This is a genomic window from Candidatus Zixiibacteriota bacterium, from assembly GCA_036397555.1.
In the GTDB taxonomy this organism is placed as follows: domain Bacteria; phylum Zixibacteria; class MSB-5A5; order WJJR01; family WJJR01; genus DATKYL01.
The window spans coordinates 1-115,343 of sequence record DASWIS010000008.1; the positions used below are offsets into that span (position 1 = coordinate 1).

Consider the following 115,343-nt stretch of genomic DNA (forward strand, 5'->3'; position numbering starts at 1 on the left):
GTTTGACTCCGACCCGGCGACGTTCACGGTGACCGCGGTCAACGATGCGCCGGTGGTATCGGACATCCCCGGCGAGACGATTGTCGAGGGTGGCAGCTTCGCGACGATCAATCTCGACGACTACGTCAGCGATATTGACAATCTGGACAGTGAGATCAACTGGACCTACTTGGGCAACACCGAGTTGCTCGTTGACATCACCGCCCGTGTGGCGACGATCACGACCCCGACACCGGACTGGAACGGCTCGGAGACGATCACGTTTACGGCCACCGATCCCGGCCTGCTGTTTGACTCCGATCCGGCGACGTTTACGGTCACGGCAGTGAACGATGCGCCGGTCGTATCCGACATTCCGAATCAAACCGTACCTGAGGGCTCGACTTTCACCACGATCACGCTCGATGACTATGTGAGTGACGTGGATAATCTCGATTCAGAGATCAGTTGGACCTACGCGGGCAACACCGAACTGACAGTCAGTATCGTCAACCGTGTGGCGACGATCACGATTCCGGACATCGAGTGGAGCGGTTCGGAGACGATCACGTTCACGGCGACCGATCCCGGTCTGCTGAGCGACTCGGACCCGGCCACGTTTACTGTAACCGCGGTCAACGATGTGCCGGTCGTGTCCGACATTCCGGATCAAACCATTGCCGAGGGTTCTTCATTCACGACGATCACACTCGACGATTATGTCAGCGACATTGACAACCTGGACAGTGAGATCAACTGGACCTACGCGGGCAATACCGAGTTGACGGTCGATATCACCGCCCGTGTGGCGACGATCACGATCCCGAGTGCGGACTGGAACGGCTCGGAGACGATCACGTTCACGGCGACCGATCCCGGTCTGCTGAGCGACTCGGACCCGGCCACGTTTACGGTAACCGCGGTCAACGATGCGCCGGTGGTTGCGGACATTCCGAATCAATCCGTAGCTGAGGGATCGACCTTCACGACGATCACACTCGACGACTACGTCAGCGATATTGACAATCTCGATTCAGAGATCAGTTGGACCTACGCGGGCAATACCGAACTGACGGTCGATATCACCGCCCGTGTGGCGACGATCACGACCCCCAATCCGGACTGGTACGGCTCTGAGACGATCACGTTCACGGCGACCGATCCGGGCCTGCTGAACGATTCCGATCCGGCGACGTTCACGGTGACCGCGGTCAACGATGCGCCGGTGGTCAGCGACATTCCCGACCAAACGATCGGCGAGGGGGCATCGTTTGCAACAATTGCGCTGGACAATTATGTCAACGACGTGGATAACCTCGATGCAGAGATCAGTTGGACCTACGCCGGCAACACCGAACTGACAGTCAGTATCGTCAACCGCGTGGCGACAGTCACGATCCCCAATCCGGACTGGAACGGCTCGGAGACGATCACGTTCACGGCGACCGATCCGGGCCTGCTGTTTGACTCCGATCCGGCGACGTTCACGGTGACCGGAGTCAACGATGCACCTATCGTATCCGACATTCCGAATCAAACCGTGGCTGAGGGATCGACCTTCACGACGATCACACTCGACGACTATGTCAGCGACGTTGACAATCTGGACAGTGAGATCAGTTGGACCTACGCGGGCAACACCGAACTGACGGTCGATATCACCGCCCGTGTGGCGACGATCACGATTCCGGACATCGAGTGGAGCGGTTCGGAGACGATCACGTTCACGGCGACCGATCCCGGCCTGCTGTTTGACTCCGACCCGGCGACGTTCACGGTGACCGCGGTCAACGATGCGCCGGTGGTGTCCGATATACCGGATCAAACCATTGCCGAGGGTTCGTCATTCACAACAATCGCACTCGACAACTACGTGACCGATATCGACAATCTTGATTCAGAGATGAATTGGAGTTACTCGGGCAACACCGAATTGAGTGTGTCGATCGACCTCAACCGGGTTGCCACGATTACTGTGCCCAATCCGGACTGGAACGGCTCGGAGACGATCACGTTTACCGCGACCGACCCGGGTCTTCAGTTTGATTCGGATGCCGCTGCGTTTACTGTGACCGGCATCAATGATGCGCCAGTGGTTGTGGACATCCCGAATCAGACCGTGGCTGAGGGATCGACCTTCACGACGATCACACTCGACGACTTTGTCAGCGACGTTGACAATCTGGACAATGACATCAGTTGGACATACGCCGGCAATACGGAATTGGCGGTCGATATCACAGCACGTGTGGCGACGATCACGATTCCGGACATCGAGTGGAGCGGCTCGGAGACGATCACGTTCACGGCGACCGATCCCGGTCTGCTGAGCGACTCGGACCCGGCCACGTTTACTGTGACCGCGGTCAACGATGCGCCGGTGGTGTCGGACATCCCCGGCCAGAGTGTGGCGGAGGGAACCTCCTTCGCGCCGATCAACCTCGACAATTACGTCACCGACATCGACAACATCGTTTCCGAGTTGACATGGAGCTACAGCGGAAACAGTCAGTTGAGCGTTTCGATCGTCAACCGCGTTGCCGTGGTCACTGCCCCGCATGCCAATTGGAATGGCTCCGAGACGATCACCTTCACGGCGACCGATCCTGGCCTGCTGTCGGATTCCGACCCGGCAACGTTCACAGTCACGGGCGTCAATGATGCGCCGGTGGTCAGCAATATCCCCAATCAGACTATTGTTGAAGGTGCATCGTTCGCCACAATCACCCTCGACAATTACGTGAGCGACATCGACAATCTCGACAGCGAGATGAGCTGGACTTACTCCGGCAACTCGGAACTCAGTGTTTCAATCGATGTCAATCGGATCGCCACGGTCACTGTTCCCTCGCCCCAATGGAACGGAAGCGAGACCATCACATTCACCGCGACCGATCCCGGTTTGCTGAATTCTTCAGACCTGGCGACGTTCACTGTCACGCCGACCGATGACGCACCCGTGGTGTCGGACATTCCGGATCAGACAGTGGCCGAGGGATCGACATTCACGACTATCACTCTCGACGACTACGTGGCTGATCCGGATAACCTGGACAATGAAATGTCCTGGACGTATTCCGGCAACACCGAGCTGTCAGTCAGCATCAGTGTCGCGCGAATCGCCACGATCAGCATTCCCGACCCCGATTGGAATGGGTCGGAATTGATCACATTCACGGCAACAGACCCGACGCTCCTGTCGAACTCCGACCCGGCCACGTTCACCGTGACGGCCGTCAATGACGCGCCCGTCGTGGGCGATATTCCCGACCAAAGCGTCTCCGAGGGTTCCGGATTCGCGACGGTGAACCTCGACAACTACATCACGGATGTCGACAATCTCGATTCTGAAATCAGTTGGACCTATTCGGGCAACACCGAACTCAGTGTCGTCATTGATGGCAGCCGGGTCGCGACGATTACCGCACCGAGCGCCGACTGGAACGGCGCGGAGGCGATCACGTTCACGGCAACCGATCCGGGCCTGTTGAACGACTCCGACCCGGCGATATTCACGGTGACCGGCGTCAATGACGCGCCGGTGGTCGGCGACATTCCCAACCAGACGATTGCCGAAGGAGCGTCGTTTGCAGCGATTGCCCTGGATAACTACGTCGTCGACATCGACAACCTCGACAGTGAGATCAGTTGGACCTATTCGGGCAATAGTGCGCTGACCGTGTCGATCAATGGCAGCCGTGTCGCCACCATCACAGTTCCGGGCCCTGACTGGAATGGCGTTGAGACGATCACGTTCACCGCCACAGACCCCGGGCTGCTGGCCGATTCGGACCCAGCCACGTTCACGGTCACCGCTGTCAATGACGCGCCGGTCGTCAGCGGCATCCCCGATCAGACGATTGACGAAGGTGCGAGCTTCACCACGATCAATCTCGACAACTATGTCGCAGATGTCGATAACCTCGACTCTGAGATGAGCTGGAGTTATTCCGGGAACATCCAGCTCAGCGTGTCGATCGTCAACCGTCTGGCCATCATCACAACACCGAGTCCCGACTGGAACGGCTCGGAGACGATCACGTTTACGGCAACCGATCCGGCCCTGTCAGCAGGATCAGATCAAGCAACATTCACCGTGACAGGCGTCAACGATGCCCCGGTGGTCGGAAACATACCTAATCAGACCATTTCCGAAGGATCGACGTTCGCGACCGTCGATCTGGACAGCTATGTCAGCGATGTCGATAACCTCGACAATGAAATCACCTGGAGTTGGGAGGGTCAGACACAGCTTTCCGTGTCGCTGAATGTTAATCGTGTCGCAACGATTACGATTCCCAACGCCGACTGGAACGGCTCCGAGACGATCACGTTCACCGCCACCGATCCGGGGCTCCTCAGCGACTCCGATCCCGCGACCTTCACGGTTACAGCGATCAATGATGCGCCGGTCGTCAGCGATATTCCCGATCAGACAGTGGCCGAGGGATCCAGCTTCACTACGATCAACCTGGACAATTACGTCGACGACGTCGACAATGCGGATAACCAGATCAGTTGGACGTATTCGGGCAACACGGAACTGACGGTCAGCATCGTCAGTCGTGTGGCGGCGATCGGCATCCCGTCGCCGGAATGGAACGGCGCCGAGACGATCACGTTTACCGCCACCGATCCGGGACTGCTCTCCGACAACGATGCCGCGACCTTCACGGTGACAGCGGTCAACAACGCCCCCGTCGTCAGCGACATCCCCAGTCAGTCGGTTCCGGAGGGTTCGTCTTTTACGACCATCGCCCTCGACGACTACGTAACCGACAGCGACAACCTCGACTCCGAGATCAGTTGGGCTTACTCCGGCAACACGCAGTTGGGGGTGAGCATCGTCAATCGTGTGGCAACCATCACAATCCCCGATCCCGACTGGAATGGGTCGGAGGTGATTACGTTTACCGCGACCGACCCGGGCCTGCTGAGCGATTCCGATCCGGCAACGTTCACGGTCACCGGAGTCAACGATGCCCCGATCGTGAGCAACATCCCGAGCCAGACAATCGCCGAAGGCGCCTCGTTTGCGACCATCACGCTCGACAACTACGTCAGCGACATCGATAACACCGATGCGCAGATGAACTGGACGTACTCGGGGAATTCCGAATTGTCGGTCGTGATCGATATCAATCGCATTGCCACGATCACTCCACCCTCGCCGACCTGGAACGGCTCCGAGACGATCACATTCACGGCCACCGATCCCGGACTCCTGAGTGACTCCGATAGCGCGACATTCACCGTGAACGCGGTCAACAACGCCCCGGTCGTCAGCGACATCCCCAATCAGACGATATCCGAGGGCGGTTCATTCACAACGATCAACCTCGACAATCATGTTTCAGACATCGACAACCTCGACAGCGAGATCAGTTGGACATACTCCGGCAATACGGCGCTGCTGGTGAACATCAGCGCCAGCCGCGTCGCCACCATTACGACTCCGAATCCGGATTGGCATGGCTCTGAGATCATCACATTTACCGCGACCGATCCGAGCCTCCTGTCGAATTCCGATCCGGCGACGTTTACCGTCACGCCGGTCAACGACGCCCCGAACGTCGGGGACATTCCCAACCAGACGATCACCGAGGGTGCGTCATTCACCAGCATCAATCTGGACAACTACGTAACCGACGTCGACGACCTCGCTTCCGAAATGAGCTGGAGCTACGCGGGGAACGTGGCGTTGACGGTGTCGATCACCAATCGCGTGGCCATCATCACGATTCCATCAACCGACTGGAACGGTGTGGAATCGATTACGTTTACCGCGACTGATCCGGGCTCCTTGAGTGACTTCGACGCGGCCTTGTTCACGGTCACTGCGGTTAACGATGCGCCCATCGTGACGAATATCCCGAGCCAAACGATTTCCGAAGGGCAGACATTCGCGACGATCAATCTCGATGCCTACGTCAGCGATGTCGACAATCTCGACGCGGAGATGGATTGGACGTGGGAGGGCAATACCGCGCTGTCGGTCTCGATCGGTGTCAATCGGATCGCGACGGTCACCATTCCGTCACCCGATTGGTTTGGCACCGAGACAATCACCTTTACGGCGACTGATCCGGGTCTGCTGAGCGACTCCGATCCCGCCACGTTCGCCGTGACCGCTGTCAATGACGCGCCGGTGGTCAGTGACATTCCGAATCAGACGATCGCCGAGGGATCATCTTTCGCCACGATCAGTCTCGACAATTATGTCACCGATGTCGATAACACGGATGATCAGATCGTCTGGACCTACGCGGGCAATGCGGAGTTGACTGTCAGCATCAACACGGGCCGGATCGCGACGATTGGCATCCCGTCGTCGGAATGGAGCGGATCGGAGACGATCACGTTCACGGCGACCGATCCGGGACTGCTCTTCGACAATGATGCTGCAACATTTACGGTCACGGCGGTCAACGACGCGCCGGTCGTCGGCAACATCCCGGATCAGACAGTACCTGAGGGATCGACATTCACCACGATCACGCTCGATACATACGTCACGGATCTCGACCACGCGCCCTCCGAGATGGCATGGACATACGCCGGCAACAGCCAGCTCTCTGTCAGTATCAGCGCGGGCCGCATTGCGACGATTACGATTCCCAATCCCGATTGGAATGGCACAGAGGTTATCACGTTCACTGCGACCGATCCGGGTCTGCTGAGCGATTCCGATCCCGCCACGTTCACCGTGACCGCTGTCAATGATGCACCGGTGGTCAGCAACATTCCCAATCAGACCATTGCCGAAGGCGCCAGTTTCACGACCATCGCGCTCGACGATTACGTCGTGGATATCGACAATTCTGACAACCAGATCACGTGGACCTATTCCGGCAATACAGAGCTGAGTGTCTCGATTGATGTCAATCGCATCGCAACGATCTCGCCGCCCTCACCAACGTGGGATGGCAGCGAAGTCATCACGTTCACGGCGACCGATCCGGGGCTGCTCAGCGATTCCGATCCGGCGACTTTCACCGTGACGGCGGTCAACGATGCCCCGGTTGTCAGCAATATCCCCGATCAAACGGTTGCGGAGGGCGGCACATTCACAACGATCAATCTCGATGACTATGTCACCGACATCGACAATTTGGACAGCGAAATCAGTTGGACATACTCAGGCAATACGGAACTATCGGTCAGCATCAGCGTGAGCCGTGTAGCGACGATCACGATTCCGAATCCCGATTGGAACGGGTCGGAACTGATTACGTTCACAGCCACTGACCCCAGTCTGCTGTCGAATTCCGATCCGGCGAACTTCACGGTTACGGCGATCAACGACGCGCCTGTGGTCGGAGACATTCCCAATCAGACGATAGCCGAGGGCGCTTCGTTCACCAGTATCAACCTGGACAATTATGTCACCGACGTCGACAACCTGGCGTCGGAGATGGCCTGGGGCTACGCGGGCAACGTGGAATTGAGCGTTGCGATTGTCAACCGTGTGGCGATAGTCACGACCCCCTCTGCGAATTGGACCGGCTTCGAGTCGATCACCTTCACGGCAACAGACCCCGGATCGCTGAGCCATTTCGATGCGGCCGTTTTCACGGTGACGCCCGTCAATGACGCTCCCGTAGTCAGCAACATCCCGAATCAGACGATTGCCGAGGGCGCCACGTTTGCAACGATCGACCTCGACAGCTATGTGAGCGACGTCGACAACCTGGATTCGGAGATCAGCTGGAGCTGGGTTGGGAATACCGCCTTGAGCGTCTCATTGGATGTCAATCGCGTGGCAACCATCACGATCCCCTCGCCAGACTGGAACGGCAGCGAAACCATAACATTCGAGGCAACCGATCCCGGTCTCCTGACCGATTCGGATCCGGCGGTGTTCACAGTCACGGCAGTCAATGACGCGCCGGTTGTGAGCGACATCCCGGATCAAACCGTGGCTGAGGGCGCGACGTTCGCGACGATCAACCTCGACAATTTCGTGACGGATGTCGACAACATTGACAATCAGATTAGCTGGACATTCTCCGGTAACACGGAACTGACGGTCGATATCACGAATCGCGTCGCGACGATTGCGATCCCGTCGCCAACATGGAACGGCAGCGAAGTCATCACGTTCAGGGCGACCGATCCGGGACTGCTCTTCGACGAGGATGCCGCGATCTTTACCGTTACAGCCGTCAACAATGCTCCCGTTGTGGCGGACATCCCGGGGCAGACGATTTCCGAGGGATCGAGCTTCACGACGATTTCGCTCGATGGATATGTCAGCGATATCGACAATCTGCCCTCGCAGATGACCTGGACTTACACAGGTAACACGCAGTTGAGCGTGAGCATTAACGCCAGCCGGATTGCGACGATCACGATCCCGAATCCCGATTGGAATGGAGTCGAGATCATCACGTTTACGGCGACCGATCCGGGTCTGCTGAGCGACTCAGATCCGGCAACGTTCACGGTGACGGCAATCAACGATGCCCCCGTCGTCAGCGACATACCCGACCAGACAATAGCGGAAGGGGCGTCGTTCGCAGCCATCAATCTGGATGACTACGTCAGCGATGTCGACAATCCGGACAGCGAGATCGAGTGGACGTATTCCGGCAACTCCGAACTAACCGTCAATATCGTGAGCCGCGTGGCCACGGTGTCCACTCCGTCTTCGACATGGAACGGCTCCGAAACAATCACGTTTACCGCGACCGATCCCGGTCTGCTCAATTCTTCCGACTTGGCAGTGTTTACCGTGTCCGCCGTAAACGACGGACCCGTTGTGAGTGACATACCGAATCAGACGATCGCTGAAGGATCCACGTTTGGCACGATCACGCTGGACAATTACGTCACGGACATCGACAACATCCCGGCGGATATGAGTTGGAGCTATTCGGGCAATACTGAGCTCACTGTCAGCATCAGCGCCGGCCGCGTCGCGACCATCACCGTCCCTGACCCGGATTGGAACGGCTCCGAGACGATCACATTCACGGCCACTGATCCGGGCCTGTTGTCCGACTCGGACCCCGCCACGTTTACCGTCACGGGGGTCAATGATCCGCCGATCGTTAGCAACATCCCGAGCCAGACGATCGCCGAGGGAGCGAGTTTTGCGACGATCAACCTCGATGATTACGTCAGCGACATTGACAATCCGGATAATACGATCAACTGGGTGTACTCGGGCAACATAGAGCTGACCGTTATCATCGATATCAACCGTGTGGCGACGATCAATGTGCCGTCGCCGACCTGGAACGGATCGGAAACCATCACCTTTACGGCGACCGATCCGGGACTGCTGAGTGATTCCGACTCGGCGACGTTCACGGTCACCGCCGTCAACAATGCCCCTGTTGTCAGCGACATTCCGAACCAAACGATCACCGAGGGCGGGACGTTTACCACAATCGCGCTCGATGACCATGTAACCGACGTCGACAATCTCGACAGCGAGATCAGTTGGACATACTCGGGCAACACGGCGCTGTTGGTGAGTATCAGTGGCAGCCGCGTGGCCACGATATCGACTCCGGACCCGGACTGGAACGGATCGGAAACCATCACCTTCACAGCGACCGATCCGAGCCTGCTTTCGAATTCCGACCCGGCGACGTTCACAGTGACGCCTGCGAATGATGCGCCGGTGGTCGGCGACATCCCGAATCAGACGATTTCTGAGGGGGCATCGTTCACGAGCATCAACCTGGACAACTACGTCACCGATGTCGACAACCTCGCCTCGCAAATGTCGTGGAGTTACGCGGGCAATGTGGCGTTGAGCGTTTCCATCGTGAACCGAATCGCCATCATCACGACGCCCTCGAGCGATTGGAATGGAGTAGAATCCATCACCTTCACCGCCACTGATCCGGGCCTGTTGAGCGATTTCGACGCGGCTGTGTTTACGGTGACGGCGGTCAACGATGCTCCGATTGTCACGAACATTCCCAGCCAGACGATCGTGGAGGGCTCGACCTTCGCGACGATTCCACTCGACACCTATGTCAGCGACGTCGACAACCTCGATGCCGAAATGGCTTGGTCGTGGGAAGGCAATACGCAACTGACAGTCTCCATCGACGTGAACCGTGTGGCAACCGTAAGCACTCCATCGCCCGATTGGAATGGATCGGAGACGATCACGTTCACGGCGACCGATCCCGGACTCCTGGGCGATGCTGATCCGGCGACGTTTACGGTGACTGCCGTCAATGATGCGCCGATTGTCGGCGACATTCCCGATCAGACCGTCACTGAGGGGTTGACATTTACGTCGATCAATCTGAACGACTATGTCACCGACGTCGACAATGCCGATAACCAGATGAGCTGGTCGTACGCCGGTAACACTGAACTGACTGTCAGCATTGACCCCAGCCGTATCGCGACGATCACGATTCCGTCTCCGACCTGGAATGGCAGCGAGACGATCACGTTCACCGCGACCGATCCGGGCCTGCTCTCCGATTCCGACGACGCAACGTTTACCGTGACCGCGATCAACAACGCGCCTGTTGTCGGCAACATCCCCAGCCAGACTGTGTCCGAGGGTAGCTCCTTCACGACGATCGCGCTCGACTCTTATGTGTCCGACGTTGACAACCTCGACTCCGAAATCAGTTGGACTTACTCCGGCAATACCGAGTTGCTCGTGAGTATCGATCTCAACCGAATGGCAACCGTGACAGTTCCGAACCCGGACTGGAACGGTTCAGAGGTGATTACCTTCACGGCGACCGACCCCGGTCTGCTGAGCGACTCCGACCCGGCTACGTTTACGGTCACGGGCGTGAACGATGCTCCGGTCGTCAGCGATATCCCGGACCAGACGATCGCTGAAGGCGGCAGTTTTGCAACCATCAGTCTCGATAACTACGTCAGCGACGTCGACAATGGCGACAACCAGATGGACTGGAGCTACGCAGGCAATACCGAACTGAGCGTCAGCATCAGCGCCGGCCGCATTGCCACGATTACGATTCCATCACCGACTTGGAATGGTTCGGAGACCATTACGTTTACGGCAGCCGATCCCGGCTTGCTCTCCGATTCCGATCCGGCCACTTTCACCGTCACATCGGTCAACAATGCGCCGGTGGTCAGCGACATCCCCAATCAGACGGTTGCGGAGGGATCGAGCTTCACCACGATCATTCTCGACAACTACGTCACTGACGCCGACAATCTCGACTCGGAGATCAGTTGGTCGTCATCCGGAAACGTCGAGCTGTTGGTGAGCATCGACGCCGGTCGGATCGCTACGATCACCATTCCTCAGCCCGATTGGAACGGGTCGGAGACGATAACCTTTGCAGCGACCGATCCCGATCTGTTATCCGACTCCGACGCGGCGACGTTTACCGTGACGGCCATCAATGATCCGCCGATCGTGAGCGATATTCCAAACCAGACCATCGCCGAGGGCGCATCGTTTGCAAGCATCAACCTCGATGACTATGTCACCGATGTGGACAATGCGGCTTCCGAGATGACATGGACTTATTCCGGAAACGTCGCGCTCAGTGTGTCGATTGTTAATCGTGTCGCAATCGTCACAACGCCGTCCCCGGATTGGAACGGGGTGGAGTCGATTTCGTTCACGGCGAGGGACCCCGGACTCCTGAGCGATTCCGACCCGGCGGTGTTCACCGTCACGGCAGTCAACGATGCCCCGATCGTGGGCGACATCCCCGATCAGACCATCGCCGAGGGAGCAACGTTCGCGACCATCAACCTCGACAGCTATGTGACCGACGTGGACAATCTCCCCTCCGAGATGACCTGGAGCTGGGTCGGGAACACACAACTGATGGTGTCCATCAACGTGAGCCGCGTGGCGACTATCACGATTCCGTCTCCTGACTGGAATGGTTCCGAGACGATCACGTTCACCGCGACCGATCCGGGCCTGTTGTTCGACAATGACCCGGCAACGTTTACCGTCACGGCGGTCAACGACGCCCCGGTCGTCGGCGACATCCCCGATCAGACGGTCGCCGAAGGTGGGTCGTTTACCTCGATCAATCTCGACGATTACGCCGCCGACGTGGACAATCCCGACAGCGAGCTCAGTTGGACGTTCGCCGGCAATACGGAATTGACCGTCGACATCACCAATCGTGTTGCGACGATATCGATTCCGTCGCCGAATTGGAATGGATCGGAAACGATCACATTCACTGCCACCGATCCCGGCCTGCTGTCGGACTCGGATCCGGCGACATTTACTGTCAGCGCGGTCAACAATGCGCCGGTTGTGAGCGACATCCCGGATCAAACGGTGAACGAGGGCTCGACGTTTACGACTATTTCGCTCGATAACTACGTCGACGATATCGACAATCCGGATCCGGAGATCACTTGGACATACGCCGGTAACACCGAGCTGACCGTCAGCATCGACGTCAGTCGGATTGCAACCATCACGATCCCCGACGTGAATTGGAACGGCTCCGAGGTGATCACATTTACGGCGACCGATCCCGGTCTGCTGAACGATTCCGACCCGGCAACCTTTACCGTGACATCGATCAATGATGAGCCGGTGCTGTCAGCCATTGGCCCACAGTCGACGCCGGAGAGTACACCACTGTCGTTCGGCGTCAGCGCCACCGATGATGATGGCGAGATACCGGCGCTGACGACGTCGGCCCTGCCCGGAACGTCCGTCTTCAACGATAACGGCAATGGGACTGGTATTTTTGATTGGACGCCCAGCTTCATCGATGCCGGTGTCTATCCCGTGACGTTCTATGCGGAAGACGCATTGGGAGCTATTGACAGTGAAGTCGTGACAATCACGGTTGTGGAGGTGGGGAACCAGCCGCCCGTTCTCGATTCGATCGGATCGCGTAACGTGCAGGAATCCTCAATCCTCAGCTTCACGGTTACCGCCAGTGACGCTGAGAGCATACCATCTTTACGAGCGGAGGGACTGCCAGGCACTGCGACATTTGGTGACAACGGAAACGGTACGGCGGACTTCGATTGGAACACGACCCTGAATGACGCCGGCGTATACATCGTGCTATTTATCGCAGAGGACGACTCGCTCGCAGCGGACTCCGAATCGGTCACGATCACAGTCGGCAACACGAATCAGGACCCGACCGCAAATGCCGGCCCGGATCAGGGCCCTTTGTCCCTCGGTACTCTGGTGGCTTTGGATGGATCCGCGTCGAGCGATCCGGACGGTGACTCGCTCGGATATCATTGGCGACAAATATCGGGTCCGGCCGTGGTCCTCTCGGACTCCAATGCCGTGAATCCCACATTCACTGCGACGACGGCAGGAACGATTGTTCTCGAGCTCAAAGTCGACGACGCTACCGTGACGTCACCGCCCGATCTGGTGACGATCACCGTATTCTCCGAGCCGTCGGCCGTCGTCGATCTGAACGCGGCCGTAGTGGGGAATACCATTCAATTGACTTGGTCGGATGTTACAACCGACACTTCGGGTGCGCCGACATCGGTCAGTCGTTACGTCGTCTACCGTGGCACGAGCGCGTACTTTGCGCCCACGCCCGCGGATTCCATCGGCAACGTCCTGCAGGGGCAGCAGGGGTTCACAGACAACAACATCGGCGGCGCCGACGTCGTCGGCGACACCGGTACGAACTACTTCTACTGCATCCTGGCCGTCGACGTTGCGGCCGGTCGCTCGGCGCTGTCCAACCGCGTCGGCGAGTACGACTACCGCATTTTCACGACCAGCACGACCGACTACACGCTCATCATGATGCCGTTTGCCAATACCGGCATCACGACCGCATCTGATCTGATTCAGTCGATCGGGGTGGGAAACGTGAACACGGTTAATCGTTACGTGGCCGCATCTCAGAGTTACGAGTCGCGATTTGCGGCGGGCTTTGGGACAAACTTCGCGGTCGTCCCGGGCGGCATCTATCAGGTCAACGCCAGCGCGCCGACGATATTCTCGGTCGCCGGGCGTGTCCCGGCCCCAGGGTCCGTCTCCTACCCGATCGTGACTACGTCGACGACCGATTTCTCGTTTATCGCCATTCCCTTTGAAGAGGAACTGAACTACGCGACGGCGCAGGACGTCATCGACGCGCTGCCGGGTGTCTTAAACACGTTGAACCGATTCCGCCCGGCGTCGCAGAGCTACGAGTCGCGATTTGCCGCCGGATTCGGGACAAACTTCCCGGTCAGGCCGGGGCAGGCGTATCAGGCCAATGCCGCCACGACCGGGACATTCCCGGTCCCCTAAGCGGGTCCGGCCAAACGTTCGACATTGATAATGAATAGGGAGATGTACATGCAGAGACCTTTCGCTCAGCGAACGATTCGATCCCTCGCGACGGTGGGAACCATCCGCCGCCGGACCGTTCCGTTTGTGAGTGCCATTGGCGTCGCCGTAGTCCTCACCCTGGCGCCGACAGTGGTCTTTGCCCAGGGGAGCATCTTCGGAACGGTGCAGAATGCCGATCTGTCCAATCCGGCGGTCGGCGAACTGCTCTGGGTCGGCTATCTGGACAACACCGACGAGGAAATCCGGATCGAATCGAATGTCGGAGCCGGTTACGATGGCGTCAATTGGTTCGACGACTTCCAAAACTACACGACCGAATCGGCGGGAAATCCCTATGATTATGTCTTCGTCAATACAACCAATGGCCAGGCATTCGTTCTGTCGAAGACCATACCGTCGAATTCGTTCCAACAGGAAAACATCCTCCTGGGGCCGTTGACCATTCCCGCGCGTCCGACCGGACTAACCGCGCAAGTGACTTCCGGAGCCAGGATCAATCTCTCGTGGAATTACCAGAGCGGTGTGACGTACCACGTCTACCGCCGCGCCACGGCCAATAACAGCACCTTCCGCCGTCTGGATTCTCCATCAGGTAATCTCGCCAATCCGGGCGTCGCCGATTCCTTCTTTGTCGATGCGACATCCGACGGGGTCTCCGACTACACGTACACCATCCTCGGTGAAAACGCGTCGGGGAACTGGTCGGCGCACTCCGTCGAAGTGTCCATTCTGGCCTCGGCGATCACTGCACCAGCGGTCGCCTCCGTCGATCCCGACTCCGGATCGTCGACCGGCATGCCATCGGTGACCGTCTACGGCGCCAACTTCGACATCGGCGGTGCGTCAGTGACATTCGGCGGAAACCTCGCGACCAACGTGGTCGTTGTCAGCCCCTTTGAGCTGACCTGCAATGTGCCAACCGGCGTGCCGGGACCCGTCGATGTCGTCGTCTCCAACACCGCCTCGGGATCGGCATCGACGCCACTGGCAGGCGGCTTCGTCTATCTCGGCAACCAACGCCCGGTCCTGGCAGCTATCGGCGCGCAAATCGTCGACGAGGGCGATAATCTCAACTTCATCGCAGCCGCCACCGATGCCGACGGTGATAGTCTGATCTTCACCGCGGCCAACGTACCGGTCAATGCGACATTCCTCGACAACTTCAACGGTACCGCAACGTTCGACTTTAGTCCGGATTTCACCCAATCGGGGCTCTACAATGTCTCGATTATCGTCTCCGATGGCGCACTGGCCGACACGGAACTCGTCGCCATCACCGTTAACGATATCAGTCTGCAACCGGTGTTGACCGCCATTGGGCCGCAAAGTGTCGATGAAGGGCAGAACCTGAATTTTGGTGTGACGGCGAACGACGCCGACGGTGACTCCGTCATCCTCTCAGCAGTTGGCGTCCCATTGAATGCGACGTTTAACGATAACTTCGATGGCACCGGCGTGTTCGACTTTAACCCGGATTATACACAATCGGGTCTCTACAACGTCACGATCATCGCCTCCGATGGCACGCTGGCCGATACCGAAATCGTCGCCATCACCGTCAACGACGTCAACAACGCGCCGGTGCTGGCCGCCATCGGTCCGCAGAGCGTGGACGAGGGTCAGAATCTCAATTTTAACGTCTCGGGCACCGACATCAACGGCGACAGTCTGACATTTGCGGCCTTGAATGTTCCGGTCAACGCGACGTTTAACGACAACTTCAATGGCACTGGGACTCTCGATTTTAACCCAGACTATACGCAGTCGGCCATCTACAACGTCTCCATCATCGTATCCGACGGCGTCTTGGCCGACACGGAAGTCGTGACCATCACGGTCGCCGATGTCAATCGTCCGCCAGTGCTGTCGGCCATCGGTTCACAGTTGGTCGACGAAGGTCAGAATCTGGCGTTCGGCGTCACGGCAACCGATCCCGACGGTGACTCACTGGTGCTGACGGCGCTCGATGTCCCGGCCAACGCGACGTTCAACGATAATTTCAACGGCACCGGCAGCTTCGACTTCAGTCCTGACTTCACACAATCTGGTGTCTACAACGTGACGATTATCGCCGCTGATGGGGTGCTGGCTGACACCGAGATCGTCGCGATCACCGTCAATGAAGGCGGAAACCAGCGCCCGGTCTTGACGGCGATTGCCGACACGACGATCGACGAGAACACGACGCTCGTGATCAACGCCGCTGCCGTCGATTCCGACGGTGATAGCCTGCTTCTCTCGGCGACGGGCGTCCCGGCCAATGCGACATTCATCGACAACTTCAACGGCACCGGACAATTCAACTTCTCGCCGAGCTTCTTCCAGGCGGGATTGTACAACGTGTCCATCATCGCCTCCGATGGCCTGTTGGCCGATACCGAAGCGGTGTCCATCACCGTCCTTAACGTGAATCAACTTCCCGTGCTGGCGCCGATCGGTTCGCTCAATGTCCAGGAAGGAATGCTCCTTTCGGTCTTAATCACGGCCAGCGATGCCGACAGCACCATCCCGGCCATCACCCTGCAGGGAGCGCCGTCCGGTGCGATCTTCGCCGACAGCACGAATGGTCGTGCGTCGTTCGTGTTCACCCCCGGCTTCAATCAAGCGGGCGTGTATCCGTTGACGTTTGTCGCTTCCGATGGCGTCGCGGCCGACTCCGAACAGGTCACGCTGACCGTGACCGACGCCGGCAACCAGCCGCCGGTACTGGCGGCCATCGGGAATCGGGTCCTTCAGGAAGGCGACAGTCTTTTCATTCGCGTGACGGCGACTGATGCGGATCTCACGATTCCGGTGCTCAGTGCGGTCGGGGTTCCGGTGAATGCATCGTTTGTCGACTCGCTGAATGGCGCCGGTGGATTCATCTTCCGGCCCAGTCTGACACAAGGCGGCGTGGGCTATCCCATCACGTTTATCGCGTCCGACGGCATCGTCGCCGACAGCGAAGCGGTGATCATCACGGTAACCGAGATCGGGAATCAAGCGCCGATCTTCGACTCCATTCCGCCGCAGACCGTGGCCGAAGGCGACACACTGACGCTCCTGATCCACGCTGTGGATCCGGAAGGCACGCAGATTCTGATGGGTACGTTGGAGCCGTTCCCCGACGGCGTCTTCGCCGATTCCGGCAACGGATATGGATCGTTCCGCTACACACCCGGCTACACCCGCGCCGGCATCGATACACTGAGCATTCTCGCCATCGACCAGGGATCACCGCCGTCGAGCAAGACGCTGAGACTCCAGATTACAACGACTGAGACAAATCTGCCGCCGACGCTCCTGCCGATCGGCGACCGCACGGTGCTGGCCGGCGACTCATTGAAGATCCGCGTTGTTGCCACCGACTCGAGCGCGCCGCCGGGCAATGAACTCTTCATGGCGACGCTGAATGCGCCCGCGAATTCGTTCTACGCCGATTCCGGAAATGGCGTGGGCGGGTTCCGCTTCTATCCCACCTTCGGCCAGATCGGCGCGCACCAGATGACTTTCCTGACCACCGACAACGGCGATCCCGCACAAGTCGCGCTGGAAACAATCACGATCACTGTGCAGACCCAAAATCAGGCGCCGGCGCTGGCGACGATTGGTCCTAAGCAAGTCCTTGAGGGCGGCGTCATAAGCTTCAATATCAGTGCCACTGATCCCGATGGGACGATTCCGTTCCTGACGGCTGATTCGATCCCGCTAAACGCTACGTTCGTCGATTCCGGAAACGGCATCGGAACTTTCCGGTTCACGCCCAGCTACCTGCAGTCCGGGCTCTATCAGGTCGTGTTCACGGCCAGTGACGGGCTGATGACAGACGACGAACAGGTCCTCATTCAAGTTGCGGAAGCCGGCAATCAACCGCCGCAATTCAACACGTTGCCGGACACGATCGCGGTCGTTGAGAAGTCGACTCTCCAGCTTCTGATCTCCGCCATGGATCCGGAGAGTCAGTCCGTGTCGTTTTTCGTCTCACCGGAGCTGCCGAATGCCATCCTGACTGATTCCGGCAACGCTGTGGCGCTGTATACGATCACGCCCGACTATTGGCAGGATGCGTTTTACGATTTGTTATTCGTTGTCGAGGACGTCACCGGGGCCGCCGACTCCGGCGTGGTCGTCCTGGAGATCATCGACATCGGCAATCAGATGCCGGACTTCGTGCCGATCGACACGCAATTCGTCCTGGAACAGGACATCCTGCAGTTCACGGTCGCTGCGCTCGACTCTGACCTGACGATCCCGACGCTCACGGCGCGACCCCTGCCCTCTTTTGTGTCCATTGTGCCGCAGATCGACGGCACCATCGACGTCTCCGCCGCGCCGCTCTATACTCATGCCGGAGTCTACGACATCTACTTCGTGGTGACCGATGCCGAGGATTCCGGCCTGCAGGACAGCATTCTGGTCCCGCTGGTGGTGCAAGACCGCAACCGTCGCCCGACGTTCATTGCGTCGTCGACCAACGGCAGCACCGTCCTGATGCCGCAGGGCGATTCAATCACCATTTGGTATCGCGCCACGGATCCCGACGGACCGACACCGGTGATGACGGCGACAAATTTGACCTCGCCGAACATGACGTGGGCCGACTCGGGCAATGGGTACGTCTATCTGAAGTTCAAGCCGGGATTCACCGAGCTGGGCAATTTCTTCGCAACGTTCGTGGCGACCGACTCCGTGTATGATACGGCCATGACGCTGTCGAGCCCGCCGCAGACATTCAGCGTCGGATTCACGAATGTGGCGCCGGTCATCGCGACGATTCCGCCGCAGAATGTGATCGAAAACGATTCGCTTGTGTTCACGGTGACCGCCACCGATGCCAATGGCCAGATACCGACGCTCACGGCGCTCAACCTGCCGACCGGGGCGACCTTCACACCCTTGGGCGGTGGCCAGGGAGAATTCCGCTGGACGCCGACCTACACGCAGGCCGGGAACTACAACGTGAGCTTCCGCGCGCAAGATGCCTCGCTCGCCGACACAGAGACAGTCAGCATCACCGTCATTGAAGCGGGCAATCAGGCCCCGAACTGGATTTCAGCGTTCCCTGTCGATACGCAGTTCCTGACGGTCTTCACCAATGTGTCGATGCATGTCCGGGCGGCTGATGTCGACAATGCGACGCTGATCCTGACAGCGCTCCCCCTGCCCGCCAACGCGGCATTCGTCGACTCGACCAACAAGGCAGGACTGTTTACGTTCTCACCGGATTCCGCGCAGATCGACAGCTCATATGTCGTCACCTTCATCGTAGCCGATACCTCTCTTGCCGATACGGCAGTGGTTCGATACAAAATATTGCCGTTTAAGCGCGGCGACATGAACGACGACAACGCCATCGACGTCTTCGATGTCGTCCTGCTGGTTGGCGTCGCGTTTCGCAACGAGCCGTTGCCGGTGCCTTTCGACAAGGGCGATATCATCGTCGACGGATCGATCGACGTTCTTGATGTCGTTCGGTTGGTCGACTACGTCTTCCGGGCCGGGCCCCCACCCCCGCCGTAAGCGTGGGACCTTGTCTGACCGTTGACAAACGACGGCTCGGATAGTACATAGCCAACAGGAGTTGCGCGGGCGCCCCTCATCTTGTGCCCGACCTCTTGAACATTACCCCACTTCCGCTCCGACTGCCGTTCGGACGAAGACGTTCTGATGCCTGGTGCGATCACGGCCCTACGGGCCAATACATCGAGGAGTGACGGATGATCTGTGAGAGACTGCAGGAGACATCTTCGTATAGGACAGCGCGGGCGTTTGGAGTTGTCGCAGTGCTCTTGGTGTCCGCCGTAGGTAGCGCGTCATGGGCCGCCGATCTGTACAGGCCGGATGTGCTGGTTGTCCAACTGCGACCCGCGAGCGCCAAAATCGTCGGCCTGACTAAGAATGTCGCCGCCACCGGAATCGCGTCCCTGGACGAGTTAAACGTATCCAATGCGGCCATCAGTCTGCATCGTACCGTGCCTCCTGCTGTCCCGGCATCAGAGGGCGGTCACGATCATCACGGTCTTCATCGCTTCTACACGATCGAATTCATGCCGGGTTCCGATATGGAGGCAATCCGCGAGCAATACGCGGTCGATCCAAACATCGAAGTCGCCGAATTCGACTACATCATGCCGCTGACCGCTGTGCCCAACGACCCCGGATACGACGATCAGTGGACGCACAATCAGATCAACGACCATGACATCGATACCGAGGAGGCCTGGGACCTGGAAGTCGGCGATTCGACGATACTGGTCGGCATCATCGATTCGGGTGTCGAGTATCTGCACGCCGACCTCAATTGGTCGATCTGGGTCAACCCTGGTGAGGACCTCGACGGTGACGGCAAGGTCTGGGACACAGACGATATCGACGGAATCGACAATGACGGCAACGGCTATATCGACGACCTGATCGGCTATGACTTTCTCCCGGTGACGGGCGCGTGTTGGGCTGGTGAGGACTGCAATGGTCCCGACAACAATCCGGAAGACTTCGCCGGCCACGGCACGCACGTCGGCGGCATCGTCGGCGCAACGACCGACAACGGCATCGGCGTCGCCGGTGTGGCCGGCGGATTCCGTGGGCAGCGCCGGCCCGGAGTCAAGCTCATGGCCCTGCGCGCCGGATATCTGGCCAACAGCGGCAATGGTTTCGTCAATATGACCGCCTGTGCCGCCGCCGCCAACTATGCGGTAGCCAAGGGAGTCTCCGTCATCAACTGCTCATGGGGGTCATCGGGAGCTCTCATCCGCACCGCAATGCTCAATGCCGTCACGAGTGGTGTCGTTGTCTGCAAATCGGCGGGCAACGATGGCGGAACACCGGACGAAGAGATACCCGACATCCTCGATACCACGTTCGGTGTCATGGCCATCGCGTCAGTCGATTGGTTCGACAAGAAATCGGGTTTCTCCAGTTTCGGAACGTGGGTCGACATCTCCGCACCCGGATCGGATATCTACAACACGTATTCTTCGCTGGGCTCTCCGACCTATGCGTCACTGAGCGGAACATCCATGTCCTCTCCCACCGTGGCGGGTGTCGCCGCCCTGATCAAATCGCACCACCCTTCGTATGATCGCACCGACATCGAGCCGATTTTGTTCTCGACAGCCGAGAATATCGATGCCGAGAACCCGACCCTTATCGGCAAGCTGGGGGCAGGGCGGATCAATGCGCTGTTTGCGCTACAGACCTTGTCCACCGCGGATTTCGAAGCCGATATCGCGTTCGGGTCTGCCCCGTTGACTGTCAACTTTACCGACATTTCACCGAATGCCCCCGATCCGCCGTACAGCTACGACTTCGGCGACGGCAACAATGCCGCCACGCAGGACGCCGAAAACACCTACGATGATCCCGGCATCTACAACGTCACCTACACGGCCAGCGGCCCGTCGGGACCGCACACCCGCATCCGACCCGAGATGATCGTCGTCGTGCAGGACACAATCGAATACGGGGACATTGAAGTTGAGATCGGCCAAAAGGGTGGTATCCCGGTGCGGCTCCGCAACACCCACCCCATGAGCGAAGTGCTCATGCCGCTGGACCTGATCGGATCCCCGACCACACGGATCGATTCGATCCAGTTGAATTCGCTGACGGTCGGATGGAATAAGACAAACGTCTACAACAACTTCCTGTTCGGGCAGGGGGCGTTTCTCATTCGCGCGCTCGGGTCCGGGACACCCATCCCAGCCGGGGATCACATCGTGGCCTACATGTGGATGCGTGTCACCGCCGGCACTCCCGGGCAGGTCGAGACCGCCGACTCCGCTACTTTCAGCGGCAATGGACTGACCCTGGCCTCGTACTGGGCCACGTTCAAGCCCGAATTTATTCCCGGCTCCGTCACGATCCCCCTGCCTCCATGCGATTGCCCCTGTCTGGGAGACCCGATTTGCGACTCCGTTGTCAACGTCTTTGACGTGGTCAGTGCTGTGGATGTCGCCTTCCGCGCCGGAGCGCCGATATTCGACCTGGCCTGTCCGAGAGAGCGAACGGATGTCGATTGCAACGGCGTGACCAACGTTTTTGACGTTATTAAGATCGTCGATGTGTCCTTCCGGGCGGTTGATCCGGCGGTGGCGTACTGCGATCCCTGCCTATAATCAGAGGAGTATTCCCAGAATTCTGACTCCGCCCTCCGGCCTGACGGGCGGGCGGACCCATTGTCGGGCAACCCATTGGGTCGCCGTAGGGGGCACGCGCGACGGTTCATCTGGCCAGAAATGCTGTTGACAAAGCGCCGGGCTGGGGTCTATTTGCCTGTGGTGCAGTGGGGTAACGACCACTGCTGGTTGTAATCAATAGAGTGGCACCGGGGGGACCCCCGCTAATCAGCGTGAACAATCACTCAGCGTGAACCCAAGGAGACGGGGAATGATGCGACGGAAAGTAGTGTGGGGGATTCTCACGATTGCGGTAGCAGCCGCATGCGCGCCGGCCCACGCGGCCAATCACGTACTCGTTGAGTCAAAATCCATGTTGACACCGGGCGCGTCCGGAATCGAGATCGGTGTCTACATCTCCAATGACATCGATCTGTCGGGTATTACCGTTCCACTGGAGTTGCGGACGCAGGAGCCGGCGAAGGGTGGGGGAGGTGCTTTCATCGAGTCGGGCTTCGACTTCGACACGAGTACCGGCCATCGCTTTCCCGGCGGAGGGTTTGCGCAGCTGTCGACTCATGATGTGCCGCTTGCTGAGGCGGATACCTTTAATTGCAGCGGCCCAGTTTCAAGTACCTTTTCAAACATTGAACCTATCGGTTACTCCAGTCCCGATGCGGTGAGCTATCTGTCCGTATTTGTAAACCCTCTTATGTTGGCAGGCACCGATGGCGTACCCGGCGGCGGCACACCTTCACTGCTCTTCGTCTTCACCGTCAACAGCGTCGAGGGGTGTTTCGAGATTGATACATGTTGCACAACGCCGGGGAACCACTTGGATTTCGCCGATAACGCTGGCGCGCCTGCCACACCGACGTTCGAAAAGGGCATCGTGTGTATCGGGGGGAATGCCGTGCATGAACTCGGGAATAATGCCCTCCCGAGGGCCTTCTCGCTGGGACAGAATTACCCCAATCCCTTCAATGCGGGGACCGTCATCCCGTTCTCGACCGAGCAATACGGTCATGTCCGTTTGGATGTCTACAACATCCTCGGACGCCGCGTGACGACACTCGTCGACGAGGACATGGAAGCGAGCCAGTACTCCGTTGACTGGGACGGCACTGACAGCGACGGACGCCCGGTTTCCACCGGTGTCTATTTCTACCGCATCGAGACCGACATCAACGTGGCGACTCGGAAGATGTTGCTCCTAAAGTAGCGAGCTCAGATTCGAATGTTCGTGAGCCCGCCGTGACTGCGGCGGGCTCTTTTTTGCTCGAACCGGCGGATTTCAGATCGACGTCCCGTATTGCTTTGTTGCACAATATGTTATGACATACACCTTGACTTGTGCTTCCCCATAGGATAGTCTGATTGCTTCCCTGATTTGTGGAATCCACTTCAATGGACGATCGATCTCGCGACCCCTTCTCCATAACTATCGGTGGCACAAGGGATTCGAGGGCGCACCTGCGCGTCGTCGATCACAAATTCTATATCGGGAAGGAAGAGTATACTCCCTACATCGCCGAGATGCACTACTTCCAGGTGGCCAAACGTCACTGGTCGGTGTGTTTCGAGCGAATTCGTAAGGCCAACTTCCGAATCATCTCCACCGCGGTGCCTTGGAATCTGCATGAGGCCCGGCAGGGGGAGTTTGATTTTGCCGGCACAAGTGACCCGGCAACCGATCTGGTTGTCTTTCTTGAGCTTTGCCGAGAGTTTGGGTTCAAAATCGTGCTGCGCCCCGGACCCTGGATCGGCCAGGAATGGGACCGTGGCGGTATTCCCGAATTCGCAGCCCGTACCCCCGAGATGGTCGCAACCGATGTAAAAGGCGAGCCGATCATCGCCGACCCCGGCGCCGGCGCTCGTACGGTTCAGTTGCCTTCCTACCTTGGGGGACGTTTCCAGATCCAGCTTAAGAACTACTTTTCCGTCCTGACCGAAGTGGTTCGCAACTATATCTATCCGCGCGGCCCGGTCTTCATGATCGAATTGGACCACGAGACTTCATTCGGGCGCCACTTCGATCCGTTGTCGGCGGATTTCAACCCCAAAGGGTCGCTGGCGGCCTTCGGAGAGTACCTCGCAGAGAGGTATCAGGAACTCGATCACCTCAACCGCGCCTGGAAAACAAAGTTTAAGGATTTTACCGAAGCCACGCCGATCGACAGCGTTTCTCTGAAGACGTCGCAGGATTTCCTGCGTGTGATGGATTGGATCGGGTTTCGCGAGTGGATCATCAACCGGTATGCCGCAAGTCTCGCCGAGATGTTGTCGCAGACTGAGGTGCTGGTCTTGTTTGCGCGCAGTCTCGCATTCCATGGCCCGTACCACTTCCCCAACACGGCGTCGTCGACGCCCGAGGACCGTACGGTCTTCACGGTCAATCTCGATTGGGACACGCCCTTTGCCGACACGATCCGCCGCGCGCGCGCGGTCTCCGGCTGGCAGGCCACCGGCATTTGCACCGGCCTGGCGGTCGGAAGCTGCCATCCCGACGCGAAGGCGGGACACGCATACCGCCCGATTACGCCCGCCGACACACGACGGATGATCGTCGCGGCACTGGCGGCAGGGATCAACGGAATCAACTTCCACATGTTTGTCGGGCGTCCGCGCTGGTATGACTCGGCGCTGGAATCCGATGGCGCTGTGGGTGCGTCCTTCGATGTCGTCGATCGCGCACTGACACGTCTGATTGCGTCGCGTCACGAGATCATGCGCGATTTCGCGGATGTTGCCTTAGTTCAATACAGGCCATATCAGCGCATCGCCACGCTCGGCGAGCAGGGAGAATACAGCTACCTGGCCGATCTGTCGGGACCGTCGTTCAATGCCGTTGCCGCCGATTTGATGGCGCTCTCCTATGATTATCGCCTGTTTAACTTGGAGTCGACCTCCCGGCTCGACAAGTACGGCACCATCATCGTGCCCTGCGGCGAGATGATGGACGCCGCCGATCAGGAACGGCTGCTGGAGCTGTACAAAGGCGGGGCGCATCTGATCTTGTACGGTTTGCTGCCCAAGACCGACACGCGCTTTGAGCCGTGTGAGATTCTGGCTAAAGGCATCGGGTTCCGGACCGTGGCCGAAGGCCAGATCGCCACTGTCGATGCGAAACGGCACGGTTTTCAGTCGTTGGTCTATGGGTCGATCCGCCGCGCGCCCGCGCGCGCGGTCAAGCTGGCCAAGGTCGGCACAAAGCTGGTCGGGGCCTCCAATCGTGTGGGCAAAGGTTCGGTCACCGTCCTGACCTTCTCGCCGGGATCGCTCCTGTACCCCGAGAAGCTGGTTTTTTTCCGGGAAGTGCTGCATTCCGGCAAGCTCCAGACGCCGGTTTTTTCCTCAGATCCGCGGACCCATGTCGTGCTCCAGGGACATGCGAAGGCCGGGCTGTTGATGGTCTATCACACCGCCGAAACTGTCGGTGTACCGGACGGCATTTCCGATTCGCCGAACGCGCGGGGTGTCATCGTTGGGGCCGATGTCAGCGTCGTCGGCCTGTCGGCTCCCCGGATCGGGCTGACCAATGTCTTCACCGATGAGACGATCAAGATGACACCGAAAGAGTTGAAATCCGGCATCGAAATCCGCATCGGACGTGGCGATTCCCGATTGTTCCTCATCGACAAGCAGCGATAGACGCCCCGACGACGCACCGGCCTCTTCCCCGCCCCAATGCACAACAAATCCTGCGGTTTGGCGCATAGGGTCAACAACAGACTTTGGCTTCGCCGCGTATAAGCGGTGGATCGGTTTAGAGATCGATTACCGTTGCTGGTTGTCCGCTACCCGTGTCTCCCATGCAAAGTTTCCATCTTCAATGCCTCGACTCTGCCGGCACGGATGGAACCTTTCGGGCTCTGACGCGTCGAAACAGTCGGCCCCCGGCCTGATTGAAGTCGAGAATCGGACCGGTTGCGCCAGAAGGGAGCGGATGTTATAATGAGAGTTTCGGAGCTTTATCAAGAGTCGATGACCCGGGGCAGCAGACGTTCATTAATGGGTAGGAGTCTCTTGGCCGTGGCCGCGGTTGCCATCGTGTGCGCCGGGGCGCTCGTGCCGGTCAGCGCACTCGCTCAGGCCCCGGCCGGCGGATGGGTCAACTCTCAGGGGCACAGCCCGTTCGTTTCTGTCGTGGCGAAAGTGAAGGATGCGGTCGTCAACATCTCCGCCGAAAAGCTGGTCGAGCGCAATCGCAATCTCCAGCCCTTCTGGGGCGACTGGTTTGGCCCGCAGGACACGCCACGGCGCCAGAAATCGCTGGGGTCGGGGTTTGTCTTTCGACCCGACGGCTATATCGTGACCAACAACCACGTCATCAACGGCGCCGATGAAATCACCGTGCGTCTCTCCGACAAAATGGAGCTGCCCGCCACGGTCGTGGGGACCGACGAAGCAACCGATCTGGCGCTGCTGAAGATCAATGCCGAGCATTCGCTTCCCTATATCCCCCTGGGGAGCTCCGATTCGATTCTGGTCGGCGATTGGGTCGTCGCCATCGGCAATCCGTTCCCGGCACAGGGACTCGATCGCACGGTGACAGTCGGTGTAGTCTCAGCCCTCGGGCGCAACAGCTTGTTCTTCGGCGATGAAACGCCTGTGTATCAGGACTATATCCAGACCGACGCCTCGATCAACCCCGGCAATTCCGGGGGACCGCTGGTCAACCTGAAAGGCGAGGTGATCGGAATCAATTCGGCGATTGCCAGCCCAACCGGCTCCAATGTCGGCATCGGGTTTGCCATTCCGGTCAATTTCGTCAAATCCATCATTCCCGACTTGTTGGCGTCCGGGACCGTTTCACGCGGATGGTTGGGCATCCAGCCGCGCAGTCTCTCGTGGGACGATGTCGAGGCCGAGGGCCTCAGCTCAGCCGACGGGGTGATTGTCGATCGTGTGATTGCCGGTACGCCCGCGGAGCAGGCGGGATTGCGCGTTGGCGACGTCATCCTCTCCGTGGACGGCGCGAAGGTCAACGACGCTCAGCATTTCATGCAGAAAATCTGGCAGGCGCGCGCCGGTGCGACCATTTCGCTGGGTCTGCTGCGTCGCGGACACGAGCGCACAGTCGACGTGACACTCGGCGACCGCAATATCCAGTTTGCCGCGTCACAGCAAAATCCCGACGGGGGCAGCTCAGCGCTCGAACCGATGTGGCTGGGAATGAATGTCAGCACCGCGACGGCCGAGTTGGCCGATCAGTACGGCAGCGAGTATCACCCCGGAGTGATCGTCACCGGCATCGATCCGGACGGCCCCGCCTACGAGAAGGGGATCCGCGTCGGGATGATCATCGCCGAGATCGATCAGGCGGCCATACGCGACCACGATGAATTTCAGGATGCCATCGCCCGGCTCGAAGGCGAAACACGGGCGGTGTCGCTTTTGGTCTTTCAGCAGAACGGGCAGACCGGGTACATCACGGTCCGTCCCGAATGGCGGGAGTAACACACTTCAGAAGGAGGATCGGGTACGAGCGTACGCACATCTCGCAAGTACCGGGATGAAGACCGGTCGTTAGATCTGTACCTCAAGGAGATCGGCGAAACACCCCTCTTGACGCCGGCCCAGGAAGTCTCGCTGGCCAAGCGCATCAAGCAGGGGGATCAGCGCGCGCTGGAACGGCTCACCAAAGCCAACCTGCGGTTCGTGGTCTCGGTTGCCAAACAATATCAGAACCAGGGCCTGTCCCTGGCCGACTTGATTAATGAGGGCAACATCGGACTGATCAAAGCCGCAAAGCGCTTCGATGAAACGCGCGGATTCAAGTTTATCTCCTATGCGGTGTGGTGGATTCGCCAGGCGATCCTGCAGGCATTGGCCGAGCAGTCGCGCATCGTGCGCCTGCCCTTGAATCGTGTCGGCACGCTGCACAAGATCGGAAAGATCGCCTCGTCGCTCGAACAGGAGTTCGGCCGCGAGCCGTCCTCCGATGAGATCGCCAAGGAGCTGGAACTGTCGGCTTCCGAGGTATCCGACACGCTGAAGATTTCCAACTCGCACCTGTCGCTGGATGCGCCGTTCTCCACGTCGGACGACAACAGTCTGATCGACGTGCTCGAGGACGAAATGCAGCCCTCGCCGGATGAATCGCTGTTGCGCGATTCGCTGCGATTGGAGATCGAAAAGGCGCTGGACACGCTCACGCCGCGTGAGGCGGAGGTGATCAATCTCTACTTCGGTCTGTCACACGAAAAGGCGCTGACCCTCGAGGAAATCGGGGTGCGCTTCAATCTCACCCGCGAGCGGGTGCGGCAGATCAAGGAGAAGGCGATTCGCCGTCTACGCCATGCCTCGCGCTGCAAGTCGCTGCGCGCGTATTTGGACTGAAGACCGGTCACAAAAAAACTTCATACGTATCCGAGAAGAAGCCCCGTCCCGCTCTTGCGGGGCGGGGCTTTTGTTTTCAGTTGATCCAGGTCGAGACAGTTTGTGGCCGGGGTCTCTGACCCCGGTTCGCAAAGCGAACAATCACGCTTCGCGTGACCGCAATCAGAGATCGCGGCCACCCGCCGTCGGGATCGAGCAATTCATCGGAGTTGCAGAAGATGCTCCACGCGGCCGACGAGGGAGTCGGAGTCGAGCAACTGCCCTACATGCATTGCTGCGCCCAATTGGTGCATCCAATAGTCGGGTGTCGATACGGAGTCTCTCCACGTCCTGCCGGGACCATAGACCAGATAGATGTCCCACGCCATTTCCAGCCCGAGAGACTCGCCCCAAGCGGTTCCCAGGAGTCGCTGAGAGTCCCAGTAGTGCGTCAGACGCTCATCGGTGGATTCCACAGAAGCCTCGACCGCCCGCTCGCGGACGTCGCCGGGCAGCATCGGCAACCAAATGATGTGCGCCCTGAGCCGGGCATCTCCGACCGTTTCCAGCACTTCTCTGACCGCGGCGTACCCGCGCCGCCTGCAGGCGGGTCAGGTTGGAGATAGGAGACTCACGAGCCGCACAAATTGTGAGTCGGCATCAAACGCGTGTGTAAAATCGCTCACAGTCTCGATGTCGGCCAGTTCCGCACCCAGCGTATCGAGCGGTGCCCTCGACGTATCAGCCAAAGGTTCGTCGACTGATCCCACTGTCCCTCGGATCAGTGCAATCTTGTCTGAATCGTCAAAGAGGAGTGCGAAGAACAATTCTCCCAGTGCGAATCTCAGCGTGACTTGCACTTCCCCGGGAATGGAATCGCGTACATCCACCGCTTGCTGGAATGCCCCGAAGAAGTTGATCCAGTCTGTTCGAGTCTGCATCAGCTCGTCGGGCGAGAAATCCGACAACACGCTGTCCGCGAACACGTCCCGCAAATGCGTCGTGTCGCCCGTGCGCATGAAATCCGCCACGACTTCAATCGCACTGACCCGTGCAGGGGAGACTTCCGCCGATGCATTTCCGCCCCAGAGTGCGGCGAGCGCCGCCAGGAGTGCGACGATGATAGTCCTTCTCATGTTTCCTCCGTCATTCCTGTTCCTCGGGTTTGCTGTCCCACCGCTTGCCGAAAGTCCCCCATTGAGGGCGGTGGGAAAGGATTTACCTCAATGCGGACGACTGAATTTGCCACATCGGGGAACATGGATCAATCGGGGCATCCCGTCATCAAACCGACGGACCTGAGAATCCCGGACCAAGGGGCGTGTTGAAAAATCCCAATTTGATGTCACCCCGAGCGGAGCGAGGGGTCTCGATGCGCGAGTGTCCGCCGACAACGCCTTGGAGATTCCTCGCTTCGCTCGGAATGACCCGAATGATTACTTCCATGAAACTCGATTATGTGGGTTCCAATGGGTTTTTCAACACGCCCCTTGGTCCGGGTTTCAACGGATTATCCAATCTGAAGACTCTCAGAATCTCTCTTGTAGCGCAATCACAAGGGCTCGAAGGCTCAGAGGATCTCGTGAAACCCGGACGAACGTCCGGGCCACCCGCCGTGGAGCCGGTACTCAATCAGACCCCAATCCACATCCGTCGTTGCTCCTGAAAATGCAGAGTGTACGGAAGCGCTAGGGTCTCAGTCCTGCCCGTGTTCATCCACTTTAGTCTGCAATGCACCGTGCATTGAATGCTGTCTGGAAACTGATTGAATGGAGCCAAATCCTCACGTGCCCATATTCGCCGCACCTTGAGCGCAGTTTCAGCTTCGAGGGAGAATAGTACAGTTCGCTCCGAGGGTTCACTTCGCTTAGGGTAAAACACAACCAAAGTCACCGAGTCTAATCCTAATACGATATTCGTGTCCTTCCTCTTGTTGTCCGCTTCGATTGTCAAGCTGAACCCAGCAGTGGAGTCGGCTGGCCCGTGTTCTACCAGCCGCTCTACGATCACTAACATCGTCCAATTCTGTAACTCTCGCTTCGCAGGACTCTCGGAAGACTCCGTGAATGCCCACCAGCGGTAATAGCCGCATCCCGCAATGACTACGAGCGCTGCAAAAACATGAAATATGGGGGTAGAGACTCTTCTTTTCATGTGCCGCAAGAACCTACGATGTGCGAGGCTTCGTCGGACAAGGGGCCGGTACCTGAGTCCAATTATCGTGTGCCCGTCACTTGCGGACTTGTTGCCCTGACCTTGGTCAGGGTTTATCGGCGCGCAACAGGTAAACCGTGACCAAGGTCACGGCCGCGCGGCCGACCGATACCGACGTACGCGAATCCAAGCTCGCGCATCACTCCCGCATCAAGCAGGTTACGTGCATCGACGATATTTGGCGAGGCCATGCGGTCGCGCAGCGCGGGCCAGTCGAGTTGAGCAAATTCGGGCCACTCGGTCATGATCACGACGGCGTCGGCGCAGGCGAGCGCATCGGCTGCGGCGGCGTGAACGGTCAACCGGTTGAGCGGGAGTTTGGCGGAGACATCGATCGCCGGATCAAAAGCATGCACATCGGCTCCGGCATCAGTGAGTTTGTTGATCAACGCGAGCGCCGGTGATGCGCGCAGATCGTCGGTTTGTGCCTTATAGGCCAGGCCCAGCACCGCGATCCGTCGCCCGATCAGTTCACCGATCAGGTTAGTGACTTTCTCGACAATGCGGTCGATCTGCGCCGCGTTGGTGTCCTGCGCGCCCTGCGCTGTTGCCAGCGTGATATTCTCGCGCCGTCCCAGCGCCAGGTACTCATCAAGGTCTTTAGGTAAACACGAGCCGCCGAAACCAGGTCCCGGCCGCAGGTGACCCGGGCCGATCCGGGGATCGAGGCCGAGCGCGTGGGTCACAGTGGCCACATCGGCGCCGACCGATTCGCAGAGAGCCGCGAGTTCGTTGGCGAATGAGAGCTTGGTCGCCAGGAACGCATTGGCGGCATACTTCACCAATTCAGCCGTTTCGTTGTCGGTGATGATCGTTGGCACTCGAGGCTCCAAACGGTCGGCGTGCAGTTCACTCGCGAATGCACACGCCGACTGGGTTCCACCGAGGACAATGCGATCGGGATAGAAGAAGTCGTAGACCGCGTTGCCCTCGCGCAGGAATTCCGGACTGCTTACGATCGCGACACCGCTCAGTTGATCGTTGATTCGCGCGAGATGTGCGCGTGCCTTCTTCGCTGTCCCGACAGGCACCGTGCTGCGGATCACGACGATCTGCTCAGTTGACAGGTGCTCGGCCAGTGTGTGGAGAACGTCGAAGACCGCGCTCGCATCGGTGCGGCTGTAGTCGACATCGGCTGTGCCGACCGCGACGAAGATCGCGCTTTGCCCTTCAACATTCGGCGCCAGCTCCGTGTCGAATGACAGCCGCCGCCGCCCGGCACACTCTCTGACAAGTGCTTCGAGGTTGCGTTCCTTGAAATCGACTACCCCACGTCGCAGCGAGGCGATCCGCGCGGCATTCTTATCGATACACAGCACCGTGTGACCGAGCCGCGCCAGCCCGGCGGCGGTGACCAGCCCCACGAACCCGGCCCCCACCACACAAGCCCGGATGCCGGTACCAGGGCCGCCTGGGAGGTCGGCGATAGTCCAATTCTTGGGGTCGGTGGCCGAGGGCATTTGTACGGCAAGATACGTGCAGGACTTCCTGGTTTCTCACAGAATGTACCTTCGGGCCACTCCGGCTTGACGTCCTGGCGATGCCACTTTTACATTCCGCGGATTCAGCTTCGGCTCCCCGTCTGTGACGAAAACATAACACGTTGTCCCGCCGTATCTTGTGGAATTCCGATTTGGCGATGGAACCAAACATTACTCTTGACGGTTTGCTGAAAGTGTAATCAGATTACCCGACCACCAGATAGGTCATTGACACTAAACGCAGTTATTCTCAACCCACGGAGGAAGATGTGATGAGAAAAGCGATGATGGTCCTCGGCGCAGTACTGATCGCCGGGTTCGCCGTCTCCGCCCAGGCCGGCCAGGCGTCTGTCGAAGAAGTCATGGCCAAAATGGCGACCTGTCAAGCTTGTGCACCGTTCATGAAGCACACCGAAATGCACCCCAGCATGGCCAATGAGACCTTCGACACCAAGACGGGCTTCATCCAGTGGTTTGGTGTCAACGATTCCAAGATGGCCCCGACCTTCGCCGCTTGCATGCAGGAATGCGGCGGTGTCATGGAGCAGGCGGGCAAATGGACGGCGGCCGAACGCACCGAGAAGCTCTGCGGGTGCTGCACCGGCATGATGGACCTGATGGCACGCAAAGATGTGACCGTCGAAATGTTCGATGGTGCGATGGGCGGATATGTCGTTGCATCGAGCACGACTGCCGAAGGCACGGCCGAGTTGCATAAGTATGCCAAGCTCTCGCGCGACATCACCGCGGCTCACGCCGCCATGCAGAAGGAAGCGGCCGGCAACATGGCCAAGACCAAAGGTTGATCCCGTCCGTCCGGCTCGTCATCGAAGACGATGCCGGTCGATCCGTTTTAGGCACCCCGGTCCGTGAGGGCCGGGGTGTTTTCTTTGTGAGGGCGGGCTTGCGTCCGGTCATGCAAAACCGGCATTATGCCGTTTGACCGACGGCTGTCACGGCATCCGCTGCTTCACCGAGTCCCACGGCCGCTGTCGTAGCCAATCACTGCGAATCGGACACTCACTCAAGCAAGGTGGCAGGAATGACTCAACGCATGCTGACAGTCGCGATCCAGGGACTCAAAGGGCAGCGCCGGACCATGATGGGAGTAGCACTGATGGCATTGACTCTGACCGCATTTACGCCGCCGGAGGCGCGCAGCGACAACACGCTCGCCGGACTGACGGCCGATCAGCAAATCGCTGATTTTCGGGTGGAGAATCTCTACGACAGCCCCAACGGGCAGGCGATGGGCGCGCGGTTTCGCCATGTGCCCAGCGGTTTTGTGATCGACTTCCTGCGCATCCAATCGCTGCCGCAGGCGTTCATCTGGGTCAATTCGCCGCCACCGTCGGATCAGGGTGAGCCGCACACCTGCGAGCATCTGCTTTTGGGTAAGGGCACCAAGGGACGCTACGTCGCGTCGCTTGAGGACATGGCATTGGGACAAAGCTCCGCCTTTACCATGCAGTTGGAGACCTGCTACCACTACAACACCTCGGCCGGGACCGATGTCTTCTTCGAGCTGCTGGAAGCCAAACTCGATGCCATGATCAGTCCCACATTCAGCGACGAGGAAATCCGCCGCGAGGTGCGCAATTTCGGCGTCACGCTCAATCCCGACGACAGCTCGCTGATGGTCGAGGAAAAGGGAACGGTCTACAACGAGATGGTCTCAACCTACGAGCGGCCGTGGTCGCCTTTGTTCCGCGAGATGGGGCTGCTGCAATACGGCAAGGGCCATCCGATGTCGCTGGAATCCGGCGGCGCACCCGAGGCGATACGTACGATGACACCCGACGATCTGCGGGCATTCCATTCCGCCACGCACCACCTCAACAACATGGGGATGATCATGGCGGTCGCCGACGACATTGGCGTGGAGGGAGCGTTGACCACCATCAGCGGTATCCTCCAGCGTGTCGAGCCGGATGCCGTGCCGGGGCAAGATCCCGCCGATGCGCACTTTCGCGTGCCGGCGGCGCGGCCGGATCTCGCCGGCGACGTGCGCATCGTCTCGTTCCCGCATCGCAACGCGCAGGAGCCCGGCAATCTGATGTTCGGCTGGGCGCCGCAATTGAACCTGAACACACACGATCTGATCCTCTTCGAGTTGTTCCTCGACAATCTCGCCGGAGGCGAGACATCGAATCTGTACCGTCGCTTTATCGATTCGCAGACACGGACCATGGACATCGGCGCCAGTGAGGTGTTCGGCTGGGTCTCCGACGATGCCGGCTATCCCTGCTACGTCGGATTCGAGAATGTCCGCTCCGAGTTGCTGACCGACGAGAAAATCCAGGGGATTCGAGGTGCAATCCTGGAGGAAATCAGCACGATCGCTGCGTGGACAAACGGTTCGCCGGATCTGGCGCGTTTTAACGAGCGCATCAAGAGCCGAATCATCGAAAGCCGCCGCAGCGACCGAAAGTTTCTGGACACGCCGCCGGGGTTCGGTTCGCGCGGCACAGGCGCCCGCTGGCTGGGGTACCTTCGTCGCGTGCAGGACGCCGATGGTTTCCGCAAGCCGTTGTTGGCCGCCGGCCACTACGATTCCATCGAAACACTCGTCAGCGGCGGTGCCAATGTCTGGCGTGACCTGATTGCACAGTGGAATCTGCTCGCATCCGTCCCGTTTGCCGTCGGCGCGCGTCCTGATCCTGAAATGGTATCGCGCAGCGAGGAGGAGCGCATCGGGCGCAATCGCGCGTTTGTGGAGTCGCTCAAGACGCGCTACACAGTCGACGACGGCCACACCGCCATCCGCCGGTACCAGGACGAGTACAATGCGCAGACCGCGATCATCGATACCGAGGCAGCGACCATCGCCATGCCCGGATTCGTCAACAACCCGCCGCTGACGCTCGATGACCAGTTGCACTGCGACGTGCAATCATTGCCCGGCGGCGGCCCGCTGGTGGCGTCACGGTTCGACAATATGACGGCCGCGACCGTCGGTCTCGCGTTTGGCTTGAACGTCATACCCGAAGACCAGCTCCTGTATGTCGTGGCGCTGCCGACATTGCTGACCGACGTCGGGGTCATTCGCGATGGTCAGCCGATCGCCTATGACGTCATGAAGGAATCGATCCGTCGCGAAATCTCCGAGTTGCGGGCGTATCACAGTGTCAATCACCGGACACGTCGCGCTGAGCTGGTTCTGCGTGCCTCCGGAAGCGAACTGAATGAGGCGCAGACCGCTCTGGGATGGCTGTCGTCGGCGCTATTCGATGCGGACTGGCGAGTTGAGAATCTTCCGCGCATTCGCGATGCGGTCGATCTGGAGTTGGCCGACGCGCGCAATACCATGCGCGGTTCCGAAGAATCCTGGGTGCATGATCCTCAAGAGGCCTACTGGCGGCAAAACGACCCGCTGTTGTTGTCGGCTGACTGTTTCCTGACACAGACCCACGCCCTGCACCGCCTGCGCTGGCGTCTGAAGACCGCCGATGACGAGGCCGATCGCAATGCGTTCTCCGCATTCATGTCGCGCCTCGCGTCGCTGTCCGGCCAGCAGGGTCGTGATGCGCTGGCGGCGACGGCCGCGAAACTCGCTGGCGACGACAACGATGCGATCCTGATGGGAACTGCGCAGACTCTGCTTGAGGATGCCGAAGCACTGTCGCATCCGACGCGCGCTCTGGTGCGCGAAGCAGCACGCGATCTGCAGAGATACGTACCCGATTTCCCCGACGGTTCGCTGGCCGCCGACTGGGCGTATCTGTGCCGCCAGATGGCGCTGGATCTGAATGTTGCGCCGTCAAAGACGCTGGATGAATTGCGCTCGGCCATGGACCGCCTGCGCGCGCGCGACAATGTCCGTTCGTTTGTCATCGCGAGCACGCAGACACAGGGCGCATTGCGCCCCTTGATCGATGGCGTGGTCAATCGCCTGGGCACTCAACCCTCGCAGCGGCAGAGCTACGGTTCGCGTCAGCATATCGTCGATCGATTGCACGATCACACGCCCGACATCGCCCGCCCCGTGTTTGTCGGTTTGGTCAACGAGAACACCCGCTCGGGCGTCCACATCAACACCGCTCCGTGCGCCAGCTTCACTGAGCACGACCAGGAATCGCTGCTGCGGTTCTTATCGGCGCGTCTGTACGGCGGCGGCGGCGCTCACAGCATGTTCATGAAGACATGGGGCGCGGGCCTGGCTTATTCCAACGGCCTGCGGTCGAATGAAGAGGCGGGACGCTTGATTTACTATGCCGAGCGTTGCCCCGATCTCACCCAGACGATGCAGTTCGTCGTCAACGAATTGAAAAACGCTCCCTACGATAAATCGTTGGCCGAGTACGCGATCGCGCAGGCGTTTGCCATGTACCGGGGAGGGGCGCGCTATGAAACGCGCGGAGAGGAAATGGCGGATGACCTTGCCGACGGCGTCACCCCCGATGCCGTTCGTAGTTTCCGCCAGGGCGTCATGGCGCTGCGCGATTCACGGAATCTCTTTGAAGAGCTCAATAATCGGATGCCTTATGTCTATGGTCAGGTCCTGCCGGGATACGGACCGACAGAGGCAGACTTGCCAGGGGCGTTCTACTTTGTGATCGGCCCTGAAAAGCAGTTGGCAACCTACGAGGAATATCTGCGCTCGGTGGAGGGGACGGATATCCGTCTGGCGCGCCTATACCCGCGCGACTACTGGCTGATTGATCCGGATGCGGTTGCCGTCAATTAGACGCTGAGACTGGCCGGTTCGTACTGAGAGAAAGCTTGACCGATCAGGTCGACCATTTTATATCTCTACGTTTCCGTCGAATCGCAGCGGCGGGTGTGCTCGCAGGATAAACGCATGGAGGGTAGAATGGCGAAACGGAGTTTGGCAGTGGTCCTTGCCGGCGGCCTGATTGTCATGGCCGGCGTCCTTGGTTGCAGCAACTCAACTGAACCCGGCGGGTCCGACGAGACCGACGCATACTCGGCCGAAGTCGCCACCGAATGGTTTGTACTCGTGAATACTCTGATCGACAACGAGTCCTTCACACCGCCGCGCGCATCAAGGCTGCTCGGCTACGGTGGTGTTGCACTCTATGAGGGCGTCGTGTCGGGCATGCCCGAGTACCAGTCGCTGGTCGGGCAACTCAATGACCTCGACTTGCTGCCGAAGGCGACCGATCCGCCATATCATTGGCCCGCGGTTGCCAACGCTGCTTTGGCAACGGTGTTTCGCGGCATGTTCGAGGGAACCACCGGTGCGACCCAGGATGCCCTCGACGATCTTGAGGCGGACAATACAGGGCAGTTCGAGGAGGATGGCGTGGATGACGATGTGCTGGCGCGCTCGATCGCCTATGGGCAGTCAATCGGGCTGGCGGTTCTCGAGTGGTCGCGCAGGGATGGTTACGCGACTTTGCACGACTGCGCCGGCTATGCACCCAGTGGCGAACTCGGCAAGTGGGAGCCGACACCGCCCGCGAACGCTCCGGCACTGGAACCCTGTTGGGGAGATTTGCGCGCGTTTGTGCTCGATAATGGCGGCGTGTGCGATCCCGGCCCACCGCCCGTGTTCAGCACCGATCCGCTCTCAGCTTTCTGGATCGAAGCGCAGGAAGTCTTTGATGTGGCGAGCAATCTGACCGCAGAGCAACTGGAAATCGCTCAATTCTGGGCCGATGGCGCCAGTACACTCACCCCTCCGGGGCATTCTATATCGATCGCCACCCAGGTGCTGGAGATGGAAGATGCCTCGCTGGCGCTGGCGGCCGAGACCTATGCCAAAGTCGGCATGGCGGTCGCCGATGCCTTCATCGGCTGCTGGTGGTCGAAGTTTGAGTACGATCTGATTCGTCCAATCTCCTGCATCAGAGATGAGATCGATCCGGCGTGGCTCTCGCCGATCGGCACACCACCGTTCCCGGAATACACATCGGGACATTCCACTCAGGGAGGTGCCGCCTCAGAGGTGTTGACCGACTTGTTTGGCGACGACTACGCGTTCACCGATCACACGCACGACGCCACAAGCCCGTCGCGGTCGTTCGACTCGTTCTACGAAGCCGCCGACGAAGCTGCGATATCGCGTCTCTATGGCGGCATTCATTTCCGTACAGCCATCGAGCTGGGTGTCGAGCAAGGACGCTGCATCGGCGGACATGTCAACGCGCTGCATTTCGCCGTCGAAGTGCCAGTCGCAAAGCGGGTCATCGCATCCAATCAATAGTGCAGCGTTAACTTGGCTTGAGTACAACGCCCGCTGGATCGGTAATCCGGCGGGCGTTTTTGATTCTCGCAATCCCTTACGCTATGTGAAACTGACGACACGGACTTCCGTCCGATCTTCGAGGCGGAACTTCTCTGAGGCATCAAGCACGATCAACCGGAGGGCATCCGTGGGCACCGCCTTGAAGCTCAAATCGCCCCGATGCCGCCACTCACGCTCGGCAGGCCACAGGTCGGGGAGTTCGCCGCGACGGTGGCACAGTGGTTTCTCTTTGGCAGGCAATTCGCGCCATTCGTTTTCCGTCACATACCGAACCGGGCGCACGCCATTGGTGATCGCCCAAGCTTTCGAGATTGCGATTCCGTACGGCTCGAAGGACCAGCGTGCCCATCGCGCCCGCCAGCGCATCAGCGGCAGAGAATCGTACGGCGATCGCTCGGTGAACGCGATTACCGGCTGACCCTTCGCGATTCTCCATGATGACGCGCGGATTGATTTCTCTGCGAGCATACGCCTGAGCGTGTTCAACGCACTGCGACAATAGCCGTCTCTCGAATCGACCAGGTCGGCATAGAACCGCGCACGCGTTTCGCCCGGCCACGGACCATGACATGCGCGGGTCCAATGGATCAGCCAGTCGCCATCCCATGCCTTGACTGAGTCACTGAGCTGTGATGCATCGACTAATGTGCGCGAATGGTTTGCCGTTGGTGCATAGCGGACCTGGAATCGTGTGTCGACTGCCCTTGTCCCCGAATGAGCCGCGATCAGTTTGCTGAGTTCACCATTTGGTCTGACACTGACCGGCAATAGCATGTCTGCTCGGTCAACCGCTTCGCGATCACGATCCGCCCACCACGACTTGGCACTTCGCCTTGACTGCGTCGATTCGATCCAGTGCCATGAAGTCTTGGCCGGCTCCAGCTCGAAATCCTCAGTCAATGCGGCAACGACTATTTCTTTCCGCTCGTTTTTAGGTTTGGGCAGGACGAGTTCAATCTGTCCACCGGCGCGGGCGACCGCCCATGTCACCAGTTCCCACGTATTCAGTCCGATACTCGAGACTACAGTCCAGCCTTGCGCCGTCGCAAACTGAGCGGCCGCCACAGTCGACTTGACCCACGGATCGTTTCCGACTGGTGTCTTACTCTGGCGCGAGTTGAGGATGGCGACACGCGTCACGTGTTAAAGGACATACAGCACCACACTCTCGAACAAGCGGCTAAATCTTTTTGTGGGGGGAATGATCAGTTGTAATGAAAGTCCGAGACAGATCGAACTAAACCAGCCCCAGCGCCCGTACCAACTGCGCTACTGCGAAGCAAACTGCAATGGCGATCGCCAGCGGGATGATCGCGGAGAGTGTCGACCACTTCACGGAAAGCGTCTCTTTGTAGATCGTGTAGATCGTCGTGCCGCAGGGATAGTGCAATAGCGAAAAGAGCATGACGCACACTGCGGTCAGCCATGTCCAGCCGTTTTGATCCACCAACAGCGTTTTGAGCTGCGACAGCGAATCGAGTTCCAGCATCGCGCCGCTGCCGAGGTAGCCCATGATCATGATGGGCATGACTATCTCGTTGGCGGGCAGTCCGAGGATGAACGCCATCAGGATGATGCCGTCTAATCCGAGTGCGTGGCCAAAGCCATCGAGTGCGCCGGAGGCGTGATACAGCAGCGCCTTATCGCCCACGAACACGTTGCCGAGAATCCATGTGATTCCGCCCGCCGGTGCCGCAACGATGATCGCGCGCCACAAGACTTTCAAGGTGCGATCGATGAATGCGCGCACGAAGATGCGTCCGAGTTGCGGACGACGATACGGCGGCAGCTCCAGCGTAAACGCCGATGGCAGCCCGCGCAGCATGGTTTTGGTCAGCGCCCATGACACACCCAGTGTCATGAACACGCCGATCAACACCAGCGCGACGAGTGCCGCTGCCGCGACCGTGGTCTGTCCCACGATGACCGCGCCGCCGATGAACAACGTCGCCATCGTGATGAGTGTCGGCCAACGTCCATTGCACGGCATAAAGTTGTTGGTCAGGATGGCCAGCATCCGTTCACGTGGCGATTCGATGATGCGCGTGGCGACAATCCCGGCGGCGTTGCAGCCAAAGCCCATCGCCATGGTCAATGCCTGCTTGCCGTGTCCGCCGGCGCGCTGAAAGAGGCGATCCAGATTGAACGCGACGCGCGGCAGATACCCCAAGTCTTCCAGAAACGTGAACAGCGGGAAGAAGATCGCCATGGGCGGGAGCATCACCGCAATCACCCACGCCAGGCCGCGATATACACCCAACACGAGAAACCCATGCAGCCATGCCGGTGAACCCAGCGACTCAAACAGCACCATCAGTTGCGCTTCGATCCAGAAGAGCCCGTCGGCCAACAGCGCCGAGGGAACATTGGCGCCGGCAATGGTCACCCACAAGATCGCGCCGAGGATGGCGATCATCGATGCCACGCCCCACACACGGCTGGTCACGATGCGGTCGGCCCAGTCGTCCCAACGCCAGGCGATGCCGCCGGGCTGGACACTTACCGTATGCGCGCTGATTTCTTCGGCGCGTCCGTAGAGGCGCTGCACGATCCGATCGACCATTCCGCGACTTTTCTGCCGCTTGGCGACCTCGCGCAATACGGTGAATCGGTCCTGGTACGGTGCGTGCGTCATGATGCCATGGCCCGTTCGGTCATCGTCGCGTCATCGCGACGATAGAACTGTTCGAGTTTGCCCAGAATGGAGTCGTCGCCTTCGAGTATGCGCAGCGCGATCCAACGGTCGGGCAGGGATGTGTGATTGATCTCCTGAATGCTGGGGACAATTCCGACGATCGCCGCCTCAACATCCTCGGAGTACACCGGCTTTTTCGGCGACGGCGACATCTGTCCGGTGACGATTTGATCGATCGCGTCCTTGAGCTCGAGGATGCCCCGTCTCGCGAGCGCTACCGTTCCGACAACCGGCAGGCCCAACTCCAAAGCCAATTCCTTCAAATCGACCCAGACATGCTTGCGACGCGCCTCATCGAGCAGATTCACACACACCACGATCCGGTCGCTCACCTCGGCGATCTGCAACACGAGATTCAGATTTCGTTCCAATGCCGTGGCATCGACGACGACGACCGTGACATCGGGATTGCCGAAACAGATGGCATCGCGCGCGACTTCCTCTTCGGGCGAGCGTGCCGACAGTGAGTATGTCCCCGGCAAGTCGACGACTTCAATGCGCTTGTCCCGGTGCGGATAGAATCCGCGCGCTTGCAGGACTGTCTTACCCGGCCAGTTGCCGGTGTGCTGCCTCAGCCCGGTCAGCGCGTTAAATACCGAAGTTTTTCCAACGTTGGGATTGCCCGCCAGGACGACGGTCGCGTCGGCGCTGCCCTCGCGTGCCAACTGGCCGCTGTCGGTCAACGGATTGAGCGCGCACGAGGAACACTGTGCGTCCATCATCGCCAGACTTTGAATCCCGATTGACTTTTTCACTGTAACATCAACCGTCGATGTGAATGCGCCCTGCATCGGCGCGTCGCAACGCAATCACCGCGCCGCGAATGCGATAGGCGACGGGATCACCCAAAGGACTGCGACGCAGCGCTTCCACGCGCGAACCGGGAATGAACCCCAAATCCATCAGGCGCCGCCGATCAGCGCCCTCCGCATCAAGTTTCAGAACCGATGAAGACTCCCCCAGACTTAAATCCAGCAATGTCATCTCCGTATCCTTCCCATTTTCATTAACTGCGCCAGCCGACTGTCTTTCCGTCGGGCAAATATGAAAACTCTCTGACTCTTGCGGATGCCTGTTGTCCGAACAATGTGAAGACCCGCCGCTGGTCCGCGCTGAGTTGATCGATGTACTCAAGGAATTCGTGCAGACGTTCCGCAGCCAGCGGCGAAAGTCCATGCTCCATCTGACAGGCGTCGCTATCGGCCTGCTCTTTGTCCAACCCCAAAATCTGCGTCAGAAACGAGACAATGTCGGAGTGCCGATGGGCAATGCTGGCGGCCGTGCGTGCGCCGCTCCGGGTCAGATGGATCAGCCCCCGGGCCTCATGGCTCACCAAACCCATCATCGCCATGCGTCGAACCGTGCGGGTGACCGTCGGCAGACGACATTGCAGGCGTTCCGCCAAATCCGTTGTGCGCACTCCGCCGTTGTCGGGTTTCTCCAGATGATAGATTGCCTCGAGGTAGTCTTCCTGTATCGCCGTCAAGTCCACGAGTTACCTCCGGGTAATTACCCTGCGCTAAGTATACTGCGCTGTGGGGGCGGAAGTTTGTGAATTTTTCGTCCCAGAGGCGCTGACATACAAAGTGATGTATGCCAATATCTTACGAATTGCTGAATGAGGATGCATTTCCAGGGTTTTCGTTCAAAACTACACAAACTAAGGGGGAGATTGCTATAGTGAGAAGTGAGGTGCACCGCACCCCGGAGGAGGCCAGCCGTGATTGCCATCAGTCGCATCGACCACATCAACATGCGTGTACACAACCTCAACGAATCGATGGAATTCTACCGGCGTAACTTCGGCTTCGAAATCAAAGAGGATCACGCGTCCGACTCTGAGCCATGGGTCATCATCGGAGTTCCCGACATCGCTTACCTGTGCCTGTATGAGCATCCGGGCAAATCAAAACCGACCGATGGGCTGACGATCAACCACTTCGGATTTGCCCTGAATGACTTTGATCGGGCACTGGAAATGCTGAAACGCAACGGCGTGGAGATTCTCTACGGCGGGGCGGTCGACTGGCCGCGGTCACGCTCGCTGTACATCAAAGATCCCAGCGGACACGAAATCGAACTGGCGGAAAAAGTCGGGGGCGGGCTGCAGTAAGCTGTCTCACTTCTTGATTCCCAGATACAGATACACCCATGGGCGCAGCATCGACCACCAGCCGGTCATCGCGCTGATCTTCGAGTAGTTTTTCATCGACGCAGGATACGTCATCGCCACCGGCGCTTCCGTAATCCGATACCCCAGGTTGATTGCGTAGTAGTGGATGTAGTACTCCATCTCATAGTGATCCAGCCATGGCTGCGAAATGTCCAGACGTGGGTCGTTGACAATCGCCATGCGATAGGCACGGTATCCGCAGGTGACATCGGTCCCCTCAAAGCCGGTCAGACGATTGATCAGCCACGTCACCGTCGGGATCGCTGCGCGCCGAAACAGCGGCAGGTGTTCGAAACGCCCGCCCCTGATGTACCGCGACCCCTGGACGTAATCGCACTCCCCGCTGCGGATCGGACGCAAGACGGCCGGCAAATCGGAGGGATGCATCTTGCCGTTGCCCGCCATCGAGACGAAGACCTCGTAGCCGTGGGCGTTGGCGTATTCGAATCCCGTCCGGAATGCGGCGCCGACCCCGCGATTGGTGTCGTGCCGAAGGTACGAGATTCCGAAATCACGAATGACCGACGCCGCGTCGTCGGTGGAGCCGTCATCGACGACCAGCACATCGTAGTCGCGGTCCTGTGGAAACCGTGCCAGCGTCTGCCGCAATTTCTCGCCCTCGTTGTAGACGAAAACACACACCAGGACGCGCCAGGAATGGGAGTCGGCATGCGACATCGGGAGTAGTATTCGCCGACCTGGGTGGCGTCGTCAGCTCTGTTTCAGTGGGTACTGAGTCGGCCGAGAGACCCGCCTACGAATCGCCGGCAGTGCGTGCGGCGCCGACCATCTGACGGGCCCGCTGATCGTTGGGATTGTACTCGAGCCACTTAGCCGATGCGCGGCCCGCCTGGTACGTGTTGCCGTGCCGCACGAGGAGATTGACGTAGTCCTGGTAGAACACACCCTCGGTCGGGTTCATCCAAAAGGCGGTCCCCAACGCCTCTTCGGCTGCGTCGTCATTGCCGGCGGCATCTTCCATCTTGCCGAGGAAGTACCAATACAAACGCGTCGACGGCATTTCGGACACGAACGCGCGAACCGTATCCAGACCATCCTGAATGACCTCTTGCGCGCGTGTGCTGTCACCGACTGCGTTCCAGTGTGCCGACATGAGTTGGTGCGTGCGGTAATACGCCGGGAATGTGGCACGCGCCCGGCTCAGCCATTGACCCCAGAGGGCCGTGTCGCCCTGTCGGCGATAGTGCTCGGCCACTCCGATCATCTTCTCCGGAAACGCGACGGCCAATCCGACCGCGTTGTCGTCCAAGCCGATCGTCGGATCGTTGTAACCGCGCATCAAAAAGACCGAATCCAGCAGCGCGGCGGTACCCTCATAGTCCTGTCCCGCCTGCTGCGTGTCGCGCACGACTTGCTGCGCCTGTCCGATCATCCGCGTACGATCCTGGAGCGGCAACCGCGACTTGCCGCCAGGCCCGGATGAGAAATAGACCGGACGCTCCCAGTTGTTATTGATCAGGACGTGCTCAACGATTTGGTGATTGATGGGAACGTAGCTTCCGTCCTTGTCGCGGTAAGCGAAGAGGTAGTGGCGGCTCTTTCCGACCGGATCATCGTACGGGTCGCGCGGCCGCTTCAGACCATCGAGTGCCGGATCGCTCACTGTCCACAGGATCTGATGATCGGTCAACGTGATGGGCAGGCCCCACTGATGCTTCATTTGATAGATGTACCAGTCCGTCTGCGCCAGCGAGAGGTTGACGACCGCGATGTCTTTGCGGACGCCATACACCTCCTGTATGCACCACACCGGAAACGTGTCGTTGTCGCCGGAGGTAAACAAAATGGCGTTCGGCCCGCAGGATTGCAGCAGGTTCCACGCGTAATCGTAGGGTGTGTGGTTGCGCGAACGGTCCGACGATCGCCAGTTCTCCGCCATCGTGCGCACCGGCAACAGCGCCGCCACGATGGCGATCGCGGCCGCGACACGACGTCCCCCCGCCGATGTCTCACCGATGCGTCCGGCCAGCGCCGCCAGCCCCAGCCCCATCATCATGCCGAAGATGATAAACCCCGGCGTGAAGAAGTAATCACGATTGCGCACCTCAAGGTAGGCATCGGGCATACGGGATGAGTAATGCGTGCCATCGGCAAAATTCATGTACAGGATCAGCCCGAGCGAGCCCAGCAGGAACAACACCGCGATCAGCGTTCCCCAGGGCATCCGCCTTCGGATCAGCCACAGGGCGCCATAGAAACCGATCAGCATCACAGGGATCATCATCCACCCGTCGAATCCGTATTGCTGCCGGAAGTAGTGGTAAAACCCCATGTGGGGATGTTCGCCGATCTGGTTGATCCACTGGCCGCGCCGTGTCAGCATCCGTTCAAACATACTGGTCTGGCCGTATTGTTTGCGCTCCAGGAAACCCTTGAACGACTCCAGCGTTTCCGGATCGTTTTCGTCGATCCAGGGGTCGTGCGCAGAGCGAATCGGCAAGTACAGGTGGGTTGAATAGCCGATCCAACCGCTGACCATGATCGCGGCAATCAGTCCCCATCGCGCCACATTGCGGCGATTCATTGACATCGCCACGCTGATGACCAGCCACAATCCGGCGACGATGACGAACAGCGTGATACTGCCGGCGACGAGGAACAGGGCGAAACCGGTCAACCAGAACCGCCAATCCCGGCGGAGGTCGGGCTCCACGGAGACCAGAAACAGAAAGATGGCCGGCATCGCCAGAAACGCGGTCATGTGGAATCCGATCGAGAGCATGCCCACGTATGCGATGGCGACCAGATAGCGGCCGCTGCGCGGCATCTGGCGACGGTCACTCCACCGCATCGCCAGCCACATGAGGATGAGGACACAAAGCATCGCCGGGCCGTAGGCCTCGGCCTCCACGGCGTTGTTCCAGTGGGTGTTCGAGAACGCCATGAACAGCGCGCCGGAGAATCCGCCGCACAAAGCGACAACGGCGCGCCAGGGTTCCAGCGGACCATCGTTTAGCTGCAGACCCGCACGGATCATGCGGACCAGGACCAGAAAGCCCAGTCCGGCCGCCAGCGCACAAGAAACAACCGAGACGTAGTTGACGCGAAGTGCGATATCCGCGGCAAAGGGGAGGATCGAGGAGACCCGCCCGATCAGGACAAGGAGCGGCGTCCCCGGCGGGTGCGGGATGCCGAGGATATAGCTGCACGCGACGAACTCGCCGCAGTCCCAGTACGAAAAAGTGGCCGCGACCGTCATCGCGTAGACGACGAACGTCCACACCGTGACAACGACCGCCAGTACCCGCCGCAGAAGGTTATATGTCCGCTCCGTCATCAACCCGGTTCCTGTTTCCGGCCTGTATCCCGCCCGTTAAGTCCCATGTGAGGACGCCGATAAGTCAAAGGTAGGGAAGGTAATTCGGCCGACCGGAGGCGGCAAAGCATTTCGCCGCCTGCGGGAAGTCCGAACCGACTCAAATCCCGGGGGAGGGTGCAATGCTGGCTTGGTGCGGTATCCTGTTTTCACTCGGTGTGCTGGCCTTCATGGACAGCCTGTTTAACTATGGCGAGATCTTTCGTCAGGTCAATTCCGTGCTCTTCATGCTGGTCTCGCTCGGACTTCTGGTGCGGACCACCATCAAGACACGGCTCCGGACGATGGAACGTCAGGCAGCGCAGATTGCCGCACAGGAAGAGGAATTGGCGGCGTTGCGTGAGGGGCGTCCGCATGGTTCGCGTCGTCAGACCGTCGCGTCGGTCGGCGTCGGCGAGTAGTCGCTCGTCGTCAGCCCGTCCGGGAATCACGCGGTTCAGAAGCATTCTTTAGGGAACGCCCATTGTCTGGAGGCGGCGTCGCGCCTCCTCGACGACGGGTGAGTCTTTGTATTCCGACAGGATCAGTTGATAGGCCGCCCGTGCCTCGCTGGCGTTTCCCAGCGAGTCGGCGTACAGGTTGCCGATCCGAACCCACGCGCGTGGCCGCAACGGACTGTCCGGGAACAATTCAATCAGCCGTTCACACGCACCGACCGCCTCCAGGAACCGCGACGTGGCGCCGAACACAGACGCCTGCTCCAACAAGGCATCGTCTGCCAACTGATTCGCGGAATCGGCAGCCAACGTTTCAAAGAGCGCGATCGCGGAGTCCGGCCGCATACGACGGACCTCCAGCCGCGCCGCGGCGTATTGCTTCAGCGACCAGCCCATTGCGTCGTTGCCCTCGCGCAGGATCATCGAGAGCCCCAGCGCATCGTTGACATACAGCCCGCGCGGGAACGATTTGACCAACTCCGTCAGTTTCGTCGTGCTCTCGTCGATATTTCCGGAGAGGAAGAGCAACTCGGCTCTCTTATAGGCGATCTCCTCGGCGATGTTCGTCGGCGGTGACTGCGCCGCCTGTGAATAGGCGCTGTCAGCGTCGGTGAGTTCACCGCGCATCACCGCCAAATCGCCCAGTCTCATCCATGCCAGGCACTGATCGCCGGCGCGGCCAGGCGTCGCCTCCAGCATGCGGAAGTAGTAGGTCTCAGAGGAGTCGAGCGCGCCCATGTGCAACCGGAAGATTTCACCGATCTCGTAGTAAACGCGTCCGCGCTCGCGCGGAAGCTGAATCTGCCCCGCCAGTGTTCGCAACAGGTCGATGGCGATGTTCGGACGTCCGATTTTCAACTCCGAGTTTGCCAGCGTCATGCTCACGCGCGTGCGCTCGCGGTGTTCGGGATAGTCGGCGAGAAACAGCGTCGCTTCGCGGCGCGCGGCGACGTAGTTTTTGACTTCCAGTGCCCGTTCGATGCCGAAGATGCGGTGCATGCCCGGTTCAGCCGAGAGGAGATCGGCCCGTCGGTATTCGGCGAACGCCGAATCGACGCGTCCCGACTCAAACAGCAAATCGCCGTACAGACGGCGCGCGTACTCATTGTCGGGCGCACCGCGCACGATGCGCTCCAACGATGCGGTGATCTCACCGGCGGCCTCCGGCATTTTGATCAAATTCGTCAGTTGTTTTTGAACAATGCGGCTGGCGCCCGGCTGTGCCTCGAGCCAGCGGAAGTATTCGTCGACGGCCGCCGCATACTCACGGCGCGCTTCCAGAAGGCGCGAGAGATCCTCGGCGAAGATGAGCGAGTCGCCCAGATCGATCCGGCTCTGACGGTAGACCGCCATCGCCTGGATGTAGTCACCGCTGCGCGCGTAACAGCGCGCGGCTGCCGCGCGTCGCTCCGGATCCTCGCGATCGGCCGCGATCATCCGATCGATGACATGACGCGCTGAATCTTCCGTTCCGCCCGCGAAGAAGGCATCGGCCATCTCCGAAAGCAGGATCACATCACCGGGACTGTCATCGAGTTGGCGCCGCAGGACGGACTGAAGTCCGGCATAGTTCTTCAGGCCGCGATAGGCACGCTTGAGCGATCCGGCGACCGCCTCATCGGTAGGGTCGGCCAGCCATAACGGTTCCAACACGTCGACCGCCTGCTCGAACTGCCCGCTCTGGATGAGCATCTCCCCCTGGACATGCCCCGGAGAAGAGCTTTCACCGCGTCTGCTTTCCCGTTCCAGGAGGCGCCGGATATTGATCCCGTTTTCGCCGGGGGTAATACGGATCGTGTCGACAATGACCGGCCGTTCCTCCTGTGCGGGCGATACCTCAGCGGACACCACGCAGATGGCCGCCGTCAACAACAAGGCGGCTCTGCAGATGATGGGGTTCGATGTTCCGGGCATGGGCAATGGCAGTCTGTCAGGGGGTTATATACGAAAAACGGGCCCCTCGTTCCGATAGTTTCCGTGGTCCTACGGCTGGTTTGGAGCCGTGCATTGCATATGGATTGTATCGGACGGCCGAGCGATCTTTTGGTGTCTCAACGGGTACCAAGGTCAATATCGATTAGACGGACCCACCAGACCCACGGAGGAGACCAGATGATATCAACGACGCGATTCCTCACACTCCTGGCCGCTGCGGCGCTGATTGCGGTGGCCCTGCCTTCCTTGAGCACGGCACAGGTGAAGATCGCCACCGTCGACGTACAGAAAATTCGTGACGGTGCGCCCCGTTTTAAGCAGGCGCTTGCGGAAATCGATGACATGGTGGCCGATTTTGAGGCGCAGCGCGACCAGAAGCGCAACGGGATGGACGGACTGGCGCAAAGCATGCAGGAAGCCACCGACCGTAACCAGGCATCCACAGTGGAGCGTCTGCGCCGGGAGATGACCGCCCAGTCACAGGACTACCAGGCATTCATGGATGAGACCTTCGGTACCGACGGTATCATTGAAAGCAAGTCCTCCGAGCTGTTGGCGCCGTTGTACGACGATCTGGCCGAGGCCGCCAAGACGGTCGCCAAGACTCAGGGACTGGATCTGATTCTCGATTTGGAGCAAGTCAATCCGTTGTACTCAAACAACGCGCTCGATGTGACCCAGTCGGTTTTGGATGAGTTTCTCAAATTTCGATAGTCCGAACGCCGCGGATTCGACCACATGATTGTGCTATATTGACCGTATGGCCATCACCCAGTCTCAGCCGGCCGCCCGCACCGGGCTGGAACTCAAGCTCGCGGAGCGCACCGCGCGGGTGACGATTGTGGGCCTGGGGTATGTCGGCCTGCCCCTGGCAGTCGAGGTTGCCAAATCGGGGCTGACGGTCACCGGACTGGAGGTTTCCGCCGAAAAGGTCGCACATGTGTCGTCGGGGAAATCAGATATCGACGACATCAACGATTCGGTGTTGGCGCCGTTGGTCCAGTCCAAAAAGCTTTCGGCGACGCTGGACGCGTCGATCCTCAAGGATGCCGACTGCGTTGTGATCTGTGTGCCGACCCCGTTGTCGAAGACCAAGGACCCGGATGTCACCTACATCGTCAACGCGGTCGATGCGCTGGTGCCGCACTTACACATGGACATGCTGGTCGTGCTCGAATCGACGACTTACCCCGGCACGACCGAGGAACTGATCCGACCCAAGCTTGAAGCATCGGGACTGACGGTGGGCAAGGATTTCTACCTGGCGTTTTCGCCGGAACGGGTCGATCCGGGGAATGTGCGCTTCGGCATCCACAACACGCCGCGCATCGTCGGCGGGACCACGCCTGCCTGCACACGGGTCGCCCGCGCGTTTTATGAAATCTTCCTCGAGACCGTAGTCTCGGTTTCCTCGACACAGGCCGCTGAGACCGTCAAGCTGTTGGAAAACACATTCCGTTCGGTCAACATCGGCCTGGTCAACGAGGTCGCGCTGATGTGCGATCGGCTCGGACTGGATGTCTGGGAAATCATTGAAGCCGCCGACTCAAAGCCGTTCGGCTTTATGAAGTTTTATCCCGGCCCCGGCTTGGGCGGGCACTGCATTCCGATCGACCCGCACTACTGGTCGTGGAAGCTGCGTTCGCTGAACTACTATGCGCGATTCATCGAGTTGGCGGGGGACATCAATGCGCACATGCCCGAATATATCGTCGAACGCGTCGCGCGCGTGCTCAACGAAGACGCCAAATCGCTGCGCGGCGCGACCATGCTCGTGCTGGGCGTTGCCTACAAGCGCGACATCTCCGACGTGCGCGAGTCGCCGTCGCTGGATGTCATTCACCTCCTGCGGCAGCGCGGCGCCGCTGTCTCGTATGTCGATCCGTATATCCCCGATGTCACGCTCGAAGACGGCACCGAAATGCGCGCAGTCGCGCTGACCGATGCCGCGCTGAAGGCCGCCGACTGTGTCGTCATCCTCACCGACCACACCGATTTCGACTACACACACATCTGCGCCACCGCACAGATGGTCTTCGACTCCCGCAATGCCACCCGCGATGTCCCCCCCGGGACCGGGCGGGTGTGGAAGTTGTGATTGGTCCCACCGTGCGTGACCATCAATCGCACGTGTTGTGTGGCCCGGACCTTGGGGCATGTTGAAAAGCCCTCACGTGACATTGGCACGTTTTTCGTGAACATTATCAACCGATCGTCATTCCGAGCGAAGCGAGGAATCTCCAACGAGTTGTCGGCAGCCACGCGCATCGAGACCCCTCGCTTCGCTCGGGGTGACATTGAAGTCGGTTTTTCCAACAGTTTCCTTGGTCCGGGTCTCTCAGTACGTGACAAGAGATTACAATGAAGTTGTTCCGCAGAATCATCAAACTAATGCTCCTGGCCATCGCCGCCCTCGTTGTCCTGGTGATTCTGATCGGCGCGACGCTCGGATACATGTTCTCCGCACCGGGATACACAGGGGAGGAGTCGGATCACTTCGATGGCGAACGGTTCGTCAATCGCGACACGGTGACGACTGAGCCGGGATTACGCGCCATTCTGAAATTCACTTTTCAGGAAAAGCGCGCACCCTGGCCCGACTGGATCGACAACACTGACCACCCACCGCCGCCCGCACGTGTCGGCAACGGCGATCTGCGCGTGACATTCATCAATCACGCCACGACGCTCATCCAAATGGACGGGCTGAACATCCTGACCGATCCGATCTGGTCGGAGCGGTGCAGCCCGGTGTTCTGGGCCGGACCCCGGCGCCATCGCGCCCCCGGTGTGACCTTGGAGAATCTGCCGCCCTTGGATGCGATTCTGATCAGCCACAATCACTACGACCACTGCGACATCCCGACGCTCAGGCGGCTTTCGGCCGCACATCCGCATGCGCGCGTCATCGTGGGACTGGGAGTCAAGGCGATGCTGGCTCACAACGTAATCGCCAATATTCAGGAGATCGACTGGGAAGACTCGTTGTCGCTGTCCGATGTCGTAGCCCTTCGTGGTGTCACGGCGAAGCACTTTTCGGGGCGCGGGTTTTTCGATCGCAACAAGACGTTGTGGCTCGGATATGTGATTTCAAGTCCGGCTGGGAATGTCTATTTCGCGGGCGACACGGGATACGGAGCGCACTTTCGGCAGATCGGCGAGAAATACGGGCCCATCCGGCTTGCGCTCTTGCCGATCGGCGCTTACCTGCCGAGTTGGTTTATGCGACCGGTCCACATCTCTCCATCCGAAGCCGTCGATGCGCATCGTGACTTGGGTGCACAGACGAGCATCGCGGTTCATTTCGGGACATTTCGTCTCGGTGCCGATGGCGAGACACAGCCCGCCGACGATCTGCGTCGAGCGTTGTCGGCACATCGCGACGTACGATTCTGGGTGTTGGATCAGGGGGAGGGACGGGATGTGCCGGCAGTCTCGTTAAGGAATGGCATTACGAGATAGGAGATTCCTCACCACTCCCCCGCACTGCGTGCGGGGTCGGGATTCGGAATGACATTACTCTTACACTTGATGAGCGAACAACTATAGTCCGGTGCCGATGCGGTCGGAGCGCAGCCGCTTGGTGAAGTTGATGATGTTATAGCCCGGTATGGTCAACAGCGGCAGAATGTACGGGCTTTCCCACTTCGGTGCTGCGGGGTCGGGCGCCCACGACCAATAGATGAACATCGCCTTGCCGTGCAACCACTTCTTGTCGAGGAATCCCCAGTCGCGTGAATCGCGCGAGTTGTCGCGGTTGTCACCCATCACGAACAAGTGCCCTGGTGGAACTACGGTCGGCCCGAAATTGTCCCGATTGGATAGATATCCGGGGATGGATTTTGGGTCCTCGAAGGTGACCTGTTTGGGAACATTCTCGGGCTCATCGTCGACGTAGACGACCTTGTTGCGGATTTCAACTTTCTGGCCCTCGACTGCGACACACCGTTTGACGAAGTCCTTCGACGGATTCAACGGATACTTAAAGACGATCACATCCCCCGGCTCCGGATCGCCGAAGTGGTAGGCCAGCTTGCTGACCAGCACGTAATCGCCGGGGATGAGCGTCCCCTGCATCGAGTCGGTGGGTATACGGTAGGCCTGCACGACAAATGCGCGCAGCACGACCGCGATGATGAGCGCCACCAGGACTGCTTCGAAATAGTCCCGGAGCGCCCCTTTGTCCTTGCCCCGTCTTGAGTTGCCCATAGTCCCCCGGAACGGGGGCGGATACGACCCGTCCCGCGCCCTGTACTCTATAATCGGACAGATTGGCTCGCGCATTTAGCTGGTCATTGCGCCCTGATCGGGCTTGGCGGACGCTGCCATCAGCAATGCCGGGCCGGGCGGCAAACAGCGGTTGCGAACAGACGGGCCGTTTGACTGTTTAAATCACTTGGGGAGCCACCGTCAGTTAGATAGCCTAAAGTTCAGGGGGAGTTGATGACCGACGCTGAAACAATCCGAAAGGCCGTAAAGTCCAAGTACGCCGGCATCGCAGAGGGCGTCCGGTCCGGGTGTTGCGATTCTGGGGCATGTGGCGGGCCGATCACCAATCTCTCGCCGGGATACGCCGTCTCCGAACTGGCCGAGGTCCCGCGAGGCGCCGACCTCGGGCTGGGATGTGGCAACCCGGTCGCTTGGGCTCAGTTGGCAGTCGGAGAGGTCGTCATCGATCTTGGTTCCGGGGCCGGAATCGACTGCTTTCTGGCGGCGCATCAGGTCGGTGACCGAGGCATGGTCATTGGCGTCGACATGACTGAGGAATTGCTGTCGGTTGCCGAGGCGAACGCGATTAAGGGGGGCTACTCGAATGTTGTTTTCCGCCAAGGGAACATCTCACACCTCCCGGTCGAGAGCTCTGCTGCCGACGTCGTTATCTCCAATTGCGTGATAAACCTGGTCCCCGATAAGAGGGAAGTCTATGGCGAGATATACCGCGCACTGAAACCGGGGGGGCGGTTCATCGTGTCGGATATCGTCGCGCACGGCGTCATACGCGAGGAGCTTCGTAACGATATGGAACAGTGGGCCGGATGCGTGGCCGGCGCCATGGACCGCGATGAATATCTGGCGTTGATCGCGCGTGCGGGGTTTGAGCGTATCGAGGTCAAATCCGAAGTTGCGTACGACTACAAACGTACCGACGAGTTCTGGCTCTCCTCCATGACGGTCATGGGGTATAAACCCTCGCCTGAAGTATCGGCCTGACCCGGTCGTAGACTCAGACCGGTCATAGGCACCTCCGTGCATTCTTTCGACGGAACTCCTCATCGCCCCGCGTTTATTACGGCGAGAAATAGCGGCATCTGCGGGGCCATTTTCACCTGGCCCGATATCGTACGGAACTCTATTCATCAGACAGCGAAAACACTGCGTAAAGCTCTGTAACGGCATCACGCGATCATCGAATCGCGAAGGAGAACCCAACGATGAACACCGCATTGATCACCGGCGGGAGCGCCGTCATTCTCGCCGCAACGCTTGGATGCTCCAGGAGCTCGTCGCCGAAGATCGACTATGACCCGGAGATCGACCCGGCGAATTTCGTCGAGACAGTCGACAACACATTCCTCCCGCTGGCACCGGGAACCACCTTCATCTTTGAAGGCGAGAGCGACGGCGAGACCGAACTCAACAAGGTCGTCGTTGGCCATGAGACGGTCGAGATCCTCGGCGTGACGTGTATTGTCGTCTACGACAGCGTCTGGGTTGACGGTGAACTCGTCGAGGCGACCGAAGACTGGTTTGCACAGGATGTCGACGGGAATGTCTGGTACTTCGGCGAAGACTCAAGGGAAATCGAGAACGGACAGGTCGTCAGCACCGAGGGATCATGGACAGCCGGAGTCGATGGCGCCAAGCCGGGCATCGTCATGCAGGGCGATCCACAGGTCGGGCAAAAGTACCGCCAGGAATACTACGTCGGTGAAGCCGAGGATGAGGCCGAAGTGGTCGCGCTCGATGCTGCAGTCACAATCGACTATGGAATGTTCGCGGGATGCCTGCAAACACTGGAGTGGTCACGTTTGGAGCCGGGTATCTCCGAAGACAAGTATTATGCTGTAGGCGTCGGCCTGATTCTCATCGAGTCGTCCTCCGGGGGTGACGCCCATATTGAGTTGACCTCGGTCACATCCGAGTAGGCATCTGGCGGTGATTCGGGATCCGGAGCAGGGAGGTGGTCTGATGGTGAATGTGCCGCCCACGAGCGTTCCGAGGACGTTGAAGGCGGCGCTCGCGATGGCTGTACTCGGCTGCGCGTCGGGCAACGCATGGGCGCAGTATTCGCCCTCCCACGAACGTGTACCGTTTCGGTATGAGCGAAGCGTCGCTGCGCCGATCACGAGCTACTTCAAACCCCTGGCGATCGGTGCGATGTTGACCGTGTGGTCGCTTCGGTACGATCTGACTTCAAACAGCAGGTTTGCCCGCGGATTCTGGGAGACTGATCTGGTTGATGTCGGCGATGCCTATGGCAATGGCGGCTACCTCAGCGCGATGGGCGCTGGATTTTGGGGATTGGGAACGGTCCTTGGCGATACGGCCATGCGGCACACGGGCCAGGCGGTTCTCACCGGTATGCTGCTTGACGGCATCTGTGTCACCTCTTTGAAACTGGCGACACAGCGCGAGCGGCCCGATGGATCGGATCGCCGATCGTTCCCTTCCGGGCATACATCCGGCGCTTGGACCGTCTCCACAATCCTTGCCCGGCGGCATGGTCCCATGGTAGGGGTTCCGGCCTATACGCTCGCGTCGCTGACCGCCGTGGCGCGCATGGAGGACAGCCGGCATTATCTCTCCGATGTCATTGCCGGAGCCACGATCGGGTTCGTGATCGGACGTATCGTGACGCGTCATCACACAGAAGCCGGGTTGCCTCTGTCCGCCCAGTTCGATGGCCGCAGGGCGTCATTCGGCCTTGCTTTCTAATTCTCGCCACGCGGGGGCACGTGGCAGGCACATATGAGTGTGTCCAAACGGGCGATAAGACTGATTCTCAACCGCGCCAGCCGTATTCGCCGTTGCCGTACTACGCTTCGATGACTAACCTGCCGTCGAAGCCGGGATGTATCCGTGGTTATCGAAGCCGTCAAACCGCCATTCGATTTCGAACGCGATGCCCAGTTCATGTGGCAGGCGCTGCACGAGGCGCAGCAGGCATTCGATGAGGGAGAAGTGCCGGTCGGCGCCGTCGTCGTGGCCGACGGTATGGTCGTCGGGCGCGGGCATAATCAAACCGAACGGCTCGGCGATCCGACGGCCCATGCGGAGATTCTGGCCATCGGCGCTGCATCGGAGCACTTCGAGTCGTGGCGGCTCCTGGGCGCGACCTTGTACGCCACCATCGAGCCGTGCGTGATGTGCGCCGGTGCTTCGGTGATGGCGCGCATCGAACGCATCGTTTACGGCGCCGCCGACCCGAAGTTCGGCGGGTGCGATTCGATATTCCGCATCCCGACCGATCCGCGGCTCAATCACCGCGTCGAGATCCTGCGCGGTGTGCTGGCCGATGAGTGTGCGGCGATCATGAAAGAGTTTTTCGCCGGACGTCGTGCACGCCAGAGTCAGTCGTAAGGGCACGGCGTGCCGCGTCTGCGGACGGGTACGAAGTACCATGCACTCACGATACTCATCCAATCCTTCTCGCGATGCGTCGTACGATGACCTCGCGCTGCGCATCACCAAGCTCGGATTGCTGATTCATCTGATCGTGCCGGTGCTGATCGTGGTCGCCGCGTACATTCTGCGGCAACAGGGCATGGGAGTCGAACCGGCGGCACGCGGTGATTCGTACATGTTCATTCTTTTCGTGTTGCTGGCGGTGGCTCTCTCCGAGCCGATCGTGGCGTTCTTCCTGCGACGTCTCCTTTTGGCGCCCGAAAAAGTACGATCACTGATCGGTCAACGTGCCGCGCTTGAGGCGCTCTTTGTGCGGACATTCCTCATCGTGTTCTGCATCGGGGCGACACCGATCGTCTACGGCGTCGTGCTGCTGTTTTTGGGGGGCCAGATTACCGACGTGGTCGGATTCGCTTTGATCACACTCGTGTCGTATCGCTTGCTGCGTCCCGATGCGGAGTTTCTGGTTGGAGTCGTCAAGGCGGCCTCGACGCCCGCTGTGACTACATAGTCGCGCTCAGTTTCTCAACAGCGACTCTCGTTTTCCTCAAACCGCAAATCACCTGACTTTGGCGGTCGAAGTCGTCTATATTCGCCGCCGGAGAGGTGCCGGAGCGGTCGAACGGGGCGGTCTCGAAAACCGTTGACCCTTTACGGGGTCCGGGGGTTCGAATCCCCCCCTCTCCGAATCGTGACTGATTCCTTCCCAAGTCGTTGTGAGGCATGCTCCATGAGTCGGAGAGGAACTTACTCTCCTCTGTAACGCGACGTGAAACCCCAGTATCCGTGACTCCAAATCGCTCAGGGGATGTCGCATGCCCAATACCGGGACGAAAGGTGGATTCTGAGTTACGTATCCGGACGAATTCTGTCGCACTTCTATGATTGGACAGATGCTTTCTCATTATCGTATCACCGCCAAGCTCGGCGAAGGCGGCATGGGCACAATCGTCATACAACTGCTTAGGTGCGCGAAAGAGCCCAACCAAGTCAGCCCCGAGGAAAAGTCTCAGACTCTCCATAGCCCAACCACTGCAATTGCTGCCATGGAAACTATGGGGACGGCGTCAATCGACGCCGTTGATCACGGTCCGAAGCCGTGGCGGATTTCCAGGAAAATCTCCTGTGCGCGTGGAGTTCTATTAATGGACAGCGGGAGTGGTGCACAAGATGGGAACTGGAGCCGGCGCTACGCTCAGGTCTTTGAACTCGAACGGGCGAAGCTGAACCGGCGCCCCGATTCCGTTACAATAAACGCGGTCAATGCCACGCCGCACCCATTGCAACGTGGTTGAGCGGCTGGAACAGACGGGACCGTGGCCCGTCGGACATCGCAGGTCACGACGGCGCTATCGCTTCATATCGCGATCGCGATTGATTCGATTCCGACGCCGGGTGTACCATCCGATACCCAGTACCGCCGCCAGCACGATGAGTACGATGTTCAGTGTGTTCATGTGCTTCTCCCTTCTGAAGGCTCCTTGCTACCGCGCGACGTCCGTCAGTGACCGATACAGTGAAATCGCCGCCGGGCCGAGAATCACTACCAACAGCGCAGGGAATATGAAGAGGATCAGAGGAAACAGCAACTTAATCGGCATCTTCTGAGCGTCCTCCATGGCGCGCTGGCGACGCTTGGTGCGCAGAATCTCCGCCTGCACGCGGAGGACTTCGGCGATGCTTGTCCCCAGCTTGTCGGACTGCAGGAGCACGGTGGCCAAAGACCGCAATTCATCGACACCGGTTCGGAGCGCCAGGTTTCGAAACGCGTCGGCACGGCTCAATCCCAGAAAGAATTCCTGATTCAGAATACTGAGTTCCGCCGATAACTCCGGGTACGTCTGGCGCATTTCCTTGGAGATGCGTTGAATCGCCGCATTGAGACTGAGGCCCGCCTCGACGCACACGATAATCAGATCGAGAACATTGGGGATCGAGCGCTGGATGTTCGCCCGGCGTCTTTGCACACGGCCACGGACAACCCAGTATGGCAGGGAGAAGCCGCCCAATGCCGCACCGGCCGGAACCAGGATTCTCATCGCCCCTTGGCTTATGAACTCACGTTGGAACCAGAACGCAATCCCCCCCAGTATGAGAGCGCCCAGGACCCTCCAGAACCAATACCATGCTTTCGCATGCAAACCACGGAAACCGGCCCGGGTCAAGTCTGCGCGCAGCGACGTGTACGACGCCGGGTCAATCGCGATCAGGAGAGACGGCGATCCGGCAGCGGAACCTTCGCCGGCGACTATGCCATCCTGGACATCGCGCAGACGCCTCTCGATCCGATCACGTGATCGCGAAAAATACAGCAGGACCGCGATCAACGCACTGAACAGCGCCGCAAATATAATGATGGCAATGACGGTTATCGACACGGTCGCATCTCATCAATACCGCAGGCGCACGATCTGCCGTATGGCGAACACGCCGATCACTTGCAGGACAACCCCGGTCACGATCAAATAGATTCCGACGGGATCTTCGAGAAGTATTTTCAGGTAGTCCTTGTTCATGATTTGTATCATGATCGCCAACGCAATGGGCAACATGATCAGAATCGTCCCCGATAGCCGTCCCTGGGCCGTGTGAATCCTGATTTCGCGACGCAGCGTGAATCGCTCGCGAATCATCCGTGCCAGCAATCCGAGAATCTCAGCCAGATTGCCGCCGGTCCGCCGCTGGATCGAGATGGCCGTCGTCATGATGCGCAAGTCGTCGCTGGGCATGCGCCGGGTCATGTTGTCCAGGGCCGAGACAAAATCGACGCCCAATTCCTGCTCCTCGTACGTGATGGCGAACTCCGGGCCAACCGGCTCGGGCATTTCCTGCGCCACCAGACTCAGAGCGGATTCGAGCGAAAAGCCGGACTTCAGCCCATTGACGATCAGATCGATCGCCTCAGGAAGAAGTTCTTCAAATCGATCGATGCGCTTGTTGCGACGCCAGGACAGCCACATGAATGGGACCGGAATCACGACCAATGCCGCCACCACTCCCAGGAGTCGCGACGCGGTGACCAGCGATACGGCGAGACCGGCGACACTTGCCAGCGACAGCGATGCCAGGATCATCGCACCCGCGCGGATCGGCAGTCCGGCCTGATCGATGTAGTCTTGCAGCTTGCGCGCCGACGCCATACCCGACAGGAGCCGGTCGAGGAAGGGGATATGACTGTAAGATTGATCGCGCAGGATGAGGTATTGCTTTTCCGACGATTCGGCCTTTTGCTCGACGACCTCGCGCATGCGCTCGCGCAATCGGCGGTTGCGCCGGGCCAATCGTTCGTAGGCAATCAGGAATACAGCCAGCAGCAGAAGAAAGATTGTCGCAAAAATGACGATGGCGATATGCGTCATTGTCATGATGGCTTCTCAACGGGATCGAACAGTTCCTGAGCGAGATAAATCCCGGCCCCCGCAAGTTGGCTCATTGCCTTCGGACGAATGCCGCTCGGTCGAAAGCGTCCGAGGATCCGGCCGGTCTCATCGACACCCTCGCGCTCGAACCGGAAGATCTCCTGCATCGTGATCGTATTCTGCTCCATGCCGGTTATTTCCGAAATCGATGACACACGTCGAGTGCCGTCGCTGTACCGCGACACCTGGATCACCAGATTGATGCTGCTGGTGACCAACTCGCGAATGGCGCGTCCCGGGATATCGATTCCCGACAGCAGCATCAGAGTTTCCAGCCGCAACAGGCAGTCGCGCGTGCTGTTGGCGTGGATGGTTGTCAGCGACCCGTCATGCCCGGTGTTCATCGCCTGCAACATCTCATAGATTTCCGCACCGCGGACCTCGCCGATGATGATGCGATCCGGCCGCATGCGCAGCGCATTCCGCAGCAGATCGCGCTGCGTGACGGTTCCGCGTCCCTCGATGTTCGGCGGGCGGGTCTCCAGTCGCACCACGTGCGGCTGCTGCAATTGCAACTCGGCCGAGTCTTCGATTGTCAGGATGCGCTCATCGCTGGGGATGTAGGCCGACAGGATGTTAAGAAGCGTCGTCTTTCCGGAGCCCGTACCGCCCGAGATGATGATATTCAGTTTCGATTTCACCGCCGCCGTCAAAAACTCGAATATCGACGCGGTGATCGAATTCCGCTCCAACAGATCCTCGATTCCGAGCACGTTGGTGCGGAAGCGACGAATCGACAGCATCGGACCATCGAGCGCCAGCGGAGGAATGATTGCGTTGACGCGCGAGCCATCTTCCAACCGCGCATCCACCATGGGCGACGCCTCGTCGAGACGGCGCCCCACACGGCTGACGATGCGATCGATGATTTTCATCAAGTGTTCGTTGTCTTTGAAACGGGTCTCGGTCAGATAGAGTTTTCCGCCCTCCTCGATGTATACTTTCTCGTAGCCGTTGACGAGGATATCCGATACCTCGGAACGCTTCATGTACTCTTCGAGCGGACCCAGCCCCAGGATCTCATCCTGGATTTCCGATATGAGACGTTCCTTGACGTCGGGGGCAAGAAATGTGCCCTCCTCGGCCAGCAAGGCCTCTGTCACGCGGCCGATCTGCGAATAGAGGACGTTGCGATCGACCGTGATCAGAACGGAGAGATCCAGTCGATTGATCAACGACTGGTGCAGATGCGCCTTCAGTTCGCTGAAGGTATCGCGTTTGCCCGGCGGAGGCGGAGGCGGTGTGTCGGATGTCACTTCCCCCCGCTGTACCGGCGCTGGCGGCCGCCGGAAACCGGAACGTGAACGAAAGACCAATCTCCACTCCTTCGTCGGCTCTGCTGCTAACTGGCCGGACTGGTACCGTTCGATGAAACAAACTGCTGTGCCAACTGGCCGATGCTCCTGGCGACACCCGACTTGAGTTTACCCATCGTCAGCGGCTCGCCGCTGTTGACGGCTTCAATCACTGTCCGGTAGTCGCTGGGAATGCGGTACGACACCGGATACCCGACTGTCTCGCAGAATTGATCTTCACGGATGAGATCTTTCCGCGACAGCCGATTGAGCACGACCTTAACTTTGTGCTGATCATACCCCAGTGAGCGAAACACCTGGAGCGCGTAACGCGTCGCGCGAATCGTCGACAATTCTGCCGTAGCCACCAGCAGGATCCGATCGGCCAATTGCAGGGCTTCGTAGGTGTGCGAATCGAATATGTGTGGGACATCGAGGACGACATACTGAAACGATTCGCGCAGATGCGACAGGATATGATGCAATTGCTTGGCGGAAATCACGTCCGCGCCGCTGCCAACATCCTTCTCGCCCAGGAAGTACAAGCCCGACGGATGGCGGAGCAGCGAGCTTTGGAGTCGGCCCGAGTCCAGGGCGCCGTGTTTGTCGATGACATCGGTCATCACAATCTCCGGCACCAGATCGAGTTGGCTGGCGACATCGCCCAGATCAAACGCCAGATCGGCGATGACGGTCTGTCGTCCGGCCTCGGCGAGCGCCACGGCAAGGTTGACGGCCAGTGTCGTGACACCGAGCCCACCCTTCTTGCTGAACACAGCGATGATCTGCCCCGCGCCTTGCACCTGCAAAGTCTCGGTTTCAAATTCGCGCATGATGCGGTCGAGTGCGATGCGCAGCTCGCCCGCCTCAAGCGGCTTGGAGAGGTATTCACTCACACCCGCGCGCATGGCCGACAAGATCACATCGGGCTTCTTCGATGCTGAAGTCGCGAAGATTCTCAGTCCCGGAAATTCCGCTTTCCACTTTTCGGCCCAGGTCAGCGCCTCGTCGGGCTTGGTCGCCAACTCGAGTAAGATGAGTTTGGGTCGTGTCTTTTGAATCAGTTCCTGCGCGGCGTTAAGGCTTTCGGCTTCTCCGACCAATTGAACGCCTGAGACGTTGCCCAGGTATTGGCGCACGGCCTTGCGGAATCCGCCGTCTGAATCGATGACGATAATCGGGATATTCTGCATCATGCGTATTGGACTAACGCCCTCTCCGGATGGTGTCGCCTGCGAGGGCGACAAATGATTACTCGATCAGTCTGGTTGTGTATAGGAATGTCGGGTCGGATTGATCGACGCAGACCTCGCCTCCCGGTTCGTTGAGGCGCATGAACCGGCCCGTGATCTGATCACCACCCGATGATCCCTCAACAAACAGCACGAATATCTTCGCGACTTCCATCCGCTTCCGGCCGTTTCCTGCGTCTGTCAGGCCAATTGCGGGGTTGAAGAATGCCGCCTTGACGATCCGTGGACTGATGGGGAATGCCGAATTGACGACCGTCCCGGTGGCGTCATCCCAGGTCGCATCGGGATCCGTTGCGATGATGCAATCGAGACCATCATCGTTCGGACCAGTTTTCTTTCCGGGCTCGACGAGCAATGTATCGCCGGGCTCGACTGTAAATGAGCTGTCGAGACATCCCTCGCACATCCAGTCACGGTAAGTGTCGCCGCCGCAATCGGGGTTGCCCTTATTGACTGGGGGGAGGCAGACAGAATAGTACCAGAACTCACCAAAATCGGTCTGACCCCCGTTGGCCAGTACGATTGTGATCTGTTCGCCGAGGTCGGCATCCGTGTACCCGGTCGTGAGCGGGTCATAGTACTCGTCGGGATTGGTAATGCTGTCCGGATCAAACGCATCATTCGCATTGGCGTCATACCAACGATCCGGTGGCGCCCAGGGTTCGATGCATTTGCCGCTACACACCCAGAAGAACTCGGCGGCAGCGCGTGCGGTCATCTCGCCGGCAACGTTGCCATCGTCGAAAATCCGGAGGAAGTAGTTCATGAACGGATCGCCGGTGGCTTCGGTCCGATGCGTGGTGACCTCGATCCTCCGCGCTTGCGGGAAGACCACGTCCGCATCGGTTATCACGACAGGATCCATGATGTTGCCGTTCCCCGAGTCCACGAGGGCGTTATTCGCACCGGCCGCGAGGATCGCCTCATTCTGTGCGAGAGTCGTGTCCCCCGTCATCCCGCCCACCAAAGCGCCGGCCAGGGCGGCGGCATCCGCGGCGTTCTGCAATTGCGTACGCACCAGGAGCATCTGGCTGGCGTCGATGGCGTAGACGGCAAAGACCAACAGGAATGCGATCAGGGCGCCGATCATGACGACAACGGCTCCCCGTTCGTCGCGATACATTCTGTTCAGCTCACGTCTAATCATCAATTCTCCTGGCCTGGAGCCGGATGTTACCCCCCGTTGCGCCGCTTATTCGGATTCGGGAACGGGTGGCCCGGTTGTATCGGTCTCCGTATCCGTGCCGCCCCACGGCAAAGGCGGGAGCTGTTCCTGGCCCGCCGAATAAAGCCGAGGCGAAACGAGTATCAGCAACTCGTTTTCGGCCGTGCTGCTCTCGTGACGCGTGAACAGCGCTCCCAGAATCGGCAGATGGCCAAGTATGGGGATTCGTTGCACATTTTTCACACGCTCGCTCAGCACCAATCCGCCGAGCAGCAGTCCCTGGCCGCTCAAAAGCTCCACCGTCGCATCGGCGCGACGGGTCAGAAGCGCGGGAATCGAGAACCCGGACAGGACGACGGCGTTGTTGTAATCGAGACTGCTGACTTCGGGCTTCACTTTCAGATTGATCAGCGTGGAATCGACGATGGTGGGAACGAAATTGAGCCGGACACCATACTCCTTCCACTCCAGCGCCAATTGTGTGACGCCGCCGGTGTTGGTCACTGAGACCGGGACCGGAATCTCGCCGCCCGCCAGAAAACTGGCTTCGCTTCCGCTCAGACAGAGCAGATTCGGAGACGCCAGCAGCTTGTAGTCGCCCCGTTGCTGCAGGGCGCGCACGGCTGCGGAGATCTGATTGTAATCGCCCACAAACCGGAAGAATCCGGAGACGCCCGTGTTGGGCAAGACCGGGACTTTGGGAACCTGCGTCTGTCCCCCATATGCCCCAACGGTCTTCTGGCCCTCGGTGACAAAGTCGTCATCGTCGTTGACCCAGGTAAAGTCGAAGCCCAGTTCCTTCAATGTGTTTCGATTCACTTCGCCGATCTGGACTTCCAGCATGATCTGCTGTCCGGAAAAATTCCGGTCGACAACGATGTTGTGCATGACGTATGGGGTCGTCTCACCGAAGACAATCAGCGTTGTGTTGCCCGCCTCTTTGCCGATGACGACCAGTTCATCGGCGGTGATGGCAACGACGTCGGCCACCGAGTCATTGGCGACTGAAACGGTCTTGATCTTCTCCCGGTGCCGCAGCACGCGCGAGTGTCCCTGTGTCACCCGGAAATCCTCCACGCGTCCCTGTGCCGGCGCGGAATCGGGGCAAAGGAGCATGGCGAAGACAAAGAGGATGGCGAACTTGTAGATGCCGGGGATCGGACGATACGGCACCATCCGACCATCTGGCGGCGCGGGCACTCGGTCGATTGTCATGATGATTCGCTATGCTCCGGGTGACTGTCTCAGTGAATCCGTCAATGTGTCGTTGACGGCCGGCTTGACGTCCATGGCCGGCTTCTCTTTTTTGGCGTGCGTGCCACGGAAAATCGTCATGGTGTCGGGTTTGGCGACCGTCTTGGGCGGGTCGGGCCTGGCTTGTGCTTTTCTGGGCGTCGGCGATGGGCGCGGCGGCTCCTCTTCCTTGGGGCCGCTCAGGAGACTTTGGGTCGTCAGTCCCTTTGTTTCTTCTGCCAGCTCCGTGTCGTTGGGGTTGCGCAATGACAACTGCAATTTCCCCGCGCTCTGCGCCAGTGCCAGCTTCTCAGCGCTGGGTACATCCACGAGAAGCGTCACCGATTGAGCGGTGATCGGCTCATTCCCCTTGCTCTCAGTCTGTGCCCCGGATGCCAGCACCTCGATATTCTGGAGAATCGTCTTGGCGAGGGACTCGCGGGAGGATACCTGCTGGTCGACGATGGCGATGACGTCGACCCGGTCCCCCGGAATCACAAAGCCGCTGACCCCCGAAACCTTGTCGACCTTGATCGAAACAGCCCGCATCGAGGGCTCGATCATCAGCGAGAGGCCGCCGCCGATCGACGATAACTTGGAAACGAGGACCGGCTCATCCTGAGCGAGGAAGACCTTCGTTGTTTGCCCCACAAGACTGTCGATGACCGAGACCGCACCTTTGGGCACGCTCTCACGCGGGAACATGGCGATCTTGAGCTTGGACGCGTCCAACGTCTGGCCGAACGACAGGTCGGCCGCAGAGACGACAACGGGGGTGAGCAGCGGCCCGGCCGCGGCGGTGCGCGCAGTCTTCTGCAAATACAAAACGACCATGGCGGTCGCCACGGCCGCACAAAGGAATGCCACAAATCCAATAACGATGATCGATCGCGAGCGCATTCGGCCCCCCTTGGCCGGAACTATCCTTCAAACCTCATCGCCGCCGCCCCCCGCAGGACGAATGTGCCCGAGAACGGCAATAGCGTTCCCGGAATAACCTGAAAATTGGACGTGACCACAACCAGCATCATGTTGTCGGAATCCGGGCCGCTCACGTCGATCGACGCCGGCGTGATGCCGGCCGCCGTCAGAACATCCGCAACGCGTGTCGCGGCCGATGTCGAGTCGGCTCCGACCGCCGCCGCTCGGGCTCCTTCACGGGCGGCCTGTGTCAGCATGTTGGTCTGCATGAGCATCCGACCCAGTTCCGTGATACCGAAAACCAAAATCAACAGCAGCGGCAGGATGAACGCAAACTCAATGACGGCCTGGCCGGCTTGACGCGAATGCGTCAACCGCTGGATTTTATCGTGAATTCTGAAGTCTGACATCCTCTATTTCTTTCTGTACAGGACGATTCTCCGTTTGCACGCGATCTGACGGACTTAAATGATACGGCCCAAAATCAGATATCCATAGAGCCCCAACGCGATGGCCACGCCATACGGGATCATGCCCGCTGTCTGAGCCAACTGCGTCTCCTTCAGTCCACCGCGAACGCCGCCCAACCGTTGCAAAACGAGCGATGTTGTCCAGTTGGCAATGTTGCCGAATGCCCGCTTCAGCGTTCCACGCGATAGCGCGGTGATGATGGCGATGACGCCGCCAATGATCGCCGTGTAGAGGAAGATCTGAACAATTGCCGTCAGGCCCATCAATGCACCGAGCGCCGACATCAGTTTGACGTCCCCGGCGCCCATGCCTCCCACATAATACGGGAGAATCATCAAGGCGAAACCGACGGCCAACCCGCCAGCGGACTGCAATAATCCAGTCCGGCCGCCCAGCACGAATCCCAGGATCAGTCCGATGGCGACTGCCGGGAGTGTCACTGCGTTCAATATGCGCCGACGCGCGATGTCGGTGATCAGGCAAACCGTTGCCACAACAATGGCACAACTGGTCGGGAGATGGGCTGCGAGTGAAGCGGATGTCAGGTCACTCAATTGTGATTCTCCTCCCGATCGATGACGCGCCCCAGATTTCAATCTGGGGCGCGTCCTGAACCACGTTTATGGAGCCGGGGCGGCTTCGATGTCCGCCTGAACACTGTCATACCAGGTCAGGATGATCGGAGAAACCGTCGTCACGGCCACGATGAGAAGGACCGACAAGAACGCCGCGAGCATACCCCACTCGATCACGTCCTGTCCCTCCTCGCCACGGATGAACTTCCTGAGCATTGCGCACTCCTTCGATTAGGTGGACAACCATCCCCCCAACAAATTCGTCTGATTCAGCCGCCCGGCAGATCGGGAGGCACTACCAGTTACGGCGCCGGCGCAGCTTCGATATCTGCTTGCACGGCATCATACCAAGTGAGGACGATCGGCGAGATCGTCGTCACGGCGACAACGAGCAGGACGGACAAGAATGCGGCCAGCATGCCCCATTCAATGACGTCCTGGCCTTCTTCGTTGCGAATGAACCGTTTCAACATTGCCCTGTTCCTTTCCATGTTGGAACCGCATGGTCCCTGGGGTTGAATCATTCAAACTTGATATTCTTCATGGGCAGATTCTGTTTATGTCGCTGCGGCGACAATCTCTCGTGCCGGTTCGGCGCCGGATCGCGGCGATACTCCATCCAAGTGTCAGCATTGTCGGCTTCGTGCGACGGTCCGACAACTGACAGGTCCATAACACGATGCCTGCCGAATTGGGTTGTACGAATCGTTACGAGAGCATCAGTGCTCCGGGTTTCCACACAGCTTGCATAAAAGATAACGACTTACGGCGTTTTGTCAATTCCCCCGGACAAAGTCTCCGTTCTTAGACGCAAGTTTGCTGCCAAGAAAATTCCCAGGAAAACACCACCAGTCGTATGTGACATTTTTATTATCACAATACCTTGTGGTATTAGTCGCATGCAACGGTGGACGGATGTGCAACTGTGTGCCGATCTGCATAGGGCGTGTTGAAAAACTTCCCCTCGGTGATTCGCCTCGATGGGGACGATCCTCCCTCCGGAGTCGTTCCGAGCCCTTCGGGCGAGGAATCTCCAACGAGTTGTCGGTATCATCGCGCGCACAGAGATGCCTCGCCCGAAGGGCTCGGCATGACATCCATGATGGTTTTTTCAACACTCCCCATAGTAGATGGCAATGAATCCGTTACCGGACCTGCGAGTCTGAGTCGGCACCGACAACGATCCACCAATCAGCTTTTGGCGGTGCTATCAGACTGTGCCGTATAAATTTGCTGGAGGTATTCCTCGTACTGCCGTAACCGCTTGCTCAGTTCCGCAACGCGGGTTTCCTGTTGGCGAGGATTCAGCGGCAAAGGGGCGGGCCATTCCGGTGACCGAAACGTCACAAGCCGGACCACATACTCTGCAAGCCCACGAGACCCGGTGGAGAGCCGCACTCCGCGGATGGCGAGATCGAGATCATCGATCGTCCAGCACATACCCTCACGCAGTTGGCTCGCGTAAACACCGATCTGGTTGTGCGCCGCCTTGACGACAATGGCATCGGAGGGATGCTCGGAGGATTTTGTGAAGCGGATCAACGCATCGCCGTACATCTCCCAATTTTCCAGCTCGACGTAGCGCTCGCCCTCCTGGTAACGCTCCCAGAACTCCGCAGCTCCTGCGGCGACTACGGCAGCGATGAGTGACACGATCAGAGCGCCGGCGATCACGCGGCCGACCGCCGTTTTTCGCTGCGATTCGGGACGTGGCGGCAACAACAGCAATATCAAGACACCGATCGGACCGGTCAGGCATCCGAGGAGGAACCATCCCGCCTGATTGCGGTTGCGGGACGCGGCAAACCACGCGCACGCAATGCCGCAAAGCAGCAGGAAAATGAGTACGAAAGGGAGTGCGCTCATGCCTCAATTATCCTCCGGGATCGAGTATCCATACTCAGCGGTTGGTCGCTGCAATCTCAATATTCCGACGCGCGTCCGGGCAGTCCACGATTTTTTGTTCGCGTTCGCACCGCCGAGGACTGAGTCGGAAGACGGGGTTCGCCGTCCGTTCCGATCGTTGAATGGCATCGGGACACCGGCAACGGGTCGCAGTCAGATGTCGCGGAATTCGATCAAATCGCCGACCACAGTCCCCGTCGCCTGCAATCGTCCCGCGGCCAGCTCCAGCGCCCCCTGGGCCCGGAGTGAGAGCTTCGAGAGTCGGTTCGGGCGGAGGTGATTCTGAATAACGAGAACTCGACCCTCACTGGAGAGAAAGGTCAAATCAATGGGGAACCGCATCCCGAAGGTGTGAATCCACTCGCTGGGTACGATGTACATTCCTTCATCGGGGCCCAGTTGCTCCCGCCCCAGCAGCCCGCGACGACGATCCTGGCTCCTCGTCGCCCAAAGCACGCGGCTCGCGAGTACTATCCCACCCTTGGAGGCGTTAATCGCCTGAACATAGGTTGATGGTGACTTGTAGCTGACGGTATGCATCCGGGACAAATGTCCCAACAGACGACCCTCGCGGGAAGTGATTTCATGATGTGAACGCAGTGGTCGTGAGGCACGCGTCGGGACAGGCAAAAACAACCAGCCAGGACAACGGGCGGCCGAAATCCTGCGCGCCTTGACTTAATCTGGTCGCCATTGTCAAACTTCTCCTTCAACCCCCCGGAGGTCTTGCACATTCACTCACCAGGTTCGGCTGTATGCATCGATGGCACCGCATCAAGATTGTGCAGTACTCTTCAAGCGTGATTCCCGATATTCACCGACGAGTCGTGCCCGTGCCGACGGAGTCTGCAAACCGCCCCGCGCAAACTCTCAGGCCGAAGGAGAGCGCCGGTGATACGCACCAATGGATTGACGAAAATATTTCAAGACAGGAAGCATGGAGAGTTGCGGGCAGTCGACGACGTCAGTTTCACATGCGACTCCGGAATCGTGTATGGTCTCTTGGGACCCAATGGCGCAGGCAAAACCACGACGCTGCGGATTCTGTCGACCGCACTGCGACCCACGTCAGGAACCGCTCTGGTCAACGGAGTCGATGTAACCCGGGATCCTCAGAAAGTGAGAATGCAAATCGGATTTCTCTCCGGGACGACAGGACTTTACGGGCGACTGTCTCCGCGTGAAATGGTCACCTACTTCGGGCGACTTTACGGAATGCCCATCGATCACATCGACCGAAGAATCGGCGAGATCTTCGAAATGCTGGATATGGAACAGTTTGCAGAGACGCGAAACGACAATCTGTCCACCGGAATGAAACAGAAAGCATCGATTGCGCGCTCCGTGGTGCACGACCCGCCGGTGATGATTTTCGACGAGCCCACCACCGGTTTGGACGTGATGAGCTCAAGGACAATCGTCAAGTTTATCCGACATTGTGCGGATCAGGGAAAGACAGTAATCTTCTCGACGCACATCATGAGCGAGGCGGTTCGACTTTGCGACCGAATCGGGATCATCCATCGGGGCAGACTCTATGCGGAAGGGACCTCCGACGAATTGCTGCAAAAGACCGGTTCGCGCAATCTCGAGGATGCATTCGTATCGATTGTCGGGGAATAGGCGATGACCCTCTCGCGGATCTCGATCATTTTTCAAAAGGAGCTCATTGACACACTCCGGGATCGGCGCACGTTGATCTTCATGTTGCTCGTGCCGATCGTTGCAATCCCGCTTCTGCTGATCGGACTGACGTCGCTGATGGTCAGTCAACTGAGTGGACTGGAGGCTGAGACGGCGGAAGTCGTCGTCGTGGGGAAGGAGTATCTCCCAGACGGACTGTTGAGCAAATTCGCGGAAAACACGGAACTCACGATTCGTGGTGTCGAGGTGTCTCGCTATGACGAGTTGTTAGATAGTCTCAGAGCGGGCGCGTTCGAGGCATTATTGAACATTCCGGAGGGGTTTGCCGGGAAGCTCGAACAAGAGCAATCCTCGTCGATCGCAATCCACGTCGATCAAGCGGAAGTCAAATCGGAAGTCGCCGTGGCGCGAATTCAGGATGCCCTGTCCCGGTACAAAGACGAGTTGGTCTCCGACCGGCTCTTACAACGTGGGATTCCAGGCGGAGTCTTGATTCCTTTCGAGGTGAATGTCACAAATGTCGCCACGCCGCGAAAGATGGCCGGCCGAGAATTCGGTGCATTCCTGCCGTACTTGATCATCATCATGTGTTTCATGGGCGCCATGTATCCCGCAATTGATCTGGCGGCGGGAGAGAAAGAACGCGGAACCCTCGAAACGCTGCTCGTATCCCCGGCAACACGGGAGGAAATCGTCCTCGGAAAGTATCTTGTCATCGTGTTGGCCGGACTCGTGACCGCCTTTTTGTCGATGGGTAGTTTGGGAATCTCTCTGGGGTACGTAATCGACGCGTCCGTGCCGGGCGCCGAGAACATCATGTCGGTTCGGATTGATCCCAGTGCGGCGATTGTCTCACTGCTGACCATGCTTCCGCTCGCGGGATTCTTCGCCGCAGTGCTGATCTCCGTCTCGGTCTTTGCACGATCGTTTAAGGAAGCGCAAAGCTATGTCACGGCCTTGAACATGGCCGTTATTCTACCTGCCTTTGTTTCGATGCTTCCGGGAGTCGATCCCAACTACCTGACGGCTCTGATCCCGGTCGTCAACGCCAGTCTCATATTGCGGGACGCCGTGTCTGGCACGACCGAATGGCCGTATGTCGGGCTCGCGCTCATTGCCAATTCTGTTCTCGCCTTCCTGACGCTGAGATTCGCGATGAGTTGGTTCCGCAGAGAATCGATCGTCTTTCGCATGTAGCGACCCGCGGTCCCCATGCAACTTCCATATGCTGCCTCGAACCTGATTCAACTCAACATATATTACCCTCACCACAGGTCCGGCTGTTGCCCGAACTCGTCCTCGCCGCAGCCGGGTACCGACAACAGTTCGGAGCGTTGCATTCGGAGGTCGTCTATGAGAGTGCGTGAATTTGTAGTGATCGGAGCGTATCTGTTGGGGCTGTCCACGCACGCATTGGCGGTGCCGTCCCAAATCAGCATTCAAGGTAGACTCACCGATGCGGGAGGAGTGCCGGTGTCACCGGGACCGACATCCATTGGTTTCCGCATCTATGATGCACAGTTTTTGGGGACACAGCTTTGGCCGCCGGGGATGGGGTTTGAGTCTCAGACGATCGACATCGGCACGGGCGGACTGTGGAGTGGTTCAATCGGCAAAGACATTCCACTCAATGATTCAGTCTTTGCCGACTCGGTGCGTTGGCTGGAGATCAGCGTGGGGATGACCATCCTGCCGCGCACTCGGTTGGTGACCGGGCCATATGCGTATCGCGTTGCGACCGTCGATGGCGCGACCGGCGGAACGATTACCGGCAAAGTCTCAATCGGGCCGGGGCATGTGAACACAGGGGCGGATTGCTTTGTGGCTGGCAATGCCAATCAGGTGATCAATGATTATGCGACAGTCGGCGGCGGTCATCTCAATAGTTCCACCGGGGGGGCGGCAACAGTCGCCGGTGGTCAGCAGAACTCGGCGACCGCTTTCGCATCAACAGTCGCGGGAGGCGCCGGGAATTACGCAACCGGCATTTACTCGACAGCCGGAGGGGGATTTTTCAACAACTCTGACGCAGACTGGGCGGTTGTCTCGGGTGGCAACATGAACAGGGCCAGCGGTCTTAGCGCTTCAGTCGGCGGCGGAGGTTATAACAAGGCGCGCGGCTCGCACTCCACCGTTGGTGGCGGCGGCGGCATTAATCCCGGTGACTCCAATTCGGCAATCGGCGATTACTCCACCATCGGCGGGGGATCGGAGAATCTCGCATCGGGATCGTCCAGCACTGTCGGCGGTGGTGTGTCCAACAGCGCCGGTTCCCATTACGCGACGGTGCCCGGAGGGTTTGAAAACGTGGCCTCCGGCAGCTTCTCATTGGCTGCCGGCTGTCGGGCACAAGCAATTCACAACTCGAGCTTTGTATGGTCGAGTGGCGACATCAACAGTTCTGTTTTCGGTTCGTCTGCGGACAATCAGTTTCTCGTCCGGGCCCCGGCAGGTGTCGGAATCGGGACGAACACGCCGACCACTGCAACGAGCGGACAAGTTTTGCACGTGCACAATCCTGACGGACCCTCCGCGCTTCGTCTCGGAGATGGATCTGCCGACGGCAATCAATGGGAAATGCAGTCAACGGTGATCGGGTCGGTCGGTACACTCAACATCAGTAACATCACGGCGCTTACTAACCCCCTACAGATCACGGGCGACGGCGATGTCAACGTGCTGGGCAACATTTGCGCTGTCAATTTTGCCTGTCCTTCGGATGGTCGGCTCAAGAAGGGCATCCACACGCTGGAAAATGCCCTGGAGTGTGTCGAGCGTCTTCGCGGTGTGCGATACAATTGGAACGACTCTACGAACGCAGGGCGCCGTCTATTCAATCAAGAGCAGATCGGTTTGGTCGCTCAGGAAGTTCAAAATGTCGTGCCGCAGGCCGTCCACGAGTTGAGCGACGGTTACCTCGCGGTTGACTACGCGCGCTTGGTCCCGTTGTTGATTGAGGGGATGAAGGAACAACAACGGCAAATCGAAGAGTTGAGAGCCGAGCTCCGCCAGTCACGGAAGTAGCGCGTCATTTGAACGCTTCGACGATGATCTTGAATCCCCCATAGGCCATGCGTTTGACGTCAAAGGGCATTGCCATGCCCTCCATCATCTTGGCGATGCGTGGGTCCTTCATCACCTTGGCATTAACCTTGTCGCGATGCGCACGGGATTTGTAGACAATCCAGGCGAACACCACGGTCTCGGAGGGTTTGCTCTTCGCTAGATTCGGGAATGAGGCCATCCCCTTGATCTTCAAGTCGTCGCCGACACACTCACGATATTCCAGCGCGCCATGCTCGCGCCAAATCTTGCTCGCTTTCTGCGCCATGCCCCGATACGTCGCGAGTTTGTTCTTGGGAATGGGAAGCACGTAACCATCGACATAGCCCGCCATTGTCATCCTCCCCGTTGGTTCAGTTCATCTTTTGATAGTTTGATTTCTTCATACGCACTGCGTCCAAACTCCACGGACCGGCGCCCGCGGCGGAGAAGTAGAGCCAGACGAAACAATACAGTGCCGCGGCAACGCCGCCGTTCATCGTGGGCCAGAATCCCTGCGGGAAATGAAACTGAAAATACGCTACCGCCATCATCCCCGAGAGAATGAACGCGACCGGTCGAGTGAACAGCCCGATCAAGATCAATCCGCCGCCGAATGTCTCCAGAATCCCGCCGAGTCCGGTTTGCGAAAACAACTCGGCGGTGCCGCCGTCGGGGGGGATGCCCATCGGCCAGGCAAACAGCTTCATCGTCCCCGACTGGATGAACATGAACGCCGCCACGATGCGCAGCAGACTCTGAAAGTGGCCGCCGCAATTCGCCCACTTGGACACGAGACCTGACTCGCTCATTTTGTGCTCCTTGTCTGTTGGGACAGATGTTGATCGAGGAGTCCCAGGGTCTGCTTGAGCCCCCCATCGGCTTGGTAAGTCTTGATCACAGTGTCTCTGTCCGCAGCGGTCGGGAAGAGCATCCGCACCGTGAGCCGGGTCCGCTCGCCGAGGTCTTCGAATGTAATCGCCGACTCAAAACTGACCGGTTCAGTGCCCTTCTCCGGGGCGTGCCTGTACACAATATGCTCTGGTTCGGCGACTTCGGTATAGATAATTCGGCTGCGAGAGTCGGTGCCGTCGGGACCATGCATCACAAATCGCCAGACGCCGCCAGATCGGATGTCGATCTCCTCTTTTGGGACAACGAGGGACCGATGCTGACAGCACGCCCGGCGATGTGCCTTGTCATCAAAGACGATGACCATCCCGAAGGGGAACCGGAGCCGCCCGACGTCTTCTTGTTTGAAATCCCCGGACACTTCGAATAGCAGACAGAGCGCAGATTGCCGCAAGAAGCGGGTCGTCGTGCAACATCTTCTCCCGTACTATCGATGCACGGCACTGCCTGAGGCAGGAGCCGTGTCTGAGGGGAGAACATGAGAACTCCGACATCCGATTACGCACGCGTCGCGTCTGCCATCGAACACCTGCGCACTCATCGCGGCAACGGGACATCGCTCGATGATGTGGCCCGTCACGTTGGTCTCAGTCCGTTTCACTTCCAACGGATGTTTCAACGATGGGCCGGGGTGAGTCCCAAGCAGTTCGCTCAATTCCTGACGTTGACGGAGGCACGGCGACGTCTGGCCGTGTCGCAGAGCGTGCTCGCCACGGCGTTCGATGTCGGGCTCTCCGCGCCGAGCCGTCTGCACGATCTGTTTCTGCGTTGGGAACGGATCACACCGGGATCGTATCGCGCCGGCGGCGCCGGACTGGCGATCTCATGGGCGGTTGCTCCAACCCCGTTGGGGTCGGCGTTGTTTGCCCGCGTGGCGCAGGGATTGTGTGGCTTGGCATTTCTCGATGAGGCCGGCAAAGCTGCGGCGCGTGTGGAACTATCGCGGCGCTGGCCGAACGCTTCGTTTCAACATGGTCCCGATGAGCTCAAAGCCGAAGTCGACGCGGTCAATCTCCGACTGGCCGGTGGGCACAGCATGCCCTTGTCGCTTGTGTTGCGCGGGACACCGTTTCAACTGCAGGTCTGGGAAGCCCTGCTGCGAATCCCGGAGGGCTTGGTTGTCTCGTATGCCGGTCTCGCCGATGTCGTCTGCACTCCGAAGGCGACGCGTGCGGTCGGTGCAGCCGTCGGGGCCAATCCGCTGGCAACGCTGATTCCGTGTCATCGTGTGTTACGTGCCAATGGCGACTTCGGCGAGTACCGCTGGGGGGGCACCCGGAAGGTCGCGCTGCTGGCCCGTGAATGGGCCAAAGCGAATGCGGCCTGAGTTGTTAATTCTCAGGCCGCGTTGCCGTGTGAGGTCTTTGGGTACTGCAGTCCGGGCTCTTAATTACTTGATGCCGTCTCGGATTTGACTTGCACCGAGTTCCCCTCGCCCAATTCAAACTGAAGATTCTGCCCCGGTTCCAGGACGAGTTGTTTGCCCTTGGTGGCGATGGCTACGACGCCCCCTGCCACGGCTCCCGCTGCGGCGCCTTTGAGGGCGCCCTTTCCCTTATTCTTGCTCGTCAGTGCCCCCAGCACCGCGCCGGCGGCCGCGCCGATCCCGACTTTGCCCTCGTCGCTGACCTTATCGCCTTCGCCTTCCAGGTAGAGCGGCTGTGCATTGAGGGTGTACTCACGCCCATCGGCATCGACATAGCGATCCACGACCAGTGTCATTTGCGCCTTGCCCGCGGTCCGGTGCGGTTCCTCCAATTGCGTGATGCGTCCCTCGACCGCCGAGCCTGCCGGAATCACCGTCGCGCCCTCGGCCAGGATTGGCTCGGTGGTTCTTCCCGCGAATCGGTCGCCGACGGCGTTGGAATCGGTGCGGAGTAATGTCTCAAGCGCCAGTGTCAGCGGCGTCCCCGTGGGCACACTCACGCTGCGGTAGACCGGTTCGGGAGGACGTTTCGGTTCGGCCACTGGCTGTTTCGTCCTGGGTTCGACCTTGGGTTCCGATTTCGCCTGAGGCTCGTTTCCCGCCACATCAATCGGCTCCTGCTGTGGCTTGTCATCGGGGAGCTGTTCTGTTGATTCCGAATCCGATTGCTCTTGCAATGCCGACGCGTTGGCCGGGGGGTCCTGGTCTTTAGTCCCGAGGAAAAACCCGATCCCAAGAGCTGCAACCAATACCACCGCCAGCATGATTCCTGTCCGACTGTTCATCGTGTGCCTCCCTCGCCGGGCGGGTAAGCAGCCCGCCCATCGTGTTTGTTCATTGTACACCGGTGCTGCGGAAGCGTCACGGAGTTTTGCACGAAGCTGTGGGCGGTTTCCGCCCTCGACCCAGCTCACTCGGGCACAATGACATGCGGCCGTTGCGTAGTTGTAAGGCAGCACGCTACCGGGAACCGATCATGCTGCGAAGCGCGAAGTAGTCGATCTTTCCGAGTCCCGTTCGCGGCAATCGGTCCACCCGTTCAATGCGCTTTGGAATCTTATAAGGTGCGAGGGTCTCTCTTAGCGCACGTCGGATCAGTACGTCACTGATCGCCGACCCGGAGTCGCACTCGATCAGCGCCACCAGCGCCTGTCCCCAGACCGCGTCATCCTCTCCGAGCGCTGCCGCGTCATTGATGCCGTCGATACCCCGCAGTGCCGACTCGACTTCCTCGGCATGAAGCTTTTCGCCGCCGCTGATGATGACGCGGTCGCGCCGTCCGCGGACATGCAATCGCCCGTACCGATCCAGAGATCCGGTATCGCACGTCTCAAACCAGCCATCGCGCGTGAACGGCACGACCTGCTCCGATCCGTCCCAGTATCCCATCGCGACCATTGGCCCTCGCACTTGAATAGTGCCCTCGCAATCGGGGTCCGACCGGCGGCCGTCCCCATCACGAATCTCAACGTCACACAGCGGAAGCGGGGGAGCCCCGTCGTCTATCGGTTGGCCGCCGAGTTTCGGGGGCCGCGTCGCCACTTGTGAAGCCGTCTCGGTCATCCCGTAGGTCGGACACAACGGCAACCCGCGCATCGATGCCTCCCGGAGGAGTGTGCTGTCCACGGGGCCGCCGCCGGCCAGGACGGCGCGCAGGTGTTGTGGAAACCGGGGTGCGGGGTACGCATTCAGGAGTTGCCTGAGCGTCGTCTGCACCAGCGACAGATGCGTGACATGGGCCTGCTCGATCGCACGCATCATCTCGGTAACATCAAAGCGTGAGTGAACGACGACCGTCGAGCCGTACAGGGAGGCCCGTATCAGAATCGCGAGCCCGCCGATGTGGTGAATCGGCAGATTCAGCAGCCAGCGGTCGTCATCCCGGATGCCCAAATTGAGTCCCGACGCCAGCGCGCTGAAGAGATGATTGGCAAAGCTGAGCGCGACACCCTTCGGCACACCGCCGGTCCCGGACGTCAGGACGATGGAATGGAGACGGTTGGCGTCGATGCAGCCGAAATCCTCTGTGCCCCTCATCGACGCTGGGGGCGGCTCTTCTTCGCTGAGCGCAGCCATGTCGATCTCGAATTGTGGAATTCCTGTCGGTGCCGAGATTGATTCCGGTGCCTCACGGTCGATCACAACGACGGCCGGATTGATCAATGAGACTGTCCGTTGCCATTCGCTGTCCGGCAGCGATGGAGAAATCGGCACGACAACCGCCCCTAGACGGGGAATCGCATGGATCATCACCGCAGCCGACACCGACGGCCGCATCCGCAGGATGACGCGGTCGCCGTTGCGGCATTCGTACGCCAGGAGACGTTGCGCGGCACCCTCGATCATGCGCTCGAGCTGCCCGTACGTGACCAGCCGCCCGCTCTCGATGAAAGCCAGGTGTTCGGGTCTTGTCCGCGCATGGCGGGTCGTGGGATAGGGAATGGTGCGCGGGATGTTCATTCCGAGCCACTCTCGAAGAATCCCTCGACGACTTCGACCCCGAGACCGGGTCGATTGCCGATCTTCAGACGCCCCTCCCGAATCAGCAACGGTCGATCGACCAATCGGGCCCCAATCGTTCCCGCCGTTGAGAGTCCGGCCGCTATGGTGGCCGGCCATCCCGCAGCCGATAGATGCATGGCCGCCGCGACGCCGATGTCGCTCTCCCACGTTGAGGTGACCACAACCTGCATGCCGGTCCCGGCGGCGCGATCGATGAGTCTCAGACTGCGCATCATTCCGCCGATGATCATCGGTTTGAGGACGATGACATCACACAACCGGTCCTCACAGAGTCTGATGGCATCATCGCACTCGGTAATCTCCTCATCGAGCGCCAGGCGTACACCATGGGCGCGGCACAGGCCAGCCGCGTCCCTTGCCGAACCCGGTGGCAGGGGCTGCTCGAGAAACTCCAGATCCAGCTTCGCCAATTGAGGCAGTGCATAGCGCAATTGTGCTGGCGTCCAGGCGGCGTTGACATCGACTCGCAATGCCGCGTCGGGCGCCGCGTCTCGTGCCGCCAGCACCCGCTCGATGGCCGCGTCGGCGTCGTGATCGACTTTGATCTTAAACGTGCGGAATCCCCGCTGCGACGAATCACGGATGTGTCGTTCGATTTTCCGGGAGTCGAGTCCATCGACCAAGCCATTGACATCGACATGTGGAGCGGGATCGTGCGCGAGGCAACACGCCATTGGAAGGCCCTGCTTCCTGGATGCCAAATCGATCCGCGCGACATCGAGGGCGAAGCGCACCGAAGGCAGATCATCCGACAGGTCACTCAGGCATGCTTCAGCCGAATCGTCGGTTTGCCGGTTTTCTGCGGAGGTTATGGCCCGAAGAGTTTCGGTACCGTGGAGCCCTGCTTGCCTCAGCGTTTTCACGACATCGGCGACCGACTCTTTCGAAAACGGAGCCAGCGGTGCTGCATCTCCATAGCCGACCGCGCCGTCATCGTCACGCAATGCAATCAGAACGCCGGCCCGCGTTCGATATACACCGTGGGCGGTTGTGATGGGACGCGGCAGATCAACCGTGTATTCGTTGAAGCGCAGCTCCACGTCACATTCCGATGTTGATGCCGATGCCGAACGCCAGCGCATACCACAGTGTCAACCGTGCGGTCGCGGCCAGCGCCGTATTGAATTGGGGCGGTGTCGGCGCACGATAGAGCATGGACACCGTGGGCCGTGCGGAGAGTATCGCGATCGACGACGCAAGAACCGTCCATGGCGCCTCATTCCCAACGACCAAAACAACCGGGACAATTGCTGCGGTCATCAGCAACAACAAATACTCCCACGCCGAACCATTGGGACCGAGCCGCACCGCCATCGTGCGCTTTCCGGCCCTCAGGTCGGTCTGGCGGTCTCGGGCGTTGTTGACCACCAGAATCGATGTGACCAACGCGCCCATCGCGACGCCTCCCATCCATGCAACAGACGTCGTCGACAGCGCTTGCACATAGTAGGAGCCGACGACTGCGACCGGCCCGAAAAATACAAATGTGAACAGGTCACCCCAGCCGTGATAACCGTACGGCTTCGGTCCGCCGGTATAGAAGATCGCCGCGGCAATCGATGTCAGCCCGATGGCGACTATCGGCCAGCCGCCGCGCATGACAAGGTAAACGCCCACAAGTATCGCCAGCGCGAATACGGTGACCATGGCAATCGTGATCTGTCCGCGCGTGACCCAGCCGGCCTGTGTCACCCGCAGCGGTCCGACACGCTCGTTGTCGTCGGCGCCGTGCAGGTGGTCGAAGAGATCATTGGCGAGGTTCGTGCCAATCTGGATGAGGATGGCGCCCAGCAACGCAGCCAATGCCGAGGGTCCATGGAATGCGTGATCGCGTAACGCGATCGACGATCCCACAATAACCGGTGACACCGCCGCCCACAACGTGCGTGGACGCGCCGCCGTGAGCCAGACCTGCACGGTCGAGGGTCTGTCCTGTGATGCGAGTGGGCCGCTCATGGACCGGCTGAATGAATCGTCACGGATAGCGGGGGAATTTCGAAAAGTCGGGCGGACGTTTCTGCATAAAGGCGTCGCGCCCCTCCTGCGCTTCCTGCGTCATGTAGAAAAGCAGCGTCGCGTTGCCGGCCAACTCCTGCAATCCGGCCTGACCATCGCAGTCGGCATTGAGTGCCGCCTTCAAGCATCGCAAAGCCAACGGGCTCTTGGCCAGAATCTCACGGCACCAGGACACAGTTTCCGCTTCGAGACGCTCGAGCGGCACGACCGCGTTGATCAGTCCCATGTCAAGTGCCTGGCGCGCGTCATACTGACGGCACAAGTACCAAATCTCCCGCGCCTTCTTCTGTCCGACGATGCGCGCCATGTACGATGCGCCGTAGCCACCGTCGAAGCTGCCGACCTTCGGGCCGGTCTGCCCAAAGCGCGCGTTGTCGGCGGCGATCGTCAGGTCACACACCAGATGCAGAACATGCCCGCCGCCGACGGCATATCCGGCGACCATGGCGATAACCGGCTTCGGCAAGGTGCGGATCAGTCGCTGCAAATCGAGAACATTCAGTCGCGGGATACCGCTGTCGTCGACATACCCGGCCTCTCCGCGCACTCCCTGATCGCCGCCCGAACAGAATGCCTCCGTCCCGGCGCCGGTCAGGATAATGACGCCCGTCTGAGAATCGTCGCGTGCCTCGCCGAATGCGGCGAGCATATCGACGACCGTCTGCGGACGAAACGCGTTGCGCACTTCGGGCCGATTGATCGTGATCTTCGCGATGCCGTCCGCTTTCTCGTAACGGATATCGCCGTATTCCCCGGCTTTTTGCCACTGTATCGCTGTCATGCGGCTACTCCCTGCCTGTCACGACCGAGCCGCGATCAACGGTTCCGGCGATGGGCCGTTCGTCCAATAACTCCGACACGATGTGTGCGCTCATCCGCGGGTTTTCCCAGTGCGGCGCATGCCCGCAATCGGGAATCACACGATGCCGCGCATCGGGGATTTTCTGTCTCATGGCGCTGCCGATGGCGCAAAACTTCGAATCGAGCGCGCCGTTGAGAATCAATGTCGGGCAGCGCAGCGATTCCAGCCGTTCGTGCAATGGTTCCTGCGATCCCGTTCCCATGCCGCGCAGAGACAACGCCAGTCCGCGAGCGCTGTTACCCAGGCGGATCGCGCGGGCGCGCTCGCGCCGCTTCGGTTCCATCCGGTCTTGCGATTCAAACAGCGGCTGTGCGGTCCATTCAGCGACGAATCGTTCCATTCCGTCGCGTTCGATGCGGTCAGCCAGCGCCGCGTCGGCAGCCACGCGAGTCTCACGATCTTCCCGATCGCTCAGGCCGGGTGAGGCGCTCTCCAGAATGAGATTCCGGACGAGTCCCGGGTTGCCCATCGCGACATACAGTGCCAGCCGACCGCCCATCGAGTAGCCCCACAGGTCGATACACGTATGTCCAAGCGAATTCACAAAGTCAACGAATGCCTCGGAAACACTCTGCATGCGAAAGGCGACGACGTCGTCTGGCGCGCGGGTGCCGCCGTGTCCCGGCAAGTCGACGGCGATGGTGTGTTTCGCGTGGGACAGGACCGCCGCCACATCATCCCAGATGCGCAACGATCCGGTAAATCCATGCAACAGGATCAACGGGCATTCCGATGCGTTGCCGCTGCTCGCGTAATGCCAGTCGTAATCGCCGACACACATCTGTGTCACCGTCGTAGACCTTTCAGCGCCTCGGAGACCGCGCGACGAATCTGACGACTGACCTGAAGCGTCGATCGGCGGTCGGTCTTCACTTCGATCACGCAGGGGCCGCTCTGACTGTTTGCAGCATTCAGTGCGTTCCTGAACTCTTCCTGCGTTGCCGGCCGCCGATATGCTATCGCATAGAGCGCCGCGGCGTGCGACAAGTCGCATCCGTGCGGCATGGCAATGTACCGTTCAAAGAGCTGCTCGTGTTCCACGAGCGGGAGAAACGAGAAAATGCCGCCGCCGTCGTTGCTGAGCACGACAATGGTCAACGGTAACCGGTCACGCCCGACCGCCCCGAGGCCATTGACATCGTGCAATACGGCCACGTCGCCGGTGATCAGTATCGTGCGTCCCGGATGCGCCGACGCGACACCTGCCGCTGTCGATGTCATTCCGTCGATGCCGTTGGCACCGCGGTTGACGATGACACGTATGCGCCTCAAGGTCGGGGAGACATGCGCATCGGCCAGACGGATCGGCAGACTGTTGGACAGCACAATCGCCGAGCCGTTCGGAGCTTCGTCGAATACGGCCGCAACGACATCGCCCTCGAAGACCTCCGCTGCCGCACGCAATCGACGCAACTCACTGAGCGATGCGATCGCTTGCATGTCTGTGGAACGCCAAAGCCCTGTCCAATGGCTGCGCTGTTTCTCCTTTGACGTCAACAGTCGGCTCATCTGCCTGCAGAAGCCGGTGAGGTCGGCCCGGAGCTTGATCGCCGTCGTTCCTTCAGGGTCGGACACGGTTTCGTGGTCTGCGACGGCGATCACCGTTTCCTTCGTCAAAGAACTGAGCCACTGGTTCAGTGTCTTCGATGTCGGCAGCGCCCCAAGACGAAGAACGATGTCCGGTCGGTATGCTGGGTCCGTGGCCACTGACGACAGATACAGATCGTAGTGAGAAAGCATCGTCGCCCCGGATTGGTCGCGCCCGCATGTTCGCAATTGCGAAGCGATGTCCGCCATGATTGGCGCACCTATTAGGCCCGCGAATTGGCAGGCGATATCGCACAACTCAGAGCCGGACTGTGGTCCACACACGATCACCGGACGTTGCGCTTTTTGCAGGCGAGACGCGATTTCCTGAAGCGTCTCGTCAGAGATTTTATCCCAATCTGCCCCCCTCACCATGGATGTCGCTGGCCCGCGCTGCGCCCGTTTTGCGCCGAGGATCGACGCACATTCATCCGGAGCCGGCAGAAGCGGTTCATCGAACGGGCAATTCAGATGGACCGGCCCGCGCGGACGACCCAGGGTGCAGGCGACAGCATCGATCCCTGTCTGAAACCAACCAGACATGTCGTCGTCATCGTCTGTCACCGGGAGCTCGTAAAAGTCGAGCGCGTATCGACCGTACAGATGGCGCTGATCAATAGTCTGCGGCGCGCCGCTGTCGCGCAGGTGGGGCGGCCGATCGGCGGTCAATACCAGCAGCGGTGTTCCCGACATCCGTGCTTCGATGACCGCCGGGAAGTAATTGGCCCCCGCGGTCCCGGACGTGCACAAGGCGGCGGCGGGTATTCCGGTGGCTTTGCCGATCCCCAATGCGCGAAAACCGGCGCACCGTTCATCCGGCTCGGTCCACACCTGCAGTCCTGGTCGATCGACCGCGGCGGCCACCAGTGGCGCGCAGCGCGCACCGGATGAGACAATCATATGGCGTACGCCCGCGATCGCAAGCCCTTCCATTAAAGCGAGCGCGCGGCTGAGATTCGCAGCGGCTGCGTTTAGTGTGGATCGGCGGACGCATTGACTGCGCGGAGAAACGCCTGCAGTTTGTGTGCTGTTTCGCTCCACTCGGCCTCAGGATCGGAGCCGGCGACGATGCCCGCCCCGGCATAAGCCCACGCGCCGTCTTTGTCCACAAGGGCGGAGCGTATCGCCACAGCGAACTCGGCGCGGTCGGCCGACACATAGCCGACGGGACCAGCATACCAACCCCGGGCATGCGGTTCCAGCGATCTGATCAGTTCCAGTGCCTCGGGCCGCGGACGGCCCCCGACCGCCGCCGAGGGATGGAGCCGGGTTATGACGTCGCCCAGCGAGGTTCCGGGCCTAAGCCGCCCGCGCTGGATCGAGCGCAAATGACGAAGCGTGCGCAGGCGCATGATCCGGGGCTCTACGCTTGGTGCATCCTCCAAGCACAGCGCCGAGATGTCATCCCGGAGCAATCCGGCGACATGTTCATGCTCACGGCAAATCTTTTCGTCCGCGAGCATCAGGCGCTCGATCTGCTCATCATCTCCGTAGCCCGTCGGAGGCGACATGGTGCCCGCAATGCAGTCGACCGCGAGGCGATCTTCCTCAAGCTTAAACAGCTGTTCCGGCGAAGCGCCGACAAATGACGCGCCCAGGCCGAAGTCGAAGAGGAATGTGAAACAGGAGTCATCAAATCGTCGCAGGCGCTCCAGCACTTCCCAACGATCAGGACGTCCGTCGCAGCGGAGTCGTACGTGTCGTGACAACACAACCTTGCTCACGCGGTTGGTACTGATGTGCGATAGGGCGTGCCAAACGCCGCGATCCCAATCGTCGCGAGAATCATCGGCCACGATCGTCCATCGTGAATGGGATTCGAGTCTTCCCGGCGACGTTGGGGGCGCATATCCGGCCAGCACGACATCGAGTCGGGACAGGATGTCATGGATGGTGTCCGTTGGCCGGACTTCCGTTGAGGCAATGAGGAACGATCCGGACTGGTCTCTGATCCGCAATGCCTCAGGAACGAACAATCGTACCGCGCCGAATCCCGCGCCACGCCACTGCGGGTCGTCGGACTCTCTGTCGAACGGCATGCCCCCGATGAAGGCCGGAAGCGCCCCCTCGCCATCGGAATAAGATCGACTCTTCAGGATGGATTGCGCTGAATCGATTAGGTCTTTCGTCGAGAACGAATCGGCGATTCTCATTTCCCAGGCCGCACCGATCCCTGCATACTCGACTCCCTCGCGCGTCCGAAAATAGACCGACGGCACAGCGCTATAACGCGCCAGCCACTCGATCATGTCGTCCTGATTGCACGGCCCTGAGGCGCTGAGCAATGTCGGCCGACGATCTCTTATGGCATGCTCCAGCGCGCATTGCGCCGCGCGCACGTGCATGGCCGACGCGTGGGGGTGAGGCGAAGCCGGTGTCGTGAGTTCCGATGTTCCGTCCGCAATCGTAAGACCGCTCTCGTTCGGGTTTCGGATTTCGGCGGTATTTCTCATCGGCGGACGCTAACATAGGTATCGGCGGAACGCACTTCCACTCGATTCTCTGCGGCGACTTCCGCATTGTAGCCGCAACGGTAGCTCCCAAGCGGGAACGATGAGCAACGAAATTCGTGAGATGTTTGGAGCGATTGCCTTGCGGTACGACCGCGCCAATGAGGTGCTGTCGTTCGGCGTGCATCGCCGCTGGCGCCGGCGCGCGGTACGGCTCTCGGGGGCGGCATCGGGGATGTCGGTCTGCGACTGCGCCACCGGTACCGGCGATCTGGCAATGGCGTTTCAGCGCACGGTCGGCCCCAACGGCACGGTTGTTGGCGTCGACTTCGCCGACACGATGATCCTCGAAGCGAGACGCAAAGCGGCGAAAGCCGGTCTCGCCATCGACTATCGCGTAGCCGACGTGTTGGCCCTGCCCTTTGACGACCACTCGTTCGATATCGCGTCGATCGCCTTCGGCATTCGCAACGTCGACGATCCCCTCCTGGGAGTCAAAGAGATGGCGCGAATCGTTCGTCCCGGGGGGCGGGTCCTCGTACTCGAGTTCGGCCAGCCCGATGCCGCCCTGTTCGGACGCGTCTATCGTTGGTACAGCCGCCGCGTCATTCCGGCGGTTGGCCGGCTGATCACCGGCCGCGCTGCTGCCTACTACTACCTGGCCGAGAGTGCCTCCCGGTTTCCGGCGGGGGAGGCGTTCGGGGCGCTGATGCGGATGACCGGAGTATTCCGCGAAGTCAGGATCGTGCCGCTCTCCATGAAGATCGCCTACGTGTACGTGGGAACAGTCGACAAATCCACCGGCTCTTGAATCTGCAGGAAACCCACACATCAGTTTTTCGTATAAGCCACATGGAAGGTCACTGGGCTGTGGAAGGCGACTGGATCGACAGTATGACTCTTCAGAAGAAGAGGCACTCACTGCGACGGCTCCGGAGGCGCTGCGCCTCGGCCCGTCGTCGCAATATCGCGGCGATCCACCAGCAAGTGGGCCGCGTGGGACTATCGCGCGACAGTTCCTCTCAATGTGAGACGGCGCGCGGACGCGTCGCCTACCGGGTCGGTCCGCGACGCCCGACGCGACAGGAGCTCCGCAGTGAAGTCGAACTGCGTGCCGCCGAGTTTGATGTGACGCTGCATTAGCCGAATCAGGCCCTTGAGGGCTTTCATCTTCCCCGTGACGTGCACGCCCCGGTGTTGTCCAGCCGGGGCGTCTCTCCATGGGATGTTAGTGCAGCTTCGATGCGGCGCGCGGCCAATCGCTCCGAGCGAAGCTCGCGCGGACGATGTCGCAGATCGACTCCAACGGCTCAAACGGAAGAATTGGGACACCCGCCTGAATGCGCAGATCGGTCACGACGGCAATCAACCCCTCATCGCCGGAAAACGACGGTTCTTGGATTGCGGGATCGCGGATGCACTCGATTTTCGGGTGAGGTCCGCCGCGATATCCCTCGTAGATGATTAACTGCGGCGGAATCGGAAGGCTGGCGAACGTCGCTTCAATCCATTCCTCTGACGTCTGTGGCGTATGGTTCAGATAGAAGCCCAGTTCCGACTTCGCGACCAATCCGACGGCAATCGCGCCGGCCGTACGCAAGCGATCCGAATCGCGCCCGGGCTTGTCGAAGCCCACCTCATCTGATGTGTGCTTCACCGACGCGACGCGCGTCCCGGCCGCCGCGAATGCTTCGATCAGACGCACTGTCAGCGTCGTCTTTCCGGAGTTCTTATGCCCGACAATGGCGACTGTGGGAATGCGGTAGCTCGTCATTCTGCCTCGCGGGCTTGTTGTTTCTCAATCAGTGCCCCTTGGTCACCAGCTCGTGTCCCTCTATCGGGTCTTCGGATTAGTGATCGAATCCCAGTCATCGCCAAGACGGCGAGTAGGAGGTACGGCGTGAGCAGGTAGCGCGCCTCGGTTATGACCGGGAGCAGTATGACGCCAGTATAGAGGGCATAGCCAATCAGCATAACTGTCGCTGTGCGATGATCCCGCGATCGCCATGCGGCTCTGACCCCGAAGAGTACCAACAGGCCCAGCAACCCCATCATAATACGGCCGAGCGCGAACAGGGCCGGTGCCGACGACAGGTGTCCGCGAGTTCCCGGTATATAAGTCCACGCGAAGGCCGCTTGACCGAGACAGCGTCCGATGTAACCCGCGGGATCGTTCCGTATGTTCGACATTGCTGCTCGACGCAGCCGTTCACTGGGAACTGGATTGAATTGGAACTCATCAACGATCAGGCGTTGAAATTCTTCGGTCTGCGACACGCCGACCACCCCTTCCCGACGGTGGATTCGATACAACGGCTCGTCGGTGACAATGTAGAGCGGGCCCCAATTGGCGACCATCGGGGTGCAGCGGCCTGCAGCGAAGCTGTTTCTTACCAACCACGGTGCCACCACGGCGGCATGCAGCAACAACACGATCAGTCCGGTGCGCAGGCGTTTGCGTCGCGTTATGTAGATTCCGACGATGACCACTAACGGCCAGAAAAGATTGACCGGACGGACGTACGTCGAAGCCCCAAACAGTATACCCGCAGCGATGGGCCAGAGGACGCGTCCCGACCGCAGCGCGCGAAGCAGAGCGTAAACACCTGCGACCGTGAACAGCATGAAGAGCGGCTCAGCAAACAGACCGTATGTGAGTTCCCGAAGCGGGTCGATCACCACAAGGGTGGCCAGCAGGGCCAGGCCCCAGAGAGGCCCGATAATCTGCTCCGCCAACAAAGCGGTCAACCCATAAGCACCGAACAGGAGCAGCAGTTGCACATACTGAAAGCCATCAACCGAACCGACGATCGATAGGTACGCCGCAACAATTGCCGGAAATCCGGGCGGTTTGCCCACAACCGGATGATCGCCATCGTACGTGAACTCTCCCGTCAGCAGGAGGTTTCTTGCCATTTGCAGGTACTCGGCACCATCGGAGGCCACGACCAATGTCCGATTTCGCTCCCCCAGCCAGATGTGCATCGCCAGGAGCACCAGGCATATGCTGATCACATACGGCCGGATGGTTCTCGGCCTCCTCATAACGCGACGCTGCGTGCTTGCACGCGCGAGCGTGTTGCCTGCCAGGCCCGATGCAATCCGGCGAATGCAAGAGGCATCAGTGTCATCATCGGAGTGAGTAAGTAGCGCACCTCCGTCCGAACAGGGAATAGCACGAGCGCTGTGTAAATCACGTAGCCGGTGACCAAGCCAACTAACAAAGTGTCTCGTCGACGCAAAGCCCACGCTCCCGCCAGAGCGCTGACATAGAATACGATCATAAACAGTCGTCCCAACCAGAACATCGTCGGTCGTTCCCACAGCCAGTCGCGTGTTCCGGGAATGTAGAACCAGGTGAAGAAAAACTGGCGGACACACCGCCACAGATAACCGGCGGGGTCACGTTGGATGCCGTCGATGGCTGCCATGCGGAATCGTTCATTGGTCCCCCAATTGAACTGAAACTCCCCACGACTGATCGATTGGTATTCGTCGGTGGCCATCGCGGCTGCCGGGCCCTCGTATGTCAGGATTCGGTAGTGACGCTCACTCGTCATATAGTACAGCATCGACCAATTGGCGACCATTGGAACAACCCGGCCAAAGTGAACGTAGGTCCTCACGATCCATGGAAGAATCAGCGCGGTGTGGACAATTAAGACAATGGCCGCCCAGCGAATGCGGTTCCTCTTGCATATCCAGAACACGACGGTCAGCGCAATGGGCCAGAACAGATTGATCGGGCGCACATATGTCGACATCGCAAACGCGATTCCGGCCACTGTTGGCCAGTACCATCCACCTTTATCCCGGTGAGTGTAAGCGGCCCAGAGGCCGAAGAAAGTCAACAGGAAGAACGGCGGCTCCGACATGAGATTGTATGCGAGATACCGGATCGGGTCGGCAAGCACCATAGCCAGCAGCGCCCCCACTCCCCACGCCGTTCCAAATACGGCTCTAACCAGCGACGCAGCGAACACAAACCCCATGTACAGGAATGTAATCTGCACAAAGTGAAAGCCGGCCACTCCCCCAGCGATGAACAAGTACACGGAAATGATGGCAGGAAAACCGGGCGGCTTTCCGACGACGAGATTCGCGCCGTCGTATGTGAATCGGAGCGACGACAGGAGATTTTCTGCCATGCGGAGATACTCGAGTCCGTCATAAGTGATGAATGGGTCCCACCGAATCTCACCGATTAGAATGTGAAGCCCCAACAGGAGTGCAATCGATACGACCCAATGTCGTCGATCCTTCCGATGATCGGTCGTAGGGCCGCTCTCCGATTGCGCCTGTACTTTGAAAGGTGACATGTCTCAGGTTGATCGCAGATCAAGTGATTGGTCCGCACGGTACGCCCATTCGTACCAACAACGCACCAGCATCGCGAAGTACAGTGAGATCGTCAGACCTGAGATCGAATAGAACTGATGCGCTCCGTAGAAGTATGTCAGCACAATGCCCCACGCGGCCACCAGCAGTGTCAGTACCATGCGGCGATCCTCGAGTGTAACGCACCGCTTGAGCGTCTCGTGTCCGAGGCGCAGAACGGTGACGAAATACCAGAGAATCGCGGTAGTTCCCACCAATCCTACCTCAGCCAAATAGGTGATGCAATCATTATGCGCGCCCAACCCTCGGCTGACACCCGCAAAGGGGTGGAAGCGCCAAAATGACAAGTACTCGTGCAAGTGGCTGATCTGGCCCAGTCCGATGCCCATAATCGGAGACGACAGAAAGACCTTCAATCCGGTCATCCACAGATAGTAGCGAATGCTCATCGAGGTCGATTCACCGGACAGGACCGACGAGATTCGCCTGGCTGCGTACGAGAACATCGTCGGACGCGACGCAATCGCAAAGATGATGATCGCCCCCAGGGCGCCAGCCACCAGCAGATACCGACGCTTTACTTTGATGTGGGTCGGCCAATCCATGCGCCATATGATGACAGTCATCACCGCCAGGCTGATTGTCGCTTGCAGCCAGCCGGCACGGGCCAATGACGCAATCTGTGCGAAGATGAGGATTAACAGCAGCAGTGCCCAGCCGGCAACATGGCGGCGGTGCTCCGCGGTCAGTGCGTGGACGGCCGTATGGCAGATTGCCAGTGACAGAAATAATGGAAAGAATGCCCCCATGGGGCCGATCACGCGATCGGTTCCCGCTGTGGCAATGAATCTCAGTACGTTTACAACCGCCATCATCGATGTCCCGACCAGCATCAACAGCAGAATGCGCCGTACATCCCGAACGGTCAGCAGTGTGAGCGCTGCCAGGAAAAACATCAGAATCTGCACATGGCGGAGCCAGTTGATTACAGCTCCGGTGAAGTGATACGCTCCGGGCACACCGATCGCGAAAATGGCGAGCATGATCCCGATCACGCGATTCACCGGGCTGTGCACGAACAGCGACGGCCCCTCGGCCATGCGGACGATCAGCACACCGGCAAGTATGAGCAGAACCGCGATGTCGACGGGGTATACCCCATTGCGGATGGGAAGCGAGAGCCGCAGATACAGGAGGGCCACGGCGATGTAGATGCCAAAACGTGGCGCCAGCAGGCACACAGCCAGCGCGACGGTACCCAGCGGCGCCAAAGACCAGTACCATCCCCATTGCAACGCGGCCAGCGATGCCGCCATCTGCATCGCCACCAGTCCCACGCAGAGAATCGGGACCGTACGATCAGACGTCAGTATCGGTATCGCTGGCATCAGCACAATGAGCGGGCGGCGACCTTTCGACGGAATACCACGCGAACACTACGCCGCGTGAGAGTATAGTGTTCACATCCCGGAGAATCCATTCTCCAAGTGTGACCCACGATCGAGGTAAGCCTAAGTAGGCGCGACCATGGAGCGAAGGCGCCCCAGATCATCGGCGGCCAGCTGCCCAACCCAGCGCTCGTGTTCGGTGCCGGATGGATTGTAGAGGATCGAGACCGGAATCGGTCCCGGAAGATCGAAGCGCGCGATGATGTCGTCGAGCGTGCCGTTGTATACGAGGTTATGGTATGGCAGCCCCTGTCGGGCGCCGAACTGCGAAACCTTCTGAGACGCTTCCTCGATCGTGGCCGCGACCACATTGTCCATGGAGATGCCAAGCAGCGCGAAACGTTCAGCGGGCAACGATGAGTGCAGCGCGATCAAGTCGGGAGTCTCCGCGACACAGGGTACGCACCAGGTCGCCCAGAGATTGACCAAGACCCACCGCCCCTGATGACTACTCAACAGCGAGTCAATGCCGTCGATTCCCCCGACCGACACCGTCGCGGCGCCCGCCGGGGCCTGATCCGATGCCGCTTTGCATCCCAAAGCGAACAAGTACACGACAAGACACAATGAGACAACGGCCCGAGTCGACGATTTCATTACGCCCCGGTCGGTTCGTCTCAACCTTCCGTCTCTTCGGTCTTCATGATTTCCGGCTTCCACTTGATGGAACAGCCGAAGGCAACGGTCTCGCTTTCGCCGATCTTCTTGCCGGAGGTCAGTGCCTCCAGCGCGTCGGTTAACTCACGTTTGGTGATCTCCGACTCTTTCCTGGCATCGTCGATTCGCCCCTGATACACCAGCGTCCGGGTCGAGTCGAAGAGGAACACGTGCGGCGTCACCGTTGGACCGTATGCCATCGCGATCTGCTGACTTTCATCGTACAGGTAGGGGAAGTTGAATTTCGCCGATGCGGCCCGCTCTTTCATTTTTTCGAATGAATCATCGGGGAATGCGCGGACGTCGTTGCAACTGATGGCAGCGACGCCGATCCCCTTCTTGGTGTAGGTCTCCGTCAGCGTCACAAGGCGATCCTGGTAGGCCACGGCAAACGGGCAATGGTTGCATGTGAAGACGACCAACGTACCGATCTTTCCGGCGATGGCGGCATAGGTGTAATCCTTGCCGTCGGTGCCGGGGAGCTTGAAGTCGGTTGCCAACTTGCCGATGGCCAGGGTCGAGACTCCCGGCGGCAATGGTGCCTTTGCGCCCATCAGCACGACAGCGATGATGGCACAGCCCAGTCTTGCGATCCAGCGATTGATCCGCATTGATCCTCCTTGATGCGATTGAGTACGGGAGTCATCTGAACAATCGATTTCCTCGCGACGCCCGTCGGTTAACACTCTGATACGCCTGCCCGGCTCCGCCGTTTCGCGACCTGACTAATTCCATCGCTGAATCTCAGAAGTACACCCGGCATGACCCCGCAGATTGGCTCGCTTTCAGTGTAACCCCTTTGCTATCATAGTGCTCGATGAGTCCTACGGCAATCGACAAACGGGAGACGGGTTCTTGAAGGGCGTCGTGCTCGCTGGTGGCCTCGGGCGGCGGCTTGGCCCACTGACCGAGATCACCAACAAGCATCTGCTGCCAGTTTGGGATCGGCCGATGATTTTCTATCCGTTACGCACACTGATTGAAGCCGGGATCGACGAAGTTCTGATCGTCACCGGCGGCCAAAATCCCGGAGACTTCATGCGCCTCTTGGGCGACGGTCGCCAGTTTGGATTCCGCCAGTTGTACTTCACATACCAAGGCGGACAGGGGGGCATTGCCGATGCGCTGGGACACGCAGACGAATTTGCGGACGGCGGCAAGGTCTGTGTCATACTCGGCGATAACATACTCCAACGCAGCATCCGCCCGCAGATCGAACGATTCGAGCATCAGCACGGCGGCGCCCGCATACTGCTCAAACGCGTCCCCATGCCGCAGCGCTTCGGGGTTCCCGACATCAGAAACAGGTGCATTGTGCGCGTCGTCGAAAAACCCAGGCGGCCGCCGTCGCCCTACGCGGTGATCGGTGTCTATTTCTTCGATGCGGAAGTATTCGGCATCATCAAGACGCTTCGGCCATCGCGTCGCGGTGAGCTGGAGATTGCCGATGTGATCAACACCTATTTGCGCCATGACACACTGTCTCATGGCTTCCAGCCCGGCTGGTGGACCGATGCAGGCACTGTTGAATCGCTGTCACATGCCGGGGTCCTGGCGGCCCGGACATGGTTTCGTCCCGGTGCGCGCGAACAGTTCGGACCGGCATTTGACCGCTGGGTCAGGATTCGCGCCGCGCGGTCGGCGTAGAGTTTACGAGAACTTGAGCTGCTTGCCACCCATCCCTATCATGGGCATGATGACTTCACATCCAGACGCCGGGTTGTCAATTGTCGGCGCCAGTGTCCGTCAACTCCTCGTGCATCCCGACGAGCGGGGCCGGCTCTTCGAGATTCTTCGTGCCGACGACCCTGAGTTTGTCCGATTCGGTCAGGTCTATGTCACGACGGCACACCCCGGCATGGTCAAAGCCTGGCATCACCATCGTCAACAGACCGACTACTTCTGCCTGATCCAGGGACGGGCTCGTTTCGCCCTTTATGATGCGCGCACCGGTTCGGCGTCAAGGGGTCTCATTGACGAGATCGTCTGTGACGGCGACAGCCCGCAATTGATCGTAATTCCGCCGGGAGTGTACCACGGCTTTAAGTGCATCGGTGACACCGATGCGATCTGCATCAACTGTCCGACCGCACCGTACAACTCCGCCGATCCCGACGAACAGCGGCTTGATCCTTTCGAGAACGAGATTCCGTACGATTGGCGTAGTGACCGGTCGGCAAGTTCTTCGAGGGCGCTATGAGACTTCTCGTCACCGGCGGCTGCGGATTCCTGGGATCGCACTTCATTCGTGCGTGGCTGGCGGCGCACTCGGATGACACGGTCATCAATGTCGATCGCATGACATATGCCGGGGCACACGAGAATCTGCAAGAGGCGCTGGAAAACCCGCATTACCACCATGTCCGGCTCGATGTTGCCGATGAATCGGGACTCAATGCGCTGTGGACCGAGCCCTTCGGCTTGATCGTTCACTTTGCCGCCGAAACACATGTCGACCGCTCGCTGGAGAATGCCGCGCAGTTCGTCAAAACGAATGTGCTGGGGACCCAAGCGCTGCTCTCGTCGGTCGCCCAGCATGAGGAGACCGAGCCGGTTGTCATTATCGTGTCATCCGACGAAGTCTACGGTCCCACGCCCAAAGGCGCGATCTTCGGGACCGGCGAGGCGCTGCGTCCGACCAGTCCCTACGCCGCCAGCAAGGCGGCGGCCGACTGGCTGGCGCTCTCGTACGCCAAGACGTATGGCCTTGATGTCACCATCGTCCGTTCGGTGAACGTGTACGGCCCGCGCCAGTATCCGGAGAAACTCATTCCGCTGTTTGTCACGCGCACGCTGTCCGGTGAACCGCTGCCCTTGTACGGCCACGGACGCCAGAAGCGCTGTTGGCTGTATATCGACGATTTCGTCGCCGGGATGATGGCGTTGCTCTCCGATCATCCGACGCGTCGCGACAAGCTGGTCTGGCATCTGGGGTCGCGCGATGAACTGGAGAACCGCGCCATCGCCGATATGATCTGTTCGTTATGCGCCGCCGATCAATCGCTCATCCAGTCGGTCGCCGACCGTCCGGGGCACGACCCGCGTTATGCGCTCGATTACACGCACACCGCCCGCGCCTTCGCCTGGGAACCGCGTGTGCCCTTCACTGTCGGGCTGGCGCAGACCGTTGATTGGATCCGCGATCATCTCGATTGGTGCCACGAGCGCACCGGCTGGACACCCGCTTTCCTGCGAGAATCGTAGAGGGCCACGTTGCGCACGGATTCGCCTGCCTTCGGCGGCTCACCACGAGTCGCGATCACCGGCGCATCAGGTTTGCTGGGGCAAGAGCTGATCGGCCAACTGCTTGCGGTGAGCCGAGCCGAATCGTCGGGACGTCAACCCTCCGTCTTCGCCGGATTGCATCAATCGCGCTGGATGCTGCCGACCGGTGTTGTTCCCTTGCCGCTGGATCTGTACCGGGAACGCACTGTACGCGCGTTCGTCGAGGCGGCGCAAGCCGACTGGATCATTCACACCGCCGCCCTGACCGATGTCGACCGCTGCGAGCGCGAACCGGAACTCGCGCAGGAACTGAATGCCAAAGCGACACAGCGTTTGTGCGAGGCGGTCTCCGGCACGCCGACGCGGATCGTCTATCTCTCGACTGACTATGTCTTCAAGGGCACTCATGGTCCCTACGCCGAAGACGCAGTCCCCAATCCGATCAATGTCTATGGCCGCACAAAGCTTGAAGGCGAAGCGACCATTCGCCTTTCAGGTGATCAGCATGTCATCGTCCGCACAGCCAGTGTCATAGGACCGTGGCGCAAGACATTCCTCGATGGTATGGTCGAAATGATGCGCGATAACCCGCCATTGCGTGCCGCCATCGATCAACGTTCCAACATCACGCCGGTCGACCATCTGGCGAAGGCCGTCATCGAAATCGTGGAACACAGGCGATCGGGCGTGTTTCATATCGCCGGAGGCGAGATCATCTCGCGCTACGAATTGGCTATTCGACTCGCTCAGTTGCTCAAATTGTCGGAGAATGCCGTTAAAGCTGTCCCGTACGAATCCTTGGGGCGTGATGCGAAAAGGCCGCTGCAGGGGGGGCTGCTGGCCCGGCAATCACAGCTATCGGCCACGGCACCCTCAATCGAAGAGTCCTTGAGCCGTTGGATTAACATGCGATCATGACGCCACGGGGCCGATCATCGTGCCTGGTCGGTTACGCCTTGCGGCCAAAAGGCAAAGCCGACCGCGGCAACAATCAGGGCAAACGAAATCAGATGATTCCAGCGCGGGCTTTCTCCGAGATACAGCATCGCAAAGACCCAAAAGACCACCAGCGTGATGACTTCCTGAATGATCTTCAACTGCGTCGCCGAAAATGTCCCATAGCCGATGCGGTTGGCGGGCACCTGGAGGCAGTACTCGAAGAACGCGATCAGCCAACTGACGGCGATCACCTTCCAGAGCGCGGTCGACTTGTATTTCAGATGACCATACCAGGCCACGGTCATGAAGAGATTGCTAAGGACCAACAAGACGATGGTCAGCATCGGTCAGATCCCCCGTTACCGGCCGTTTGGCGCCGGATGATGAGGAGCGATGGTAGGAAGAATTCGTGGGGTTGTCACGAGGGTTTGCACCGATCCTCACCCCGCCCCCCGCATAGGGTAGTACAGGCGGCCCTGTCGCGAGTGAGGATTTATGATTCGATCGGTCGCCGATTGGCGCCGATGAATGTGGCCTATGCCGGCTGACCGTTGCCGTTTTCAAGACGGCCGTCGCGCATGTGCAGGGTGCGTTCGGTGCGCATCGGCATGTTGGGATCGTGGGTAATCACCATGATCGTGTGCCCCTGCTTCCAGAGTTCCTCGAAGAGGTCGACGATTTCAAGCCCGGAGGCGGTGTCGAGGTTGCCGGTCGGTTCGTCGGCCAGAATCAAAGCCGGATTGTTCACCAGCGCCCGCGCAATCGCGCAACGCTGCATCTGGCCCCCGGATAGCTCGGTCGGTTTGTGATCAAGCCGGTCGCCCAGCCCGACGCGCGTCAACACTTCAGTGGCCCGCTCACGACGACGTTTGGCCGCAACGCCCTTAAACACCATCGGCAGTTCGACATTCTCCAACGCGGTCGCATAGGGGAGGAGATTGAAGTTCTGAAAGACAAAGCCGATCTGCTCGTTGCGGATTTCGGCGAGACGATTCAGCGGCAGGCCGGCGATTTGTTCGCCGTTGAAGTGGTAGTGCCCTTCACTGGGGACATCGAGACAACCGAGGATGTTCATCAAAGTCGACTTCCCCGAGCCCGACGGTCCGACCAGCGTCATAAACTCGCCGCGGCGTACCTGCAGATTGATCCCGCGCAGCGCCTCGACTTTGACTTTGCCGGTATCATAGACTTTGCAGACCTGTTTTAAGTCGATGATGTTTCCGTTCTGCGTCATTGGTGAATCTCCCATTCCGCTCCAAATTGCATCATTCGTACCGCAAAGTCTCCGCCGGATTCAGCCCAGCCGCACGGCGTGCCGGAAAGAAGCCCGACACCAGCCCGATCGACCCTAAAATCGCCACGGTGATCAATCCGATCGGCAAGGAGATCGTCGGCGATCCCAGCCACGACATCGACGACTGCGGATCGCGCGGAATCATTGTCAGCAGGTCGGTAATCAACAGCGAAATGAAGATTCCAATAGCGCCGCCGGAGAAGCAGATCAATAGGGCCTCGAGCAAGAACTGACGGTGGATCGTGCCCGGTTTGCATCCCAGCGCCATCTTGATTCCGATTTCCTTGGTGCGTTCGCGAATCACCACATACATGATGTTCGCCACGCCGATCCCGGCGATCAGCAGCGTCATGCCGCCGATGATCCCCATGAAGATTTGCATGCCCAGCATCATATTCTGCATTTCACGGCGTCCCTCGATCGTGTCCCAGATCGACAGCGCCTGGTCGTCATCGGGATCGAACTTCAGACGCGCGCCCAGAACTTCATTCAGCCGCCGCTCGACATGCTTGTTGAGGTCGTCGGATTTGGGCTGAATGACCAGGTTGCTGAGATACTCATGCCCGAACATCGCCTTAAACGTCGGCGCCGGGATCGACGCCTTGTTGACATCGGGACCGCCGTACATCCCCATCTGCTGTTTGTCGACTCCGGCGCCGATGACCGTAAACGGCACTCCAGCCACCATCACTGTCTTGCCGACCGGCTGGCCTTCGGGAAAGAGCTGTTCGGCGAGTTTGTATCCCAGAAAGATCACGCGCCGCTTCTCGGTCATATCGGTCTCATTGATATAACGGCCGCCGATGTCGGGATACTGCGCCCGCATCTCACGGTACGTCGGATACTCGCCGCAGATGTGCTCCGAGAGGACCGTGCGCCCGCGCACGAGATCGACCCCCCAGCGCGAATACTCTGCACCGATGCGTTCGATCTCGGGGATGCTGCGCCCGACGACGTCGACATCATCGGGCCGGAATCGGATGCGTCGGCCGCGCGGCAATCCCTCAAACGGAATTGAGGTCTGCCCGCCCCAGACGATCATGATGTTCTCGCCGAGGCCGCGCTGATTCTTGTCGAGTTGCTCCTTGAGTCCCTGCCCGAACGCCAACAGCAGCAGAATCGACATCGTTCCCCAGACGATCGCGGTGACCGTCAGGGTCGCGCGCTTCTTCTGTTTGCGGAAGTCCGCCCAGAAGTACTTCAGGAAGTTGCCGATGCCCATGACGGTTTAGAGACGCAACGCCTCGATCGGATTGCAATGCGCCGCGCGCCGCGCCGGGAAATATCCGGCGACCAGGCCGATGGCGCTTAAAACCAGAAAAGTTATGATTCCCACCGAGGTGGATATGGTCGGCGTGCCGATGTAATCTTCGATGTTGAAACTGGGCACCGCCGACACTACTCCCCAGGCGAACAGAAAGCCGAACAGCCCGCCGATCCCTGTGAGCGCCAGTGTCTCGAAGACAAACTGGTTCATGATGAATCGCGGCTTGGCGCCGATGGCCATCTTGATGCCGATCTCCTTGGTGCGCTCCTCGACGACGACATTCATGATGTTGGAGATGCTGACCCCGCCGACGATCAGCGTGAACGCCCCGATCACGCCGAGAAACGTCCGGAAGGCGATGAAGAAGGCGCTGAAAAACTGCTCATTCTCGGTCGTATCCCACATCGCCAGTGCATTTTCATCGTCGGGATCGAACTTGTACTTCGCTCCGAGTACCTCGTAGACGCCATGCTTGACCATCTCCGTATTGCCCGGCTCGTCCGCACGAAACACGATGTTGTTGACCCAGTCGCGACCGTACATCGCCTGAAACGTGGTCGACGGCATGAACGCCTTCTGGACATCGCGCCCGCTGTAGGAAGAGTCCTGTTTCTTTTTGACCATGACACCCACGACGGTGAACGGAACACCGTTGACCATCACGATCCGCCCGACTGCATTCTCCTCGCCGAATAAACTTTCCTTCAGGTCCGGGCCGAGGAAGATCACGCGGCGGCGTTTCGCCATATCTTCGTCATTGAAAAAACGGGAGCCCTCATCGGGGATGATGTTGCGCATCAGCGCGTACTCGGGCCAGATGCCCGAAATCTGCATGAGTTTTTCCGTTCGGCCGACGCGCGCCTTCGCATCCCACAGCATATACTCGGCGGAGACCAACCCGATCTGCGGGACCTGCTCTTTCATCAGGCGGGCATCACTTTCGCGAAAGCTGATGCGACGATTCCGCGGCAACCCCTGAAACACTTTCGATGTGCGGCCCGGCCACATGATGACGATGTATTCGCCCATGCCGCGCATCGCCTCCTGCTGTGAGGCGTGGATGCCCTTGCCGAAAGCAAGCAACAAGACGACCGACGCCGTCCCCCAGAGAATGCCGAAGACTGTCAGCGCCGTTCTCAGTTTCTGCGAACGGATATCGCGATACAGTTGTGTGAGGAAAACACCGAGCGCCATGAATGTGTCCCGCGTCGCCGGATGTGCTACTCAATCTTCTTGGGCGGTCGTTCGATCACCTGTGCGCTGTCCTCGAGACCGGCGATGATCTCGACCTGCAGTCCGTCCGACAGCCCGGTCTCGACCACCAGTTCGATCGGCTCTCCCAGTTCATTGGCCACCTCGACATAGGCCGAATCACCCCGGAAGGTGACCAGACGTTCCGGCAGCACCAACACCGAGTCCTTCTTGTTGATGATGACCTCGGCATTGGCCGAATATCCGGCGCGCAGATCGATCGTGTCGGGAACTTCCGTCAGATGGATTTCGACATCGAACAGGATCGTGTTGTCTTCTTTGCGCGCCTTCGGCGAGATCTTATAGAGAGATCCGCTGACTTTGGCGCTGGGGAGGGCGCCGACTTTGATGTCGACCGGCATCCCTTCGGAGAGCTTGCCGACATCGATCTCATCGACTGTCCCCTTGAACATCAGGTTTTCCATCGTCGCCATCGTCAGAAGCGCGGTCCCTTCCTGAAACGACGTCAACGGCACCACCGGATCGCCCTCGTTGACATGCCGCGCCAGTATGCGTCCCGAAATGGGCGAACGGATGGTCGACTCGATGGCACGGTTGGCGATCTTCGTTTTGCCGCTTTCGATCAACGACAACTTCTCCTCGGCGAGATTCATGCGCAGATTGGTCTCGTCCAATGTCTGCCGGGATCTTTCAAACTCATCGACCGAGACCAGGTTTTTGCCCATCAGGTCGTTCTTGCGGTCGAAATCGCGCTTGGCCTGATCGTAGGCCACCGCCGCCAACTGCACATTGCGCTGCGCCTCGGCATACTCCAACGGCGTCGGGTCGGGGGCGACCTCGATCAACGGATCGCCGACTTTGACCGAATCGCCGAGCTCGACATGAATCCGTTTGACCAACCCGGAAATCTTCGACTTGATGGCGATCTCGTTTTCCGGCTCGATCCGGCCGATCGCCAGCGCCTTGTCGACGATCGTGCCGCGCTCGACGGTGACAAACTTAAAGGACGCATCGCTGTGGCCCGAACGCTTCCACACCATGAGCACCAGCGCGCCCGCCACGATCACGATGCCCAGTCCGATACCGATTTTCTTGAACATGAATCAGACTCCCGCGCAGACCACGATTTTCGGTAAGTGCGCCGCCTCCAAATCGTTCCGGCGGCGTCGCGAACACCATTCCCTCTACGTTAGCGGCGAATCAATGTTTCGCTTGGGGGGCAAGGGGACTAGAACGCCGCCTGCCAGCATCGCCGGCGAGCGTAAGATGTTAGAGGCGAGAAAGTTACTGACGGGCAATCTGTAACGGACAGGGCTGGCAGTACAGGCCCGCCGGATCCCCGGCCCTGAACGAAACGTCGATGCAGAGGGTCACATCCAGCAGGTTGATCGCCCCATCGCAGTTGACATCCGTCAGGAAACGCGGGCACAATGCCTCGTGATCGGCCGGCAGCCCCCGGTACGTCACATCGATAATCCGGACAACGTCAAATACGTTGGATTGCACGCCGTCGCAGTACGGATCGCCATGACAGGTGCACTCGCATTCGCTTCCGAAGTTCTGCTGAAAAAACGCCGTCGCGGTACTGTCAACGGAAAATAAATCGGCGACCGACGCCAACGCATTCGCGGGCGACTTCGACATTGGATGTAACGGGGGAGGTGCGGTGAGAGCAAAAAGGTCGGCGCCCGTGTTGTAGTTGAACGCCGGAATGATGAGAAACTCATCGCCGGACAGCCACGGGTCCAAATCGCGCCGCGCCACCGTCAGCCAATACATAATCGGCATCGGATCTTCGATAGAATTGCCCATAAAATCGGGGTTCGGCGTTTCGTCGTATTCGTCCAGATAGATCCACAACCACTCACGCGGGCCATCCGTCGCCGTGTTGTCCTGATCAACAAAGTACGGCGGCCAGTATCGCCCATCGACCAGACCACCCAAGACGTTGTTTTCGAGAAAACCAATGGTCAGACGCGTCGGCGGGTCGGTGTCGATGTTCCATGCAGACAGCGGGCAACTCTTAGTGAAGTCCTGAAAGCCATAAGTGCCGTTTTCAGGATTTACTATGTAAGGCGCAAACTCAGGTCGCGCAGAGGGGTCATCTGCGTTCCGCAGATATCGGTAAGCGTAGGAGACATCGGCGTGGCCGGAGTCGAAGTTGCCGTCGGCATCGGTCGGCGCCAATTTGATCAGCACATTCGGCAACAACAGCGGACTGACCGGCGCATATGAGCCGAATCCGCGAGTGTCGCCTGGCCCGCCCCAGCCGATCGCGCCATTGAAACCTTCAAACCCGAGCCCGTCCGCGCCCCCGGCCCACGTGAATCGGAGTGTGCCGTTGGGGATGTCCCAATCGCCGACCCCGGCGCTTCCCCCGACCACCTTCACCATCATGCCGTCAACGACGGGATAGTCGTCATTCCCCGATTGGTTGCCTTGTCCTGTCAATAACGTGTTGCTGACTGTAATGTCCTCGAGATACCACGTGAAATTCCCCGGCTCGCCCTCGAAGCCAACATGGTAGTCGTGCCCCGTCGTCGCCGCTGGATCGAGTATCAGGGCGTACACTCGTCCATCGGATGATCCGGCGACATGTTCGGCATGAACCGTGTCGACAAAGAGTGGGATTACGCAGGTGTAGTCTCCGCTTGCCCCGACCATGAGCGCAGCCACAACCTCCTGCGTATCTCCCGGGGCCATTTCGAACGGGCCACAGGATAACATAAAACGACAGTCCGTAGAGTTAGCATCGAGCCATCCGGTCTGAGTTACCGGATTTCCGTCCATCACGAACGTCGTCGGTTGGCCCGTCGTCGGGTTGACGATAACGGAGCCATCACGGTCAAGGCCGCGCATGTACGAGTATGCTTCATAGGCGCTGTTCGGGTCAGTCCCGTTGATGTATTTGTTGAACGCCGTCATCGGCAAGTTGCGATACCCCTGTTCCCAAACTTGCCGGCGCGGAATCCACGCCGATGAAGTCGGATCGGCAGCGACAGGACCCTGAAGGATCTTGAAGCCGACGGCTGGGGGATTCTCGCCGTAGATCTGGTCGTATGAATTGGAATTGTAGGCAAAACCGAGCGATCGCGCCGGGCTGCAACCGACAAAGTCGTCTGATGCGCCGCCCAGGTCGACATCGGCCCACAATGAGATGTGCATCTCATCAAGCAGATCGGTGCCCTTGTTCATCAGGGTGTATTGCAGAAAGATCGTGCGTCCCAGGTCGTCGCTGGTATCGTAGGCGTACGCATATAGCTGGATTTCTAAATGGAGGAGTCCGACCGAATAGAGACTCGGGTCGCTATCGATGGCATCCTCCGACGCATGATTGAACACCGTCCACAACGCCAGTTCCCCCAGAATCAGCGGGATTTTATCCCCTTGGGCGTCGAGTGAATCCTGCCCGTCAGCGGCTTTGAGCGCGGGCGCTCCATCGTCGAACGGCCACTCCGCGTAGTCCGGATTGCTCAGGCGCGTATCGCCCGTTCGAATTTTGTAAACCCGAAAACGGGGATCGTCGGGCTGGTACGTGCCGTTGGCCATCGGCCCCGGCGCATAATCGGTTGCGTATTCTGCTGCCGCAACACAGAGCTCCGCATCAGCCATCGCGCTCAGCCAAATCCCGGCGGCAAACATCAAAGTCTTGCGGCATGTGTCCGGAAAGTAGAGACCGTCATATCGACCGAGATACGCGGTTCGGTCATACGCAATTGAACCCGTGTTCGAGATGAACATGAGCAGGTTGTTCCCGTCGATAAACGTGCCGTAATCGGGTGACTTGTCACCATTAACGGCAATCGGTTTAACGGCTTCACCCGTAGCTGTCACACTCGTTGCAGCAACGACGAGTATCGCCCCGACCCAGCATAATGACTTCACAGCCGTCCTTCCAGCCCCCGGAATGCAAGTAACTTCCAATATATGCATTTTCATGAAGCTGGCACTCGCCTCTGGCGGGGCGTGGCAGATTTTGACAGCCAGCTCGTACCGGGCTCAGGCAGAATAGGTTTGGCGAGGTAGCCGCATCAGCACACGCGCGCCGCTGTTAAGAGCACGGATCGCAGAACTGCGACGGGCTGCCGTTGCGGAAGGCGACGTCGACGAATGCGACGACATCGAAGACATTCGTCACGTTGTCGCAGGTGACGTCGGTCTGCTCGTTGGGACAGTCGGCATCGAAGACGGGTGTGCCGCTGCGAAAGGCGACATCGACCGCGGCGACCACGTCGAAGACGTCCGTGACCCCGTTGCACGCCGGATCGGTATGGCACGGGCAGGAACATGGCGGCACGTACTTGGCGACCGCAAAGTCGCCGGAGTTTCCGGCGGTGTTGCCGCAGATCAGGACTCCGCCGGAGCCGTCCAGTTCAATCGCCCGGCAGACTTGTGAGAAGATGGGTAAGGTCCCGTTGAGCAACCAGCGAAACCACGCGGAATCGCCCGCCGCCGTGAACTTGAATGTCGCCCAATCGGTCCAGAACGATCCGGTCGGATATGCCTCGCCCGTCAAGTAAATGTCTCCGTTCGCGTCGGCTTCAATTTCCCGGATATTGACCGACGGGCTGATGAACCGGGCCCACAGCGTGTCGCCGTCGCTGTCGTATTTGATGACCGCTGCTTTGCTGGTTGCACCGGACGTGTATACCGTGCCGCCAAGACAGATGTTGCCGTTGCCGTCGAGGTCCATGTCGCCGACGACATCGGCTCCGGTCCCCGCGCCGACGAAGCGCCTGGTCCAGACCGTATCGCCGTCTGGCTCGTACCGGATCAGGACGATGTCATTGTCGAAACTCGCGTTCAAACTGACCCCGCAGACATAAATCGTGTCGGCGTCCGCCAGCTTCACGCGCGCTCCGGCGTCGTTGAGGTTGGCCGGGCCGTTGTAGCGCCGCGTCCAGTCGATGCCGCCTGAGGAGTTGTACTTGATCGTGACAATATCCTGGTTGGCGAGCGTGCCCTCGCCTGTCCCGACCACATACGCGTTGTCCGTGGCGTCGACTTCGATCCCGAACGGGGTGTCAGGGCCGCCCCCGGCATCGGCAAAGGTGTCGTCCCATTGGTACGTTCCCGATGCGTCGTAGTGCACGGTCACCCAGTCGGCTCCGTCACCCCCGGTGACCCACACATCGCCGCTGCTGTTGAGCGCCATGTCGTTGGGGACCACACCGGCATAGGTTCGTGTCCAGACCGTGTCGCCGTCGGTCGTGTACTTTAAGACCCGCATCCCGACCGTATTGCCCCATCCCGCGATCATGAGGTGGCCGTCACCGGTCAGTTTTATCACACGCCCCTCTTCAATCGAGGCGCCGGCCGTCAGCGACTTGCGCAGCCAGACCGTGTCCCCGTCCGGGGTGTACTTGATGACGACGACATGCCGAGGGTTGAACATTCCCACAGGGTGTTGACTGTACCCCGTGACATAGGCATATCCATCATCGTCCACCGCCACATCGAGCGCCGCATCAGACAGCCCGGAGGGGCCGTTGTAAATGCGAATCCACGCGGTGTCAATGTCCTCGGCGACCGCGGCCTGGGTTACCGGCCAAGCCGCGAGCATCGACCCGATCAGGCGTAATACAGTGTGTCTCATTGGCATAGACACCTCTTCGGTTGAACGGCATTGCGAGGGCGGGTAGATCCGTCCAGTTGGTACTCGCAGACAATTTAACGATTTCTTTGCAAAGCACAATATCTCTGAGAGCGGGCCTCCGCGCGGTGGCGGACGGTTTTTCGCCCGCGCCGCTCTTTTTTGCAACGCCGTTGTGATATTGTCGTAATATCGTTATGATATCACAGGAGGAGTGCCATGATTAAAGAGAAACTGCGGTCGGCGGCATCGGGGTGGGGGATGCTGGGGTTACTGTTGCTGCTGTTCTTCGGGATGATCGTGCTACTCGTTATCAGCCCCGTTCCAACCAAGATCATCGCCGGTGCGATTCTGCTGGTCGACTTTTTCCTCATGTTCGGGTTTTTTCTGGTCAACCCGAATGAGGGACAAGTCCTGCAATTGTTCGGCGACTACAAGGGGACCGTGCGGGCCAACGGCTTGCGCTGGGCCAACCCGTTGTTGAGCGCCAAGCGGGTCTCGCTGCGGGTGCGCAACTTCGAGACAGGGAAGATGAAGGTCAACGACATCGACGGCAACCCGGTTGAGATCGCCGCGATCGTCGTTTGGCGTGTCGTCGATACCGCCGAGGCGGTGTTCGAAGTGGACAATTATGAGGAGTTCGTCCACATCCAAAGCGAGTCGGCGATCCGCAACCTGGCGACGCAGTACCCCTACGACACGCACGACGACAATCGCATCTCGCTGCGCGGTCACACGCCGACCATTTCCGAGCAGCTCAAATCGGAAATCCAGGAGCGGCTGGATCGCGCCGGTGTCGATGTTATCGAGGCGCGCATCAGCCATCTGGCGTATGCGCCGGAAATCGCCGAGGCAATGCTGCGGCGTCAGCAGGCGGGCGCGATCGTCGCCGCGCGGCAGTTGATCGTCGAGGGCGCGGTCGGAATGGTGGAGATGGCGTTAGAGCAACTCTCCGCCAAGAACATCATCGAGCTGGATCATGAACGTAAAGCGGCGATGGTTTCGAATCTGCTGGTCGTTCTCTGTGGTGAGACATCGACCCAGCCGGTGATCAACACGGGGACGCTGTACAATTGAGCCCTTGGCGGGAAGTGCTGTCACCCGCCCCCGGGTGACAGCAGACCGCATCGACAGGGCGTCACCCGAGGGCGGGTGACGTCACAGTCCATGCCGATGCTGAGTAAACCCTGGAAGGTGAATGACCGATCGCAAACCATTCCTGCTGCGCATCGACCCTGAGCTGATGAAACACTTACAGCGTTGGGCCGATGATGAACTGCGCAGCGTCAACGCGCAGATTGAGTTCCTCCTGCGCAAGTCACTGCAGGATGCGGGACGGCTCAGGAAAAAGTAAGAACGATTCGAGAGGCGGACGACAATGGCAAACTGGGAATACAGGCGCATTGCCATCAAAACCAGCGGCGGGATTTTTCGGCAGATCAGACCCGCGGATGATTACACGCCCGTTCTCAACGAGGCCGGACGCGACGGCTGGGAACTGGCGGCCGCGATCCCGATGACCGAGGGCCACGGACGCGTCGCGTCGATTGAGTTTGTGTTCAAGCGGCTGCGATAGGGCCAGTTCGCGTTCGACCATCCCACCGACCGCGCTACTGACAAGGGTGACAGAACGTCGTGTCAGGGTCGGCGGCGTAAAAGACGACTGCCGCCATCTTGTCCAAATCAGTCTGGTCCGTGTCATCGTCGCAGTCAACATCCGTTGTGTGATACGGGCAACACGGATTGGGGTCGTCCGGCTCCGGGTAGCTTTGATTGACTACCTGGCTGATCTTGACGACGTCGAGGACGTTGTGGACGGTATCGCAGTATGGGTCGGCGTGGCAGTCGCAGGCGCAACACACGGTGACTAATCCGGCGGTAAATGACGGAATCACTTCCTGACCATCCCCGTCCACGAAAACCAGATGGTTTCCTGGAGATATACACTGCGAGTCAATGACAAACTCTCCGTTGCCCTCGGCTACATCGAATACGATTTCGATTGATGGTGTCCCGGAGTCGGGATTTCCATCACTACCAGGATTGAGTGAGTCGATACCTACGCGTACAAAAAGGACCGCGTCCGGGCTGACAAAGTCGACGGCGGAATCTGGAATACACCACGCCTGTCCATTTGTGTCCGATCTGCAGTATGATCCGAAATCGAAGCCGCCCGACCACTTGGTGGCGTAGTACCCAGTAACTCCGAAACTGCTGGCGGAGTCCCATGCGGAAAGTCGTCCTCCAGGAACTACCATCGCCCGTTGCTTCCAAAAGGCGGCTCCGCCGACGGTTCTTAGCTCAAGTGGTAGCAGAACACCTGTCAGAGCGACTTCGTTTGTCAGGTAGACGCCGATTGTCACACCGGTGTCTCCAGGCGGGACATCTCGTGACTGGATCGTCACCGAGTTTTGCGCCCGCGCGGACGCACAGGCGAACAACGCAATTACGATGAACAGAGTCGCCAGGATACCCATGCGCCCACCGTTGATCCTCACTCGTTCACCTAAAGCTCCCATTGCTAACCTCCCACTTACCGAGGAGCCGGGCCCCTCAGGGATTGTCGCACGGGTGTTTGGCCCTGACCGCTTTTGGTCCCCCAAACGGGATCGACATCAGGGCTTGCCTGAGAAACGCTCGCTACTCTGAAGCGCATCGAAATGAATGCAGACGATCTCGATGGACTTAACGTGGGCCATCAAAGTGACCTATGTGAACCCTGACGGATAAAGCCCCGTCAGGGCCACCCCGCCGGAACAATTGACGAATCTCTGTAGAATGGCGGCGCGAGTTTGGCCGTGTCGGTGATATCAATCATTGGCCACAGCCGAGGCTTCCCTTCTGTCGACTGTGGTTGCTGAGGGGCAGGCTTGCCCGATGCACCTCCATGCTTATCTGTCAATTGCGAGTTGGTGTCGTCGGAAGGGCTTGCTTGGGACGGTATGAGCATTCCCCTCGTCGCACTGATAACTTCCCCAGTGTGCGCATCAATCAGGAAGGAATACCCGGGGAAATGGGATAGCCACGTACTGGCACGCCATACAAGTCGGTACTCATCCTGCAGTTGCACGATCACCAGCTCGATCGACTTCGGACGCAGTTGAACCGGCTCACCCATGTGCGTCGAAGAAATCGACAGCAACTCATCCGCTCGCACGTTCGAGGATGCGTCGATGTCAATCCCCGGCACATAGCTGCTTTCAATATACCCCATTCGCAAGTCTTGCTGGAATCTGGCAATGACTTGCGCCCCTTCAACTTTGACGCCGCCGTAAAACTGCTGGAACCGCATTTGATGGCGCATGAGCGTCACAGAGTCGCGCGGGCCGCCCTGGATCAGTATTAGTTCGCTGCGCGGATCGGTCATCCCGAATATGTCCTTGTTGTCTTCCAGGAAGCGATAGACCGCTTCCATCCCCGCCTCCTTGGAGGGATCGCGAATCCGGTCGGACAGGTACCCCGTGGCCGATCGCGCGACGCCGAGTTCATCGAAGTGTACATTGCTGAACTCGTATTTTTGCCGAAACACCTCAATCCGTCGCTCGCGCGGCTCCTGACAAAACCCGGTGGCGCCTGTAATCCAATTGACCAGTATTATCATTACGCCAACTGCAAGAGCGCCGCGTCCCAACTGTGCCGACACCATTTGCATGGTCGACTCCTCCCACTAAACTCAGCTTATGCTGCCGTACTCGCCCATCTGGCAGGTCGGAACTGAAACTGACAAGCCCTCGTGAGTCAGTACCGACAGATTCGTTGTTTATTCCCATAAATCCATCGAACGCACGTGTCGTGTCAGGCCGTGTGCTTCAATCGTTGAGAATCAGTACAACTGGGCTGGGCGATGGACGCAGGGGGAATTATCTCACAAACCGCTCCGACAAACCCTTGTAAAGCGGAGCAATCAGGGAACATGCCGCAGCGGAAGTGCCCCGTTTCCGCACAGCACAAAAAAACCCCCGATCCGCCTGCGCGGATCGGGGGTTTAGCGTTCTATGCGTGAACTCTTAGAGTTTGCGCACGTTCGCGGCTTGCGGTCCCTTCGGGCCCTGCACGATGTCAAACTGCACCTGCATGCCCTCGGCGAGGGAACGGAAACCATCGGCCTGAATTGCGGAGTAGTGAACGAACACGTCGTCGCCATCCTCACGCTCGATGAAACCGAAACCCTTGCTGTCGTTGAACCACTTGACGGTACCTTCCGCCATGATCCACTTCCTTTGTTACCGGGACAAAACGGTGTCCCACGTCCGTTGGCCCCTATGGCCGATGAAACAAGTCGTTCTTTTCTTCAGATTGTCCTGGGATTGTGTTCCGTGGCCGTTCTTGAGAAAAGTCCTACTGTTTCGTTCTACCAATCCATAAGATCGGCACCCCCTATACATTCGTCCAGCGCTTTTTGTTCCCTTTTTTTGAGAATTGATCCGGGCTGATCCAATCCGAGGGAGGCCGCCGGGCCGGGAAATTAGTTACCACTGCCCTCCCCATCAGCACAATTCTGGCCGAGGAATTGATCCAGTTCGACCAGACGGTACTGAGGGGACGCCTCGATCGCATGTCGGATGATCGGCACGTGGCCGGCCCCGATGATCAGCAGCAGACGCTCGCCCGGTCCCTCGGTGAGTCGCGTCAGATTGGCAAAGATCCGGAGGTTGCGGTTGTACCACCCTGTCTTGGCATCGGCACCGGGGTACTCATCCCCGAACCCGGCCTTGAACGTGCCGATCAGGTAATGCCCATGCCCCACCGCGAGACGGTCGGGAACATTGATCTGAAGAAATGTCTCAATGAGCGACTGTTGCGCCTTTTGTCGATCTTCGTACTCGTACAGCGACTCATAGAACTCCTCCCACGGCGCCTCAACGCTGTCAAGCAGTGTGTCCTGACCGTGCTCGACCGCATATTCCCACGGGTTGACGAACGGCTGGTACCAGCGCGCCTTCGCATCGACGGGATACACGCGGTCGTGCCCGTTGCCACGCGCCAGACGAAATCCCAGTTGGTAGATCTCGTTGGCCGGCAAGTCGAACTTGTCTGCGAGGTAGGAATCGTATTCGGATTTCAGTTTCTCTGCACGGTCGGCGTGAGCCTCCACGGCAATCTTCGTCGGGTGATAGTTCGACAGGCAACGCACGATCTCCCGGATTTCTGACTGACGCGACACCGACATGATGTCCACATCGTATTGCGGTTTATAGCCGTCGAGACCCGCGTCCTTGAAGTGGAAGACCCCTAGCACCAAAACGTCCGCCAGAGGCGCTGGCGGTGTCGGGGGCTGTGCCGCCGCTACTTCAACGCCGATGCAAATGACGGTCGTGACCGATGCGACAGTCGCCGACAACAGCAGGGGTGCGATCAAAGCAGGGAGCAACTTTCTCATAGCACCTCCCCTGAGGGGAAGATTGAGTTGCTGGTTACCGCGCATGTGACCTTCCTACGCGTGATTGACAACCGGCAGTTTGCTCCTCCTTTCTACAATTCAACGGGCGTAGATGTTGAGTTATCGGGATATGGTGCAGTCGCACGCACGCGGCCCCGCATGGAAGCCCATTGCCACGGTGTGCGCTAAGTAGTCGATCGAGATACACCATTCCTTCCGTGTCGTACATCCCGAGGGCCGACAGCGTAGCGACAATCGGGTCGTGCGGGTCAATCGCGGAGCATGTGCGGGACTGCGATGCCGCGTCGCATGCTCGTGTGATGCTGCCGATGCGATTGTGGCATCCCCGCCTGCGAGTGTCAAGCGGTTTGCTGTGCTGCCGATTGGTGAAACGACGGTGTCAATCCGTCGTCATTGCCGATAGGAACTTCGCCAGATTCGGCCCGCGATCGAGTACGTTGACTACCTCGATCACTCGATCCTGACCGCCTCGATCAAGCACATCGTTGGTGAGGGCACGGAACTTCTCTTCGAGATCCGCGTCGGACATCGGATTCTGCGGGTATCCGCGCGGGAAATCGACATCCTTTCTGACCGTTTTCCCATTCGCGGTCGTAATCTCGACGCCGGCCCACTTCTTCGCCGGAAACTGCCGTTCAAACTCCGGATCCACGACGACTTCGATTTTTTGCAGAAGCGCACGCAGCTCCGGGTCGTGGATGCGGTCATGTGTGAACTGAAGTGGCGTGACCATCCGGTCGGCGATGGCGACACCGATCACATAGGGGAGCGAGTGGTCGGCGGTCTCTTTGGTTTCCGGAACGTACTTTGTCGGATCGGCGAGGATGTCTTTTGCGCGGGCGATCGTTCGCACACGCACTTTGGTTACATCCTCCGCTTTGATGTCGTGCTGTTTGACCAGATCGAGCGTGCCGGAAATCGACGAGTGTGTCAGCGCCTCGGTCGGAAACGCCTTGAAGGCGCAACGTCCGATCCGCCATGACTCGCCCAGCCCGTCGGTCAGTCGGCCCATGTCCCAGTCGGGGCCGAGTAGTTGGCAAAACCCTTCTTTGCCTTCAATGATCAATTCGGTCCCGATGTATCCATTCTGCGCAAGGCGCGCCGCCATGACCCCCGAGGCAGTCGCCATCGGATCGACCGTGTTTTTCATCATCGTCAGTTTCCCGGCGGCGACCGCGCCCATGGTCATGTTGTGGCAGGTCGAGATGCCGACGGCATTGACGATCTGATCCTCCGTCAGCCCCATCATGTATCCCGCCACGACCGGCGAGACCATCTGGGTGAGTGAGGCATGGTGCCAGCCGCGCTCACGGATGCCGGGAATGCCCCATTCGCACAGTCGCATCTCCAGCTCGTAGGCAAGAACGATCCCCGCGATCACATCCTTGCCGCTTCTGCCGCACTGCTCAGCGCAGGTTGTCGCCGCCGGGATCAGGTCGGATGGATGCGAGGGATCGGCCTCCCAGTAGATGTCGTTGTAGTCCATCACGCGGATCGCCAGCGCGTTCAGCAGTGTTGCCCAGTAGGCATTGGTCTTCGTGCCCGCGCTCCAGACCGTGGCTTCGGCATTGCCGCCGAATGCCGACAACGTGTGATGCATGATTTCGATGTCTTCATGATGGAATCCGCCGAGCGCACAGCCGCAGGAATCCAACAGAAAGCGTTTGGCGTGTCTGACCGAATCGGGGTCAATCTGCTCGTACTTCAGAGATCGCGCAAACCGCGCCCACCGGCGGGCAATGCTCATCTGGGGAGTGGACATCGGGTCTCCAAGGGGTTGTCGGCGCTTGACTTGGCCATTGACGCCCAAGCGTCCGCAGAGAATCGCGCAAACTCCGCCCAAACGCAAGCGGCTCCGTCGCTCAAATTGTGCGCGGGGTTGTCGAAAATAGGTATGAGTGCCCTGTCGCAGCGGAGTCGGCCATGCGCATGATCAATGTACCCATGATCCTGTCAAGACTGGTCGTGCTGGGCATCTTGGGACTGTTTCTGTATCCCTTCATGCCCGCCAAGCAGAAATGGCAATTGCAGGCAGCGTTCGGCAGCAAAACCGCCGACTCGCTGCTATGGGAATACTACCGTCCGCCGGTCGCGGGGGCGATGCAGTTTGCTCTCGAATTCCCATTTGCAATTCGTGCGGCCGATGGCCGTGAACTGGCCAACCGCCGCGATGTCCGGTATGTCGAGCTGGGGGAGTCTCTGTGGCGACGAGGGGAGCAATGGGTTGTCCACCTGCGAAGGGATGCCGTCGACCGGCTGGCGAAACATCTCAAACAGAATCCCGGCACCGTGCTCCGGGTCGAACTCGACCAGGGCTGGGGTGCCGACTTCAAACTGGAAGAGGCGCAGTCACCACTCTACATCGACCCACGACTGTTCACCGATGAACCGGGCTCACTGGTCTATCAGGCCATCGAGGACTGGTACATCGTTCCCTGATCGATCGACGACACCTCGCCACCGGTCGGGATTTGGTTGCGCATCATCGCGGTTCACCCCTTCTTGGATGCCGGGACATTCCTCACGGAGGGCTCATGGTACGCGGCATACTGGCAGTGTTTGTCGGACTGATCGCGATCTTTGTCAGCGTCTATTTCATGACGGGGGCGCTGACCATCGCGTTCGGTCTGGACCCGATGACCACACAGACCCCGCCAGGGCTGTATCTCTTCTTCAATATACTCCTCGGGATGGTATGCGCCGTCTTCGGTGGCTATGCCGCCGGGCTCGTGGCCCGGCGCGACGAGGTTCGCCATGCGATGTATGTCGCAGCAGTGGGGCTCATCCTGGGGCTGGTCTCGTTGGCGATGCCCGCTGAGGGACAACCGATCTGGTATCTTCTGATAACGATCCTGACCATGCCTCCCGCGGTCGTATTCGGCGGCTGGGTGCGAATGCGACAAGCGCGACATGATCGGCCCGCACCGACGACTGCCCCGGAATCTGCCTGATCGGACGTACGACTCCATTGCAGCGGCGTCCAACCCCTGTCAGACCTTAGCGCGTCGTTAAGTCGACGTCACCGTAGGCCGTGGGAAAGTAGAATGTGTTAAGATGCACATTCTCGACCCGCGCGCCGACCACGCCCGCCAGATCGCCGATTAGGAATATCTTCGTCTGTCCCGAGCCGATGGTCATGACGCGCGAAACCATGAAGTTCTCGTTGACGTGCCCCGTCGGCGAAGCCGACAGGACCGAAAACTTCGCTGAGTAGTTGATGTCGTGCGCCGTGCGAAGGGTCGAAATCGACACGGTCGAGTAAGTGTCGCCCGAGCCGGAAGTGTGGAACTTATAGAACCAGCCGTTGGCCATCACGACCATGTACCCGCCTTTGGGTACCGTAATCACGGCCGAATCAATCACCGACACGGTCGTACTGAGGCTTTTGAGAGCATTGAATGTGTGCGCGATTCCCGGTTCGTCGACCAGACGGTTCGCGGGAATCGATTCCAGTTCGATTTCGGTTGAATCGATGGCGCCCTGTGGCAACCGCGCCTCCGAGAGCGTGCCGATGATCAGCTCGCTGGCGCTGATTGTCTTTGGGTGATGGGCATCGGGAATGGCGGCATGCAAGGCGATATCGTTGTCGATCTCCGCCGATTCCTCCAGTTCCAACGGCAGGTAGCCGCCGACTTTGTCAGCGTCGTGCGACCGCCAGGCATAGGGAACCATCACCAGCCGCGAACGCGGAACGAGCGGATCGGAGCTCTCCGGTTCAATCTCCAAGTAGATGCTGTCCAGATAGAATACGAACTCGGGTATCGAATCCAGCGAACCTAAGAGGACGGCGAAGACCCCCGCGACGGTCGTGACCGAGTGTGTTTCCTCCCAGAGCAAAGTGCCCATGACCGGATCGTTGAAGAGCCGAAATCCGACATCATAGCTTGAGTCCGGAAGCGGACGTCCCGCTGTGTCCGCCAGCCGCCCTTGATAATTCAGGAGCCGTGGCACATCCCCTGCCGACGCCGTCGAAACTGACGTGGCGAGGACGACCGCTAACGCGGCGGCAGCCGATTTCACAGACATCAATGCGCTCCAAGGGCGGGTAAGATAACGCGTGACTCTTCCAGCCATAATCACTCTGTTTTGAGCGCCGGTGTCAAGACCACCGACGGCCCGCCGCCTCTTGACTGTTATCGGCAATTGGGGTAGGGTGCACCAACACACCGGCTCCGGACAAGCGCGTGCTTCGGCGTGTCCGGATGTCAGAGAGAATGGGTGATGACCGACGATGTCCGGTTTGACTGGTCCCAGTTTCGACTGGGAATCTACATTCAGAACAGCCCGGAGCATCTGTACCGTCTCTGGACCACGCCGTCGGGGCTGATTCGCTGGTTTCTGCGCACGGCGGCATTTGCCGCCGCCGACGGTCCGCCAAAAACACCCGCGAAGGCCAAATCATTGCCGCCATACGGTACCCTCAAGTGCCGTCACGATGATGACCCGTGCGGGATCGGCGATCGCTACCGTTGGGAGTGGTACTACGACGGCGGAATCAGCGG

91 protein-coding genes and 1 tRNA gene (1 of these 92 running past the window's edge) are annotated in these 115,343 nt (G+C 59.3%); 38 read left to right on the forward strand and 54 right to left on the reverse strand.

Annotated elements, in window-relative coordinates; translation table 11 throughout:
- The first annotated feature begins 28 nt into the window (after positions 1-28).
- The 7 genes from VGB22_01480 to VGB22_01510 all read left to right on the forward strand — a co-directional run bounded on the left by VGB22_01480 (position 29) and on the right by VGB22_01510 (position 28,680).
- Positions 29-14,200, forward strand: coding sequence for an Ig-like domain-containing protein (locus VGB22_01480; GenBank protein ID HEX9749949.1), 14,172 nt, complete (start codon positions 29-31; stop codon positions 14,198-14,200).
- A gap of 126 nt (positions 14,201-14,326) precedes the next feature.
- A complete protein-coding gene (locus tag VGB22_01485; protein HEX9749950.1) occupies positions 14,327-19,741 on the forward strand; it encodes an Ig-like domain-containing protein in 5,415 nt (1,804 codons plus the stop codon).
- A 197-nt stretch (positions 19,742-19,938) separates the two neighbouring features.
- Positions 19,939-22,338 carry a S8 family serine peptidase gene (locus tag VGB22_01490; protein HEX9749951.1) on the forward strand — a complete coding sequence of 800 codons (2,400 nt, stop codon included), beginning with the start codon at positions 19,939-19,941 and terminating at the stop codon, positions 22,336-22,338.
- Between the two features lie 271 nt (positions 22,339-22,609).
- On the forward strand, positions 22,610-23,560 hold the full coding sequence (locus tag VGB22_01495) for a T9SS type A sorting domain-containing protein (protein ID HEX9749952.1): 951 nt from the start codon (positions 22,610-22,612) through the stop codon (positions 23,558-23,560).
- 185 nt (positions 23,561-23,745) lie between these two features.
- On the forward strand, positions 23,746-25,989 hold the full coding sequence (locus tag VGB22_01500) for a beta-galactosidase (GenBank protein ID HEX9749953.1): 2,244 nt from the start codon (positions 23,746-23,748) through the stop codon (positions 25,987-25,989).
- A gap of 360 nt (positions 25,990-26,349) precedes the next feature.
- Positions 26,350-27,798 carry a Do family serine endopeptidase gene (locus tag VGB22_01505; GenBank protein HEX9749954.1) on the forward strand — a complete coding sequence of 483 codons (1,449 nt, stop codon included), beginning with the start codon at positions 26,350-26,352 and terminating at the stop codon, positions 27,796-27,798.
- Between the two features lie 75 nt (positions 27,799-27,873).
- Positions 27,874-28,680, forward strand: coding sequence for a sigma-70 family RNA polymerase sigma factor (locus VGB22_01510; GenBank protein ID HEX9749955.1), 807 nt, complete (start codon positions 27,874-27,876; stop codon positions 28,678-28,680).
- Positions 28,681-28,880: 200 nt separating this feature from the next.
- Here the strand turns inward: VGB22_01510 and VGB22_01515 are convergent, their stop codons facing one another.
- The 3 genes from VGB22_01515 to VGB22_01525 form a co-directional block, all read right to left on the reverse strand.
- Entirely contained in the window at positions 28,881-29,231 is a 351-nt protein-coding gene (locus VGB22_01515; protein HEX9749956.1) for a hypothetical protein, read from the reverse strand.
- 39 nt (positions 29,232-29,270) lie between these two features.
- The gene (locus VGB22_01520; GenBank protein HEX9749957.1) at positions 29,271-29,795 is read right to left on the reverse strand and encodes a hypothetical protein; all 525 of its coding nucleotides are present in this window, start codon (positions 29,793-29,795) and stop codon (positions 29,271-29,273) included.
- A 1,131-nt stretch (positions 29,796-30,926) separates the two neighbouring features.
- Positions 30,927-32,252, reverse strand: coding sequence for a UDP-glucose/GDP-mannose dehydrogenase family protein (locus VGB22_01525; GenBank protein ID HEX9749958.1), 1,326 nt, complete (start codon positions 32,250-32,252; stop codon positions 30,927-30,929).
- Positions 32,253-32,626: 374 nt separating this feature from the next.
- Here VGB22_01525 and VGB22_01530 point away from each other — a divergent pair, with 374 nt between their 5' ends.
- The 3 genes from VGB22_01530 (at position 32,627) to VGB22_01540 (ending at position 38,523) form a co-directional block, all read left to right on the forward strand.
- Entirely contained in the window at positions 32,627-33,160 is a 534-nt protein-coding gene (locus tag VGB22_01530; protein HEX9749959.1) for a hypothetical protein, read from the forward strand.
- A gap of 236 nt (positions 33,161-33,396) precedes the next feature.
- Positions 33,397-37,041, forward strand: a complete 3,645-nt coding sequence (locus tag VGB22_01535) for a hypothetical protein (protein ID HEX9749960.1) — start codon at positions 33,397-33,399, stop codon at positions 37,039-37,041.
- A gap of 126 nt (positions 37,042-37,167) precedes the next feature.
- Positions 37,168-38,523 (forward strand): vanadium-dependent haloperoxidase, encoded by a 1,356-nt coding sequence (locus tag VGB22_01540; protein HEX9749961.1) that lies wholly within the window; start codon positions 37,168-37,170, stop codon positions 38,521-38,523.
- Between the two features lie 81 nt (positions 38,524-38,604).
- Here the strand turns inward: VGB22_01540 and VGB22_01545 are convergent, their stop codons facing one another.
- The 5 genes from VGB22_01545 to VGB22_01565 all read right to left on the reverse strand — a co-directional run bounded on the left by VGB22_01545 (position 38,605) and on the right by VGB22_01565 (position 42,752).
- Positions 38,605-39,705: a hypothetical protein gene (locus tag VGB22_01545; protein ID HEX9749962.1), complete on the reverse strand. Its 1,101-nt coding sequence runs from the start codon at positions 39,703-39,705 to the stop codon at positions 38,605-38,607.
- Between the two features lie 97 nt (positions 39,706-39,802).
- Positions 39,803-41,200, reverse strand: coding sequence for a nucleoside recognition domain-containing protein (locus tag VGB22_01550; GenBank protein HEX9749963.1), 1,398 nt, complete (start codon positions 41,198-41,200; stop codon positions 39,803-39,805).
- Positions 41,197-42,015 (reverse strand): FeoB small GTPase domain-containing protein, encoded by an 819-nt coding sequence (locus VGB22_01555; GenBank protein ID HEX9749964.1) that lies wholly within the window; start codon positions 42,013-42,015, stop codon positions 41,197-41,199. Before VGB22_01555 ends, VGB22_01550 begins: the two co-directional genes overlap by 4 nt.
- A 7-nt stretch (positions 42,016-42,022) precedes the next feature.
- Positions 42,023-42,244, reverse strand: a complete 222-nt coding sequence (locus tag VGB22_01560) for a FeoA family protein (GenBank protein HEX9749965.1) — start codon at positions 42,242-42,244, stop codon at positions 42,023-42,025.
- 22 nt (positions 42,245-42,266) lie between these two features.
- The gene (locus VGB22_01565) at positions 42,267-42,752 is read right to left on the reverse strand and encodes a metal-dependent transcriptional regulator (GenBank protein ID HEX9749966.1); all 486 of its coding nucleotides are present in this window, start codon (positions 42,750-42,752) and stop codon (positions 42,267-42,269) included.
- Positions 42,753-42,980: 228 nt separating this feature from the next.
- On the opposite strand from VGB22_01565, the gene VGB22_01570 reads away from it, so the two are divergent.
- Positions 42,981-43,373 (forward strand): VOC family protein, encoded by a 393-nt coding sequence (locus VGB22_01570; GenBank protein HEX9749967.1) that lies wholly within the window; start codon positions 42,981-42,983, stop codon positions 43,371-43,373.
- 6 nt (positions 43,374-43,379) lie between these two features.
- Here the strand turns inward: VGB22_01570 and VGB22_01575 are convergent, their stop codons facing one another.
- Entirely contained in the window at positions 43,380-44,111 is a 732-nt protein-coding gene (locus VGB22_01575) for a glycosyltransferase family 2 protein (GenBank protein ID HEX9749968.1), read from the reverse strand.
- Positions 44,112-44,187: 76 nt separating this feature from the next.
- Entirely contained in the window at positions 44,188-46,731 is a 2,544-nt protein-coding gene (locus VGB22_01580; protein HEX9749969.1) for a DUF2723 domain-containing protein, read from the reverse strand.
- A gap of 161 nt (positions 46,732-46,892) precedes the next feature.
- Here VGB22_01580 and VGB22_01585 point away from each other — a divergent pair, with 161 nt between their 5' ends.
- A complete protein-coding gene (locus VGB22_01585; GenBank protein HEX9749970.1) occupies positions 46,893-47,171 on the forward strand; it encodes a hypothetical protein in 279 nt (92 codons plus the stop codon).
- Between the two features lie 48 nt (positions 47,172-47,219).
- Here the strand turns inward: VGB22_01585 and VGB22_01590 are convergent, their stop codons facing one another.
- On the reverse strand, positions 47,220-49,121 hold the full coding sequence (locus VGB22_01590) for a tetratricopeptide repeat protein (GenBank protein HEX9749971.1): 1,902 nt from the start codon (positions 49,119-49,121) through the stop codon (positions 47,220-47,222).
- Between the two features lie 198 nt (positions 49,122-49,319).
- Here VGB22_01590 and VGB22_01595 point away from each other — a divergent pair, with 198 nt between their 5' ends.
- The 3 genes from VGB22_01595 (at position 49,320) to VGB22_01605 (ending at position 52,604) form a co-directional block, all read left to right on the forward strand.
- Positions 49,320-49,856: an OmpH family outer membrane protein gene (locus tag VGB22_01595; GenBank protein ID HEX9749972.1), complete on the forward strand. Its 537-nt coding sequence runs from the start codon at positions 49,320-49,322 to the stop codon at positions 49,854-49,856.
- 46 nt (positions 49,857-49,902) lie between these two features.
- On the forward strand, positions 49,903-51,240 hold the full coding sequence (locus VGB22_01600) for a nucleotide sugar dehydrogenase (GenBank protein ID HEX9749973.1): 1,338 nt from the start codon (positions 49,903-49,905) through the stop codon (positions 51,238-51,240).
- A 263-nt stretch (positions 51,241-51,503) separates the two neighbouring features.
- The gene (locus VGB22_01605) at positions 51,504-52,604 is read left to right on the forward strand and encodes an MBL fold metallo-hydrolase (GenBank protein HEX9749974.1); all 1,101 of its coding nucleotides are present in this window, start codon (positions 51,504-51,506) and stop codon (positions 52,602-52,604) included.
- Between the two features lie 81 nt (positions 52,605-52,685).
- Here the strand turns inward: VGB22_01605 and lepB are convergent, their stop codons facing one another.
- Positions 52,686-53,351, reverse strand: a complete 666-nt coding sequence (lepB, locus tag VGB22_01610) for a signal peptidase I (protein ID HEX9749975.1) — start codon at positions 53,349-53,351, stop codon at positions 52,686-52,688.
- 234 nt (positions 53,352-53,585) lie between these two features.
- Here lepB and arsM point away from each other — a divergent pair, with 234 nt between their 5' ends.
- The 7 genes from arsM to VGB22_01645 all read left to right on the forward strand — a co-directional run bounded on the left by arsM (position 53,586) and on the right by VGB22_01645 (position 58,063).
- Positions 53,586-54,353, forward strand: a complete 768-nt coding sequence (gene arsM / locus VGB22_01615; GenBank protein HEX9749976.1) for an arsenite methyltransferase — start codon at positions 53,586-53,588, stop codon at positions 54,351-54,353.
- A gap of 221 nt (positions 54,354-54,574) precedes the next feature.
- Positions 54,575-55,288, forward strand: coding sequence for a hypothetical protein (locus VGB22_01620; protein HEX9749977.1), 714 nt, complete (start codon positions 54,575-54,577; stop codon positions 55,286-55,288).
- Between the two features lie 43 nt (positions 55,289-55,331).
- Complete coding sequence (locus VGB22_01625) at positions 55,332-56,078, forward strand: phosphatase PAP2 family protein (protein HEX9749978.1); 747 nt, start codon at positions 55,332-55,334, stop codon at positions 56,076-56,078.
- 144 nt (positions 56,079-56,222) lie between these two features.
- Positions 56,223-56,723, forward strand: coding sequence for a tRNA adenosine(34) deaminase TadA (gene tadA, locus VGB22_01630; protein ID HEX9749979.1), 501 nt, complete (start codon positions 56,223-56,225; stop codon positions 56,721-56,723).
- A 40-nt stretch (positions 56,724-56,763) separates the two neighbouring features.
- Entirely contained in the window at positions 56,764-57,279 is a 516-nt protein-coding gene (locus VGB22_01635) for a hypothetical protein (GenBank protein HEX9749980.1), read from the forward strand.
- A gap of 89 nt (positions 57,280-57,368) precedes the next feature.
- Positions 57,369-57,455 (forward strand) — tRNA-Ser (locus tag VGB22_01640).
- 206 nt (positions 57,456-57,661) lie between these two features.
- Complete coding sequence (locus VGB22_01645; GenBank protein ID HEX9749981.1) at positions 57,662-58,063, forward strand: hypothetical protein; 402 nt, start codon at positions 57,662-57,664, stop codon at positions 58,061-58,063.
- Between the two features lie 189 nt (positions 58,064-58,252).
- Here VGB22_01645 and VGB22_01650 read toward each other — a convergent pair whose 3' ends face one another.
- The 13 genes from VGB22_01650 to VGB22_01710 form a co-directional block, all read right to left on the reverse strand.
- The gene (locus VGB22_01650; GenBank protein ID HEX9749982.1) at positions 58,253-59,146 is read right to left on the reverse strand and encodes a type II secretion system F family protein; all 894 of its coding nucleotides are present in this window, start codon (positions 59,144-59,146) and stop codon (positions 58,253-58,255) included.
- Positions 59,147-59,158: 12 nt separating this feature from the next.
- Positions 59,159-60,133 (reverse strand): type II secretion system F family protein, encoded by a 975-nt coding sequence (locus VGB22_01655; GenBank protein ID HEX9749983.1) that lies wholly within the window; start codon positions 60,131-60,133, stop codon positions 59,159-59,161.
- On the reverse strand, positions 60,130-61,443 hold the full coding sequence (locus tag VGB22_01660; protein HEX9749984.1) for a CpaF family protein: 1,314 nt from the start codon (positions 61,441-61,443) through the stop codon (positions 60,130-60,132). The genes VGB22_01655 and VGB22_01660 overlap by 4 nt, the downstream gene beginning before the upstream one ends.
- Before the next feature lie 86 nt (positions 61,444-61,529).
- Positions 61,530-62,678, reverse strand: a complete 1,149-nt coding sequence (locus tag VGB22_01665) for an AAA family ATPase (protein ID HEX9749985.1) — start codon at positions 62,676-62,678, stop codon at positions 61,530-61,532.
- A 55-nt stretch (positions 62,679-62,733) separates the two neighbouring features.
- Positions 62,734-63,882, reverse strand: a complete 1,149-nt coding sequence (locus VGB22_01670; GenBank protein HEX9749986.1) for a pilus assembly protein TadG-related protein — start codon at positions 63,880-63,882, stop codon at positions 62,734-62,736.
- Positions 63,883-63,927: 45 nt separating this feature from the next.
- Complete coding sequence (locus tag VGB22_01675) at positions 63,928-65,115, reverse strand: pilus assembly protein N-terminal domain-containing protein (protein ID HEX9749987.1); 1,188 nt, start codon at positions 65,113-65,115, stop codon at positions 63,928-63,930.
- Positions 65,116-65,124: 9 nt separating this feature from the next.
- Positions 65,125-66,033: a Flp pilus assembly protein CpaB gene (gene cpaB / locus VGB22_01680; GenBank protein HEX9749988.1), complete on the reverse strand. Its 909-nt coding sequence runs from the start codon at positions 66,031-66,033 to the stop codon at positions 65,125-65,127.
- Positions 66,034-66,053: 20 nt separating this feature from the next.
- Positions 66,054-66,464 (reverse strand): TadE family protein, encoded by a 411-nt coding sequence (locus VGB22_01685; protein HEX9749989.1) that lies wholly within the window; start codon positions 66,462-66,464, stop codon positions 66,054-66,056.
- Between the two features lie 54 nt (positions 66,465-66,518).
- On the reverse strand, positions 66,519-67,079 hold the full coding sequence (locus VGB22_01690; protein ID HEX9749990.1) for a prepilin peptidase: 561 nt from the start codon (positions 67,077-67,079) through the stop codon (positions 66,519-66,521).
- A gap of 66 nt (positions 67,080-67,145) precedes the next feature.
- Positions 67,146-67,316 (reverse strand): Flp family type IVb pilin, encoded by a 171-nt coding sequence (locus tag VGB22_01695; protein HEX9749991.1) that lies wholly within the window; start codon positions 67,314-67,316, stop codon positions 67,146-67,148.
- An 86-nt stretch (positions 67,317-67,402) separates the two neighbouring features.
- Positions 67,403-67,573, reverse strand: coding sequence for a Flp family type IVb pilin (locus tag VGB22_01700; protein ID HEX9749992.1), 171 nt, complete (start codon positions 67,571-67,573; stop codon positions 67,403-67,405).
- A 718-nt stretch (positions 67,574-68,291) separates the two neighbouring features.
- Complete coding sequence (locus VGB22_01705) at positions 68,292-68,966, reverse strand: hypothetical protein (protein HEX9749993.1); 675 nt, start codon at positions 68,964-68,966, stop codon at positions 68,292-68,294.
- Between the two features lie 192 nt (positions 68,967-69,158).
- Positions 69,159-69,545 (reverse strand): DUF192 domain-containing protein, encoded by a 387-nt coding sequence (locus VGB22_01710; GenBank protein HEX9749994.1) that lies wholly within the window; start codon positions 69,543-69,545, stop codon positions 69,159-69,161.
- Positions 69,546-69,896: 351 nt separating this feature from the next.
- Between VGB22_01710 and VGB22_01715 the strand changes: the two genes are divergently transcribed.
- The 3 genes from VGB22_01715 (at position 69,897) to VGB22_01725 (ending at position 73,673) form a co-directional block, all read left to right on the forward strand.
- Positions 69,897-70,628: an ATP-binding cassette domain-containing protein gene (locus tag VGB22_01715; protein HEX9749995.1), complete on the forward strand. Its 732-nt coding sequence runs from the start codon at positions 69,897-69,899 to the stop codon at positions 70,626-70,628.
- A gap of 3 nt (positions 70,629-70,631) precedes the next feature.
- Positions 70,632-71,846, forward strand: coding sequence for an ABC transporter permease (locus VGB22_01720; GenBank protein ID HEX9749996.1), 1,215 nt, complete (start codon positions 70,632-70,634; stop codon positions 71,844-71,846).
- 156 nt (positions 71,847-72,002) lie between these two features.
- Entirely contained in the window at positions 72,003-73,673 is a 1,671-nt protein-coding gene (locus VGB22_01725) for a tail fiber domain-containing protein (protein ID HEX9749997.1), read from the forward strand.
- Positions 73,674-73,677: 4 nt separating this feature from the next.
- Here the strand turns inward: VGB22_01725 and VGB22_01730 are convergent, their stop codons facing one another.
- Positions 73,678-74,046: a DUF1428 domain-containing protein gene (locus tag VGB22_01730; protein ID HEX9749998.1), complete on the reverse strand. Its 369-nt coding sequence runs from the start codon at positions 74,044-74,046 to the stop codon at positions 73,678-73,680.
- A 19-nt stretch (positions 74,047-74,065) separates the two neighbouring features.
- Positions 74,066-74,503 (reverse strand): DoxX family protein, encoded by a 438-nt coding sequence (locus VGB22_01735; protein HEX9749999.1) that lies wholly within the window; start codon positions 74,501-74,503, stop codon positions 74,066-74,068.
- A 578-nt stretch (positions 74,504-75,081) separates the two neighbouring features.
- Here VGB22_01735 and VGB22_01740 point away from each other — a divergent pair.
- A complete protein-coding gene (locus VGB22_01740) occupies positions 75,082-75,930 on the forward strand; it encodes a methylated-DNA--[protein]-cysteine S-methyltransferase (GenBank protein ID HEX9750000.1) in 849 nt (282 codons plus the stop codon).
- A 59-nt stretch (positions 75,931-75,989) separates the two neighbouring features.
- Here VGB22_01740 and VGB22_01745 read toward each other — a convergent pair whose 3' ends face one another.
- The 8 genes from VGB22_01745 to VGB22_01780 all read right to left on the reverse strand — a co-directional run bounded on the left by VGB22_01745 (position 75,990) and on the right by VGB22_01780 (position 85,470).
- Entirely contained in the window at positions 75,990-76,814 is an 825-nt protein-coding gene (locus tag VGB22_01745) for a YMGG-like glycine zipper-containing protein (GenBank protein ID HEX9750001.1), read from the reverse strand.
- Positions 76,815-76,989: 175 nt separating this feature from the next.
- A complete protein-coding gene (menE, locus tag VGB22_01750) occupies positions 76,990-78,489 on the reverse strand; it encodes an o-succinylbenzoate--CoA ligase (protein HEX9750002.1) in 1,500 nt (499 codons plus the stop codon).
- Positions 78,486-79,634: an o-succinylbenzoate synthase gene (gene menC, locus VGB22_01755; GenBank protein ID HEX9750003.1), complete on the reverse strand. Its 1,149-nt coding sequence runs from the start codon at positions 79,632-79,634 to the stop codon at positions 78,486-78,488. The genes menE and menC overlap by 4 nt, the downstream gene beginning before the upstream one ends.
- On the reverse strand, positions 79,594-80,508 hold the full coding sequence (locus tag VGB22_01760) for a 1,4-dihydroxy-2-naphthoate polyprenyltransferase (GenBank protein ID HEX9750004.1): 915 nt from the start codon (positions 80,506-80,508) through the stop codon (positions 79,594-79,596). The genes menC and VGB22_01760 overlap by 41 nt, the downstream gene beginning before the upstream one ends.
- 19 nt (positions 80,509-80,527) lie before the next feature.
- Positions 80,528-81,349 (reverse strand): 1,4-dihydroxy-2-naphthoyl-CoA synthase, encoded by an 822-nt coding sequence (gene menB / locus VGB22_01765; GenBank protein ID HEX9750005.1) that lies wholly within the window; start codon positions 81,347-81,349, stop codon positions 80,528-80,530.
- Positions 81,350-81,353: 4 nt separating this feature from the next.
- Positions 81,354-82,211: a 2-succinyl-6-hydroxy-2,4-cyclohexadiene-1-carboxylate synthase gene (menH, locus tag VGB22_01770; protein ID HEX9750006.1), complete on the reverse strand. Its 858-nt coding sequence runs from the start codon at positions 82,209-82,211 to the stop codon at positions 81,354-81,356.
- A gap of 5 nt (positions 82,212-82,216) precedes the next feature.
- Positions 82,217-83,950, reverse strand: a complete 1,734-nt coding sequence (menD, locus tag VGB22_01775; protein HEX9750007.1) for a 2-succinyl-5-enolpyruvyl-6-hydroxy-3-cyclohexene-1-carboxylic-acid synthase — start codon at positions 83,948-83,950, stop codon at positions 82,217-82,219.
- A 38-nt stretch (positions 83,951-83,988) separates the two neighbouring features.
- Entirely contained in the window at positions 83,989-85,470 is a 1,482-nt protein-coding gene (locus VGB22_01780) for a chorismate-binding protein (protein HEX9750008.1), read from the reverse strand.
- A 100-nt stretch (positions 85,471-85,570) separates the two neighbouring features.
- Between VGB22_01780 and ubiE the strand changes: the two genes are divergently transcribed.
- Positions 85,571-86,278, forward strand: coding sequence for a bifunctional demethylmenaquinone methyltransferase/2-methoxy-6-polyprenyl-1,4-benzoquinol methylase UbiE (gene ubiE / locus VGB22_01785; protein ID HEX9750009.1), 708 nt, complete (start codon positions 85,571-85,573; stop codon positions 86,276-86,278).
- 83 nt (positions 86,279-86,361) lie between these two features.
- Complete coding sequence (locus tag VGB22_01790; GenBank protein HEX9750010.1) at positions 86,362-86,610, forward strand: hypothetical protein; 249 nt, start codon at positions 86,362-86,364, stop codon at positions 86,608-86,610.
- Between the two features lie 85 nt (positions 86,611-86,695).
- Here VGB22_01790 and mobB read toward each other — a convergent pair whose 3' ends face one another.
- The 6 genes from mobB to VGB22_01820 form a co-directional block, all read right to left on the reverse strand.
- Positions 86,696-87,241, reverse strand: coding sequence for a molybdopterin-guanine dinucleotide biosynthesis protein B (mobB, locus tag VGB22_01795; GenBank protein HEX9750011.1), 546 nt, complete (start codon positions 87,239-87,241; stop codon positions 86,696-86,698).
- Entirely contained in the window at positions 87,238-88,512 is a 1,275-nt protein-coding gene (locus VGB22_01800; GenBank protein HEX9750012.1) for a hypothetical protein, read from the reverse strand. The genes mobB and VGB22_01800 overlap by 4 nt, the downstream gene beginning before the upstream one ends.
- Entirely contained in the window at positions 88,509-89,615 is a 1,107-nt protein-coding gene (locus tag VGB22_01805; protein HEX9750013.1) for a hypothetical protein, read from the reverse strand. The genes VGB22_01800 and VGB22_01805 overlap by 4 nt, the downstream gene beginning before the upstream one ends.
- Before the next feature lie 174 nt (positions 89,616-89,789).
- A complete protein-coding gene (locus VGB22_01810; protein ID HEX9750014.1) occupies positions 89,790-91,193 on the reverse strand; it encodes an O-antigen ligase family protein in 1,404 nt (467 codons plus the stop codon).
- 123 nt (positions 91,194-91,316) lie between these two features.
- Entirely contained in the window at positions 91,317-91,850 is a 534-nt protein-coding gene (locus tag VGB22_01815) for a TlpA disulfide reductase family protein (GenBank protein HEX9750015.1), read from the reverse strand.
- A gap of 20 nt (positions 91,851-91,870) precedes the next feature.
- On the reverse strand, positions 91,871-92,521 hold the full coding sequence (locus tag VGB22_01820) for a thioredoxin family protein (GenBank protein HEX9750016.1): 651 nt from the start codon (positions 92,519-92,521) through the stop codon (positions 91,871-91,873).
- 256 nt (positions 92,522-92,777) lie between these two features.
- Here VGB22_01820 and VGB22_01825 point away from each other — a divergent pair, with 256 nt between their 5' ends.
- Genes VGB22_01825 through VGB22_01840 form a run of 4 tightly spaced genes read left to right on the forward strand, consistent with a single transcriptional unit; the run spans position 92,778 to position 96,053 of the window.
- Positions 92,778-93,557 carry a sugar phosphate nucleotidyltransferase gene (locus tag VGB22_01825; protein HEX9750017.1) on the forward strand — a complete coding sequence of 260 codons (780 nt, stop codon included), beginning with the start codon at positions 92,778-92,780 and terminating at the stop codon, positions 93,555-93,557.
- Between the two features lie 22 nt (positions 93,558-93,579).
- Positions 93,580-94,110: a dTDP-4-dehydrorhamnose 3,5-epimerase family protein gene (locus tag VGB22_01830; GenBank protein HEX9750018.1), complete on the forward strand. Its 531-nt coding sequence runs from the start codon at positions 93,580-93,582 to the stop codon at positions 94,108-94,110.
- On the forward strand, positions 94,107-95,114 hold the full coding sequence (locus VGB22_01835) for a GDP-mannose 4,6-dehydratase (GenBank protein HEX9750019.1): 1,008 nt from the start codon (positions 94,107-94,109) through the stop codon (positions 95,112-95,114). The genes VGB22_01830 and VGB22_01835 overlap by 4 nt, the downstream gene beginning before the upstream one ends.
- A 9-nt stretch (positions 95,115-95,123) precedes the next feature.
- The gene (locus tag VGB22_01840) at positions 95,124-96,053 is read left to right on the forward strand and encodes an SDR family oxidoreductase (GenBank protein HEX9750020.1); all 930 of its coding nucleotides are present in this window, start codon (positions 95,124-95,126) and stop codon (positions 96,051-96,053) included.
- A 14-nt stretch (positions 96,054-96,067) separates the two neighbouring features.
- Here the strand turns inward: VGB22_01840 and VGB22_01845 are convergent, their stop codons facing one another.
- From VGB22_01845 to VGB22_01875, 7 genes are all read right to left on the reverse strand, one after another.
- Positions 96,068-96,418, reverse strand: a complete 351-nt coding sequence (locus VGB22_01845; protein ID HEX9750021.1) for a DMT family protein — start codon at positions 96,416-96,418, stop codon at positions 96,068-96,070.
- 191 nt (positions 96,419-96,609) lie between these two features.
- Positions 96,610-97,308: an ABC transporter ATP-binding protein gene (locus VGB22_01850; protein ID HEX9750022.1), complete on the reverse strand. Its 699-nt coding sequence runs from the start codon at positions 97,306-97,308 to the stop codon at positions 96,610-96,612.
- 31 nt (positions 97,309-97,339) lie between these two features.
- Positions 97,340-98,590: an ABC transporter permease gene (locus VGB22_01855; GenBank protein HEX9750023.1), complete on the reverse strand. Its 1,251-nt coding sequence runs from the start codon at positions 98,588-98,590 to the stop codon at positions 97,340-97,342.
- 6 nt (positions 98,591-98,596) lie between these two features.
- Positions 98,597-99,829, reverse strand: coding sequence for an ABC transporter permease (locus VGB22_01860; GenBank protein ID HEX9750024.1), 1,233 nt, complete (start codon positions 99,827-99,829; stop codon positions 98,597-98,599).
- A gap of 26 nt (positions 99,830-99,855) precedes the next feature.
- Complete coding sequence (locus VGB22_01865) at positions 99,856-100,947, reverse strand: efflux RND transporter periplasmic adaptor subunit (protein HEX9750025.1); 1,092 nt, start codon at positions 100,945-100,947, stop codon at positions 99,856-99,858.
- Between the two features lie 184 nt (positions 100,948-101,131).
- Positions 101,132-103,681, reverse strand: a complete 2,550-nt coding sequence (locus tag VGB22_01870) for a hypothetical protein (GenBank protein ID HEX9750026.1) — start codon at positions 103,679-103,681, stop codon at positions 101,132-101,134.
- 217 nt (positions 103,682-103,898) lie between these two features.
- Positions 103,899-105,443, reverse strand: a complete 1,545-nt coding sequence (locus VGB22_01875; GenBank protein ID HEX9750027.1) for a hypothetical protein — start codon at positions 105,441-105,443, stop codon at positions 103,899-103,901.
- 216 nt (positions 105,444-105,659) lie between these two features.
- Between VGB22_01875 and VGB22_01880 the strand changes: the two genes are divergently transcribed.
- From VGB22_01880 to VGB22_01890, 3 genes are all read left to right on the forward strand, one after another.
- A complete protein-coding gene (locus VGB22_01880; GenBank protein HEX9750028.1) occupies positions 105,660-106,517 on the forward strand; it encodes an SPFH domain-containing protein in 858 nt (285 codons plus the stop codon).
- Positions 106,518-106,638: 121 nt separating this feature from the next.
- Positions 106,639-106,794, forward strand: a complete 156-nt coding sequence (locus VGB22_01885) for a hypothetical protein (protein ID HEX9750029.1) — start codon at positions 106,639-106,641, stop codon at positions 106,792-106,794.
- A 24-nt stretch (positions 106,795-106,818) separates the two neighbouring features.
- The gene (locus VGB22_01890) at positions 106,819-107,016 is read left to right on the forward strand and encodes a DUF4177 domain-containing protein (GenBank protein HEX9750030.1); all 198 of its coding nucleotides are present in this window, start codon (positions 106,819-106,821) and stop codon (positions 107,014-107,016) included.
- 34 nt (positions 107,017-107,050) lie between these two features.
- On the opposite strand, the gene VGB22_01895 is transcribed toward VGB22_01890, so the two are convergent.
- The 5 genes from VGB22_01895 to VGB22_01915 form a co-directional block, all read right to left on the reverse strand.
- Entirely contained in the window at positions 107,051-107,917 is an 867-nt protein-coding gene (locus VGB22_01895; GenBank protein HEX9750031.1) for a hypothetical protein, read from the reverse strand.
- 260 nt (positions 107,918-108,177) lie between these two features.
- A complete protein-coding gene (locus tag VGB22_01900; GenBank protein HEX9750032.1) occupies positions 108,178-109,092 on the reverse strand; it encodes a hypothetical protein in 915 nt (304 codons plus the stop codon).
- A 355-nt stretch (positions 109,093-109,447) separates the two neighbouring features.
- Positions 109,448-109,648 carry a cold-shock protein gene (locus tag VGB22_01905; protein HEX9750033.1) on the reverse strand — a complete coding sequence of 67 codons (201 nt, stop codon included), beginning with the start codon at positions 109,646-109,648 and terminating at the stop codon, positions 109,448-109,450.
- 257 nt (positions 109,649-109,905) lie between these two features.
- Complete coding sequence (locus tag VGB22_01910) at positions 109,906-110,820, reverse strand: DUF5694 domain-containing protein (protein ID HEX9750034.1); 915 nt, start codon at positions 110,818-110,820, stop codon at positions 109,906-109,908.
- Positions 110,821-111,220: 400 nt separating this feature from the next.
- Positions 111,221-112,603 carry an MmgE/PrpD family protein gene (locus VGB22_01915; GenBank protein ID HEX9750035.1) on the reverse strand — a complete coding sequence of 461 codons (1,383 nt, stop codon included), beginning with the start codon at positions 112,601-112,603 and terminating at the stop codon, positions 111,221-111,223.
- A 182-nt stretch (positions 112,604-112,785) separates the two neighbouring features.
- On the opposite strand from VGB22_01915, the gene VGB22_01920 reads away from it, so the two are divergent.
- Entirely contained in the window at positions 112,786-113,280 is a 495-nt protein-coding gene (locus VGB22_01920) for a hypothetical protein (protein HEX9750036.1), read from the forward strand.
- 95 nt (positions 113,281-113,375) lie between these two features.
- The gene (locus VGB22_01925) at positions 113,376-113,792 is read left to right on the forward strand and encodes a hypothetical protein (GenBank protein ID HEX9750037.1); all 417 of its coding nucleotides are present in this window, start codon (positions 113,376-113,378) and stop codon (positions 113,790-113,792) included.
- A 46-nt stretch (positions 113,793-113,838) separates the two neighbouring features.
- On the opposite strand, the gene VGB22_01930 is transcribed toward VGB22_01925, so the two are convergent.
- On the reverse strand, positions 113,839-114,867 hold the full coding sequence (locus VGB22_01930; protein HEX9750038.1) for a hypothetical protein: 1,029 nt from the start codon (positions 114,865-114,867) through the stop codon (positions 113,839-113,841).
- Between the two features lie 195 nt (positions 114,868-115,062).
- Between VGB22_01930 and VGB22_01935 the strand changes: the two genes are divergently transcribed.
- Positions 115,063-115,343, forward strand: the 5' end (the start) of a protein-coding gene (locus tag VGB22_01935; GenBank protein HEX9750039.1) for an SRPBCC family protein. It continues 286 nt past the right edge of the window; only the first 281 of its 567 coding nucleotides appear in the window; its start codon is at positions 115,063-115,065; the stop codon falls past the right edge of the window.

Excerpts from the sequence above, each read along its gene's own strand:
- VGB22_01490 (HEX9749951.1), top strand. The coding sequence starts at position 19,939 with ATGATCTGTGAGAGACTGCAGGAGACATCTTCGTATAGGACAGCGCGG.
- VGB22_01495 (HEX9749952.1), top strand. The coding sequence starts at position 22,610 with ATGATGCGACGGAAAGTAGTGTGGGGGATTCTCACGATTGCGGTAGCA.
- VGB22_01500 (HEX9749953.1), top strand. The coding sequence starts at position 23,746 with ATGGACGATCGATCTCGCGACCCCTTCTCCATAACTATCGGTGGCACA.
- VGB22_01505 (HEX9749954.1), top strand. The coding sequence starts at position 26,350 with ATGGGTAGGAGTCTCTTGGCCGTGGCCGCGGTTGCCATCGTGTGCGCC.
- VGB22_01520 (HEX9749957.1), bottom strand. The coding sequence starts at position 29,795 with ATGAGAAGGACTATCATCGTCGCACTCCTGGCGGCGCTCGCCGCACTC.
- VGB22_01530 (HEX9749959.1), top strand. The coding sequence starts at position 32,627 with ATGAGAAAAGCGATGATGGTCCTCGGCGCAGTACTGATCGCCGGGTTC.
- VGB22_01535 (HEX9749960.1), top strand. The coding sequence starts at position 33,397 with ATGACTCAACGCATGCTGACAGTCGCGATCCAGGGACTCAAAGGGCAG.
- VGB22_01540 (HEX9749961.1), top strand. The coding sequence starts at position 37,168 with ATGGCGAAACGGAGTTTGGCAGTGGTCCTTGCCGGCGGCCTGATTGTC.
- VGB22_01550 (HEX9749963.1), bottom strand. The coding sequence starts at position 41,200 with ATGACGCACGCACCGTACCAGGACCGATTCACCGTATTGCGCGAGGTC.
- VGB22_01560 (HEX9749965.1), bottom strand. The coding sequence starts at position 42,244 with ATGACATTGCTGGATTTAAGTCTGGGGGAGTCTTCATCGGTTCTGAAA.
- VGB22_01575 (HEX9749968.1), bottom strand. The coding sequence starts at position 44,111 with ATGTCGCATGCCGACTCCCATTCCTGGCGCGTCCTGGTGTGTGTTTTC.
- VGB22_01580 (HEX9749969.1), bottom strand. The coding sequence starts at position 46,731 with ATGACGGAGCGGACATATAACCTTCTGCGGCGGGTACTGGCGGTCGTT.
- VGB22_01585 (HEX9749970.1), top strand. The coding sequence starts at position 46,893 with ATGCTGGCTTGGTGCGGTATCCTGTTTTCACTCGGTGTGCTGGCCTTC.
- VGB22_01590 (HEX9749971.1), bottom strand. The coding sequence starts at position 49,121 with ATGCCCGGAACATCGAACCCCATCATCTGCAGAGCCGCCTTGTTGTTG.
- VGB22_01595 (HEX9749972.1), top strand. The coding sequence starts at position 49,320 with ATGATATCAACGACGCGATTCCTCACACTCCTGGCCGCTGCGGCGCTG.
- VGB22_01600 (HEX9749973.1), top strand. The coding sequence starts at position 49,903 with ATGGCCATCACCCAGTCTCAGCCGGCCGCCCGCACCGGGCTGGAACTC.
- VGB22_01605 (HEX9749974.1), top strand. The coding sequence starts at position 51,504 with ATGAAGTTGTTCCGCAGAATCATCAAACTAATGCTCCTGGCCATCGCC.
- lepB (HEX9749975.1), bottom strand. The coding sequence starts at position 53,351 with ATGGGCAACTCAAGACGGGGCAAGGACAAAGGGGCGCTCCGGGACTAT.
- arsM (HEX9749976.1), top strand. The coding sequence starts at position 53,586 with ATGACCGACGCTGAAACAATCCGAAAGGCCGTAAAGTCCAAGTACGCC.
- VGB22_01620 (HEX9749977.1), top strand. The coding sequence starts at position 54,575 with ATGAACACCGCATTGATCACCGGCGGGAGCGCCGTCATTCTCGCCGCA.
- VGB22_01625 (HEX9749978.1), top strand. The coding sequence starts at position 55,332 with ATGGTGAATGTGCCGCCCACGAGCGTTCCGAGGACGTTGAAGGCGGCG.
- VGB22_01635 (HEX9749980.1), top strand. The coding sequence starts at position 56,764 with ATGCACTCACGATACTCATCCAATCCTTCTCGCGATGCGTCGTACGAT.
- VGB22_01645 (HEX9749981.1), top strand. The coding sequence starts at position 57,662 with ATGCTTTCTCATTATCGTATCACCGCCAAGCTCGGCGAAGGCGGCATG.
- VGB22_01655 (HEX9749983.1), bottom strand. The coding sequence starts at position 60,133 with ATGACAATGACGCATATCGCCATCGTCATTTTTGCGACAATCTTTCTT.
- VGB22_01665 (HEX9749985.1), bottom strand. The coding sequence starts at position 62,678 with ATGATGCAGAATATCCCGATTATCGTCATCGATTCAGACGGCGGATTC.
- VGB22_01670 (HEX9749986.1), bottom strand. The coding sequence starts at position 63,882 with ATGATTAGACGTGAGCTGAACAGAATGTATCGCGACGAACGGGGAGCC.
- VGB22_01675 (HEX9749987.1), bottom strand. The coding sequence starts at position 65,115 with ATGACAATCGACCGAGTGCCCGCGCCGCCAGATGGTCGGATGGTGCCG.
- cpaB (HEX9749988.1), bottom strand. The coding sequence starts at position 66,033 with ATGCGCTCGCGATCGATCATCGTTATTGGATTTGTGGCATTCCTTTGT.
- VGB22_01685 (HEX9749989.1), bottom strand. The coding sequence starts at position 66,464 with ATGTCAGACTTCAGAATTCACGATAAAATCCAGCGGTTGACGCATTCG.
- VGB22_01695 (HEX9749991.1), bottom strand. The coding sequence starts at position 67,316 with ATGCTCAGGAAGTTCATCCGTGGCGAGGAGGGACAGGACGTGATCGAG.
- VGB22_01700 (HEX9749992.1), bottom strand. The coding sequence starts at position 67,573 with ATGTTGAAACGGTTCATTCGCAACGAAGAAGGCCAGGACGTCATTGAA.
- VGB22_01705 (HEX9749993.1), bottom strand. The coding sequence starts at position 68,966 with ATGAGCGCACTCCCTTTCGTACTCATTTTCCTGCTGCTTTGCGGCATT.
- VGB22_01710 (HEX9749994.1), bottom strand. The coding sequence starts at position 69,545 with ATGCATACCGTCAGCTACAAGTCACCATCAACCTATGTTCAGGCGATT.
- VGB22_01720 (HEX9749996.1), top strand. The coding sequence starts at position 70,632 with ATGACCCTCTCGCGGATCTCGATCATTTTTCAAAAGGAGCTCATTGAC.
- VGB22_01725 (HEX9749997.1), top strand. The coding sequence starts at position 72,003 with ATGAGAGTGCGTGAATTTGTAGTGATCGGAGCGTATCTGTTGGGGCTG.
- VGB22_01730 (HEX9749998.1), bottom strand. The coding sequence starts at position 74,046 with ATGGCGGGCTATGTCGATGGTTACGTGCTTCCCATTCCCAAGAACAAA.
- VGB22_01735 (HEX9749999.1), bottom strand. The coding sequence starts at position 74,503 with ATGAGCGAGTCAGGTCTCGTGTCCAAGTGGGCGAATTGCGGCGGCCAC.
- VGB22_01740 (HEX9750000.1), top strand. The coding sequence starts at position 75,082 with ATGAGAACTCCGACATCCGATTACGCACGCGTCGCGTCTGCCATCGAA.
- VGB22_01745 (HEX9750001.1), bottom strand. The coding sequence starts at position 76,814 with ATGAACAGTCGGACAGGAATCATGCTGGCGGTGGTATTGGTTGCAGCT.
- menE (HEX9750002.1), bottom strand. The coding sequence starts at position 78,489 with ATGAACATCCCGCGCACCATTCCCTATCCCACGACCCGCCATGCGCGG.
- menC (HEX9750003.1), bottom strand. The coding sequence starts at position 79,634 with ATGCGCTGGCGTTCGGCATCGGCATCAACATCGGAATGTGACGTGGAG.
- VGB22_01760 (HEX9750004.1), bottom strand. The coding sequence starts at position 80,508 with ATGAGCGGCCCACTCGCATCACAGGACAGACCCTCGACCGTGCAGGTC.
- menB (HEX9750005.1), bottom strand. The coding sequence starts at position 81,349 with ATGACAGCGATACAGTGGCAAAAAGCCGGGGAATACGGCGATATCCGT.
- menH (HEX9750006.1), bottom strand. The coding sequence starts at position 82,211 with ATGTGTGTCGGCGATTACGACTGGCATTACGCGAGCAGCGGCAACGCA.
- menD (HEX9750007.1), bottom strand. The coding sequence starts at position 83,950 with ATGGAAGGGCTTGCGATCGCGGGCGTACGCCATATGATTGTCTCATCC.
- VGB22_01780 (HEX9750008.1), bottom strand. The coding sequence starts at position 85,470 with ATGAGAAATACCGCCGAAATCCGAAACCCGAACGAGAGCGGTCTTACG.
- ubiE (HEX9750009.1), top strand. The coding sequence starts at position 85,571 with ATGAGCAACGAAATTCGTGAGATGTTTGGAGCGATTGCCTTGCGGTAC.
- VGB22_01790 (HEX9750010.1), top strand. The coding sequence starts at position 86,362 with ATGACTCTTCAGAAGAAGAGGCACTCACTGCGACGGCTCCGGAGGCGC.
- mobB (HEX9750011.1), bottom strand. The coding sequence starts at position 87,241 with ATGACGAGCTACCGCATTCCCACAGTCGCCATTGTCGGGCATAAGAAC.
- VGB22_01800 (HEX9750012.1), bottom strand. The coding sequence starts at position 88,512 with ATGAGGAGGCCGAGAACCATCCGGCCGTATGTGATCAGCATATGCCTG.
- VGB22_01805 (HEX9750013.1), bottom strand. The coding sequence starts at position 89,615 with ATGGCAGAAAATCTCCTGTCGTCGCTCCGATTCACATACGACGGCGCG.
- VGB22_01810 (HEX9750014.1), bottom strand. The coding sequence starts at position 91,193 with ATGCCAGCGATACCGATACTGACGTCTGATCGTACGGTCCCGATTCTC.
- VGB22_01815 (HEX9750015.1), bottom strand. The coding sequence starts at position 91,850 with ATGAAATCGTCGACTCGGGCCGTTGTCTCATTGTGTCTTGTCGTGTAC.
- VGB22_01820 (HEX9750016.1), bottom strand. The coding sequence starts at position 92,521 with ATGCGGATCAATCGCTGGATCGCAAGACTGGGCTGTGCCATCATCGCT.
- VGB22_01835 (HEX9750019.1), top strand. The coding sequence starts at position 94,107 with ATGAGACTTCTCGTCACCGGCGGCTGCGGATTCCTGGGATCGCACTTC.
- VGB22_01845 (HEX9750021.1), bottom strand. The coding sequence starts at position 96,418 with ATGCTGACCATCGTCTTGTTGGTCCTTAGCAATCTCTTCATGACCGTG.
- VGB22_01850 (HEX9750022.1), bottom strand. The coding sequence starts at position 97,308 with ATGACGCAGAACGGAAACATCATCGACTTAAAACAGGTCTGCAAAGTC.
- VGB22_01855 (HEX9750023.1), bottom strand. The coding sequence starts at position 98,590 with ATGGGCATCGGCAACTTCCTGAAGTACTTCTGGGCGGACTTCCGCAAA.
- VGB22_01860 (HEX9750024.1), bottom strand. The coding sequence starts at position 99,829 with ATGGCGCTCGGTGTTTTCCTCACACAACTGTATCGCGATATCCGTTCG.
- VGB22_01865 (HEX9750025.1), bottom strand. The coding sequence starts at position 100,947 with ATGTTCAAGAAAATCGGTATCGGACTGGGCATCGTGATCGTGGCGGGC.
- VGB22_01875 (HEX9750027.1), bottom strand. The coding sequence starts at position 105,443 with ATGAGACACACTGTATTACGCCTGATCGGGTCGATGCTCGCGGCTTGG.
- VGB22_01880 (HEX9750028.1), top strand. The coding sequence starts at position 105,660 with ATGATTAAAGAGAAACTGCGGTCGGCGGCATCGGGGTGGGGGATGCTG.
- VGB22_01885 (HEX9750029.1), top strand. The coding sequence starts at position 106,639 with ATGACCGATCGCAAACCATTCCTGCTGCGCATCGACCCTGAGCTGATG.
- VGB22_01890 (HEX9750030.1), top strand. The coding sequence starts at position 106,819 with ATGGCAAACTGGGAATACAGGCGCATTGCCATCAAAACCAGCGGCGGG.
- VGB22_01895 (HEX9750031.1), bottom strand. The coding sequence starts at position 107,917 with ATGGGTATCCTGGCGACTCTGTTCATCGTAATTGCGTTGTTCGCCTGT.
- VGB22_01900 (HEX9750032.1), bottom strand. The coding sequence starts at position 109,092 with ATGCAAATGGTGTCGGCACAGTTGGGACGCGGCGCTCTTGCAGTTGGC.
- VGB22_01905 (HEX9750033.1), bottom strand. The coding sequence starts at position 109,648 with ATGGCGGAAGGTACCGTCAAGTGGTTCAACGACAGCAAGGGTTTCGGT.
- VGB22_01910 (HEX9750034.1), bottom strand. The coding sequence starts at position 110,820 with ATGAGAAAGTTGCTCCCTGCTTTGATCGCACCCCTGCTGTTGTCGGCG.
- VGB22_01915 (HEX9750035.1), bottom strand. The coding sequence starts at position 112,603 with ATGTCCACTCCCCAGATGAGCATTGCCCGCCGGTGGGCGCGGTTTGCG.
- VGB22_01920 (HEX9750036.1), top strand. The coding sequence starts at position 112,786 with ATGATCCTGTCAAGACTGGTCGTGCTGGGCATCTTGGGACTGTTTCTG.
- VGB22_01925 (HEX9750037.1), top strand. The coding sequence starts at position 113,376 with ATGGTACGCGGCATACTGGCAGTGTTTGTCGGACTGATCGCGATCTTT.
- VGB22_01930 (HEX9750038.1), bottom strand. The coding sequence starts at position 114,867 with ATGTCTGTGAAATCGGCTGCCGCCGCGTTAGCGGTCGTCCTCGCCACG.